The sequence below is a fragment of the Planomonospora sp. ID67723 genome, from assembly GCF_015711605.1.
In the GTDB taxonomy this organism is placed as follows: domain Bacteria; phylum Actinomycetota; class Actinomycetes; order Streptosporangiales; family Streptosporangiaceae; genus Planomonospora_A.
Map to the genome: position 1 here is coordinate 623015 of NZ_JABTEZ010000005.1, position 115343 is coordinate 738357.

Annotated in this window: 72 protein-coding genes and 1 pseudogene (2 of these 73 running past the window's edge); 48 read left to right on the forward strand and 25 right to left on the reverse strand. The window is 73.7% G+C overall.

Annotation, left to right across the window (positions count from 1 at the left end; translation table 11 throughout):
- The 12 genes in view from HS041_RS33655 to HS041_RS33710 are tightly spaced (each overlapping or abutting the next) and all read left to right on the forward strand, a layout consistent with a single transcriptional unit that may run on beyond the window.
- Positions 1-4520, forward strand: partial view of a non-ribosomal peptide synthetase gene (locus HS041_RS33655; RefSeq protein ID WP_196444880.1) — the 3' portion only. Its footprint begins 496 nt before the window's first position; only the last 4520 of its 5016 coding nucleotides appear in the window; the start codon falls outside the window, past its left edge; it ends in the stop codon at positions 4518-4520.
- On the forward strand, positions 4517-7759 hold the full coding sequence (locus HS041_RS33660) for a non-ribosomal peptide synthetase (RefSeq protein ID WP_196444881.1): 3243 nt from the start codon (positions 4517-4519) through the stop codon (positions 7757-7759). The genes HS041_RS33655 and HS041_RS33660 overlap by 4 nt, the downstream gene beginning before the upstream one ends.
- On the forward strand, positions 7752-10871 hold the full coding sequence (locus HS041_RS33665; protein ID WP_196444882.1) for a non-ribosomal peptide synthetase: 3120 nt from the start codon (positions 7752-7754) through the stop codon (positions 10869-10871). Before HS041_RS33660 ends, HS041_RS33665 begins: the two co-directional genes overlap by 8 nt.
- Positions 10864-11664, forward strand: coding sequence for a thioesterase II family protein (locus HS041_RS33670; RefSeq protein ID WP_196444883.1), 801 nt, complete (start codon positions 10864-10866; stop codon positions 11662-11664). The genes HS041_RS33665 and HS041_RS33670 overlap by 8 nt, the downstream gene beginning before the upstream one ends.
- Positions 11661-18068, forward strand: coding sequence for a non-ribosomal peptide synthetase (locus HS041_RS33675; RefSeq protein ID WP_196444884.1), 6408 nt, complete (start codon positions 11661-11663; stop codon positions 18066-18068). The genes HS041_RS33670 and HS041_RS33675 overlap by 4 nt, the downstream gene beginning before the upstream one ends.
- On the forward strand, positions 18058-27975 hold the full coding sequence (locus HS041_RS33680) for a non-ribosomal peptide synthetase (RefSeq protein WP_196444885.1): 9918 nt from the start codon (positions 18058-18060) through the stop codon (positions 27973-27975). The genes HS041_RS33675 and HS041_RS33680 overlap by 11 nt, the downstream gene beginning before the upstream one ends.
- On the forward strand, positions 27972-31235 hold the full coding sequence (locus HS041_RS33685) for a non-ribosomal peptide synthetase (protein ID WP_196444886.1): 3264 nt from the start codon (positions 27972-27974) through the stop codon (positions 31233-31235). Before HS041_RS33680 ends, HS041_RS33685 begins: the two co-directional genes overlap by 4 nt.
- On the forward strand, positions 31232-38548 hold the full coding sequence (locus HS041_RS33690; protein WP_196444887.1) for a non-ribosomal peptide synthetase: 7317 nt from the start codon (positions 31232-31234) through the stop codon (positions 38546-38548). The genes HS041_RS33685 and HS041_RS33690 overlap by 4 nt, the downstream gene beginning before the upstream one ends.
- Entirely contained in the window at positions 38535-39527 is a 993-nt protein-coding gene (locus HS041_RS33695; protein ID WP_196444888.1) for an ornithine carbamoyltransferase, read from the forward strand. Before HS041_RS33690 ends, HS041_RS33695 begins: the two co-directional genes overlap by 14 nt.
- Positions 39524-40750 (forward strand): Zn-dependent hydrolase, encoded by a 1227-nt coding sequence (locus HS041_RS33700; RefSeq protein WP_196444889.1) that lies wholly within the window; start codon positions 39524-39526, stop codon positions 40748-40750. Before HS041_RS33695 ends, HS041_RS33700 begins: the two co-directional genes overlap by 4 nt.
- The gene (locus tag HS041_RS33705) at positions 40747-41586 is read left to right on the forward strand and encodes an ABC transporter ATP-binding protein (RefSeq protein ID WP_196444890.1); all 840 of its coding nucleotides are present in this window, start codon (positions 40747-40749) and stop codon (positions 41584-41586) included. The genes HS041_RS33700 and HS041_RS33705 overlap by 4 nt, the downstream gene beginning before the upstream one ends.
- The gene (locus HS041_RS33710; RefSeq protein WP_196444891.1) at positions 41579-42457 is read left to right on the forward strand and encodes an ABC transporter permease; all 879 of its coding nucleotides are present in this window, start codon (positions 41579-41581) and stop codon (positions 42455-42457) included. The genes HS041_RS33705 and HS041_RS33710 overlap by 8 nt, the downstream gene beginning before the upstream one ends.
- A 95-nt stretch (positions 42458-42552) precedes the next feature.
- On the opposite strand, the gene HS041_RS33715 is transcribed toward HS041_RS33710, so the two are convergent.
- The 4 genes from HS041_RS33715 to HS041_RS33730 form a co-directional block, all read right to left on the reverse strand.
- Positions 42553-42915 carry a nuclear transport factor 2 family protein gene (locus HS041_RS33715; RefSeq protein WP_196444892.1) on the reverse strand — a complete coding sequence of 121 codons (363 nt, stop codon included), beginning with the start codon at positions 42913-42915 and terminating at the stop codon, positions 42553-42555.
- A gap of 159 nt (positions 42916-43074) precedes the next feature.
- The gene (locus tag HS041_RS33720; RefSeq protein ID WP_196444893.1) at positions 43075-44172 is read right to left on the reverse strand and encodes a LacI family DNA-binding transcriptional regulator; all 1098 of its coding nucleotides are present in this window, start codon (positions 44170-44172) and stop codon (positions 43075-43077) included.
- Between the two features lie 16 nt (positions 44173-44188).
- The gene (locus tag HS041_RS33725; RefSeq protein ID WP_196444894.1) at positions 44189-45100 is read right to left on the reverse strand and encodes a PfkB family carbohydrate kinase; all 912 of its coding nucleotides are present in this window, start codon (positions 45098-45100) and stop codon (positions 44189-44191) included.
- A gap of 181 nt (positions 45101-45281) precedes the next feature.
- Positions 45282-46283, reverse strand: a complete 1002-nt coding sequence (locus tag HS041_RS33730; protein WP_196444895.1) for an SIS domain-containing protein — start codon at positions 46281-46283, stop codon at positions 45282-45284.
- A gap of 327 nt (positions 46284-46610) precedes the next feature.
- Here HS041_RS33730 and HS041_RS33735 point away from each other — a divergent pair, with 327 nt between their 5' ends.
- The 4 genes from HS041_RS33735 (at position 46611) to HS041_RS33750 (ending at position 50600) form a co-directional block, all read left to right on the forward strand.
- Positions 46611-47933: an ABC transporter substrate-binding protein gene (locus HS041_RS33735; protein WP_196444896.1), complete on the forward strand. Its 1323-nt coding sequence runs from the start codon at positions 46611-46613 to the stop codon at positions 47931-47933.
- Between the two features lie 21 nt (positions 47934-47954).
- Positions 47955-48848, forward strand: a complete 894-nt coding sequence (locus tag HS041_RS33740; protein ID WP_196444897.1) for a carbohydrate ABC transporter permease — start codon at positions 47955-47957, stop codon at positions 48846-48848.
- Positions 48842-49678, forward strand: coding sequence for a carbohydrate ABC transporter permease (locus HS041_RS33745; protein ID WP_196444898.1), 837 nt, complete (start codon positions 48842-48844; stop codon positions 49676-49678). Before HS041_RS33740 ends, HS041_RS33745 begins: the two co-directional genes overlap by 7 nt.
- An 85-nt stretch (positions 49679-49763) precedes the next feature.
- On the forward strand, positions 49764-50600 hold the full coding sequence (locus HS041_RS33750; RefSeq protein ID WP_196444899.1) for a sugar phosphate isomerase/epimerase family protein: 837 nt from the start codon (positions 49764-49766) through the stop codon (positions 50598-50600).
- A gap of 99 nt (positions 50601-50699) precedes the next feature.
- Here the strand turns inward: HS041_RS33750 and HS041_RS33755 are convergent, their stop codons facing one another.
- From HS041_RS33755 to HS041_RS33765, 3 genes and pseudogenes are all read right to left on the reverse strand, one after another.
- A complete protein-coding gene (locus HS041_RS33755; RefSeq protein WP_196444900.1) occupies positions 50700-52172 on the reverse strand; it encodes an alpha/beta hydrolase family protein in 1473 nt (490 codons plus the stop codon).
- A 214-nt stretch (positions 52173-52386) separates the two neighbouring features.
- A pseudogene (locus HS041_RS33760) lies at positions 52387-53382 on the reverse strand (RNA polymerase sigma factor); the annotation flags it as partial.
- 161 nt (positions 53383-53543) lie between these two features.
- Positions 53544-54596 (reverse strand): sigma-70 family RNA polymerase sigma factor, encoded by a 1053-nt coding sequence (locus HS041_RS33765; protein ID WP_307845574.1) that lies wholly within the window; start codon positions 54594-54596, stop codon positions 53544-53546.
- A 74-nt stretch (positions 54597-54670) separates the two neighbouring features.
- Here HS041_RS33765 and HS041_RS33770 point away from each other — a divergent pair, with 74 nt between their 5' ends.
- Entirely contained in the window at positions 54671-55528 is an 858-nt protein-coding gene (locus tag HS041_RS33770) for an alpha/beta fold hydrolase (RefSeq protein WP_307845575.1), read from the forward strand.
- A 163-nt stretch (positions 55529-55691) separates the two neighbouring features.
- Here HS041_RS33770 and HS041_RS33775 read toward each other — a convergent pair whose 3' ends face one another.
- On the reverse strand, positions 55692-58487 hold the full coding sequence (locus HS041_RS33775) for an AfsR/SARP family transcriptional regulator (protein WP_196444902.1): 2796 nt from the start codon (positions 58485-58487) through the stop codon (positions 55692-55694).
- Between the two features lie 211 nt (positions 58488-58698).
- Here HS041_RS33775 and HS041_RS33780 point away from each other — a divergent pair, with 211 nt between their 5' ends.
- From HS041_RS33780 to HS041_RS33800, 5 genes are all read left to right on the forward strand, one after another.
- A complete protein-coding gene (locus tag HS041_RS33780) occupies positions 58699-58863 on the forward strand; it encodes a hypothetical protein (RefSeq protein ID WP_196444903.1) in 165 nt (54 codons plus the stop codon).
- Between the two features lie 73 nt (positions 58864-58936).
- Positions 58937-59443 carry a MauE/DoxX family redox-associated membrane protein gene (locus HS041_RS33785; RefSeq protein WP_196444904.1) on the forward strand — a complete coding sequence of 169 codons (507 nt, stop codon included), beginning with the start codon at positions 58937-58939 and terminating at the stop codon, positions 59441-59443.
- Positions 59443-59976 (forward strand): peroxiredoxin family protein, encoded by a 534-nt coding sequence (locus tag HS041_RS33790; RefSeq protein ID WP_196444905.1) that lies wholly within the window; start codon positions 59443-59445, stop codon positions 59974-59976. The genes HS041_RS33785 and HS041_RS33790 overlap by 1 nt, the downstream gene beginning before the upstream one ends.
- Positions 59973-61808 (forward strand): ABC transporter ATP-binding protein, encoded by a 1836-nt coding sequence (locus HS041_RS33795; protein ID WP_307845576.1) that lies wholly within the window; start codon positions 59973-59975, stop codon positions 61806-61808. The genes HS041_RS33790 and HS041_RS33795 overlap by 4 nt, the downstream gene beginning before the upstream one ends.
- On the forward strand, positions 61805-62278 hold the full coding sequence (locus HS041_RS33800) for a S26 family signal peptidase (RefSeq protein WP_196444906.1): 474 nt from the start codon (positions 61805-61807) through the stop codon (positions 62276-62278). The genes HS041_RS33795 and HS041_RS33800 overlap by 4 nt, the downstream gene beginning before the upstream one ends.
- A 43-nt stretch (positions 62279-62321) precedes the next feature.
- Here the strand turns inward: HS041_RS33800 and HS041_RS33805 are convergent, their stop codons facing one another.
- Positions 62322-63233 carry a PaaX family transcriptional regulator C-terminal domain-containing protein gene (locus HS041_RS33805; RefSeq protein ID WP_196444907.1) on the reverse strand — a complete coding sequence of 304 codons (912 nt, stop codon included), beginning with the start codon at positions 63231-63233 and terminating at the stop codon, positions 62322-62324.
- A gap of 81 nt (positions 63234-63314) precedes the next feature.
- On the opposite strand from HS041_RS33805, the gene HS041_RS33810 reads away from it, so the two are divergent.
- On the forward strand, positions 63315-64388 hold the full coding sequence (locus tag HS041_RS33810) for an alpha/beta hydrolase family protein (RefSeq protein ID WP_307845577.1): 1074 nt from the start codon (positions 63315-63317) through the stop codon (positions 64386-64388).
- Here the strand turns inward: HS041_RS33810 and HS041_RS33815 are convergent.
- From HS041_RS33815 to HS041_RS33845, 7 genes are all read right to left on the reverse strand, one after another.
- A complete protein-coding gene (locus HS041_RS33815) occupies positions 64285-65328 on the reverse strand; it encodes an alpha/beta hydrolase (protein ID WP_307845578.1) in 1044 nt (347 codons plus the stop codon). The two genes, HS041_RS33810 and HS041_RS33815, sit on opposite strands and share 104 nt — an antisense overlap.
- Positions 65329-65377: 49 nt before the next feature.
- A complete protein-coding gene (locus HS041_RS33820) occupies positions 65378-66391 on the reverse strand; it encodes an alpha/beta hydrolase (RefSeq protein ID WP_196444908.1) in 1014 nt (337 codons plus the stop codon).
- A 231-nt stretch (positions 66392-66622) separates the two neighbouring features.
- Complete coding sequence (locus HS041_RS33825; protein WP_196444909.1) at positions 66623-67957, reverse strand: SWIM zinc finger family protein; 1335 nt, start codon at positions 67955-67957, stop codon at positions 66623-66625.
- A gap of 51 nt (positions 67958-68008) precedes the next feature.
- On the reverse strand, positions 68009-68464 hold the full coding sequence (locus tag HS041_RS33830) for a MaoC family dehydratase (protein ID WP_196444910.1): 456 nt from the start codon (positions 68462-68464) through the stop codon (positions 68009-68011).
- Positions 68465-68493: 29 nt separating this feature from the next.
- Complete coding sequence (locus HS041_RS33835) at positions 68494-69987, reverse strand: acyl-CoA synthetase (protein WP_196444911.1); 1494 nt, start codon at positions 69985-69987, stop codon at positions 68494-68496.
- A 10-nt stretch (positions 69988-69997) separates the two neighbouring features.
- The gene (locus HS041_RS33840) at positions 69998-70882 is read right to left on the reverse strand and encodes an amidohydrolase family protein (RefSeq protein ID WP_230880075.1); all 885 of its coding nucleotides are present in this window, start codon (positions 70880-70882) and stop codon (positions 69998-70000) included.
- A 20-nt stretch (positions 70883-70902) separates the two neighbouring features.
- The gene (locus tag HS041_RS33845) at positions 70903-71814 is read right to left on the reverse strand and encodes an SDR family NAD(P)-dependent oxidoreductase (protein ID WP_196444912.1); all 912 of its coding nucleotides are present in this window, start codon (positions 71812-71814) and stop codon (positions 70903-70905) included.
- Positions 71815-71918: 104 nt separating this feature from the next.
- On the opposite strand from HS041_RS33845, the gene HS041_RS33850 reads away from it, so the two are divergent.
- Positions 71919-72800, forward strand: coding sequence for a PaaX family transcriptional regulator (locus HS041_RS33850; protein WP_307845579.1), 882 nt, complete (start codon positions 71919-71921; stop codon positions 72798-72800).
- A 28-nt stretch (positions 72801-72828) separates the two neighbouring features.
- On the opposite strand, the gene HS041_RS33855 is transcribed toward HS041_RS33850, so the two are convergent.
- Together HS041_RS33855 and HS041_RS33860 are read right to left on the reverse strand one after the other, a co-directional pair.
- Entirely contained in the window at positions 72829-74475 is a 1647-nt protein-coding gene (locus HS041_RS33855; protein ID WP_196444913.1) for an amidohydrolase, read from the reverse strand.
- 119 nt (positions 74476-74594) lie between these two features.
- On the reverse strand, positions 74595-76013 hold the full coding sequence (locus tag HS041_RS33860; protein WP_196444914.1) for an amidase: 1419 nt from the start codon (positions 76011-76013) through the stop codon (positions 74595-74597).
- Positions 76014-76169: 156 nt separating this feature from the next.
- Between HS041_RS33860 and HS041_RS33865 the strand changes: the two genes are divergently transcribed.
- A complete protein-coding gene (locus tag HS041_RS33865) occupies positions 76170-76745 on the forward strand; it encodes a TetR/AcrR family transcriptional regulator (protein ID WP_196444915.1) in 576 nt (191 codons plus the stop codon).
- 37 nt (positions 76746-76782) lie between these two features.
- On the forward strand, positions 76783-78204 hold the full coding sequence (locus tag HS041_RS33870) for an amidase (protein ID WP_196444916.1): 1422 nt from the start codon (positions 76783-76785) through the stop codon (positions 78202-78204).
- A gap of 17 nt (positions 78205-78221) precedes the next feature.
- Here HS041_RS33870 and HS041_RS33875 read toward each other — a convergent pair whose 3' ends face one another.
- Positions 78222-78821, reverse strand: coding sequence for a TetR/AcrR family transcriptional regulator (locus HS041_RS33875; RefSeq protein ID WP_196444917.1), 600 nt, complete (start codon positions 78819-78821; stop codon positions 78222-78224).
- A gap of 453 nt (positions 78822-79274) precedes the next feature.
- Between HS041_RS33875 and HS041_RS33880 the strand changes: the two genes are divergently transcribed.
- The 16 genes from HS041_RS33880 to HS041_RS33955 all read left to right on the forward strand — a co-directional run bounded on the left by HS041_RS33880 (position 79275) and on the right by HS041_RS33955 (position 91433).
- A complete protein-coding gene (locus HS041_RS33880; protein WP_196444918.1) occupies positions 79275-80897 on the forward strand; it encodes an ABC transporter substrate-binding protein in 1623 nt (540 codons plus the stop codon).
- 11 nt (positions 80898-80908) lie between these two features.
- The gene (locus tag HS041_RS33885) at positions 80909-81859 is read left to right on the forward strand and encodes an ABC transporter permease (protein ID WP_196444919.1); all 951 of its coding nucleotides are present in this window, start codon (positions 80909-80911) and stop codon (positions 81857-81859) included.
- The gene (locus HS041_RS33890) at positions 81856-82725 is read left to right on the forward strand and encodes an ABC transporter permease (RefSeq protein WP_196444920.1); all 870 of its coding nucleotides are present in this window, start codon (positions 81856-81858) and stop codon (positions 82723-82725) included. Before HS041_RS33885 ends, HS041_RS33890 begins: the two co-directional genes overlap by 4 nt.
- Positions 82726-82727: 2 nt before the next feature.
- The gene (locus tag HS041_RS33895) at positions 82728-83750 is read left to right on the forward strand and encodes an ABC transporter ATP-binding protein (RefSeq protein WP_307845580.1); all 1023 of its coding nucleotides are present in this window, start codon (positions 82728-82730) and stop codon (positions 83748-83750) included.
- Positions 83747-84553, forward strand: a complete 807-nt coding sequence (locus HS041_RS33900; protein ID WP_307845581.1) for an ABC transporter ATP-binding protein — start codon at positions 83747-83749, stop codon at positions 84551-84553. Before HS041_RS33895 ends, HS041_RS33900 begins: the two co-directional genes overlap by 4 nt.
- 36 nt (positions 84554-84589) lie before the next feature.
- Positions 84590-86260, forward strand: a complete 1671-nt coding sequence (locus HS041_RS33905; RefSeq protein ID WP_196444921.1) for a CocE/NonD family hydrolase — start codon at positions 84590-84592, stop codon at positions 86258-86260.
- 161 nt (positions 86261-86421) lie between these two features.
- Positions 86422-86898, forward strand: coding sequence for a DUF3237 domain-containing protein (locus HS041_RS33910; RefSeq protein ID WP_196444922.1), 477 nt, complete (start codon positions 86422-86424; stop codon positions 86896-86898).
- Between the two features lie 194 nt (positions 86899-87092).
- Positions 87093-87710, forward strand: a complete 618-nt coding sequence (locus HS041_RS33915; protein WP_196444923.1) for a DUF2238 domain-containing protein — start codon at positions 87093-87095, stop codon at positions 87708-87710.
- Between the two features lie 217 nt (positions 87711-87927).
- Entirely contained in the window at positions 87928-89070 is a 1143-nt protein-coding gene (locus HS041_RS33920; RefSeq protein ID WP_196444924.1) for a CobW family GTP-binding protein, read from the forward strand.
- Positions 89067-89294: a 30S ribosomal protein S18 gene (gene rpsR / locus HS041_RS33925; protein ID WP_196444925.1), complete on the forward strand. Its 228-nt coding sequence runs from the start codon at positions 89067-89069 to the stop codon at positions 89292-89294. Before HS041_RS33920 ends, rpsR begins: the two co-directional genes overlap by 4 nt.
- A gap of 125 nt (positions 89295-89419) precedes the next feature.
- Positions 89420-89584: a 50S ribosomal protein L33 gene (rpmG, locus tag HS041_RS33930; protein WP_196444926.1), complete on the forward strand. Its 165-nt coding sequence runs from the start codon at positions 89420-89422 to the stop codon at positions 89582-89584.
- A gap of 4 nt (positions 89585-89588) precedes the next feature.
- The gene (locus HS041_RS33935) at positions 89589-89834 is read left to right on the forward strand and encodes a type B 50S ribosomal protein L31 (RefSeq protein ID WP_196444927.1); all 246 of its coding nucleotides are present in this window, start codon (positions 89589-89591) and stop codon (positions 89832-89834) included.
- Positions 89834-90070 carry a 50S ribosomal protein L28 gene (gene rpmB, locus HS041_RS33940; protein WP_196444928.1) on the forward strand — a complete coding sequence of 79 codons (237 nt, stop codon included), beginning with the start codon at positions 89834-89836 and terminating at the stop codon, positions 90068-90070. Before HS041_RS33935 ends, rpmB begins: the two co-directional genes overlap by 1 nt.
- On the forward strand, positions 90070-90369 hold the full coding sequence (gene rpsN / locus HS041_RS33945; protein ID WP_196444929.1) for a 30S ribosomal protein S14: 300 nt from the start codon (positions 90070-90072) through the stop codon (positions 90367-90369). Before rpmB ends, rpsN begins: the two co-directional genes overlap by 1 nt.
- 3 nt (positions 90370-90372) lie before the next feature.
- Positions 90373-90540 carry a 50S ribosomal protein L32 gene (gene rpmF / locus HS041_RS33950; RefSeq protein ID WP_196444930.1) on the forward strand — a complete coding sequence of 56 codons (168 nt, stop codon included), beginning with the start codon at positions 90373-90375 and terminating at the stop codon, positions 90538-90540.
- 95 nt (positions 90541-90635) lie between these two features.
- Positions 90636-91433 (forward strand): class I SAM-dependent methyltransferase, encoded by a 798-nt coding sequence (locus HS041_RS33955; protein ID WP_196444931.1) that lies wholly within the window; start codon positions 90636-90638, stop codon positions 91431-91433.
- A gap of 114 nt (positions 91434-91547) precedes the next feature.
- Here HS041_RS33955 and HS041_RS33960 read toward each other — a convergent pair whose 3' ends face one another.
- Positions 91548-92576, reverse strand: coding sequence for a LacI family DNA-binding transcriptional regulator (locus HS041_RS33960; protein WP_196444932.1), 1029 nt, complete (start codon positions 92574-92576; stop codon positions 91548-91550).
- Between the two features lie 75 nt (positions 92577-92651).
- On the reverse strand, positions 92652-94991 hold the full coding sequence (locus HS041_RS33965; protein ID WP_196444933.1) for an excinuclease ABC subunit UvrA: 2340 nt from the start codon (positions 94989-94991) through the stop codon (positions 92652-92654).
- Between the two features lie 88 nt (positions 94992-95079).
- Between HS041_RS33965 and HS041_RS33970 the strand changes: the two genes are divergently transcribed.
- Positions 95080-96057 carry a helix-turn-helix transcriptional regulator gene (locus tag HS041_RS33970; protein ID WP_196444934.1) on the forward strand — a complete coding sequence of 326 codons (978 nt, stop codon included), beginning with the start codon at positions 95080-95082 and terminating at the stop codon, positions 96055-96057.
- 132 nt (positions 96058-96189) lie between these two features.
- Here the strand turns inward: HS041_RS33970 and HS041_RS33975 are convergent, their stop codons facing one another.
- Positions 96190-97062, reverse strand: coding sequence for a hypothetical protein (locus HS041_RS33975; protein WP_196444935.1), 873 nt, complete (start codon positions 97060-97062; stop codon positions 96190-96192).
- A 120-nt stretch (positions 97063-97182) separates the two neighbouring features.
- On the opposite strand from HS041_RS33975, the gene HS041_RS33980 reads away from it, so the two are divergent.
- On the forward strand, positions 97183-97797 hold the full coding sequence (locus HS041_RS33980) for a MarR family winged helix-turn-helix transcriptional regulator (RefSeq protein WP_196444936.1): 615 nt from the start codon (positions 97183-97185) through the stop codon (positions 97795-97797).
- A 151-nt stretch (positions 97798-97948) separates the two neighbouring features.
- On the forward strand, positions 97949-99259 hold the full coding sequence (locus tag HS041_RS33985; protein WP_196444937.1) for an FAD-dependent oxidoreductase: 1311 nt from the start codon (positions 97949-97951) through the stop codon (positions 99257-99259).
- Between the two features lie 33 nt (positions 99260-99292).
- Here the strand turns inward: HS041_RS33985 and HS041_RS33990 are convergent, their stop codons facing one another.
- Genes HS041_RS33990 through HS041_RS34000 form a run of 3 tightly spaced genes read right to left on the reverse strand, consistent with a single transcriptional unit; the run spans position 99293 to position 103469 of the window.
- Positions 99293-100369 carry a saccharopine dehydrogenase NADP-binding domain-containing protein gene (locus HS041_RS33990; RefSeq protein ID WP_196444938.1) on the reverse strand — a complete coding sequence of 359 codons (1077 nt, stop codon included), beginning with the start codon at positions 100367-100369 and terminating at the stop codon, positions 99293-99295.
- Positions 100366-102330 (reverse strand): condensation domain-containing protein, encoded by a 1965-nt coding sequence (locus HS041_RS33995; protein WP_196444939.1) that lies wholly within the window; start codon positions 102328-102330, stop codon positions 100366-100368. The genes HS041_RS33990 and HS041_RS33995 overlap by 4 nt, the downstream gene beginning before the upstream one ends.
- Positions 102327-103469, reverse strand: a complete 1143-nt coding sequence (locus HS041_RS34000; RefSeq protein WP_196444940.1) for a class I SAM-dependent methyltransferase — start codon at positions 103467-103469, stop codon at positions 102327-102329. The genes HS041_RS33995 and HS041_RS34000 overlap by 4 nt, the downstream gene beginning before the upstream one ends.
- Positions 103470-103596: 127 nt before the next feature.
- On the opposite strand from HS041_RS34000, the gene HS041_RS34005 reads away from it, so the two are divergent.
- The 3 genes in view from HS041_RS34005 to HS041_RS34015 are tightly spaced (at most 11 nt apart) and all read left to right on the forward strand, a layout consistent with a single transcriptional unit that may run on beyond the window.
- A complete protein-coding gene (locus HS041_RS34005; RefSeq protein ID WP_196444941.1) occupies positions 103597-107694 on the forward strand; it encodes a non-ribosomal peptide synthetase in 4098 nt (1365 codons plus the stop codon).
- Positions 107691-114155, forward strand: coding sequence for a type I polyketide synthase (locus tag HS041_RS34010; protein WP_196444942.1), 6465 nt, complete (start codon positions 107691-107693; stop codon positions 114153-114155). Before HS041_RS34005 ends, HS041_RS34010 begins: the two co-directional genes overlap by 4 nt.
- A gap of 11 nt (positions 114156-114166) precedes the next feature.
- On the forward strand, positions 114167-115343 hold the 5' portion of the coding sequence (locus tag HS041_RS34015) for an ABC transporter substrate-binding protein (protein WP_196444943.1). 365 nt of this gene lie beyond the right edge of the window; 1177 of the gene's 1542 nt are visible here — the first part of the coding sequence; the start codon lies at positions 114167-114169; its stop codon lies beyond the right edge, outside the window.

Below are 115343 nucleotides of genomic sequence, written 5' to 3' on the forward strand. Positions count from 1 at the left end.
CCGCCGCCGGGCACATCCGGGCGATGACCGCCAAGGTGGGGCTGCGGCGCGGGGATGTCGTCCTGCAGGTCTCCGGCGAGTCGGTGGACGTCTTCGTCGAGCAGCTCTTCTGCGGACTGTCGGCGGGGGCGACCGTGCTCATGCGGGGCACCGGGCCGTGGGGCGCGGCGGAGCTGCGTGAGGCGTTCGACGCCGGCGGGGTGACGGTCGCCGACCTGCCCGCGGCGCTGTTCGCCGAACTCGCCGCCGGACCGCCGGTCGCGGGGGCGCCGCGGGTGCTGACCGTCGGCGGGGAACGGCTGCCGGTCGACGCCGCCCGGCGCTGGCTCGCGTCGGGCGGGCCCGGCCTGGTCAACGCCTACGGGCCGACCGAGACCGTGATCACCGCCAGTGTGCACCGGGTGGTCTCCGCGGGGACGGCGCCGGTGCCGATCGGGCGGGCCGTCGGGCGGCGGCGGCTCGCCGTGCTCGACCGGGAGCTGCGGCCGGTACGCGGGGCCGCGACCGGAGAGCTGTACATCGGGGGAGCGGCGCTGGCCAGGGGCTACCTGGGACGGCCGGGGCCGACGGCGGAGCGTTTCGTGCCGGACCCCGCGGGGCCGCCGGGATCCCGCATGTACCGGACCGGTGATCTGGTCAGGCGCTCCGCGCACGGGCTGGAGTTCGTCGGCAGGGCGGACGACCAGGTCAAGGTCAGCGGATACCGCGTGGAACCCGGCGAGGTGGAGGCGGTGCTGGGCGGGCACCCCGCCGTGGCGCTGTGCTGCGTCACCCGCGACGTCACCCGCGACGCGGCCCGTGACGTCTACGGCACCGGTGACGGCGGCCGGCTGGCCGCGCACCTGGTGTTCGCCGATCCCGCGGCCGCGCCCACGGCCGGTGAACTGCGCGAATGGGCGGCCGAGCGGTTGCCCCCGTGGATGGTGCCCGCCGTGTGGCACGCCCACGACCGCCTACCCGTCACGGCGGCCGGGAAGGTCGACAGGCCCGCGCTGCCGTACGCGCCGATGGCGGCGCCGGACCCGCACGCGGAGGGGGCCCCGGCCACGGAGACCGAACGCCGGCTCGCCGGCATCTGGCGGCGCGTCCTCGGCACGGGGCCGGTCGGCGTCCACGACGACTTCTTCCGGCTGGGCGGCACATCCCTCGGCGCGATCCGCGTCATCGCCGCCGCCCGGGCGGAACTCGGCCACGAGCCCGCCCTGCGCGACTTCTACGGCAGCCCCACCGTCGCGGGCCTGGCGGCGCTGCTCGACGGCGGGCGGGCCGAGCGGTTCCCGCCGATCCCGGCCGTCGACGACGTGTGCGCGCCGCTGTCGCTGATGCAGGAGCAGATCTGGTTCCTGGAACAGCTCGAACCGGGGAACATCGCCTACAACGCGCCGACCACGTTCCGGCTCGACGGGCCGCTCGACCACGGGCGGCTGGAAGCCGCCGTGACGCAGCTGGTCGAGCGGCACGAGATCCTGCGCACGACGATCGAGACCTCCGCCGACGGGACACCCGTGCAGCGGGTGCACCCGCCCTACGCCGTGCGCATCCCGGTCGTCGAGGCGGCCGAGGCCGAGGTGGACGCGCTCGTGCTGGCCGAGGCGCGCAGGCCGTTCGACGTGTCGGAGCTGCCGCTCGTCCGGTGGACGCTGCTGCGGACCGCCCCGGACGCGCACGAGCTCGTGCTCGTCGAGCACCACCTCGTCCACGACGGCTGGTCGTTCGCGCTGCTGGCCGAGGACCTGGCGGCGCTCTACCGGGGCGAGCAGCCCGCCCCCGCCGCCCCCGTGCGCTACCGCGATTTCGCCAGATGGCAGCGGCGCAACGCGCCGGAGGGACAGCAGGCGTACTGGGCCGAGAGACTGCGCGGGGCCGACGAGGGCGTCGACCTGCCGCAGGACCGGCCCCGCCCGGCCGCGCCCGCTTTCACCGGCGGCGTCCACCGGGTGGAACTGCCCGCCCGGCTGTGCGAACGGGCCCGCGAGGGCAGCAGGGCCGCCGGGGTCACGCTGTTCTGCACGCTGCTGGCGGCGTACGTCGCGCTGCTGCACCGGGTGGGCGGGCAGCGGGACCTGTGCGTCGGGTCGGCGTTCGCCAACCGGCGGGTACCGGGCACCGAGTCGGTGGCGGGCATGTTCGTCAACCCCGTCACGCTCCGGTTCGACCTGTCCGGGACGGTGACGTTCGGGGCGCTCCTCGGCCAGGCGGCGGCGGTCACCCGGGACGCGCAGGACAACCAGGAACTGGCCTTCACCCGCGTCGTCGAGGCCCTGTCGCCGGTCCGTGTCCCGGGCCGGAACCCGCTGTTCGCCGCCATGTTCAACATGGACGACGCGCCGCTCGGCCCGATCGACCTCGGCGACGTCCGGGCGACCTACCTGGAACGGCACAACGGCACGGCCAAACTCGACCTGTCCGTTCTCGCCGTGCCCCGCGCCGAGCGGCAGAGCGGGCTCCCCGAGCGCGACCGCGACCGCCGGATCACGATGATCTGGGAGTACCGCGCCGACCTCTTCGACGCCGCCACGATCACCCGGCTCGCCGCCCAGTACGAGGCCCTGCTGGCGGCCGCCCTCGACGCTCCCGACGCGCCGGTCACCGACCTCCCCCTCCCGGGGGAGACGTCTCCCCCCGCGGGGGAGGCGCCCGGCGAGCCCGAGGACGTGGTGGCGCTCATCGAGCGGCGGGCCGCCGCGGCGCCGCGGCGGGAGGCCGTCCGGGTCGTCGGCGGCGGCGGGCTCTCGTACGGCGAGCTGGACCGCCGGGCCACGGCGGTCGCCCGGCTGCTGCGGGAGCGCGGGCTGGGGCCGGAGGACGTCGTCGCGCTGTGCGCCGACCGCGACCTCGACATGCCCGTCCTCGTCCTCGGAGCGCTGAAGTCGGGCGCCGCCTACCTGCCGCTCGATCCCTCCTGGCCGGCCGGACGGCTGGCCGACGTGATCCGGGAGTCCGGCGCGCGGGCCGTCCTGACCGGCGACCGGCGGCGTCCGCACGCGGAGGCGGCGGCCGGAGGGGTGCCCGTGATCGTTCCCGGCGGCCGGGCGCCGTCCGGCGTCCTCCCGCCCTGCGCGGCCGTACCGGGCAACGCGGCATACCTGATCACGACGTCGGGATCGACGGGGAAGCCCAAGCGGGTGGTGATCACGAGGGCCGGGCTGGCGGCCGAGTACCGGGCCTGGGAGCTCGCGTACCGGCTGGAACCGGCCGGGCACGCGCAGGTCGCGTCGTTCGCGTTCGACGTGTGCACCGGGGAGATCGTCCGCGCCCTGGCCAGCGGCGGCACGCTCGTCGTCTGCCCCGCCGACGTCGTCCTCGACCCGGCCGCCCTGCACCGCGCCCTGCACGACCACGATGTCCGGTACGCCGAACTGCTCCCGTCCGTCGCCCGGTTGCTCGTCGACCACTGCGCGGCCACCGGCGCCTCGCTGTCGTTCCTGCGGCTCATCGCGGTCGGCGGTGAACCGTGGACCCCGGCCGAGCACGCCGCCCTGCGCCGCGCCGCCGGCCCGGACACCCGGGTGCTCAACGTCTACGGCGTCACCGAGGCCACCGTCGGCAGCACCCTGTGGGAGGGCGAGGCGGCCGGTTCGGCCTGGCTGCCGATCGGAGCCGGTCTGCCCGGCGTGACCGCCCGCGTGCTCGACGGCTCCCTGCGCCCGGCCCCGGTCGGTACGGCGGGTGAGATCCACCTGTCCGGTCCGACGATCGCCCGCGGCTACCACGGCCGCCCCGCCCGGACCGCGGAACGCTTCCGTCCCGACCCGGCGGGGGCGCCCGGCGACCGCCTGTACGCCACCGGGGACCGCGGCCGGCTCCGCCCCGACGGGGCGATCGAGTTCCTCGGCCGCGACGACCGCCAGGTCAAGGTACGCGGTTTCCGCGTGGAACCGGGTGAGGTCGAGGCGGTCCTGCGAGGCGGCCCCGGGGTGCGCGACGCGGTCGTGGTCGCTGCCCGCGAGGACACCGGTCGGGTCGCCGGGCTGGCGGCGTTCGTGCTGGCCAGGCCGGGCGAGCAGGCCGACGCCGAAGCGCTCGCCGACTGGCTGCGGCGGCGGCTGCCCGGTCACCTGGTGCCGGGCTCGGTCACCGTGCTGCCCCGCTTCCCCCGGACGGCGACCGGAAAGATCGACCGTTCCGGCCTCGGAGTGCTCGCCGCGACCGCGCCCGCGCGGCCGCCCGGCCCCTCCACCGCGCCGCGCGACGACCTCGAACGCGCGATCGCGGCCGTCCTCGGCGACGTGCTCGGCGGCGTGCGCGTCGGGGCGTTCGACGACTTCTTCGCGCTCGGCGGGCACAGCCTGCTCGCCGCCCGCGCCGCCGTCCGGCTGCGCGGCGCGCTGGGCCGCGAGGTGTCCGTGCGGGACCTGCTCGCCGCGCCCAGCGTCGCCGCCCTGGCCCGGCGGCTGAACGGCGCCGCCGGCGCGGGCGCCCAGCCGGCCGTCACCCGGGCCGACCGACGGGCTTACCTGGTCGCGCCGGACGCCTTCGACTCCCCGGAGAACGCCGGGACCGGGGAGGCGGCGAGATGACGTCCGTCGTGGCGGTTCCGGCGTCCTACGCCCAGGAACGCTTCTGGCTGTCCGAGCACCTCGCGGGCGGCGGCGCGGCCCTGCACAACATGCACCTGGCCGTGGAGCTCACCGGCCGCCTGGACACGGCGGCCTTCGCGGCGGCCGTCCAGGGCACGGTCGACCGCCACGAGGCCCTGCGGACGACACTGCGTCCGATCGGCGGCCGGCCTCACCAGGTGATCGCCGCGGCCCTCGCGGTGCCGACCCCGGTCACCGATCCGGACGCCGATCCGGGCGCCGTCCCGGCGGACGCTCTCGTCGCCGCGCGCGCAGCCGCCCACGCGCGGACGCCGTTCGACCTCACCGCCGGTCCCCTGCTGCGCAGCGAGCTGCTGCGGCTCGGACCGGAACGGCATGTGTGGCTGCTGACGGTGCACCACGCCGTGTGCGACGGCTGGTCACTCGGGGTGCTGCTGGACGAGATCGGGGCCGCCTACCGGGGGGAGCCGGTGGCCGAGCCCGCCCTGCAGTACGCGGACTACGCCGTCTGGCAGCGGACGTTCGTCGAGGGCGGCGGGGCCGACGAGGACCTCGGCCACTGGAGGCGGACACTGGCGGGAGCACCTGCGGCGCTCGACCTGCCCGCCGACAGGGCACGGCCCGCCGTGAGCACCCGCCGGGGCGCGCTGCTGACGCTGGACCCACTGCCCGCCGGACTGGCCGGGCTCGCCGGAACCGAGCGCGTCACCCCCTTCGCGGCCGCCCTCGCCGCCACCGGGTTGCTCCTGCACCGGCTCACCGGCGCCGAGGACGTCGTCATCGGCACCACGCACGCCGGCCGCGGCCGGCCCGAGACCGACCGGCTCGTCGGCTGCCTGGCCAACACGCTCCCCCTCCGGCTGCCGGTACGCCCCCACGCCGGCTTCCGCGCGTTGCTCGCCCGGGCCGGGGAGGCCGTCCTGGACGCGCAGGATCACGCCGAGACGCCGTTCGACCGGATCGTCCAGGCGGTCAACCCCGATCGCGCGTCCGGGCGCCATCCGATCTTCCAGGTCATGCTGGACGCCGAGCCGGGCGCGGCCGACCGGTTACGGCTGCCCGGCGTCGAGGTCACGCCGGTGCCGGTGCCCGAACGCGGGATCTCGCTGTTCGACCTCAGTCTCACGGTCGGTCCGGGCGGGGGACTCGTCTGCGAATACAGCACCGAGCTGTTCGACGAGGCGACCGCACGGTCCTACACCCGCTGCCTCGCGACGCTGACCGAGGCCGCCGTGGCCTCGCCCGATCTCCCGCTGCGCGGCCTGCCCGCCCTGCGTCCCGCCGAGCGCGAACGCGTCCTGGCGGCAGGAAGCGCCGTCGCGGCCGAGCGGGACGGTTCGGTCCCCGCGTGGATCGAGGCCGCCGCCCGGCGTCGCCCGGACGCCGCGGCCGTCGGGGACCTGACCTGGCGGGAGCTGATCGGCCGGGCCGCGCGGCTGGGCGGGGAACTGGGCGGCCGGGGCGTCGGCCGCGGATCGGTCGTGGCGCTGTTCGCCGGCAGGTCGCCGGAGGCGATCGCCGCGATCTGCGGAATCCACCGGGCGGGCGCCGCCTACCTGCCGCTCGACCCCGAGCTCCCCGACGCCCGCGTCACCGAGCTGCTGGCCCGCGCCCGCCCGGCGGCCGTCGTGACCGCCCCCGAGCACGCGCTCCGCCTGCGCGCTCTCGGCGCCGACGCGATCGTCCTGCCCGGTGAGGCCCGCACCGCGGCCGGGGCGGGGGACGGGCACCGGGACCGCGCCGTGCCGGTCGAGGCCGGGGACCTCGCGTACGTGATGTTCACCTCGGGGTCCACCGGGCGGCCCAAGGCGGTCGAGGTGCCGCACGGAGGGCTCGCGGCGTACGTCGCGGCGCACCGGGCCATGTACGCGCTGACGCCGGACGATCGGGTGCTGCAGTCCGGGTCGCTGAGTTTCGATCTCAGCGCCGAGGAGATCTTCCCGTGCCTGGCGGCGGGGGCGACGCTCGTGCCGCGCACAGAGGAGATGCTGGACGGGCCCGCCGCGTTCCTCGACGGTGTCGCCCGGCTCGGCGTGACGGTCGCGCACCTGCCGACGTCGCTGCTGAACCTGCTGGCGGGAGCCGTGGCGGACGGCGGAGTGCCCGTTCCGCCGCCGTTGCGGCTGGTCGTGGCCGGCAGCGAACCCGCCGATCCGGCCCGCCTCGCCGCCTGGCGCGCCGCAGCGCCCGGGGTACGGCTCGCGCACGTCTACGGCGTCACCGAGGCGAGCATGGTGTCGGCCGCGGCCTTCCTCGACACCGTTCCCGACCGGGCGCGGGTCACGATCGGGCGGCCGATCGCCGGAACCGAGATCCACGTCCTGGATGACGGGTTCGAGCCGGTCCCCGACGGGGTCCCCGGTGAGATCTTCATCGGCGGGGAGGGACTCGCCCGCGGCTACCTGGCCGAGCCGGGCCGTACGGCGGCGCGGTTCGTCCCCCACCCCTTCGCGGCGGGACGGCGGCTCTACCGCACCGGAGACCTCGCCCGGCGGCTCCCCGACGGCTCCATGGAATATGCCGGACGCCTGGACCGCCAGCTCAGCCTGCGCGGCTTCCGCATCGACCCCGCGGAATCCGAAGCGGTCCTGCGAACCCACCGCGCGGTCGCCGATGCGGCTGTGACCGTGCGGGACGAGCAGCTCGTCGGCTACGTCGTACCCCGGCCCGAGGCCGGGCGCGTGCCGGTGGAGGAACTGCGCGCGCACGCGGCCCGCGCGCTGCCGGGGCATCTCGTGCCCGGGGCGATCGTCTGGCTGACCGCGCTGCCGCGCACCGGCAGCGGAAAGATCGACGTGGCCGCGCTGCCCGCTTCCCGGCCGCGGGAGGACGCGGAGGGGGCCGCCGCACCGGCCAGGTCCACACAGGCCGCGGTCGCCGAGATCTGGTGCGAGGTGCTCGGCGTCGCCCGGGTCGGTCCCGGTGACGACTTCTTCCAGCTCGGCGGGCACTCGCTGCTCGCCGGGCAGGTCGCGGCCCGGCTCCGCCGCCGTTTCGGGGTGAGCGCCGCGATGCGCCTGATCTTCCGGCATCCCCGCCTCGCCGACCTGGCCGCCGCCGTCGATCGGATGTCCGGCCCGGCCCCCACGGGCGCGCTCCCGGCCGCCCTCGGCGGGCCCGTCTCGGCGGCGCGGGCCGGCAGGGTCCTCGGCGACGCGGTCGGGGACAGCGACGAGCTGGCCGGACTTCTGCGCGAACTGGGGGTGAGCCATGACTGAGACGGCCAGGGTCGTCCCGGTTTCGCTGGGGCAGCGGCGGTTGTGGTTCGTGGATCGGCTGGCGGGTGGCGCTCGTGAGTACGGGGTGGTGCTGGCGTTGCGGCTGGTGGGCCGGTTGGACGCCGATCGGCTGGTGGGGGCGGTGGAGGGGGTGGTGGCGCGGCAGGACGCGTTGCGGTGCCGGTTCATGGCGGTGGACGGCGAGCCGGTGATGGTGGTGGATGCGCCGGGTCCGGTTCTGGTGGAGCGTGTCGCGGTGCCGGATGCGGGTGCGGTGGCCGGGGGTGCGGTGGGTGAGGCCGGGCGGGCCGTTGTCGATCGGGTGGTGGCTGAGGCGGCGGGTGGGGTTGATCTGGCGGTGGGGCCGGTGGCGCGGTTCTGGCTGGTGGAGGTCGGGCCGGGGGAGCACGTGCTGGTGGTGGGGGTGCATCACATCGTGTTCGACGGGTGGTCGGGGGCGGTGTTGGTGCGGGATCTGGGGGCGTTGTATCGGGGGGAGGAGTTGCCGCCGTTGGTGGCGGGGTTTGCGGATTTCGCGGTGTGGGAGCGGGAGGCGGGGCTTTCGGCCGAGGGGTTGGCGTTCTGGCGGGAGGTGTTGCGGGGTGCTCCGGCGGTGTTGGAGTTGCCGCTGGACCGTCCCCGGCCGGCACGACGGTCCGGGGCGGCCGACCGGATACCGCTGCGCATCCCCCCGGAGGCGGTGGCCGCGTTCCGGCGCGCGGGCGCGACGCCGTTCATGGGAGTGCTGGCCGGCATCAACGTCGTGCTGTCCCGCTACTGCGGCACGACCGACGTCGTGGTCGGGACGTTCACGACCGATCGGGCGACACCCGAGCTCGAGGACCTGGTCGGGTTCTTCGTCAACACGGTCGTGCTGCGCACCGACCTGTCCGGCGACCCCGGGTTCGCGGAGGTGCTGGCCAGATCGCGGGCGGTGACGCTGTCGGCGCTGGCGCACCAGGGCGTGCCGTTCGACCGGGTGGTGGAGGAGGCCGCGCCGGTCCGGTCCGCGGGGGTGACGCCGTTCGTCCAGGTCGCCGTCGTCGTGCAGAACACGCCGGAGGCGCCGGGACGGCTCGACGAGCACGTGCGGATCGAACCGGTGACGGTGCCGCCGACGACGGCCGCCTTCGACCTTTCCTTCCAGCTCTGGCCGGAGGCCGACGGCGCGATGACGGGCTTCGCCGAGTACTCGACCGAGCTGTTCGACCGGCCGACCGTCGAGGGCGTCGTCACCGCCCTCGACCGCGTCCTCCTGGCGGGCCTCGCGGACCCGGGCCGCCCCGTGTCCGCACTCCCCCTGGTCGCGGACCCCCTGATCCTGACCGGCCCGGCCGGCGATCTCCGCGGAACGGCGGACGTGCCGATCGCCGGGCTGATCGCCCGGCAGGCCGCCCGGACCCCCGGGCGGCCCGCGTTCCGCCTGGCCGGCGCGGGCGGCCGGACGATCACTTACGCGGAGCTGGACCACCGGGCGCGCTGCCTCGCCGGGCGGCTGCGCGAGCGGGGGGTCGGCCCGGAGGACGTCGTCGGAGTCTGCCTGAGGCCCGGCATCACGCTGCCCGTCGCGGTCGTCGCCGTCCTGTACGCCGGTGCCGCCTACCTGCCCCTCGACCCGGCGCACCCGGCCGAGCGCCGCGCCCGCCTGGCGGCCGACGCGGGCGCACGCGTCATCATCGCCACCGATGCCGACTGGCTGCCGGAAGGCGTGCACCTCCTGCGCCCGACGGCCGGACCGCCCGCGGGCGAGGTCACGGCGGCGGATCCGGACGGAGCCGCGTGCGTGATCTACACCTCGGGGTCGACCGGGCGGCCCAAGGGGGTCGTGATCACGGGGCGGTCGCTGGTCAACCGGCTGGTCTGGATGCGGGAGGCGGTGCCGTTCCGGGCCGGGGAGGTGTCCTGCCAGAAGACGCCGATCAGCTTCGTCGACAGCCTCTGGGAGCTGCTCGGGCCGCTGCTCGGAGGGATGATGACCGTCGTGCTCAGCCCGGAGGCGGGGCGCGACCCGCACGTGCTCGTCGACGAGCTCGCCGAGCACGGTGTCTCCCGTGTGCTCATGGTGCCGTCGCTGCTGCGGGTGCTGCTGCGGACGGTGCCCGACCTGGGGGAGCGGCTTGCGGACCTGACGACCTGGGTGAGCAGCGGGGAGCCGCTCACCCGCGACGTCGCCCGGCTGTTCGCCGAGCGGCTGCCGGGCCGGACGCTGCTCAACCTGTACGGCTCCTCGGAGGCATGGGACTCGCTCTGCCCGGACGGCGGCCCGGACCCCCAGGAACCGCCCTCGGGCATGTCCGCGGGCGTTCCCGTCGGGCGGCCGATCGCGGGGGTACGCGCGACCGTCCTCGACGACCGGCTCCGGCCGGTCCCCCGGGGGATGCCCGGTGAGCTCCACGTCGGCGGGCGCTGTCTGGCGCGGGGCTATCTCGGCCGTCCGGGCCTGACCGCCGATCGTTTCCTGCCCGACCCGGAGGCGCCGGGCGAACGGCTCTACCGCACCGGCGACCTGGCCCGGATACGCGCGGACGGGCAGGTGGAACTGCTCGGCCGGGCCGACCGCCAGGTCAAGGTCCGCGGCGCCCGGGTGGAGCCCGGCGAGATCGAGGCCGTCCTGGAGGAACTGCCCGGGGTCTGCGAGGCCGCCGTCGTCGCCGTCCCGTCCGATGACGGCGCCCGGCTCGCCGCGCACGTCGTGGCCCCCGGCGTACGGGACGACCTGAGGCGGGCGCTCGCCCGGAGGCTGCCCGCGCACCTGGTCCCGGAGCGGGTCCTCCTGCACGACGCGCTGCCCCGCGCCGCCACCGGCAAGATCGACCGCCGGGCGCTGCTCCTGGACGGCCGGGGCCGTGACCAGCGGCCGGACCCCGCCGGTGAGCCGATGACCGCCCTGGAGCGCCGCATCGCCGCGGTCTGGGCCGAGGAGCTCGGCCGCGAGGTCGGCGCGCACGACGACTTCTTCGACGTCGGCGGTCACAGCCTGCTCGCGCCCGTCCTGGTCGGCAAGATCGCCTCCGAGCTCTCGGTCGAGCTGCCGCTGAGCTGGCTGTTCGAGCACCCGACAGTCCACGCCATGAGCACGTCCCCGCAGGTCACGGGAGGTATCCATGAGTGATCGGAGGAACCCGTGGCTGGCCAGGCTGCGGCCGTCCGGTGACGGGGCGGTCCGGTTGATCTGCCTGCCGCACGCCGGCGGGGGCGCGGCGACCTTCCGCGAGTGGGCCGATGACCTGCCACCCGGCGTCGACCTGTGCGCCGTCCGCCTCCCGGCGAGGGAGAGCCGTCTGCGCGAACCGCCGTACACGAGGATGACCGACCTCGTGCCCGTCCTCGCCGACGGGCTCGACGGCGCGTTCGACCGGCCGTACGCGCTGCTCGGCTACTGCTCCGGTGCGCTCATCGCGTACGAGCTGGCCGCGCATCTGATCGCCGCCGGCCGGCGGCCGCCCGAGCTGCTGGCGGTGTGCGCGTTCCCGGCCCCGGCGCTGGTCGAGCCGACCGAGGTGCACCGGCTGCCCTCCGACCTGCTCGCCCGGCACCTGCGCGGCCTCGGCATCATCCCGGACGCCATCCTCGCCGACCGCGACCTGTTCGCGATGTTCGAACCGGGGGTGCGCGCCGACTACGAGGTGATGGAGACCTGGCGGCACGGACCGCGCGGGCCGCTGCCGGTCCCGATCACCGTGTTCGGCGCCGACGCCGACCCCAGCGTGACCGTCGAGGAGCTCCGGGCGTGGCGGGCCGACACGGCCGGTCGCTTCACCCTCCGCGTCTACCCCGGCGACCACGGCTTCTTCACCGCCGACCGCCGCGACATCGCCCGCGGAGTCGCCGCCGACCTCGCCGTCCTCCCCGAGCCCGCCGGTCCGGCCGGCGGCGCGGGATACGCAGGGGCGGTGCACCGGTGAACGAGACGGCCGCCGTGCCACCCCTGTCCGACGTCAAGCGGCGGCTGCTGGCCCGGCTCGCCGCCGGGGCCGCCGGGCCGCCCCCGCCCAGGGTGCCGCGCCGTACGGGCTCCGGGCCGGTACCGCTGTCGTACGCGCAGGCGCGGGTCTGGCTGATGGACCGGCTGGCCGGGGACCTGCCGCTGTTCAACCTGGTCATCGCCGGCCGCCTGCCGATGGACGTCGACCTCGACGAGCTGCGCCGCCGTCTCACGGCCGTCGTCGGGCGGCACGACGCCATGCGCATGTCGGTCGTCGAGGTCGGGGGCGAGCCGTTCCTGAGCGTCGCCGACTCCGTCCCGGTCGACGTCCCGCTCGTCGACCTGACCGGCGTCGACCGGGAGCAGGCCGAGCAGACGGCCTTCCGGCACGCGTACGAGACCGGGACGCGTCCCTACCGGCTCGACCGGGCCCCGCTGTGGCGGGTCGAGCTGGTCAGGCTCGGCCCGGCCGACCACGTCCTGGTGATCGCCGCTCACCACATCGCGGTCGACGGCACCTCGCTCACCCTCATCCTGCGTGAGCTGGCCGGGCTCGACGCCCCCGACCTTCCCGTGGGATACGCCGACTTCGCCGCCTGGCAGCGCGGCCGGGCCGGAGAGGGCCGGGACGCCGGGCTCGACTACTGGAAGGACCGGCTGGCCGGACTCGACCCGCTCGAACTGCCCGCCGACCGGCCGCGGCCCGCGCGGCCGAGCTACCGGGGCGACTCGCTCCAGGCCGTGCTCGATCCCGGTCTCGTCCGCGACCTCGGCGAGATCGGGCGCGCGGCGGGGGCGACGCCGTACATGACCGTGCTGGCGGCGTTCTGCGTGCTGCTGCACCGCTACACCGGGGCCACGGACGTGTCGCTCGGCGCGTTCGTGTCCGGCCGCACGGAGCCGGAACTGCACAACCTGGTCGGCATGTTCAGCAACATGATCGTCGTCCGGGCCGACCTGTCGGGCGATCCCGGATTCGGCACGGTCGTCGACCGGGTCAAGCACGCGCTGCTGGGCGCGATGAGCCACCAGGACGTGCCGTTCGAGCGCCTGGTCGCGGAGCTGGGACAGGACCGGCCGGACCGGTCGGCGCCGCCGCTGGTCCGCGTGGCGTACAACATGCCGGCCGAGGCGGGGGCGCTGCCGCCGATCGGGCGGTCGCTGCCGCTCGACTTCACCCATCGGGGATCCCCGCTCGACCTGACCCTGCACATGACCGAGGAGCCCGGCACGGTCCGGCTCACCTTCGAGTACGCGACCGACCTGTTCGACGCAGCCACCGTCGGCCGGATGAGCGGTCACTTCCGCACGCTCCTCGCCGGCCTGGCCGCCGAACCGGGAAGGCCGATCGGCCAGGTGCCGATGAGCGGTCCCGCCGAGGACCGCCGCCTCGCCTCCTACGAAAGGGGTGCCCTCCCCGCGCACGGTGCCCCCCGCGGGTACGGCGCTGCCGCCCGGTCGTTGCACGAGATGGTCGCCGACCAGGTCAGGCGGACGCCGGAGGCGGTCGCGGTCGCCCACGGCGGGCGGTCCCGGACGTATGCGGAACTCGACGCCGACGCGGACGCCGTCGCCCGTCGCCTGCGCGACCGGGGCGTCGGCCCCGAGACGCCCGTCGGCGTCCTCCTGCGCCGCTCGCCGGCGATGCCCGCCGCGCTGCTCGGGGTGTGGAAGGCCGGCGGCGCGTACGTGCCGCTCGACCCGGGGCACCCGCGCGACCGGCTGGAGACGGTGCTCGGCGACTGCGGCATCGAGGTCGTCGTGACCACCCCCGATCTCGCCGCCGCCCTGCCCCGGGAGGGCCTGCGGCTGGTGTACGCCGACGAGGCCGCCCTGCCCGGCGTGTTCGAACCGGTGCCCGCCGACCCCGACCGGGCGGCGTACGTCATGTACACCTCCGGGTCCACCGGGCGGCCCAAGGGAGTCGTGATCACTCACCGCGGCATCGCGAACCGCGTCCTGTGGACGGTGTCCGAGCACGGTTTCCACCCCGGAGACCGGGTGCTGCAGAAGACACCGCTGACCTTCGACGCGGCGGGCTGGGAGTTCTTCGCGCCGCTCGTCAGCGGCGGCACCGTCGTCCTCGCCCCCGAGGGCGCCGAACGCGACCCCGGCGCGCTCGTCGCGGCCGTCGGGGACCACGACGTCACCGTGCTCCAGGTGGTGCCCGCGCTGCTGCGGCTGCTCGTCGAGGAGACGGGCTGGGAGCGCTGCCGCGCGCTGCGGCTGCTGTTCTGCGCGGGAGAGCCTCTCCACGGCGACCTGTGCGCCCGCGTCCGCGCGCTGAGCGCCACCCGGATCGTCAACACCTACGGCCCGACCGAATGCTCGATCGACGTGACCTTCCACGAGGTCGGCCGGGAGACGGGCCCGATCCCGATCGGACGGCCGATCGGCGGCCTGCGCGTCCGGGTGCTCTCCGGCGGGCGGCGCGTCCCCGAGGGGGTGGCCGGTGAGATCCTCGCGGGCGGAGCCGGTGTCGCCCGCGGCTACCTGGGCCGCCCCGGCCTGACGGCCGAGCGCTTCGTCCCGGACCCGTACGGGCCGCCGGGGTCGCGCCTCTACCGCACGGGCGACGCGGGCCGCTGGGCCGAGCCGGGCGTCCTGCAGTTCCTGGGGCGCACCGACGACCAGATCAAAGTCAACGGGGTCCGGGTGGAACCGGCGGAGATCGAGGCCGTCCTCGCCTCGCATCCCGCCGTCCGCGCCGCCGCCGTCACCCCGCGCCGCACGCCGGCGGGCGGGGTCCAGTTGGTCGCGCACGTGACGACGCACCCCGGTCACGGGCACGCCCTCGGAGAGCGGGTGCGGGAGACGGCCCGGGAACGGCTGCCCGAGGCGATGCTCCCGGCGGTCATCGTCGAGGTGCCCGAGCTCCCGCGGACGACCAGCGGGAAGGTCGATCGGCGGGCGCTGGCGGCGCTGCCCCTGCACGCGGGGAACGGCTCGCGGACGCCGCCGCGCACGGCGACCGAACGGGCGGTCGCCCGCATCTGGGCGGGGCTGCTCGGGCTCGACCCGGATCACGTCGTCATCGAGGACGACTTCTTCCGGCTCGGCGGCCATTCGCTGCTCGTCGCCCGGCTGGCCGCGCGGCTCACGGAGGCGACCGGCCGCACCGTCCCGCTGCCCGAGCTGTTCACCGGGACGACCGTCAAGGACCAGGCGGCCTACCTGGACGGGCCCGCCCGCAACGGGCCTCCGCCGCTCGTGCGGGTCCCCCGCGCGGGCCGGGTGCCGCTGTCGTTCGGGCAGCGCCGGCTGTGGTTCCTCGACCGGCTCCGCCCCGGTTCCGCCGAGTACGCGGTTCCGCTGGTCCTGCCCGTACGCGGGGGGCGCGACGAGATCCACGACCGGCTGCGGGAGCTCGCACGCGTCCACGACGTGCTGCGGACCCGCTACGCGCCGGGCGCGGGCGAGCCCTACGGAGTCGTCGACGACGAGCCCGGAGTGCCGCTGGACGAGACCGCCGCCGCGTCCCCCGCCGAGGTCGCCGACCTGCTCGCCGCCGAACTCGGCCGCGGCTTCGACCTGGAGCGCGGCCCGGTGTGGCGGGCACTCCTCATCCGCGTCCCCGGCGGCGACGACCTGCTGGCCGTCACCATCCACCACATCGCGTGCGACGCCCGCTCACTCGACGTCCTCGCCCGGTCCTTCGCGGACGGCGCCGGGCCCGCGCCGAAGCTGGGATACCCGGACTTCGCCGCCTGGCAGCGGCGCACGCTCACCGGGGAGCACCGGAACCGGCTGCTGGACTTCTGGACGCGGCGGCTCGACGGGGTGACGCCGCTCGACCTGCCCGCCGACCGGCCGCGGCCCGGGGTGCGGGACCCGCGCGGGGCGATGCTCGCCTTCGAGGCGCCCGTCATCGGGCTGCTCGACCGGGGCCGCCGGGCGGGCGCGACGGCGTTCATGACGCTGTTCGCGGCGTACTGCGTGTTCCTCGCCCGGCACACCGGGCGGACCGACCTGCCCGTGGGCGTGCCCGTGGACGGGCGCGACCGGCCCGAGCTCGACGACATCGTGGGATTCTTCGTCAACACACTCGTCCTGCGCGCCGACCTGACCGGCGACCCGACGTTCGACGACCTGCTCGACCGCGTGCGGGCGACGGCGCTGTCCGCCTTCGCCCACCGCGACCTGCCGTTCGAGCTGCTCGTCGACGAGGTCCGCCCGGCGCGCGACATGTCCCGGACCCCGATCGTCGACGTGCTGTTCGACCTGCAGACGGGCGATGCCGAGGACCGTGCCGACACCGGCGGTGAAGGACTCTCCGCGTGGCGCACGGCCAAGGCCGACCTCACTCTGATGGCCCGCCTGAGCCGCGACGGCACCCTGTCGTGCCGCTTCGAGTACGCGAGCGCCCTCTTCGACTCCCGGACCGTCGAACGCTTCGCCACCCGCTTCACCCGCCTTCTCCTCTCCCTGGCCACCCACGAGGGCCCGATCTCCGAAGTCCCCCTCCTCGGGGAGGAGGAGCGCACGGCGCTCACCGCCTACGAGACCGGCGCCGGGAGGGGCGCCGCCGGCGGCGGGGAGGCGGCGGGTTTCGCGGCGGGTTTCGCGGCGGAGTCGCTGCACGGGCTGGTGGCCGCCCAGGCCGCCGCCACGCCGGAGGCGGTCGCCGTGGTCGGGCGCGGCCCCGCCGAGGGCGACGTGAGCCTGACGTACCGGGAGCTCGCCGAGCGGGCCGGAAGGCTCGCAGAGCGGCTGCGGGCGGCCGGGGTGGGTCGCGGAGACGTCGTCGGGATCTGCCTGGAACGCGGGCCGGAACTCGTCACCGCACTGCTGGCGACCCTCCGGGCGGGGGCCGCCTACCTGCCGCTCGACCCGGACGACCCCAGGGAGCGGCTCGCCTGGCTGGTCGCCGACACCGACGCCGCCGCCGTGGTCACCGACCTCTCCGACCGGTTCCCGTCGGTCGTCCCGGTCGTGCCGCCCTCCGGTCGGCCCGCAGCCCCGCCCGGCGCCCCCTCCGGCCGACCGGCCGGAGGGGAGGAGACGACCGGTGCGGGGCCCGGGGATCTCGCCTATGTGATCTACACGTCCGGGTCCACCGGCACCCCCAAGGGCGTGATGATCGAGCACGCCGGGATCGTCAACCGCGTGCGGTGGATGCAGCGGCAGTACGGGCTGCGCCCGGGGGACCGGGTGCTGCAGAAGACGCCGTACACGTTCGACGTGTCCGTCTGGGAGTTCTTCTGGCCGCTGACGACCGGCGCCACGCTCGTCGTGGCGCCGCCCGGGGAGCACCGCGACGCCCGCGCGCTCGCCGAGCTGGCCGACCGCGAGCAGGTGAGCCACCTGCACTTCGTGCCGTCGATGCTGGAGGCGTTCCTCGCAGTCGTGCCGTGCTTCCCCGGTTCGGTGCGGGAGGTGTTCTGCAGCGGTGAGACGCTCACCGCCGCCACCGTCCGCGCGTTCCGCGCCGCAGCCGGCCGCTCCCGCCTGCACAATCTGTACGGCCCGACCGAGCTGTCCGTCGACGTCACCTTCCACGAGGTCGGACCGGCCCAGGCCGATCCCGTGCCGATCGGCGGGCCCATCGACAACATGCGCGTGCTCGTGCTCGACGACGCCGGACAGCGCGCGCCCATCGGCGTGCCCGGCCGGCTCCTCGCGGGCGGGATCGGGACCGCGCGCGGCTACGTGAACCGGCCGGGGCTGACCGCCGACCGGTTCGTGCCCGACCCCGACCGGCCGGGGGAACGCCTCTACCGGACCGGCGACCTCGCACGCTGGACCGGCGCGGGCACTCTCGACTTCCTCGGCCGCGCCGACGACCAGGTGAAACTCCGGGGTGTGCGGATCGAGCCGGGCGAGATCGCCGCCGTCGCGGCCACGTTCCCGGCGGTCAGGGAGGCCGTGGTGACGGTCGTCGGCGAGCGGCTGGTCGGCTACTACGTCGCCGCCGGGGAGCCGCCGCGCGACGGCGACCTCACCGCCCACTGCGCGCGCCGCCTGCCCGCGGCCATGGTCCCCGGTACCTGGGTCCGCCTCGAACGCCTGCCGACCGGCCGGAACGGAAAACTCGACCGGACGGCCCTGCCCGTCCCCGGCCCCGCTCCCGTCGAGGACGACCGCCCGCCCGAAGGGGCCGCCGAACGGCGCATCGCCACGGTCTGGGCCGAGCTCCTGGGCGTCGACCCCGGCGCCCACCAGGACTTCTTCGCCCTGGGCGGCCACTCCCTGCTGGCCGTGCGGGCCCAGCACCGCCTGGCCGAGGAGTTCGACGTCGACCTGCCCCTGCGCATCTTCTTCGAGGCGACCACGGTGGCGGCCCTGGCCGTCGCGGTGGAGACCGAGCTGGCCGCGCAGATAGCCGGTCTGACGGATGCCGAAGTCGAGAACCTGCTCGCAGGGGGAGGCCGCCGTGACGCATGACACGACGCATGACAGGTCGGCGGCGATGCGGCGGGAGCTGCTGGAGCGGCGGCTCGCAGGGGCGCGCGGACAGGGCGCCCGGTTGCCGGCCGCCGACCGGTCCCGGCCGCTGCCCCTCTCTCCCGGCCAGCGGCGGCTGTGGTTCCTGGACCGGCTGGACCCGGGCGGCACGGCGTACGTCGTGCCGCTCGTGCTGAGGTTCGGCGGCACGGTCGATCCGGCACGCCTGCGCGACTGCCTGTCCGAGCTGGCGGCCAGGCACGAGTCGCTGCGCACCCGCTTCGTCCCCGGCGACGGCGAGCCCCACCAGGTAGTCGACCCTCCCGCCGCCGCCCGGCTCCCCGTCGTGACCCTCCCCCGGCCGGAGGAGACGGGCGGAGACGAGGCGGCGGGCACGGCCGAGGCCCTCCGGCGCGTCGTCGCCGAGGAGGTGTGGCGGCCGTTCGACCTGGCGGCCGGGCCGGTCTGGCGGGCGTTGCTGGTCCGGGTGGCGTCCGGCGACCACGTGCTGGTTCTCGCCGTTCACCACATCGTGTGCGACGGGCTCTCGCTGGAGATCCTCCGGCGCGAGCTGACCGCCCTCTACGGCGGCGCCGAACTGCCTGCGCCGCCGCGCGTCCAGTACGCCGACTTCGCCGCCTGGCAGGCGGGGCGGCCGGTCGCGGGACCGGAGTTCGACCACTGGCGGACCCGGCTCGCCGGCCTGACGCCCGTCGAGCTCCCCACCGACCGGCCGCGTCCCGCCACCCGGGGAACCGGCGGTGCGATGACCGTCTTCGGCGTCCCCGCCGAGACCGCCGACGCGCTCGTCGCCTACGGCCGGCGCCGGGGCGCGACGCCGTACATGACCTTGCTGGCGGCGTTCTGCCTGCTGCTCGCCCGGTACGGGGGCCGGCTCGACGTCGCGGTCGGCAGCCCCGTGGCCGGGCGGCCCGGGCCCGAGCTGGACGGTGTCGTCGGTTTCTTCGTGAACATGCTGGTCATGCGCCTGAACCTGGCCGGAGACCCGGCTTTCGGCGACCTCGTCGACCGGGCGCGCCAGACAGCGTTGGACGCGTTCGCCCACCAGGAGGTCCCCTTCGAGCGCCTGGCCGCCGACCTCCATCCCGGTCGCGACCTCACCCGCAACCCCCTCTTCCAGCACGTCTTCGCCTACGAGGAGGATCCGGGGGCCGCCCCGGAGCCTGCGACCGGGGCTCCGGACGCGGCGACGCCCGGGGCCTCCGGCGCGGCGGCCGAGGTCGTGCCGGTGGTTTCGGTCACCGCCAAGTTCGATCTCCAGCTCACCGTGCGGCGGCGGGGTGACGGGTCGCTCGTCGGTGCCGTCGAGTACGCCACCGACCTGTTCGACGCCGCCACCGTCGAGACGATGGCGGCGCGCTTCGTGCGCCTGCTGACTGCGATCGCCGCCGACCCCGAGGCCGCGGTCGCCGACCTGCCCGTGCTCGACTCCGCCGAGCGCGCCACCCTGCTGGCCTGGAGCACCGGCAGCACGCCGATGGATCCTGAGGACACCGGCGCCGCCGAGGACGCCCGCCCGTCCCGCGCCGACGCCGATGCCGCCGATGTCGATGTCGTCGCGCGATTCGAGAGGCGGGTGCGGGCCGAGCCCGGGCGGGTCGCCGTCGTCGCGGGGGACGGGCGGCTGACCTACGGCGAACTGGACGCCCGGGCCGACCGCCTCGCACGGCGGCTGCGGGCCTCGGGGGCCGGACCGGAGTCGCGGGTGGGCGTGTGCCTGGACCGCGGGACGGGACTCGTGGTCGCACTGCTCGGTGTGGCGAAGTCGGGCGCGGCGTACGTGCCGCTCGACCCCTCCCATCCCGCCGACCGGCTCGCCTACGTCGTCGCCGACGCGGGGATCGAACTGACCGTCACCGGACCGCGGCACGTCGGCGCCGTGCCCGGTCCGGTGATCCTGATCGCGGACGCCGACGCCGACGCGCCCGCCCCGGACGGCACCTCCCCGGGCGGCTCCGTCCGGCCCGGTCCCGTTCAGAACGACGCCGGGGCCCGGGCCGGGGCTCCCACCGGGAGGCTCGCGTATGTGATCTACACGTCGGGTTCCACGGGACGGCCCAAGGGGGTGGCGGTCAGCCACCGGAACCTCGGGCGGTTGATCACGGTGGATCGGGAGCGGTTCGGGTTCGGGCCGGGCGACGTGTGGGCGATGTGCCACTCGCCCGCGTTCGACTTCTCCGTCTGGGAGATGTGGGGGGCGCTGGGACACGGCGGGCGGCTGGTGGTCATGCCCCACGAGACCGCACGGGATCCGGAGGCGCTCGCCGCGCTCGTGGCGGCCGAAGGGGTCACGGTCCTCAACCAGACGCCGTCGGCCTTCGCCGGATTCGCAGCCGCCGTTCCGGTGCCGCCCGCCGCGCTGCGCATGGTCGTCTTCGGGGGCGAGCGTCTCGACGCGGCCGGGCTGCCGGACTGGCCCGGCGTCGAGCTGGTCAACATGTACGGGATCACCGAGACGACCGTCCACGTCACGCAGGGGGACGTGTCCGGAAACCGGCGGCGGGACGAGCGGTGGGGAACGGCCGGAACGCACCCGGGAGCAGGCCGGCCGGGGACGTCCGGAGCGTCCGGCGGGAGTCCGATCGGGCGGCCGCTGGGAGACATGCGGACCTACGTCGTGGACGTGTTCGGGGATCTCGCGCCCGCCGGGGTCGTCGGTGAGCTGTACGTCGGCGGCGCCGGGGTGGCCCGGGGGTACCTCGGCAGACCCGCGCTCACCGCCGAGCGGTTCGTGCCCGATCCGTACGGGACGGGAGGGGAGCGCCTCTACCGCTCGGGGGATCTCGGCCGGTGGACGGCCTCCGGGGAACTGGAGTTCCTCGGGCGGGCCGACCAGCAGGTGAAGATCCGGGGGTACCGGATCGAGCCGGGTGAGGTGCGTGCGGCGCTCGTCGGTCACGCGGCCGTGGCGGACGCGGCCGTCATCGCCCGTGAGGACGCCCCCGGGCACCGCAGGCTCGTCGCCTACGCGGTCCCCGCGCCGGACGCGCAGGTCGTGCCCGGCTGGGAGGACGGACTGCGCGACTTCCTGCGCGGGCTGCTTCCGCCCCACATGGTCCCGTCGGCGGTCGTCGCGGTGGCCGGCCTCCCGCTCACGCCCACCGGAAAACTGGACGCCGCGGCCCTGCCGCGGCCGGACGGCGCCCCCGGCCGCGGGTACGCGCCCCCCTCGACGGCCGCCGAGCGGCGGATGACCGACGTCTGGGAACGCATGCTCGGGCAGGCCCCGATCGGCGTCCGCGACGACTTCTTCGACCTGGGCGGCGACTCGATCCGCGCGGTCGCCCTGGTCGGCGCGTTGCGGGCCGAGGGGTTCGACGTCGCCGTGCGGGACGTGTTCGAGGACCGGACGATCGCGGCGCTCGCCGCGCGCGCGGCCGCCCGGCTGAGGGCCGCGCCGTACACCGCCGTCGCGCCGTTCGCGCTGCTCGACGCCGCCGAGCGCGCAGCGCTGCCGGACGGCCTGGTCGACGCCTATCCGCTCTCCCGGGTCCAGGCCGGGATGGTGTACGAGATGCTCGCCGACACCGGGCGCGGCAGCTACCACAACGTCACCAGCTTCAGCATCACCGACGACGCGCCCCTGGACGCGGACGCCCTCCGCGCGGCCGCGGCGGTCGTCGTCGACCGGCACGAGATCCTGCGCACCTCCATCGACCTCACCACCCACGACCGGCCTCTCCAGCTCGTCCACGCCGCGGCCGTCATGTCCGTGGGCGTCGGCGACCTGCGCGAACGCGGATCCGGCGGCGCGGCGGGCGCGTCCCCGGGTGCAGGAGGGCTGGAGGCGTTCCTCGCGGGGGAGCGGGAGTCGCTGTTCGACCTGACCGTCCCGCCGTTGCTGAGGCTGTTCGCGCACCGGACAGGGGAGCGCACCTGGCGGCTCTCGCTCACCGAGTGCCACGCGATCCTCGAAGGCTGGAGCTACCACTCGCTGCTCATGGAACTGCTGGCCTGCTACCGGGCGATCCGCGACGGCGAACCCCCGCCCGCCTCCGACCCGCCGCCGGTCCGGTACGCGGACTTCGTCGCCGCCGAGCTGGAGACCCTCGCGGACGAGGACTCGTCGGCGTACTGGAGGAACGTGGTCACCGGTCACGCGAAGCTCACGCTGCCCGCGGCCTGGAAGGACCCGCGGGGCGGGCGGGAGCCGTACCGGATCCAGATCCCGCTGTTCGACCAGGACGCGGGGCTGCGGCGGCTGGCTGCGGCGGCCGGGACGCCGCTGAAGAGCGTGCTGCTCGCCGCCCATCTGAAGGTCATGTCGGGGCTGACCCGCGAGCGCGCCTTCCACACCGGGCTCGTCTGCGACACCCGGCCCGAGGTGCTCGGCGCCGACCGCGTGCTGGGCATGTTCATCAACACCGTGCCGTTCCCGCATGAGCAGCGCGCGAGCACCTGGCGCGACCTCGTCCGGGACGTCTTCGCCGCCGAGACCCGGATGTGGCCGCACCGGCGCTTCCCGCTGCCCGCCGTGCAGCGGGAGCTGGCGGGCGGACGGCAGCTCGTCGAGGTCTACTTCAACTACCTCGACTTCACCGTGGTCGACACCGAGCTGGTCGACCTGCCCGACAGCGTGGACGTCAGCCCGAACGAGTTCCCGCTGTCGGTCACCGTGCTCGGCGGGCTGCTGACGCTCACCTCGCGGCCGGAGGTCCTGGCCGGGGAGCAGGCCGAACGCCTGGCCGGGCGGTACCGCGCGGTCCTCGACGCCATGGCCGCCGACCCGTACGGCGACGCGCTGGCCGCCCGTCTCGCCCCCGGCGAGCGCGAGCGGCTGCTGCAGAGCCCGCCCGAGCTGCCTCGGCCGCCGGTGACCGCGCTGGACGTGTTCGAGGAGACCGCCAGGCTGCTGCCGGACGCGGTCGCGGTCACGACCTGGGACGGCGGCGCGCTCACCTACGCCGAGCTCGACGCCCGCGCCAACCAGGTCGCCTGGGAGCTGCGCGGGAGGGGGGCCGGACCGGAGACCGTCGTCGGGGTCTGCATGGACCGAGGGCCCGACCTGATCCCGGTGCTGCTGGGCGTGTGGAAGGCGCGGGCGGCCTACACGCCGCTGGAGCCGGCGTACCCGGCCGAGCGCTGGGGAGGCGTCCTCGCCGACGCGGGCGCACCGGTCGTCGTCGCCGATCCCGCGTACGCGGGCCGGGTCCGCGAGGTCCACGCCGGCCCGGTCGTCACCCCCGGCATGTGGGCCGACCAGCCGGTGAGCCGGCCGCCCGGGGCCGCCGACCTCGACGGACTGGCCTACATCATGTACACCTCCGGGTCGACCGGCCGGCCGAAGGGCGTGCTGGTCGGACATCGGGGCCTGGCCAACTACCTGTGGTGGGCCGTCGAACGCTACGCGGCGCACGGATGCGGCGGGGCGCCGCTGTTCTCGTCGATCGCGTTCGACATGGTGGTGCCCAACATCTTCACGCCGCTGATGATCGGTCAGCGCGTGCACCTGCTGCCGCCGCGGCCCGAGCCGGGCGAACTGGGCGGCCTGCTCGCGGACGGCGGCCCCTACAGCTTCATCAAGCTCACCCCCGGGCACGTCGAGCTGCTCGTCCACCAGCTCGACCCCGGCCGTGCCGCGGGGCTCGCCGAACTGCTCGCGATCGGCGCGGACGCGTTCCCGGCCGGGATCCTCGACCGGTGGCTCGCGGTGGGCGGCGGCACCCGGGCGCTCAACGAGTACGGCCCGACCGAGATCTCCGTCGCCAACAGCACCTACGCCGTCGACGGCCCGGTCGACGGCGACATCGTGCCCATCGGCGTGCCGATCCCGAACACCACGATGTACGTCCTGGACCGGCAGCTCGAACCCGTCCCGGCCGGGGTCGTCGGAGAGATCTACATCGGCGGCGCCGGAGTGGCCAGGGGCTACAACGGGATGCCCGCCCGCACCGCCGAGCGTTTCGTCCCGGATCCGTACGGCGGGCCCGGCGCCCGCCTCTACCGCACGGGCGACCTCGGATCCGTGCGCGAGAGCGGTGACGTCGACTTCCTCGGCCGGGCCGACGACCAGATCAAAATCCGTGGCTACCGGATCGAACCGGGCGAGGTCCAGGCCGTCCTCGCCGGTCACCCCGCCGTCCACGAGACCCTCGTCCTGGCCCGCGACGAGCAGCTCGTCGCGTACTGGGTGCCGGTGGCCGGCGGCGACGCGGACGCCGACCTGCTGGGCTGGTGCCGGGAGCGGCTGCCCGACCACCTCGTGCCCGCGCACGCCGTACCGGTTCCGGCGATCCCGCTGAACGCCAACGGCAAGGTCGACCGCGGCGCGCTGCCCGATCCGGGCTCCGCCGCGGGACGGGTGCGGGTGCCGCCGAGGACGGAGACCGAGCGGCGGGTCGCCGAGGTGTGGGCGGCCATGCTCGGCACCGCGCCCGGCGTCACCGACGACTTCTTCACGCTCGGCGGCCACTCGATCACGGTCGTCCGGATGGTCGCGCGGCTGCGCGAGGTCTTCGGAGTCGTGCTGCCGATGCGCGAGGTCTTCGACCGGCCGACCGTCGAGGGCGTCGCCCGCCTGGTGGACGGGATGACCGCCGGCGGCGCCGTGCCCGACCTCGTCCCGGCCGTCCGCCGCGACGGCCCGCTTCCGCTGTCGGCCGCCCAGCGACGTCTGTGGCTCCTCGACCGGCTCAACCCGGCGAGTCCCGAATACCTCGTCCCCATCGCGGTACGGCTCCGCGGTCCGCTCCGGCCGGAGGGCGTGCGCGACGTGTGGCAGCGGATCACCGCCCGCCACGAGATCCTCCGCACCCGCTACGCGGTCGTCGGCGGCGAACCCCGCCAGATCATCGACCCGCCCGGCCCGATCGCGTTCGACCTCGCCGGGGGGCCGTCCGGGGAGGAGGGGTGGCTGCCCGCCGCGACGGAGGCCGCGCGGCGGCCGTTCGACCTGGCCCGGGAATGGCCGATCCGGGTGCGACTGGTCCGAATCGCCGAGGACGACCATCTGATGGTCGCCGTCCTCCACCACATCGCCTGCGACGGCTGGTCCGCCCGGCTTCTGGAGACCGAGTTCACCGCCCTCTCCGCGAGCGGTCCCGGAGGCGGCCTGCCCGAGCCGCTCCAGTACGCCGACTACGCCGCCTGGCAGGACGGCCGGGTCCGGGAGGAGTCGCTCGCCTACTGGCGCAGGCGGCTCGCGGGGATGGAACCGCTGCCGCTCGCCGGGGATCGGCCTCGGCCGAGGACGCGCGACTGGGCGGGCGACGCCGTGCCGTTCGCGGTGCCCGGCCGCACGGCCGCCGCCCTGCGCGGGATCGCCCGCGAGCACGGGACGACGATGTTCGTCACGCTGCTGGCCGCCTTCCAGGTGCTGCTCGCCCGCCACACCGGCGCCCGCGACATCCCGCTCGGCACCCCCGTCGCCGGGCGCGACCACCCCGGCCTGGCGAACCTCGTCGGCTGCACCGTCAACACCCTCGTCCTGCGCGGCGACTTGAGCGGCGACCCCGCCTTCACCGACGTCCTGGAGTCCGCCCGCCGGACGGTCACCGAGGCGCTGGCCCACCAGGACGTGCCCTTCGAGACCCTCGTCGAGGACCTGTCCCCCGACCGCGACCTGTCCCGCACTCCCCTCTTCGACGTCATGTACGCCCTCGACCACGCCTCCACCCGAGCGATGTGGACTCCGGCCGCGGACAGCGGTCCGGCGGAGCCGGGGGCGGCGTCCGCCGGTCCGGGCGACCTCCGGCAGGGCGGCTCCGGGCCCGGGCCTTCGCCCTCCGCCACACCCGTCGTGCTGGACGGCGGGGTCGCCAAGTTCGACCTCAACCTGCACCTCGACGAGTACGGCGACGCGCTGACCGGAATCTTCGAGTACGGCACCGCGATCTTCGACCGGGGGACGGTCGAGCGGCTGACCGGCAGGTTCCTGGGGCTGCTGGACGAGATCGCCGTCGACCCGGCCGCCCCGCTCTCCCGGCTCGCGGTCCCGGCGGAGACGCCCGCCGTCCTCGCCGCCGACCCGGCGGCCTTCACGGACGCGCTGCCGGATCCCCGGACCTCCGTCCCGGAGGCGATCGCCGCGCACGCCCGCCGGACGCCCGACGCCGTGGCCGTGTCGGGCCCGGTGGCCGGACCGGTGGCCGGACCGGGCACCGGGAACCTCACGTACGGCGAGCTCGACCGGGCCGCCCGGCGGGTCGCCGCGCGGCTGCGGGAGTCGGGGGCCGGTCCGGAGGACGTCGTCGGCGTGTGCGTCGAACGCGGTCCCGGGCTGCTCGCCGCGCTCCTCGGCGTCTGGTACGCGGGCGCGGCCTACCTCCCGCTCGAACCCGGCTGGCCCGCGCTGCGCCGGGCCGGGCTCCTGGCCGACGCCGGAAGCCGCGTCCTGCTCACCGATTCCGGCGTGGACGGCCCGCCCGGCGTCACCGTCCTCACCCTGGCCGGCTGCGCGCACGCGGCGGAAGCCGAACCGGCCGCCGTCGATCCCGACTCCGTCGCATATGTGATCTACACGTCGGGCTCGACCGGGGCGCCGAAGGGGGTGGAGGTGCCGCATCGGGCGCTGGGGGCGTACCTGCTGGACGCGGCGCGGCGATACGATGCGGCCCGCGGGTCGGCGGTGTTCTCGTCGGCGGCCTACGACATGGCGGTCACCGCGTTGTTCGCGCCGCTCGTGGCCGGGGGGCGGGTGTGCGTGCTCCCGCCCGACCTCGACCTGGCCGGGCTCGGGCGGCTGCTGGCGCAGTCGGGGCCGTACGGGTTCGTGAAGATGACGCCGGGACATCTGGAGGCGATGCTCTCCTCCCGCCCGGGCGCGGTTCCGGAGACGGCGCACGTGGTGGTCGGCGGCGAGGTCCTGCCGGCGTCATTGGCCGGACGCTGGCCGGACGCGGGTGGGCGGACCCGGATCGTCAACGAGTACGGCCCGACGGAGACGACCGTCGCCTGCACCGCCCACACCGCCGGAGCCGGGAATCCCCGCTCCCGGGACGCGGCCGGCCGGACGGCGCCCTCCCCGGCGGAGGGCTCCCGGGCACCGGCCGCGGAGCCGCGCGTCCCGGTCGGGCGGACGATCGCGGGAGCGGCCGTGTACGTCCTCGACCCCTGGCTCGACCCCTGCCCGGCGGGCACGCCGGGCGAGGTCATGATCGGCGGCGCGGGTGTCGCCCGCGGCTACCGGGGCAGGCCGGGGCCGACCGCCGAGCGCTTCGTCCCGGATCCCTTCGGCCCGCCCGGGTCGCGCATGTACCGCAGCGGCGACCTCGGCCGCGTCCTGGACTCCGGTGACCTGGACCTGCTCGGCCGGGTGGACGACCAGGTGAAGATCCGCGGCCATCGTGTGGAGCCCGGCGAGGTCGCCGCCGTCCTGGCCGCCCACCCGGCCGTCGCCGAAGCCGTCGTCGTCCCCGCCGACGGCCGCCTCGTGGGCTACGCCGTACCCGTGGCGGAGGCGGACGCCGGCGGCGCGGGCGGGCGGGCGGTGGACGAGGACGAGCTGATCGGGTGGCTGCGGGAGAGGGTGCCGGGGCAGCTCGTGCCCTGGCGGGTGGTGACGATCGGTGCCGTCCCGCTGACCGCCAACGGGAAGGTCGACAAGGGGGCGTTGCCGGCGCCGGCCGTCACCGCGGTCCGCACGCCCCCGGCCACCGCCGCGGAGCACCTGCTCGCCGAGGTCTGGGCCGAACTGCTCGGCACCGACGAGTTCGGGGTGCACGACGACTTCTTCCGGCTCGGCGGCCACTCCATTCTCGCGGTCCGGCTGCTGGCCAGGCTGCAGGAGGTCTTCGAGGTGGACCTGGCGTTCCGGACCGTGTTCGAACATCCCACCGTCGCCGGGCTCGCCCACGCGGTGGAGGAGGCGATCCGCGCGGAGGTCGCCGGGCTCACCGACGCCGAGGTCGCGGACGAGGCGCAGCGGCAGAGAGGCAGGTCCTCGTGACAGACATCCTCCGTGAGGAACTGGTCCAGGCCAGACTGGCCGGCATCCGCTCGGGACGCCGGGCGGCGATCCCGCGCGTGCCGCGCGGCGGCCCGCTGCCGCTGTCGTTCGGGCAGCGCAGGCTGTGGGTGCTGGAGCGGCTCGATCCCGACAGCGGCGAGTACCTGGTGCCCACCGTGATGCGGATGCCGCCGTCACTCGACCCCGAGCTGGTGCGCGGCGCGTGGCAGGCCCTCGTCGACCGGCACGAGGCCCTCCGGACCCGGTACGTCGTGGTCGGCGACGAGCCGATGCAGGTCGTCGACGACACCGGCGCGGTCGACTTCGAGTTCCGCGAGCTGACCGAGGACGCCGCCCTGCGGTGGGCGGAGGAGGCGTCCGGGGCGCCGTTCGCGCTCGACCGCGAGTGGCCGGTGCGCGTCCGGCTGGCCCGCCTCCCCGGAGGCGACCACCTGCTCGTCGTCGTGCTGCACCACATCGCCTGCGACGCCTGGTCCAACGGTGTCCTGGGCGAGGAGTTCGGCACCGTCTACACCGCCCTCGCCGCCGGGGTCCCCGCCGACCTGCCCGAGCTGCCCGTCCAGTACGCCGACTACGCCGTCTGGCAGCGCGAGCGGCTCACCGGCGAGCTGCGCGAGCAGATCCTCGGCTACTGGCGGGACCGGCTCGACGGCCTGCCCCGGCTGCGGCTGCCGCTGGACCGGCCGCGGCCGCCGATGCGCGGCGGCACCGGCGGCACGGTTCCGTTCCACGTCCGGGCCGACGTCGCCGAGCGCCTCCGGGCGATCGCCAAGGAGCACGACGCCACCCTGTACATGGTGCTGCTGGCCGCCTTCCAGGCGCTGATCGGCCGTTACTGCGGCACCCGCGACGTGGTCGTCGGCACGGTCGTCTGCGGTCGCACGCGACCCGAGGTCGATCGGATGGTCGGTTTCCTCGTCAACACCCTCGTCGTCCGTACGAAATGGCGGCCGGACGCCGACTTCCACACGCTCGTCGGCCTGACCAGGACGGCGGTGCTGGGCGCGCTCGACAACCAGGACCTGCCGTTCGAGCAGCTCGTCGAGGAACTGCAGCCCGAACGCGACCCGTCCAGGATGCCCCTGTTCGACGTCATGTTCGGCTCCCAGACCGACGACTCGCTCCGGGTCGGCCTGGACGAGCTGGCCGCCACCCAGGTCGTGCCGGACTCGCCGGTCGCCAAGTTCGATCTCAGCGGCTACGTGGAGGACGCGGCCGACGGGACGCTGCTCGGCCGCCTGGAGTTCGCCACCCAGATCTTCGACCGCTCGACCGTCGCCGGGATGGCCGCCCGCTACGTCCGCCTGCTCGAACTCGTCGCCGCCGACCCCGCGACGAAGGTCGCCCTGGCGGACGTCTTCGACGAGGCCAGCGTGGTCGAGGGACGGCCCGAGCCGGACGCGCCACTCGTGCTCGACGCCTTCGAGGCCCAGGTCCGTGCGACACCGGCCGCCACCGCCGTCGCCTTCAGCGGCGGCACGACCACGTACGCCGAGCTGGACGCCCGCGCCGAGCGGGTCGCCCGCGTGCTGCGCGGGCGCGGGGCCGGACCGGAGACCGTCGTCGGCGTCAACCTGCTGCGTCACGAGCACCTGCTGCCCGCCATGCTCGGCTGCTGGAAGGCGGGCGCCGCGTACGTGCCGCTCGATCCGGCCTTCCCGGTCGAGCGCCGGAGACTGATGCTCGCCGACGCGGGCGCGGCCGTCGTCCTGGCCGAGCCGATCACCGACGACCTCACGGGCACGCCCGGCCTGGACGTCGTCTCGATGCCCGGCATCGTGGCGGGCCCAGAAACAGGCACAGAAACAGGCGCCGGACAGGACCCGGGGACGGAGGCCGGCGCCGGGGGACCGATCACCGGTGGCCGGAGGCCGCTCGACCCGGACTCGCTCGCATACGTGATCTACACGTCCGGTTCGACAGGGCGGCCCAAGGGGGTCATGGTCAGCCACGGGTCGCTCGCCGGGTACACCGAGCACGCGGCGGCCTACCTGCGGGGTGACGGCGGCGTGCCGCTGTTCCTGTCGGTCGCGTTCGACATCTCGGTGCCGGCGCTGTACCCGCCGCTCGTCACCGGCAGGCGGGTCACGATGCTGCCCGACGATCTCGACCTGGCCGCCCTCGGCCGGGCGCTCGCCGACACCGCGCCGCACGCGTTCATCGACCTCACCCCGTCCCACCTGGAGCTGCTCTGCCACCAGCTCGGCCCCGCCGACGCCGCGCGGCTGGCCGGGCTGCTCGTCGCGGGCGGACAGGCGCTGCCGTACGCCCACGTGCGGTCGTGGCGGGAGCTCGACGCGAGCACGCCGATCGTGAACGAGTACGGTCCGACCGAGGCGACCGTCGGCTGCCTGCGCCACCCGGTGGGCCACCCGGCGGATCCGGCCGACGGAGTCGTCCCGGTGGGGACGCCGATCCCCGGGGTCGTCGCCCACGTCGTGGACGAGGAACTGCAGCCGGTCCCTCCGGGGATCGAGGGCGAACTGTGCATCGCCGGGCCGCACCTCGCCCGCGGCTACCTGGGCCGCCCGGGGCTGACCGCGGAACGCTTCGTGCCCGCGCCCGGCGGCGGACGCCTCTACCGGACGGGCGACCTCGCCGTGCTCTCCGGCGGCGTGCTGGAGTTCCGCGGCCGGATCGACGACCAGGTCAAGATCCGCGGCTACCGCATCGAACCGGGCGAGATCGCCGCCGTGCTCCGCGACCACCCGCGGGTCCGGGACGCCGCCGTCGTGCCGCGCGAGCAGCCCGGCGGGGTCCGGCTGGTCGCGTACGTGGCGGGGGAGACGACCTTCGGAGAACTGCTCGCGCACTGCAGGGGGAAACTGCCCGAGTACATGGTGCCCGCCGCGTTCGTCACGCTGGAAGCCCTTCCGCTGACCCCGCACGGCAAGCTCGACACGGCCGCGCTGCCCGACCCCGACCCCGTCCGGGCCGCCGAGTACCGGGCCCCGGACACGGAGACCGAGGAGATCGTCGCCGAGCTGTGGACCGAGGTCCTGGGCGGAGACCCGCCCGGCGTGCACGACGACTTCTTCGCCGCGGGAGGCGACTCGGTCAGCGCCATCCGGATGATCGGCAGCATCCGCGACAGCTTCGACGTCGACGTCCCCTTCCGCACGTTCTTCGCCGGACCGACGGTCGCCGCCCTCTCCGCCGCGGTCGAGGCCGCCGTGCGCGCCGAGATCCAGCAGATGACCCGCGCCGAGCTGCTCGCTTACGGCGAGGAGCAGGCATGAGCATCCCCGATCCCGTGCACGCCGCCGCGGAGGGGCCCGCGCGGGACACCGCCGCGTTGCGGGAGGACCTGATCAGGCGGCGGCTCGCCGGCGCCAGGCGGCGACGGCGGGGCATCCCCGCCGCGGACCGTTCGGGCCCGCTGCCGCTGTCCTTCGGGCAGCTGCGGCTGTGGCTGCTGCACCAGCTCGACCCGGACAGCCCCGAGTACCTCGTGCCGATGGCCATGCGGCTGCGCGGCGCCCTGGACACCGCCGCCGTCCGGCGCGCCTGGGACGCCACGGTGGCCCGGCACGAGATCCTGCGGACCCGCTACGTCGTCGTGGACGGCACGCCCGCGCAGGTCGTCGACGAGGCGGCGCCCCTCACCGTACGGGAGGCCGACCTGACCGGGCTGCCCGAGGAAGGGCGGCTCGCGGCGGCCCTGGAGGTGTTCGAGCGTGAGGCGGGCACGCCGTTCGCACTCGACCGGGAGTGGCCGGTACGCGTCTGGCTCGGCACCCTCGGCCCCGGCGACCACGTTATGATCACCGTCTACCATCACATCGCCTTCGACGGCTGGTCGCTCGGTGTCATCGACGCGGAGTGGCCCACCCTCTACCTGGGGTACGCCCTCGGTGAGGCCGACCCGGCCGGTGCCCTGCCGCCGCTTCCCGTCCAGTACGGCGACTACGCCGTCTGGCAGCGCGAACGCCTCGCGGGAGGGCCGCTGCTCGACCGCGAGCTGGCCTACTGGCACGCCCGGCTGGCCGGGCTGCCCGCCCTCGACCTGCCCACCGACCGGCCGCGGCCCGCCGTACGGGACTGGGCGGGTGCGAAGGTGGAGTTCACCGTGCCGCCCGGCCTCACCGAACGGCTGCGCCAGGTCGGCCGCGACCACCAGGCGACCCTGTTCATGGTGCTGCTCACCGCGTTCCAGATCCTGCTGTCGCGACACACCGGCCAGCGGGACATCGCGGTCGGCACCCCGGTCGCCGGCCGTACGCTGCCCGAGCTGGAAAGGATGATCGGGTTCACGGTGAACACGCTGGTCATCCGGGGGACCTGGCGCGGCGACCCGTCGTTCGCCGTGCTGCTCGGCCAGACCAGGACGGCCGTGCTCGACGCGCTCGACCATCAGGAACTGCCGTTCGAACGGCTCGTCGACGACCTCGAGCCCGACCGCGACATGTCGCGCAACCCGCTCTTCCAGGTGATGTTCGGCCTGCACAACGAGGAGTCCGGCGAGGGCGACTACGGCGTGCTGACCGCCGAGACGCTGCTGACGCGCGGCGCGGTCGCCAAGTTCGACCTCAACCTGCACTTCGAGGAGACCGCGGCCGGCGGCCTGTCCGGCGTGCTCGACTACGCGACCGCGCTGTTCGACCGCGAGACGGCCGAACGCCTCGTCGTCCACCTGCGCCGCGTCCTGGACGCGGTGGCCGCCGGCCCCGCCCGCCCGATCTCGGCGCTCGCCCTCACCGGCCCGGGCGATCCGGTGATCGCCCCTCCGGAGGCGTGGGCGGGCGTGGAAGCGGTCGTCGACCGGATAGAGCGCCGGGCCCGGTCGCGTCCCGGAAGCGTCGCCCTGACCGCGTGGGCCGACGCGGTCCCCGCGGGGCCGGCGGCCGGGCGCGAGGCGGGGTCCGGCCCCCGGGCCTCCTCCGCGTCCGGTGCGGGCGACGGCCGGGTCGCGCTGACATACGCCGATCTCGACCGGGAGGCCGACCGGCTCGCGTGGCGGCTGAAGGAGGCCGGGGTGGGACCGGAGCAGCGGGTGGCCGTCTGCCTGCCGCGCGGCCCCGGCCTCGTGCCCGCGCACCTGGCCGTCTGGAAGGCGGGCGGCGCCTACGTCCCTCTCGACCCGGCCCACCCGGACGCCCGCCTCCGCGACATCCTCGCGGACTCCGGCGCGACCGTCCTCATCACGGACGCCGGCCTGGCCGGACGTTTCGGGGGGGCGACCGCGGGCCCGGCCGGGGATCCCGGCGGTGTGCGGCTGCTGCTGTCCGGCGGGCGGGAGGAAGGGACGGGAGGGCAGGCGGCGGCCCGGCCCGGACCGCCGCCCCGGGACACCGACCTGGACGGGCTCGCTTACGTGATCTACACGTCGGGGTCGACCGGGCGGCCGAAGGGGGTCGCGGTCACGCACCGGAACCTGGCCCGGCTGCTCGCGGCGACCCGGCCGGGGTTCCGGTTCGGCGCGGACGACGTGTGGACGTGCTTCCACTCGGCGGCATTCGACTTCTCGGTGTGGGAGATCTGGGGTGCGCTGGCGGCCGGCGGCCGGGTCGTCCTCGTCCCCCACGATGTCTCGCGGTCGCCGGACGAGTTTCTCGACCTGCTGTGCGCCGAACGCGTCACCGTGCTCAACCAGACGCCGTCCGCCTTCTCCGGGCTGGTGTCCGCCGCGGGGCGGGACGACCCCAGGCTGGCCGGGCTCGCGCTCCGCCTCGTCGTCTTCGGCGGTGAACGCCTCGTCACCGCCTCGCTCGCGCCGTGGTTCGACAGGTTCGGCCCGGGCGGTCCCGAGCTCGTCAACATGTACGGCATCACCGAGACCACCGTCCACGCCACGGCCCATCGCGTCGAAGCGGTCGAGGACGGGGAGGGCAGCCGCATCGGCCGCCCTCTGGACGACCTCAGCGCGGTCGTCTTCGACTGCTACGGCGACCCGGCCCCGCCCGGCGTCGCGGGAGAGATCCGCATAGGCGGCGGGGGCGTCGCCCGCGGTTATCTCGGCCGTCCCGCCCTGACCGCCGAGCGGTTCGTCCCCGATCCGTACGGCCCGCCCGGTTCGCGCGTGTACTGCTCCGGCGACCGGGCCAGGACCCGCGCCGACGGCACCCTGGAGTTCCTCGGCCGGCTCGACGACCAGATCACCCTGCGCGGCCACCGCATCGAGCCCGGAGAGGTCGAATCCGTCCTGATCCGCCACCCCGCCGTCCGCGAAGCGGCGGTCGCCGTCCGCGACGGCCGCCTGGTGGCGTACGTGACCGCGGACGGCTCCGGCGCCGTGCTCGACGCCGCCGGGCTGCGGGCGCACTGCGCCGGGTCGCTGCCCGCGTACATGGTTCCCGGCATCTGCGTCCGGGTGGACGGGCTGCCCCTCACACCGAACGGCAAGATCGACCGGCGGGCCCTGCCCGACGCCGGCCCCGTGGAGGCGTCGGCCGCGCCCCCGGGCGCCCCCCGGACGCGGACCGAGGCGCTGATGATCGAGGGCTGGTCCCGGGCCCTGGGGCGTGCCGGATCCGGCACGGGCGTCGGCGTCGACGAGGACTTCTTCGAGATGGGGGGAGACTCGCTGCGCGCGGTCGCGCTCGTGGGGGACCTCCGGGCGGCCGGGTTCGACGTGAGCGTGCGGGACCTGTTCGAACGCCGGACGCCGGCCCGGCTGGCGGCGCTCGCCGACGAGCGCCCGGCCGCCGAGCAGGCCCCGCCGGTCGCGCCGTTCGCGCTGCTGCCCGCCGCCGACGTGGACAGGCTCCCGGCCGGTACCGCCGACGCCTACCCGTTGTCGCAGATCCAGGCCGGAATGGTCTACCAGACGCTCCTGCATCCGGAGCGGGGGTACTACCACGACGTCTTCGGGTTCGTCGTCCGGGACGACCGGCCTTTCGACGAGGACGCCCTGCGTGCGGCCGCCGCCACGGCCGTCCGGCGGCACGAGAACCTGCGCACCTGCGTCGACCTGGCCGCCTACTCGGTCCCGATCCAGATCGTCCGGCACGACGCCGAGCTCCCGATCCAGGTCGAGGACCTCCGGGGGCGCACCCCGGAGGAGATCGCGGCGGCGGTCGACCGGCGGGTGGCCGCCGAGCGCGACCACTTCTTCGATCTGGCCACGGCTCCGCTGATGCGGCTGCACGTTCAGATCGAGGCGGACGACCGCTGGCGGCTGTGGACGACGCTCCACCACGTCATCGTCGAAGGCTGGAGCCACCACCGGCTCCTGATGGAGCTGGTCGACGACTACCGCGCCGCCGCCCGAGGACTCCCGCCCGCCGTTCCCGGTCCGGCCGCCGTACGGCACGCCGACTTCGTGGCCGCCGAGCTGGCCGCGCTCGACTCGCCGGAGGACCAGGCGTATTGGGCGGACGTGCTCGGCCGGCACGAGCGCTGGGCCGTACCGGACGACTGGGGCGACCCCGCCGCGGCCGGCGAGATCGACAGGGTCCACATCGACCTTCTCGGCGCGTACGAGGGGCTGCTGCGGCTGGCCTCGGCCGCCGGGGTGCCGCTCAAGAGCGTGCTGCTCGCGGCGCATCTGAAGGTGCTCAGCACGTTCACCGGGGACGCGGCCTTCCACACCGGGCTGCTGTGCGACGCCCGCCCGGAGGCCGCCGGGGCCGACCGGGTGACCGGGATGTTCCTGAACATGGTGCCGTTCCCGTTCGAGCTGCGCGCGAGCACCTGGCGCGACCTCGTCCGGGAGGTCTTCGCCACCGAGGTCGCGTTGTGGCCGCACCGGCGCTTCCCGCTGCCCGAGATGCGCCGGCGCTGGGGCGGCGGGGGAGACCTGCTGCCCGCATTCTTCAACTACCTCGACTTCCACGTCGTGGACGCCGAGGTCGTCGACCTCACGGAGAGCGTCGGCGAGGGGGACAACGAGTTCCCCCTGGTGGTCGTCACCCTCGGCGGCACCCTGACCCTGACCACCCACCGCCGCGCCATCAGCCGGCGCTCCGCCGCCCGCCTGGCCGAGATGTACCGCCTGGTCATCGACGCCATGGCCGCCGACCCCACCGGCGACGCCCTCGCCCTGCCCACCGGCGACGCCCTCGCCCTGCCCACCTCCGCGAAGCTCCCCGGGGCCGCCGCCCACCCGGCCGGCGCCTCGCCGGGACGGCTCTCGGTGCCGGAGACGATCGCGGCCCGGGCCGGAGAGGCGCCGGGCGCCGTGGCCGTGACCGGCGCCGATCTGCCCCTCCCCTTCGGGGAGCTCGACCGGCTGGCGCGGCAGGCGGCCGGGCGGCTGGCCGAGGCCGGAGCGGGGCCGGAACACGTCGTCGGGGTACGGCTGGCCCGGGGGCCGGAGCTGATCGCCGCGCTGCTCGGCGTCTGGTACAGCGGTGCCGCCTACCTCCCGCTGGACCCTTCCTGGCCGGCTCGCCGGATCACCGACCTGCTGGCCGACGCCCGCGCCGCGATCCTCGTCACCGACATCCCCGGCGCGGTGCCGCCGGACGTCACCGTGATCACCCCGGCCGACTGGGCGGACGCGCCCGCCGTCCGGCCCGCCGCGGTCGATCCCGACACCCTCGCCTACATCGTCTACACCTCGGGATCGACCGGCCGCCCCAAGGGGGTGGAGGTCACCCACCGCAACCTGTCCGGATACCTCCGGCACGCCGCGGGGCGCGGCAGCTCGCCGCTGTTCGCCTCGGCCGCCTACGACCTCGCGGTCACCGCGCTGTTCGCGCCGCTGATGACCGGCGGCCACGTCCATCTGCCGTCCGAGCACGCCGACCCGGCCGACCTCGGCCGGTTGATCGGGGACGGCGGCCCGTACGGCTTCGTCAAACTGACCCCGTCCCACCTGGACGTGCTCTCCCGCACCTGGCCGCGGGACACCGCGCCACCCGCCCGGGACGTGGCGGGGACCTGGATCGTCGGCGGCGAGACCCTGACGACCGCGCTGGCCCGCCGCTGGCTGGCCGTCGCCCCGGGCACGACGGTCGTCAACGAGTACGGTCCCACGGAGGCCACCGTCGCCTGCACGGTCCACCCGGTGGACCCGCAAGCCGACCTGGCGGGGGAGCGGGTACCGGTCGGCCGGGCGATGCCCGGAGCCGAGGTCCGCGTCCTGGACCGGTGGTTCGAGCCGAGACCGGCCGGCGTGCGCGGCGAGGTCATGATCGCCGGAACCGGCGTGGCCCGCGGCTACCGAGGCCGCCCCGCGCTCACCGCCGAGCGGTTCGTTCCCGACCCGTACGGCCCGCCCGGCTCGCGCATGTACCGCTCCGGCGACGCGGGCCGCGTCCTGGACTCCGGCGACCTCGACCTCCTCGGCCGGCTCGACGACCAGGTCAAGATCCGCGGCCACCGCGTGGAGCCCGGCGAGACCGCCTCCGTCCTGGCCGCCCACCCGGCCGTCCGCGAGGCCGTGGTGATCCCGTCGGACGGCCGGCTGGTGGCGTACGCCGTACCGGGGGAACAGCCGTTCGCCGAGGACGGCCTGCTCGCGTGGTTGCGTGAACGGGTGCCCGCGCCGCTGGTGCCGTGGAGGATCGTGGAGATCGCCGCCGTGCCGGTGACCGCGGGAGGCAAACTCGACCGGGCCGCGCTGCCTGCGGCCGGGCCGCCCGCCCGCACCCGCGAACCCCGCCCGCCCGCCACCCCGACCGAGATCGGCATCGCCGAGATCTGGCGCGCGGCGTTCGGCCGGGAGGAGATCGACGCCGAAGACGACTTCTTCGACCTGGGCGGCCACTCGCTGCTCATGCTCCGCGTGGTGGGCCTGGCCGCCGAACGCGGCCTCCCGCTGCGCGCCGCCGACATCCTCGAACTCCGCACCGTACGCGCGATCGGCCACCGCATCGACACCGCGGGCGGCGATCAGGCGTCGCTGTTCTGGCTGCGCGGCGGCACCCGCGAGCCGCTGATCGCCGTCCACCCCGCCGGGGGCAGCTCGCACTGGTACCTCCCGCTGGCCGAGCGGGTGGAGACGCCGGTGGCGGCGTTCGCCGTACCGGGCCTGGAACCGGCAGCCGACATCGGGACGCTGGCCGGGCACTACGTCGCGCAGCTGCCCGCCGCGCAGCGCCACCACCTGCTCGCCTGGTCGTCGGGCAGCGTGATCGCGTGGGAGATGGCCGCCCGGCTGACCGCGCTGGGCCGCCCGCCCGCCCGGCTCACACTGATCGACCCGATGTCCGACATCCCCGGCAGCGACGTCGGCGAGGAGACCTTCGACCTGCTCGAAGCGCTGCTGCGCGACCCGGGAGGGAACCGGCTGTCGCGCGGGGTGACCGGCTACCGCGCCAGGCGGCTGCTGTCCGACCTCGGCGTCACAGCCTCCCGGGACGACTTCGCGGCGCTGGGCGCCGAGCTCAGCCTGTGGCGGACACTCGACCGGGCGACCGCCGCCTACCGGTTCGCCCCCCTGCCCGTGCCCGTCGTCCTGGTGGCCAGCGACGACTGCGCCGGGGGCCGGCACAGCGTCACCGGCCACCAGCCGTACCCGGTCTACCTCGACCGCTGGCGGGAGCTGGCGGGCGGCGGGCTCACCGTCAGACGCCTCGGCTGCACCCACCGCGGCGTGTTCAACCCCCCCTACGTCGACACGCTCGCCCGCATCGCCAACGAGGTGATCACCCATGACGTCCGCTGACGGTGTCCCGGCACGTCCCGCGCGGCACCATCCCGGGACCGCCCGGCACCTGCTGACCCTCGCCGATCTCACCGCCGCCGACCTCGACCGCCTCGTGGAGCGCGGCTGCGCCATCGCCGCCCAGGTGAGGGCCGGCGACCCGGCGCTCGCCGCCACCCTGCGCGGCCGGGTCGCGGGCGTCTACTTCACCCGCACCTCGACCCGGACCCGGACGGCGTTCTCCAGCGCCGCCCTCCGGCTCGGCGCAGGCCTCATCGCCTACGGGCCCGGGGACCTGCAGCTGAACACCGGCGAGACGATCGAGGACACCGGCCGCGTGCTCAGCGGCATGCTGGACGTCCTCGTCGTCCGGACGGCCGGACCCGTCGCCGAGATGGCGGCGCTGGCCGCGCAGCGGCGGATGGCGGTCGTCAACGCGATGAGCGCCGAGGAGCATCCCACCCAGGCGCTCGCCGACCTCACCACCCTGCGCGCCAGGTTCGGCGCGCTCCCGGGCCTGCGCGTCCTGTACGTCGGCGAGGGCAACAACACCGCGACCGCGCTGTCCCTCGCGCTCACCCGCTACCCGGGCACCGAGCTGCACCTGCGCACGCCCCCCGGCTACGGCCTGCCGCCCGCCATCGCGCTCAAGGCAAAGGAGTACGGCGCCGTCGGCGGAGCCCTGCTCGTCGAACGGCACGACATGGCCCAGCTCCCGCAGCGGATCGACGCCGTCTACACCACCCGCTGGCAGACCACCGGGACCACCAAGCCCGACCCCGACTGGCGTGCGGTCTTCGCGCCCTTCCAGGTGGACGAGACGCTGATGGACCGCTACCCGGACGCCCTCTTCCTGCACGACCTGCCGGCCCACCGGGGAGAGGAGGTGTCCGCCGGGGTGCTGGACGGCCCCCGCAGCGTCGCCTTCGAGCAGGCAGAGAACAAGCTGTACAGCGCCATGGCCGTGCTGGAGCGGGCGGCGGGCGGTGCCGGGTGGTGACCGCGGGCGGTGACGACCGCCCCGGCGGCCGCGCCGGGGCCGGCGTGGCCGTGCGCGGCGAGCGGCTGCTCGCCGACATCGCGCGGCTGGCGGCGATCGGCGGCCGGCCGGACGGCGGCGTCGACCGGGTGGCCGGGTCGCCCGCCGACCTGGCCGCCCGCGACTGGCTGGGCGCGCGCATCGCCGGGGCGGGCTGCCTCACCTGGCGAGACACCACCGGCAACGTCTTCGGCCGGGTCCCCGGCGGCACCGGCCCGTGGCTGCTCGCCGGGTCGCACACCGACACCGTCCCCGGCGGGGGCCGCCTCGACGGCGCGTACGGCGTGCTGGCCGCGCTGGAAGTGCTGCGCACTCTGCGCGAGAACGACCACCCGGCCGCCCGCGCACTGGAGATCGTCAGCTTCTGGGACGAGGAGGGCGCCTCCCCCACCTCCGACGGAGGTCTCGTCGGCTCCACCGCGTTCTGCGCCGGTGACCACATCGCCGACATCGCCGCCTTCCTCGAACCGCACATCGAGCAGGGCCCCCGGATGGAGCAGGCCGGGATCGACCTGGCCGTGGTCGACGGCATCGTCGGCATCGACCGGCACACCGTCGTCCTCACCGGTGAGACCAACCACGCGGGAACGACTCCGATGGCCCGGCGCGCCGACGCCGCCCGGGCCGCCGCCCGCGTCCTGGTCGCCGTCCGGGACATCGCCGCCGCGACCGATCCCGGCATGGCGGCCAACGTGGGCTGCGTCGACGTGCTGCCCGGCGCCCCGAACGTCGTGCCCGGCGAGGCGCGGCTGGTCGTCGAATTCCGCGCGGCCACCCGCGCCGCCCTCGACCTGGCCGCCGCACGACTGGCCGGGCACGCCGAGGCCGTCGCGCGGGACGAGCTGTGCGCGGCCACCGTGACGCCGCTGTCGCGCAAACCGGAGTCCCGGTTCGACCCCGGGCTGCGCGGCCTGCTCGGCAAGGCGTGCCGCGGCCTCGGCGTACCGGTGACGAGCATGGTGAGCTTCGCCGGTCACGACGCCGGGGTGCTCAGCGGGCACGTCCCCACCGCCATGCTCTTCGTGCCGAGCACGGGCGGGATCAGCCACGCCCCGGCCGAGCACACCCCCGACCGCCAGCTCGTCCTGGGCTGCCAGGCGCTGCTCGACACGGTGGTCGCCTGGTGGCACGGCGGAGACGCGCGGCTCGTGACATCCGACCTATCGAGAGGAGAGCAATCATGACGGCTGTGCGGGTGAGAGGGCTGCACAAGCGCTACGGCGGCGTCGTCGCCGTCGACGGCATCGACCTCGACATCCAGCAGGGCGAGGTGTTCGGCCTGCTGGGACCGAACGGCGCCGGCAAGACGACGACCGTGGAGATCCTGGAGGGCTACCGCGACCGCGACTCGGGCGAGGTCGACGTGCTCGGCGTGGACCCCGGGAAGGCTCCCAACTCGTGGCGGGACCGGATCGGCGTCGTGTGGCAGAGCACCGCCGACACCCCCGAGCTGACCGTCGCCGAGCTCATCGGGAACTTCGCGCACTACTACCAGCATCCGCGCGATCCCGGCCGGGTCATCGAGCAGGTCGGGCTGGTCGAGCAGGCGCGCAAGCGGGTGCACGCCCTGTCCGGCGGCCAGCGCCGCAGGCTCGACGTCGCACTCGGCATCATCGGAGACCCCGATCTGCTGTTCCTCGACGAACCGACCACCGGCCTCGACCCCGAGGCCCGGCGCAGGTTCGCCGACCTCATCCGCGGCCTCGCCGCCGAGGGCACCACGATCCTGCTCACCAGCCACTACCTGGACGAGGTCGAGACGCTCGCCGGACGGATCGCCGTCATCGCCCGAGGAAAGATCGTCGCTGAGGGCTCGCCCAAGACGCTCGGCGGCCGGGCCACCGCGGTCAGCACCGTCCAGTGGGTGGGCGAGGACGGCCTGCACACGATCGAGACCGACACCCCGGCCAAGGCCGTCGCCGACCTGTACGCGGAGTCGGGGGAGGTCACCGGGCTCACCGTCACCCGGCCCACCCTCGAAGACGTCTACCTGAAGCTGATCGGAGCCGACGATGAGTGAGCACGTCACCCTGCCTCCCGTGACGGATGAGCGGCCGACGCGGCCTGCGCCCGCCCGGTTCGCCCGCTTCGAGCCGGGCCGGGCCCTGCGGCTCGGGCTGGTGCGCACCGGCCTGGAGACACGGATGTTCTTCCGGGAGAAGGACCAGATCGCCTTCGTCTTCTCCATCGCCGTCGTGATGCTGATCATTCTGGCCTCGATCTTCACCACCCGGTACCGGGGGCTCGACGTGACGGTCTCGCAGGTCTACGCGGCCGGGCTGATCGGCACCGGCATCATGGCCGTCAGCTTCCAGAACCTCGGCATCTCGATCGCCGTCGAGCGCGACCTGGGCGGTCTGCGGCGGCTGGCCGCCACCCCGATGCCGCCGAGCGCCTACTTCATCGGCAAGGTGGGCAGCGTGCTCATCGTGGCCGTCATCCAGATCGCCATCCTGCTCGGCATCGGCGTCGCCTTCTTCGAGCTGGAGCTGCCCTCCGCGATCGGTCCGTGGCTGACCTTCACCTGGGTCTTCGTCCTGGGCCTGGCCGCCATGACGATGCTCGGCATCGCCGCCAGCAGCGTGCCCCGCTCGGCGCGCAGCGCGACCGCCGTCATCACGCTGCCGTTCGTGGTGCTGCAGTTCATCTCCGGGGCGTTCATCCCGCACACCGACCTGCCCGACTGGCTGCTCAACCTCTCGGCCGTCTTCCCCCTCAAGTGGCTCTGCCAGGGCATGCGCTCGGTCTTCCTCGGGGAGGAGGCCGCCGTCCTGGAACTCACCGGCGGCTACGAGCTCGGCAGGACCGCCCTCGTCCTCGCCGCCTGGACCGTCGGCGGCCTGGTCCTGTGCCTGCTCACCTTCCGCTGGAGGGACAACCGCACGAAGTGATCCACTCTCCGGCGGCCGGCGGGTCCGGCGCCGACCGGAGGCGGCCGGGCGTCCCCGCGGCGCCCGCTCCCCGGGCCGCGCCGGACCCACCGGGCTCAGCGGGGGGTCTGCTGGTGGAACGTCAGTTTCCAGCCGTCCTGCCGGCGCACGTACAGACTGCTCATCAGCGCCGAGTACGGGGCGTCGCCGTCCCGCCGGGCGAGGACGCCGTAGGTGACCAGGCCGGTGTCGTGCGTGGGGCACGACACCCTCAGGTCCTGGAGCTCGTAGGAGGACCACGGCCGCCCCGACATGGACGCCACGATCGCGGCCCGGTCGTCGAGCACCATTCCGCCGGGCAGGAGCATGACGACCGAGCGGTCGAGGACGCGCTCGTAGAACCCGGTGGCCGCCTCGGGCGTGGAGGAGAGGGCCTGCCAGCCCTGCTTCTCCAGGTCGATCAACTCGTCGTGCGCCATTCCTCTCCCGCCTTTCCCGCCGTTGCGATCGCGGCGCGTTCCTGCTTCCCCGGCCGCGTCCGGGTAAGCGGCACCCCCCGGATCCGGCGGGATCGGGAATCCCGCCGATCACAGGCGGCGAAGCGCGCGGTGCCCGGGATGCGCCGGTCCCCGGGGCGGTCAGGAAGCGGGCGGCGGGGCGACCGAGGAGCGCATGACGAGACGCGAGCGGAGCGTGTGCATCTCCCCGCGGGGCTCGGCCCCGCCGATGGTGTCGAGGAGCACCTCGGCCGCTTTCGCACCGAGCTGGTGCACGGGTTGTTCGATCATCGTCAGGGGCGGATCCATGACCGCCGCCCACGCGCTGTCGTCGAAGCCGATCAGCGCGACGTCGCGCGGGTAGGCGAGCCCCGCCGCCCGCAGCGCCCGCAGGGCCCCCGTCACCGCCTCGGTCTCGGTGCAGAACAGCGCGGTTATCCGGTCGGGGAGGGCGAGCATGCGGGCGACCTCCTGGGTCACCCGCTCCTCGGTCTTCCGGCCGACCATCACCAGTTCGGGGTCGAAGGGGATGCGGGCGTCGTCGAGCGCGTCGAGGTATCCGCGCAGGCGCTCCCCGTCGGTCCACAGGTTGCGGGACGCCTCCGCCAGCAGTTCCCGCCGGGTCGCGGGCACCTGCGTCGAGGGCGGTCCCCACACGAACCCGATGCGGCGGTGCCCGGCCGCGATGAGCGTCTCGACGGCCTCCCGCGCCGCGTCACGGTTGTCGATGACGACCGCGTCGAGATCGAGCGAGGCGACCGCCCGGTCGACGAGGACGACGGGGACGCCCCGGTCCACGGCCGCCCGGATGTGCGCGACCTCTCCCCGGCCCACCGCGGTCGATGCGACGATGACGCCGTCGACGCGCTTGTCGATGAGCACGTTCACCGCCGCGACCTCCTCCTCGAGGTTCTCGTAGGTGCTCAGCACGATCGTGTCGAACCCCCGGGCCCGGGAGGTGTCGGAGATGCCGCGCATCACTCCGGCGAAGAAGGGGTTGCCGATGTCGGCGAGGATCACCCCGAGGGTGTGGCTCACGCCCGTCGACATGCTGCGGGCGAGCGCGTTCGCGCGGTAGCCGAGCCTCTCGGCCGCCGCGAGCACCCGTTCCCGGAGCTCAGGGCTGACGTATCCGTACCCGCCGAGCGTGCGGGCCGCGGTCGCGCGGCCGACGCCGGCCTCGGCGGCCACCTCGGAGATCGTCGGCCGCCCCGGTGCCTCGCCCCGGTCAGATGGCATGGATCGCGTCCCTCTCTCATTCCTCGTGTTCGGAGGCTCGCCACATGCTAGCCACGGCGGGCTGCCCGCTGGGCCGGCCGTGGCCGAACGCGCCTTCGACGAAGCACTGCTCGTAGGCCGTCTCCGCCCCCGAGCGCAGCGCGCTCTCGATCATGCGGCGCCGCGACGGGACACCCGGCGCCCAGCCGTCACGCAGCAGTGAGACCGCGAAACCCGCGAGGAAGGCGTCACCGCAGCCCATCGTGTCGACGATCTCCCGCCGGCCCTCCGCGCGGCGTGCCGGGGTGGTGACGGTGACGCGGCCGTCGTAGGCGATCGCCCCGTCCACACCGCGGGTGGCGAGCGCGATCCGTGCGCCCCGCCGTACGGCCTCGGTCAGCAGGTCGCGCGTGCCGGCCTCGTCGAGGTGCGAGCACGACAGCAGCACCAGATCGGCGTGCGGGCAGATCCGGTCGAGATAGGAGGGGGTGCGGAACTCCTCCTCGCTGGAGAGGTCGAAGCTCACCAGCGGGCCGAGCCCTGCCAGCTTCGGCAGTTCGCTCTCGCTGCGGGAGTACACGCTCGAGTGCACCAGGTCGAAGGAGGACGCGTAGGCGAGCAGCCCGCCGTCGAGCGCGAGAGGTTCCCGCACCGTGACCCCGCCGCCGTTCCAGCCGAGGAAGACGCGGTCGCCGTCGTCGACGCGCAGGGTGGACAGACCGCTCTCACCGGCCCGCACGACGCAGCGGTCCACGGCGACCCCTTCGGCGGCGATCGCCCCGCCCAGGAAGCGGCCGAGCTCGTCGTCGCCGAAGACCCCCAGGTAGGCGGCTTCGAGGCCCAGGCGGCGGGCGTAGACGGCGACGTTCACGCTGTTGCCGCCCGGGTAGTCGATGCCGCGGTCGACGAACCGGTCGACGATGTTGTCGCCGAAGCCGAGGACTCTCATGGGTTCTCCTGTGAGCGGGCTCCGCGTGCGTGGCGCGGAGGCCGGGAGGGCGCGCGGGCCGGCGGGGCGCCCGCCGGCGTGGACGGTCGGTTGGACACGGGAGGGGACGGCCGCCCGCGGGCCGTGAGGGCGCGCCCCCGCCGGGTGGTCCCTCCGGGCGGGGGCGCGGGCGCTGCGGCGCTCAGTAGTCCATGACGCGGTAGTAGCGGCGCAGGTCGAGCGAGTGGTCCCGGACCCGCTCCAGGTGCTTGCTGACCCGGCCGAGGACGGTGTCGAGCACCAGCGGGGCGACCAGGCCGCGGAACTCGGGGCTGATCCCCTCCAGCGGGTAGTCGCGCGTGTCGAAGACGGTGACGTCCTTGCAGATGCGCCTGGCGAAGGCCTCGACGCGGTCGGTGAGGGCGCGCGTCTCGTCCTCGCCCTGGAAGATGATCAGGCTCGTGTCCTCCTCGATCAGCTCCAGTGAGCCGTGGAAGAACTCGGCGCTGTGCACCCGGGTGGTGCGCAGCCACTGCATCTCCTCGAGGATGCACATGGAGTACAGGTAGGTGAACCCCCACAGGTTCCCCCCGCCGACCAGGAAGTGGTAGTCGGTCTCCTTGTGGGCCTCGGCGAAGGCGGCGGCCACCGGCTCGGCCTGCCTGGCCACCTCGACGAGGATCTGCGGGAGGGCGGCGAGCTCGTCGGCGAGCTTGCCGTAGCCGTCGAACTCGCCGCGCCGCGAGAGCAACCGGCCCATGAACAGCAGCATCTGCGCGTCGAAGGGCCAGGCCTTCGGCTCGGAGATGAGCGCGACGTCGACCTTCTGGGCGACGGGCGAGTCGGGGTAGCCGGTGAAGCCGATCGTGTAGGCGCCCTTGGCTCGGCAGTGCTCGATGGCGCGGATGCTGTCGTCGGTCGTGCCCGAGACCGAGGTGAAGATCACCACGGAGCGCTCGCCGAGGGACGCGTCGCCGGAGGCGACCAGCTCCGCGGCCATCGCGGCGCGCACACTGAGGGTGGAGGAGCGCCGGGCCAGGTGCTCGTACGGCCACATCTGGGCGTAGGTGCCGCCGGCGCCGACGAGGAAGAGGTTGTCGAACCCCTCGTCCACGAGCCGATCGACCAGTTCCTCGATCTGCGGGCGCAGCGCCACGGTGCTGGCCATCTGCTGGAGGAATTCCGGCTCGTTGAATCGGAGCATCTTGCGTCCTTTCGGGAATGCTTGCGGCCGGTGCCGCCGTGCGGCCTGATACCGGTATCACGCGAAGGTCACGCTGGCACAGATGAGCTCGCGGCGTCAACACCGCAATCTTCGTGATCTACCTGTCTGTACTGGCATGCTCCGATGCTGTCGTGCCGGTTCCGTAATCCGATCCAATAAAAAGATCTTGAGCTTAGACCTGGTACCGGTATCAGAAGGTCTGTACAGTCGGCCCACACCAAGCGCTTCGTGTCGTAGACCCCCACGGCGGATCTGAGGTGCCACCGCACCGGCGGTCCCCTCTCCCCTGAGAGAAAGGAAGAGCCCATGCGCCCTCGCGCGCTGACGACGTTCGCGGCGATCGTCGGGACCTCGGTGCTCGCCCTCGCCGGCTGCGCCGGCGAGCCGGCGGCGAAGGCCCCCGCGGCCGACATCGCCGCCGCCCCGGAGTTCTCCGGGACCCTGAGCGTCCTGACCAAGTTCGCCGGCGACCCCCTGAGCTCCTACTTCGAGGACATCGCCGCCGAATACCAGCGGATGCACCCCGGCGTGAAGGTCGAGCTCATCCAGGAGACCGACCAGAGCATCAAGGACAAGACCAAGACCCTCACCGCTTCGGACGCCCTGCCCGACATCTACTTCACCTGGACCGGCAACTGGGCGGAGAACTTCGTCCGCGGCGGCCGCGCGGCCGACCTGACCCAGGTGATCGGCCCCGACACCCCGTGGGGGCGGACCTTCGGGAAGGCGGCGCTGTCGGCCTTCGCCTACGACGGCAAGTACTACGGCGTCCCGCTGTACAACAACGGCAAGTTCATGGGCTACAACAAGGCCGCCTTCGACAAGGCCGGGATCAAGGTGCCCGCCACCTTCGAGGAGCTCCTGGCCGCCTGCGCCCCGCTGCGCGAGGCCGGATACGAGCCCGTCACCTTCGGCAACAAGGACGGCTGGCCCGCCCTGCACTACCTGCAGCAGCTGTTCGCCTACACCGTGCCGAGCGCCACCCTGAAGGCGGACTTCAGCCCCAAGACGGCCACGCTCGACCACCCCGGCTACGTCGCCGCGCTCAAGCAGTTCAAGACTCTCGTCGACACGTGCACCGACACCCGCGACGGCACCAACGGCGTGCTCTACAGCTCCGCGCAGGAGAAGTTCCTCAACGGCAAGGCGGCGATGTACTACCAGGAGGTCCTGGAGTTCGCCAACGTGACCGACAAGAGGGAGCTCACCCCGGAGAACTTCGGCATCTTCCCGCTGCCGGTTCCCCAGGGCGCCGGCGGCGACCCCAAGGCGATCGAGGGGGCGCCCGAGGGATATCTGATCAACGCCAGGTCGCCGCGCGTGGCGCTCGCCGTCGACTTCATGAAGTTCGTCACCAGCCAGGAGAACGCCGAGAAGCTCTCCGCCGCGCCGTACGGCCAGCCCAGCACGGTCGTCGGCGCCGTCACCGCCGAGACCTCCGGCAAGGCCGTGTTCGAGGGCATCGGGATGGTCAACCAGGCCTCGCAGCTGGCCGTCTGGCTGGACACCGTGACGGTGCCCGAGGTCGCCGACGCGTGGCTGGCCGGCGGGGAAGCCCTCATCAGCGGGAGCGCGACCCCGGAGAAGGTGCTCGAAAGCGTGCGCCAGGCCTCGGCGTCGGCCAAGTAGCCGCGCGGCCGAAGGGAGAGCATGCCGGTGCGCGCCATCGTGCGAAGGACACTCGGGCTCGCGTGGGTCGTGCCGGCCCTCGTGCTGGTGGGAGTGTTCGTCTACCTGCCGCTCGTGCAGAACCTCCAGTTCAGCACGCTCGAATGGGACATCTACAGCGGGAGCCAGGAGTACATCGGGCTCGACAACTACCGCAAGCTCCTGGACGACCCGGTCTTCTGGACGTCGTTCGGCAACAACCTGCTGTACGCGGTGATCTCGATCGCCTTCCAGGTCTTCGGCGCGCTCGTGCTCGCCGCGCTGATCGAGAGCATCCGGAGCGAGCGGTGGCGGCGCGGCCTGCGGGCGGTCTACTTCCTCCCCTCGGCGATCTCGCTGACCGTCGCGGGACTGCTCTTCTACTTCCTCTACGAGCCCAACCTGGGCCCGCTCAACCACCTGCTCCGCTCGGCGGGGCTGGGGGAGCTGGCCCAGGCGTGGCTGGGGCAGGAGAGCACCGCGATGACCGCGATCATCGCGATGAGCCAGTGGCAGGGATTCGGCTACTCGACCCTGCTGTTCGCCGTCGCGATCCAGCGCATCCCCGCCGACGTCTACGGCGCGGCGGCCATCGACGGCGTGGGGCCGGTCGGCCGCTTCGTCCACGTGACGCTTCCGCTGGTGCGGGAGATGACCGGCCTGATGGCGATCGTGACCGTCTCCGGGGCGTTCCAGGTGTTCAACGAGGTCATGGTGATGACCGGCGGAGGGCCCAACAACTCGACCCAGGTGCTGGGGACCTGGCTGTACCGCAGCGGCTTCGTCCGCAACAACTTCGGCTACGCCGCCGCCATCGCGACGGTGCTCTTCGTGATCACACTGGGCATCGCCCTGCTGCAGCTGTGGTTCACCCGTAGGAGAAGGGTGGAATGGTGAGTCGCCTGAGCTTTCTCGGGGTGATCGCCCGCGTGTTCATGTGGGCCTTCCTCCTCGGTCTGGCGGTGGTCGTGGTCTACCCGCTGCTGTGGATGGTGATCAACGGGTTCAAGACCAACGCCGAGCTCTTCGGCAACCCCTTCGCCCTCCCCGTCGACTGGAGCTTCGACAACTACCGCAAGGCGTGGAACCGGGGGGTGAGCGACTATCTGACCACCAGCGTGCTCGTCACCGTGACGTCCACGATCGCCACCGTGTTCGTCAGCGCGTGGGCCGCCTACGGTCTCACCCGGGTGGACATCCCGCTGAACAGGACGGTCACCGCGCTGATCCTCGGCGGCCTCATGCTCGCCCCCACCGTGGCGCTCGTCCCCCTGGTGAAGATGTTCCAGGCGATGGGCCTGTACAACAGCTTCTGGGCGCTGCTGATCCTGTACACGGCCTTCCGCATCCCGTTCACCACCTTCCTCATCCGCGCCTACATGATCGACCTGCCGCGCGAGGTCGACGAGGCCGCCGAGATGGACGGCGCCGGCCGGTGGACCGCCTTCTGGCGGATCACCTTGCCCATGTGCAAGCCGATCATCACCTCGACGGTCCTGCTGCACATCCTGTTCGCCTGGAACGAGTACCTCTTCGCCATGGTCTTCACCAGCGGCAGCGGGGTGCAGACCCTCCCCGTGGGCCTGACGAGCCTGATGAGCAAGCACGGCACCGAGTTCCCCGTCGTCTTCGCCGGCATGGTGATCGCGGCCGTCCCGGTCGTCCTGCTGTTCTTCCTCGGCCAGCGCTACATCGTCAGGGGCCTGGCCGACGGGATCGGAAAGTGACAGCCCTCCGCCGGAACCGGAAATCGGCGGCCCTCCGGCCGGGTTGGGAATCGGCAGGAGCCGGCCGCGCACCCCAGGAGTCCCGATGACCCTCAGCATGCAGCAGATCACCGCGTCGAACTTCGCCTACCAGCACCTGCCGTTCGACCGCTTCCTCGACGACGCCGCCGCGCTGGGGCGCGAGCAGGTGGAGCTGTGGGGCATCGCCCCGCAGTTCCACGTCCCGCACCTGAGCGACGTCGAGGCGCGCGCCGTCCGCCGCCGTGTCGAGGCGCGCGGTCTCACGGTGCGGTGCCTCACCCCGGAGCAGGTGATGTACCCGGTCAACATCGCCTCGCCCGTCGCCTGGCTGCGCGAGGAGAGCATCGGCGTGTTCCGCCGGGCGGCCCAGCTGTGCGCGGAGCTCGGAGCGGAGCTGCTCCTTGTGACCCCGGGGCGCGGCTTCGAGGACGAGCCGGTGGAGGCGGCGTGGCGCCGCTCCGCCGACGCCATCGGCGAGATCGCCGCCTACGCCGGGACGCTCGGGGTGACGTGCGTGGTCGAGGCGCTGCAGCGCGGGGAGTCGAACCTCGTCAACGACTCCCGCACGCTCGCCAGGATGATCGACGAGGTGGGCGCGGCCGGCCTGGGCGCCGTGCTCGACACCGTGGCCATGGCCGTGGCGGGGGAGAGCGTCGACGACTACTTCGACGCGCTCGGCGACCGGGTCCGCCACGTGCACCTGATCGACGGCCGGCCCGCGGGTCACCTGGCCTGGGGCGACGGGGAGCTGCCTCTGGCCGATTACCTCGCGGCCCTGGAACGCCGGGGATACCGCGGCTGCATGACCTTCGAGCTGTTCGGTGACGGCGGCTACGCGTTCGACCCGCGCCCGGTGGTGGAACGCTGCCTCGCCGCGGTGCGCGCCGCTCTCCCCGCCTGAAGCACGGCTCGCCGCGGACATCGGGTCATGTCCGCGGCGATCCTGTTCGCGTCGGCCTCGCGAAGAACTGCGTGAGCGAGGCCGGCGGACTCCCTCCCCCTACGGGTTCCCGCGTTCCCCGGCCTCGCCGTCGGCGTGATGGACGGTGAGATCGCCGTAGGCCGACAGAAGCACGGCCGGGTCCCCGGGCTTGCCGCGCAGTACGGCGTCCAGGAACACGACACTGGCCGCGGCGGTGAGGCCCGGCCCCTGCGTGCGGCCCAGGGAGCCGGTGAGGGCGGGGACGGGCGGCAGGTACAGCGGCGCGTCGGTGAAGGTCAGATGCGCCGCCCCGGGAACGGTGAGCCGGTAGGCCGTTGCGGTGCTGAGCTCGAGGACGTGGGTGAGGCGGGGGATGTAGCGCGGGTTCTCGCCCGGTTCGACGGGGGCGGTGAGTGCCAGTGCCGGTTGGTGGAAGGGGCGTGGCGCGGCGTCATGGGGGAAGCCGTCAAGGTTGATGACGGCAGCGAACCGGGAGTCCTGGTGGGCGGCCTGCAGGGCGGCGCCTCCGCCCATGGAGTGCCCGGTCGCCGCGGCCCGGCCGGTGTCCAGCCGCCCGGTCAGCGGCCCGGTGATCTCACCCCGGTCCAGCCTGCCGAGCTGCGTGAGGACGAAGCTGAGATCGGCGGCCCGGACCGCCGCCCAGCCTCTCGACCGCCTGCTGTCCTCGGCCTGGTCACCGGTGGCCGCGAGCCGGGTGCGAACCGTCCGGCCGTCGTCGAGGACGACGGCCGCCGAGTCATAGGGATGGTCGAGGGCCGCCACGACGTAGCCGTGGCTGGCCAGTTCCTCGGCCCAGGCGGTGTTCTGGGTGCGTACGCCGCCGAGCCCGGGAGAGAACAGCACGAGAGGGAACCGCCCGCCTGCGTCGGACACCGCCGCACCGGGCATCGCGTTCGTGCGGGCGTGCGGGACCTGGTCGAGCAGGACGCCGGGCACGCCGAGATAGTCGGCCACGCCCTGGGAGACGACGCGCGCCTCTTGCTCGGTGCGTCCGAGATACTGCGCCCGTTCGACGCCCGCGGAGCCCTTGCGTGCGGGATACCACAGTTGCACCACGAGCGTGCGCCGGTCGCCGGGCTCGGAGGTGGCGATCTCCGGACGTGCCGGGTCGGTCCACTGCATCACGGTGGTGCCGACCGCGTAGCGCCCCGACGGCTCGGGGAACACCGGCACGGGAAGCGCCCACGCCGCCACCGCGCCCCCGGCGATCAGGGCCAGGCACGCCAGCGATCCCGGCAGGGCCAGCCACCACGGGGCCCGCCATGCGGGCCGGCCGGCATGCCGCCGCAGGACGGCGGGCGCGGCGAACAGCAGCGCGATCGCCGCGCCCGCGAGCACGGGCACCAGGTGCCAGCGCACCCCGAGCACGATCAGCGCCACCCCGGACGGCACGGCGACCGCCGCCGCGGTGAGCGTGATCGGACGGCGGGCGCCGACGGGGAACCAGCGTGCCGTCACCAGCGCGACGGCACCCACCAGGATGAGAACCTCCAGGGCGGACATGCCGAGTCCCGTGATCGTTTCTGTCATCTGCCCATCCTCGACGGGATGTCCGCACCAGCCCATCCGCCGCAGGTCGGGAATCGTGTGCCACCGGGGTCGGACACCGGCGCTGATCTGCTACCTGGGTCGCACCGCGCCGGTCACCGGCGGGGTCCCGGCAGGGCCGGGGGCGCTTCCGCGCGAGCCGGGCGGCGACCGGTGATCGGGCCGGCGATTCGGGGAGCGTCCCGGGGAGGCCGTCTCACTCCAGGTAGTCGCGCAGGACCGCGGCGCGGACCGGGTGGCGGAGCTTGGACATGATCTTGGACTCGATCTGCCGGATGCGCTCCCGCGTCACCCCGTAGACCTTGCCGATCTCGTCCAGGGTCTTCGGCTGGCCGTCGACGAGGCCGAACCGCAGGGAGACCACGCCCGCCTCGCGCTCGGACAACGTGCTCAGAACCGCGTGCAACTGGTCCTGCAGCAGGTTGAAGGCCACGGCTTCCTCGGGGGCGATCGCCTCGGAGTCCTCGATGAGGTCACCGAACTCGCTGTCACCCTCGACTCCGAGCGGGGTGTGCAGGGAGATCGGCTCGCGGCCGTACTGCTGGACCTCTGCGACCCTCCCCGGGGTCATCTCCAGCTCGACCGCCAGCTCCTCGATGGTGGGCTCGCGGCCGAGGTCCTGCAGCAGCTGCCGCTGGATGCGGGCCAGCTTGTTGATCACTTCGACCATGTGGACCGGGATGCGGATGGTCCGCGCCTGGTCGGCCATGGCCCGGGTGATCGCCTGCCGGATCCACCAGGTGGCGTAGGTGGAGAACTTGTAGCCCTTGGTGTAGTCGAACTTCTCGACCGCACGGATCAGGCCCAGGTTGCCCTCCTGGATCAGGTCCAGGAAGGCCATGCCGCGGCCGGTGTAGCGCTTGGCCAGCGAGACCACCAGACGGAGGTTGGCCTCCAGCAGGTGGTTCTTGGCCCGCAGACCGTCCTCGGTGATCCACTCCAGCTCGGCGCGGATGTCCACCGGGAGCTTGTCGCCGTCGGCGCCGAGCTGCTCGGAGGCGAACAGGCCGGTCTCGATGCGCTTGGCGAGCTCGACCTCCTGCTCGGCGTTGAGCAGGGAGATCTTGCCGATCTGCTTGAGGTAGTCCTTGACCGGATCGGCGGTCGCACCGGTGGTCGAGTGCAGCAGGTCGGGGATCTCTTCGTCATCGAGGTCGGTGGCCTCGATCGGTTCGTCGACGGTGGTGGTCGTCACAGCGCTCACACCTTCCGGGGGCCAGGGGCAGGGCACACCTGTGCTGATCACGCTACGTCCTGCAGCGGTGTGCTGCGTCCATCTGCCGGAATCCCGGTGCCGTGACGGGCGGCCCGGCGACCGGACGGACGGTCGGACCGGCCCGCCCGCCTCGCTTCTCAGGGCAGCCGGGCGGGCAGCCCGAAGGGCGGGAAGTACTGGGCGCCGACGAACGAGGTGATCTCGCAGATCTGCTCGCCGCGCAGGGTCAGCACGTTGACCGCCCAGGCGGGGTACGCGCCGGCGTCGTCGTCCCAGAGGTAGCAGCCCACGGCGGGCTGGCCGTTCGCGCTGGTCGCGATGTGCCGCCAGGCGCCGCATCCGGTCAGCGGGACCCGTACGGCGAAGTCGGTCACGGCGTCGAGACCGCGGTACCAGTGCGCCATCGGCGGCATCGACCAGGTGACGTCCTCGGTCAGCAGCGCGACCAGGGCGTCGGCGTCGCCGCGTTCCAGAGCGGAGGAGTATCCGGTGACGATCTCCCGCAGGCGCGCGTCGCCGATCTTGCGCAGCGTCTGCTGCTGGCTGTGGGAGGGGACCTTCTCCGCGACGACCTTGCGGGCTCGTGCCATGGCGGAGTTCACCGACGCGGTCGAGGTGTCCATCATGGTGGCGATCTCGGCGGCGGAGAAGCCGAGGACCTCGAAGAGCAGCAGCGCCGCGCGCTGGTTGCCCGGCAGGTGCTGCAGGGCGGCGACGAAGGCGAGTTCGACGGCCTCGCGCTGCTCGTAGCGCGTGTCCGGCCCGGCCGGGCCGTCGCCGAGGCCCGCGTCGGGGTAGGGGCTCAGCCAGGCGACGTCGGTCAGCGGGGTGTCGCTGACCACGGCGCGGTCGCTGGACGGGCCGAGGTCGACCGGCAGCGCCCGTCTGCCGCGGTTTTCGATGAGGTCCAGGCAGGTACGGGTGGCCACGGTGTAGAGCCACGAGCGCAGGGAGCTGCGGCCCTCGAAGCGCGCGATCCCCCGCCACGCCCGCAGCAGGGCGTCCTGCAGGGCGTCGTCGGCGTCATGGGCCGAGCCGAGCATGCGGTAGCAGTGGGCGTGGAGTTCGCGGCGCAGCGGCTCCACGAGGCGGGCGAACGCGGCGTCGTCCCCGTCGCGGGCCCGGGCCAGGGCGGGGTCCTCGGCACCTTCTGCGGCCGTGCCGGCGGCCCGTGAAGAAATCTCGCTCACAAGCGACGATTCTGCCCCCCGGGAGGAGTCCTTACTTCGACCGAGCATGAACAGCTCACTTCAGGAGGAGCTCCGTGAGCCACATATCGACAGTCTCCGCCACCGTCGCGACCCTCGAGGTCCCCGGCGCGCGCCTGCACTACGAGGTGCGCGGCGAGGGCCCCCTGGTGGTGCTCGTCGGCGCCCCGATGCACGCCGTGTCCTTCGCCCCCGCCGCGGACCTGCTCGCCGCCGACCACACCGTGCTCACCACCGATCCCCGGGGCATCAACCGCAGCCCGGTCGACGACCCCGACCAGGACTCGACCCCGCAGCTGCGCGCCGACGACCTCTCCCGGCTCCTGGCACACCTCGACGCCGGTCCGGCGGCCGTCTTCGGCTCCAGCGGCGGCGCCGTCAGCGCGCTGGCCCTCGCCATCGCCCACCCCGAGCAGGTCCACACCGTGATCGCACACGAGCATCCGTGCTTCGCCCTGCTCGAGGACCGTGAGCAGCTCGACGCCGGAGTCGAGGACATGATCGCGACCTACCTGGCCGGTGACGTCGTGGGGGCCTGGGCGAAGTTCATGGCCCAGGCCGGCATCGTCCTGCCCGAGGGCGCGCTCGAGGCGATGTTCGGAGGGGAGCGCGATCCGCAGGAGGTCGCGGACGAGCGCCGTTGGTTCGCCCATGAGATGCGCGCGACCATCCGCTGGCAGCCGGACATCGCCGCCCTGCGCGACGGGCCGGTCCGCGTCGTGGTCGGCATCGGCGAGGAGTCGGCCGGCCAGTTCTGCGACCGCACGTCGAGGGCGCTCGCCGCGGCGCTCGGTATCGAGCCGACGATGTTCCCCGGCGACCACACCGGCTTCGCCGACGACCCCGAGCGGTTCGCCATCCGGTTGCGTGAGGTCCTGCGCGAGAACCGAGCGGCGGCACCGGGGGCGCGCTGAACGGTGAGTCCGCCGGTGGCGGACCTCCCGGCCCGGTGGCGACACGCCATCGGTACGACGGCTCCAGGAGCGGCGCTGTGCAGGCTCGTCGGCACGGACCACGCCGGCGTCGAGGTGGCCTTCGGGTGGAGCAGCGGCTCGGCCGATCCGCCCGAGGCCCGCCTCAGGGCATGTCACCGCTCAGGTGCCGGATCCGCTCCCGGATCGCCGCCGCGTCCGGGCCGCCGAGCCGGTCGAGGATCGCCAGCGCGGACCGCCAGTGGTCACGGGCCTTGCCGTCGTCGCCGGCCGCGGCGTGCGTCTCGCCGAGGTGGGCCAGGACGGTGGCTTCGAACGAGCGTTCGCCCAGCTCCCGGAACAGGGTGAGCGCCTGCTGGTAGCAGTCGACGGCCAGGTCGAGATGGCCGAGGTGATGGTGGGCGTAGCCGATGCTGTCCAGGGTGCAGGCCTGACCGTAGCGGGATCCGGTCTGCTGCTGCAGGACGAGGCCCTGCTCGCCCGATGTGAGGGCATCGGCGTAGGCGCCGAGCCGGATGTGGCACCAGCCGACCATGTTGAGGGCGTTGGCCTGCCCGGTGATATGGCCCGCCGCCCGGAAAAGGCCCAGGGCCTGGGAGGCGTGCTCCAGCGCCGTGCGGTAGTCGCCCTGTCCCTCCAGTACCAGGGCGAGGCTGATGTGCACGTTGGCGCGGCTGTTGTCGTCACCGTGCCCGGCGGCCAGCGCCAGCGCCTCCGAGAGGTGGGCTCGCGCCTCGTCGAAGCGGCCCAGCTGGGCGCAGGTGGTGCCCAGACCGTGCAGGACCCTGATGCGGCTCGGCCGGTCACCGAGACGCCCCGTCGCCTCCAGAGCCGTGCGCTGTACGGTCACTCGGTCGGTCCAGTGCCCCTGGCGGTTCAGGAAATCGGTCATGGTCCAGGCCAGCTGCCAGGTGTGGACGTCGAATCCTGAGCGGTTCGCCTGTCGCACGGCCGCCAGCAGGTTCTGGTGCTCGGCGGTGAACCAGCACATCGCCCGATCGAGGTCGGGCACATGGCCGGGCGTCATGTCCGGCAGGGGCTCCGCCATCGCCACCGGATCGCGGTGCGGGTTGAGCAGCGCGGCCGCGGTCTGGGCGGTGTGCAAGTAGTGGTCGAGCAGCCGGTGCGTCGCCGCGCGCCGTCCGGCCTCGTCGTCTCGTTGAACCAGCTCGGCGCTGTAGGAACGGAGCAGGTCGTGGGCGGTGAACCGGCCCGGCCGGTGCTCGGTGACCAGGCTCGCCGCGGCCAGTTCGGCGAGCAGCGCCCGCGCGGTCTGCGCGGTGACGCCGGCCAGGCTCGCCGCGGCCGCCGTGGCGAGGTCGGTGCCGGCGGCCAGCCCGAGCAGCCGGAACATGCGCGCCGCGGGAGCGCTCAGGGTGCGGTACGACCAGGAGAGGACCGCGCGCACCTCGCCGGCCTCGTCGCCCGCGCTGAGGACGTCGAGCCGGGCATGCTCGTCGCGCAGTTCGTCGGCGAACGCGGCCAGCGGGAAGGCGGGGCACCCGACGGCCCGGGCGGCGACCACGGCCAGCGCCAGGGGCAGCCGCGCGCACCGGCTGATGATCTCGTCGACCGCGCCGGGCTCGGCGGCGGCACGCTCGGCGCCCAGGCGGCGGGCCAGCAGCCGGCGCGCCTCGTCGAGCGCCGGCGGGTCCAGGGCCAGGGGACGGGCGCCTTCGACGGCGATGAGGCTGGTGAGCTGGTTGCGGCTGGTCACCAGCACCAGGCAGCCGGGTGCTCCGGGCAGCAGCGGCCGTACCTGCTCGGCGTCGCGAGCGTTGTCGAGCACCAGCAGCATCCGCCGCCGGGCCAGCAGGCTGCGGTACAGGGCCGTCTGCGCGTCGAGGTCGGGCGGCAGCCGCGCGGCCGGAACGGCCAGGGCGTGCAGGAACCCGCGAAGCGCCTCACCCGGTTCCATGGCCGGACCGTTCGGAGCGAACCCGCGCAAGTTGACGTAGAGCTGCCCGTCGGGGAAGCGGCCGGCGACCCGGTGGGCCCAGTGCACCGCCAGCGCCGTCTTGCCCACCCCGGCCGTACCCGACAGCACTGAGACGGGCACGGCGGTGGGCTGGTCGGCGCGCTGGGCGAGGAGCGCGTCGAGGCGGGCGATCTCGGCGCACCGACCGGTGAACCCGCACACGTCCAGAGGAAGCTGCGCCGGTGGCGCGGGGTCGGCCGGTGCCGGCGGGGCGGGTGGCGGTCCCGCGGCGTCGGGGTCTCCACGCAGGATCGTCTGATGCAGTTCGCGCAGCTCGTCTCCGGGGTCCAGGCCGAGCTGATCGGCCAGCCGCCGCCGGAACTCGGCGTAGCGGCCCAGCGCCTCCGGGATGCGCCCACCGGCGTACAGGGCACGCATCAGCACCGTGACCAGCGGTTCCGCCAGCGGGTTCTCCAGCAGCAGGTCGGAGATGGGGTCGATGACCGCGGCGGCGTCGCCCAGGCACAGCTCCGCATGCGCCCAGCGCGCCGCCGCGTCGAGATGCTGCCGGTGCCACGCCTGCCGGACGCGGGCCGCCCAGTCGCCTTCGACGCCGCCCAGCGGTACGCCCCGCCACAGTCCCAGCGCCTGCCGCAGCAGCTCCGCCTCCGTCCGCGCGCACTGCTGGTTCCGCGCCTGTCCGACCAGCCGGCGGAAGCGATGCGCGTCGACGCTGTCGGGCTCGATGTCCAGTGCGTATCCGCCGCTGCGGCGCGTGAGGCGGGCCGGCTGCGGCCCGCCGGCGTCGACCCGTTCCAGCACCCGCCGAATCCGGGCCAGGTACACCTGGAGGGCGTGCCGCGCCCGCTCCGGCGGAGCCTCGCCCCACACCCGATCGATCATGGTGTCGGCGGGCACCGGCCGTGGCGCGTCCACCGCCACGGCCGCCCACACGGCCCGCTGCCGCGGCGGCCCGAGGTCCACCGGCCCGCCCGCCGTCCACAGCTCCAGCGGACCCAGCATGCGCAACTCCATGATGATCCCCCATAGCGATATGCGCCTATTTGCCCCGTTGACCAGGCATTTGAGAAATCTGCAGGGTTTTGGCCACCGCCTTAGCCGATGCTGAACCCGTGATCAATCCCTGTCAACGGGCTCTCGGGGGGAGGGGCGAACAGAGCAGTCAGGAACGCGTGATCGGTGACTCCAGTTCGAAACCGAGAAGGAGAATGTCGTGAGCCGTCTCATCGATCGGATGATCGACCGGATCGTCCCCAAGGCCAGGGTGTCGGCCTGCAGCAGCGGTTACTTCTGCAACGCCGCCGGCCACCCGGGCTACTGGTGGCGCTACTGCTGCCCGCAGTTCGGGTGCCAGTGGTCCTACGTGGGCACCTGCTGATCCGGCCGTAGGGGCGAGGCCGGGCGGTGGTGTCACGCCGCCGCCCGGGCGCTCCCCGAGGAAAGACATGGACATGGAGTTCGTGAGGGCGCTCTGCGCCGCCCTGATCATCCTGGTCTTTGCGGCCTCGGCGGTGTCGAAGCTGCGGGACCTCCGCGGGTTCGCGGGATCGGTGCCGGCGCTGGTCCCGGTCAGGCCCGGCCTCGCCCGCCCGCTGGCGGTGGGCGTCGTCGCCGCGGAGACGGCGGTACCGGTCCTGCTGGCGATACCGCCGACGGCCCGGTACGGCTTCGCGCTCGCCTGCGTCCTTCTCGCCGCGTTCACCGCCGCCGTCGCCGCCGCCCTGCGGGGCGGGCGCCGGGCGCCGTGCCGGTGCTTCGGAGCCTCCGGCGTGCCCGTCGGCCGCCGCCACCTCATCCGCAACGGCGCGTTGCTGGTCACCGCCGTACTCGGCGCTCTGGCGCCCCAGGGCTTCCCGCCACCGGCCGGCCTGGCGGTGGCGGGCGCGGCGGGCCTCGCCGGAGCGGTCCTGGTCATTTCCCTCGACGACATCGTCGACCTGTTCGCGAGGAGTCACTGATGCCCTACCTTGTCGCCGCCGTGGTGCTGCTCGGCGCGCTGTGCCTGCTGAACCTGCTGCTCACGATCGGAATCCTGCGCCGGATGAGGGCACAGGCCGACCGGTTCGCCGGGCCGCCGCCCGCGTTGGGACCGGGTTCCTCCGTCGGGGAGTTCACCGCCGTGACGACCGGCGGCGAGCTGGTGTCCCACGACACCCTGACCGGGGTGGTCGGGTTCTTCTCCGCCGACTGCGAAGCCTGCCACGAGCTGCTGCCGCGCTTCGTCGAGCAGGCACGGGAGCTGAGCCGCGAGGACGTGCTGGTGGTGTTCGGCGGCGAGGACGAGGCGGCGGTGCGGGCCCTCGCCGCGGTGGCCCGCGTCGTCGTCGCCGGCCGTGACGGCGGACTGGTGGCGCGCGCGTTCCAGAACACCTGGACCCCCATGCTGTACCTGATCGGTGACGACCGGAAAGTCGCCGCCGTGGGCGCCCGGATGGAGGAACTGCCGCTCCGGGACCGGCGTGAGCGCACTGCAGGCAAGGGGCCGCGGTGAGCGGTGACCGGCAGGGGGGGCCGCGCGTCGGCGCGCGGGAACTGCGCGCCGCCGCCTCGGAGGCCGTCTCGCTCATCTGCCGGTCGGCTACGGCGGACGTGACGCGGTTGCTGCTGATGACCCTGGTCTCGGCCGCGGCGCCGGTCGCGACCGCATGGCTGACCAAGCTCGTGCTCGACCGGCTGGCGTCCCCGCACGGGGCGGTCGGCGGCCTGGCACTCGGGCTGATCGTCACCGGCCTGGGCGCCGCCGCCCTGCCGGTGACGATCCGCTACCTGCGGGCCCAGATCGGCCGGTCCGCCGGTCTGGTCGCGACCGAACGGCTGTTCACTGCGGGCGAGCGCCAGGTCGGCCTGCGCAACTACGAGGACCCGGCCTTCCAGGACCGGCTCCGGCTGGCGCAGGAAGGCACCGGCCGCGTCGCCGAGCTGGTGGACGGCGCCGGCAACGCCCTCGGCGGCGTGCTGTCCCTCGTCGGTTTCGTGGCCTCCATGCTGGTGCTCAGTCCCGTGATGACCGTCGTGGTGCTCCTGGCCGCCCTTCCCGCGCTCGTCGCCGAGCTCCACCTCGCTCGGCGCCGGTCGAGCATGGAGTGGAGCATCGAACGGTTCTACCGGCGGGAGTTCTTCTACAGTCAGTTGCTCACGGGAGTCGCCGCGGCCACGGAGATCCGCCTTTTCGCCGTCGGGGCGTTCCTGCGCGCCCGGATGATGGACGAGCGGCGGTCGGCGAACGCCGCCATGCGGCGGATGGACCTCCGGGAGCTCCGCGCCCAGGGAGGCCTGACGGTGCTGAGCGCGGCGGTGGCCGGAGCAGGCCTGTGGTGGGCGCTCGCGGCGGCGCGGCGTGGCGAGTTGAGCATCGGAGACGTCTCCATGTTCCTCGCGGCCGTCATCGGTGTGCAGTCCGCTCTGGCGTCCCTGACGTCGGCCGTCTCCGGCGGGCAGGCACGGCTGCTGGCCTTCGCCCACTACGTCGCCGTCGTCACGGCCGAACCGGACCTCCCGCGAGCCGAGCGGGGGCATGCGCCACGGCTGCGGCACGGCATCGAGCTGCGGGATGTGTGGTTCCGCTACAGCGACGATCATCCCTGGGTTCTGCGCGGGGTCGACCTGACGATCCCCCGCGGATGCGCCGTCGCGCTCGTCGGGCTGAACGGCGCCGGGAAGAGCACGCTCGTCAAGCTGCTGTGCCGGATGTACGACCCGACCCGGGGGCAGATCCTCTGGGACGGGGCGGATCTGCGCGACATCCCCCCGGCCATGCTGCGGGAGCGTATCAGCGCCGTGTTCCAGGACCACATGAACTACGACATGACGGCCGTCGACAACATCGGCCTGGGCGACCTGACCGCGCTGGGGGAGCGCGGGCGGATCGAGGAGGCGGCCGCGCTCGCGGGGCTGCACGACAAGCTCGCCGGGCTTCCCCGGGGATACGACACGCCGCTCACCCGTATGTTCGTGATCGGGAAGGACAAGGAGGACGACCCGGTGACCGGCGTCGTCCTCTCCGGCGGGCAGTGGCAGCGTCTCGCGCTGGCCCGGGCCTTCGTGCGCGAGGGCAGCGATCTGATGATCCTCGACGAGCCCAGCGCCGGTCTGGACCCCGAAGCCGAGCACGAGATCCACACCCGTATGCGGGAGCACCGCACGGGCCGTACCAGTCTGCTGATCTCCCATCGGCTCAGCGCCGTCCGCGACGCGGACCGCATCGCCGTCCTGGACGACGGGCGCATCGTCGAGCACGGGCCGCACGAGGCCCTGCTCGCCGCAGGCGGCGGCTACGCCCGGCTGTTCCGCCTCCAGGCGGCCGGATACCAGGAGGCTCTGTGAACCCCCTTTTCCCCGCCGCCGGGACGCTGCTGAGCGCGGGCCTGCTGGTGCTCTGGGCCCGCCGCGCTCTCCTGGCCGCCACGGTCGACGGCACGAGCATGGAACCGGCGCTGCGGCCCGGGGACCGCCTGCTGGTCCGCAGGACGAAGCGGGTCCGCGCCGGACAGGTCGTCGTCTTCGTGTGCCCCGACCCGCCGCACATCGAAGAGCCCGTACCCGAGGAGGACCGTCCGCTCCTCGTCAAGCGGGCCGTGGCCGTACCGGGCGACCTCGTGCCCGCCGGATGGGCGGACCCGGACACCCATGAGATAGCCGGGACGGTGGTGCCGGAAGGCTCCCTCGTCGTGCTGGGCGACAACCGGGTGGAGAGCTGGGACTCCCGGCACTACGGTTTCGTGCGCCGTGACCGCTTCGTCGGCGTCGTGATCCGTCGCCTGCACCGGGTGGCGGTGAACGGCGGCACCCCGTAGCCGGCGAACGGGTCCGGTTCACCCGGCCGGAGCCGGAGGACGGTCAGTCCTCCGGTGCTGCGCCGGCCCGCACTATCTCGCGGACGGCGTCGCCGTAGAGGCGGAACAGCCGGGGGGCCGAGGCGAGGTCGGCCCGCCGGAGCAGTTCCTCCCAGCACCGGGCGACCAGGGCCCGCGCCCGCACGCCCGGCCAGGGCCGGGGGAGCAGTTCAGGCGGGAGCAGCGGATCGGGTTCGGCGGCGCGGGTGAACTCGGCGGCGAGCTCGATCGAGATGGTGAGAACCTCCTCCCGCGCCAGGGGTGTCGCGCCGCGCAGCCGGGCCAGGCGGGACTCGGCGATGTCGCCGAGCCGCTCGTGCGCCCGGGCGACGCGCTCCAGCGGCCAGAGCCGGCGGGCCAGTGAGCGCGGGTCGTCCTCTCCTCCGACGCGCAGGTCACGGCTGGTGAGGAGGGTGACGAACCCGGTGACGCCGAGCCTGCCGGCCTCGGCCTCGACGAGGTCCTCCCACGCGTTCGCCGAGACGTACAGGCCGCCGTGCACGGGTGCGCCGCCGAGCCCGACGATGGCCTCGCGCAGCGCGTCACGGGAGGATCTGGCCGCCTCCGGCACCGCGAAGGCCACCAGGTGCCAGACCCCGTCCCAGGGGGCCTGCCCGTGATCCTGGCGGTACATGTACCGCATGAACTCGGCGTTGGGGGCCATCGACCGGCGGATGTCGTCGGCCGCCCGCAGCACCGCCCTGCGGCCCCGCCCCTCCTGGGTGAGCTGTCCCTCCGCGATGAGGCGCTTGAGACAGAGCCGCACCTGCTGGTCGGTCATGCCGAGCGCGGCGGCGACGGCGTAGAGCTCGCCGGCGTCGACCGTCCCGTCCTCGCGGATCATCCCCTCCACCAGGGTTCTGGTGGGGACCTCCACGGCGTCGCCGCCCGGCCCCGCCGCATTCCTGCCGGCCATCTCTCCGCCTCTCGCATCTATCATTCATGCTACGGTCGTTCAACGAACGATAGTTTAGCCTGTGTGAACATGGAGGCCGCAGTGAACCCCGCACCATCCTCATCCACCTCCGCCCGCCCGAGGCGCAAGCGTTCCGGATGGCGCCGGCTGCTGCTGTGCGCGGCGGCCCTCGTGACCCTGCTGCTGGCGGGCGGAGGGTGGGTGGCCTACCAGCACACTTACGACCTCCGGGAGGAGCCGGTGACCATCACCGGCGGCGCGCAGCCGCTGAAGGGCGTGCTCGCCCTGCCGCCGGAGGGCCGCGGGCCTTTCGGTCTGGTGGTGTTCGTCCACGGTGACGGTCCGATCGACGCCACGCACGAGACCTTCTACCGCCCGGCGTGGGAGTCGCTCGCCCGCGCGGGCTACGCCTCCCTGTCGTGGAACAAGCCGGGCCTGAACGGCGCCCCGGGCAACTGGCTGCACCAGAGCATGGAGGACCGGGCCGAGGAGACGGCGGATGCCATCGCCTGGGCGAAGACCCGCAAGGACATCGACCCGGACCGCATCGGGCTGTGGGGCGCCAGCCAGGCCGGCTGGGTGCTGCCCAAGGTCGCCGCGCGCATGCCCGAACTGAGATTCGTCATCGCCGTCTCCCCGGCGATCAACTGGCTGCGGCAGGGCCGCTACAACCTGCTGGCCGAGCTGCGGGCGGAGAACGCCTCACAGCAGGAGATCGACGCCGCGGTGGCCCGCAGCGACAGGACACGGGAACTGCTGCGGAAGGGCGCGACCTTCGAGCAGTACCGGGCCGCGGTCGGCGACGTGAACGGCATGACTCCCGACCGGTGGCGGTTCATCCTGGCCAACCACACCTCCGACGCCTCCGAGGACCTGGCGAAGATGCGGGCTCCGGTCCTGCTGATGCTGGGCGGCCACGACCTCAACGTCGACGTCGCCGACACCGAGAAGACCTACCGCAAGCTGCTGCGCCGCCCCGGCCAGCTGCGGGTGCGGCACTATCCGGACGCCACCCACTCCCTGGTGCCCAAGGACGTCGAGGACTCGGAACTCAAGGCGTTCGCCCTGGCCGTGGCGGCTCCCCGCTCGCTGTCCGCCGAGGGGTACCTGGAGGACCTGCGGCGCTACGTGACGGAGATCGATTCCCGGAGGTGATCCCGGTGCCGTGCCCGCCCGACGGCGCCGCACCGGGTGGCCGGCCGGGGTGAGGGCCCGCATCCCGTACGGCACCGGCGACCGCCGAGCTTCCCCGGGCACCGAGCGTGATCGTGTAGTGGTTGACGCCGTCCACGGTCGACTCGGCGGCCCCGGGCAGCCACTCCGCGGCCCTTCCGGGGGAGTACAGCGGCGCGTGCGGTTCGTCCAGCATGCCCCGGGCCGCGCGGAGGAAGACGGCGGGCACGGGGAGGGAGCGGGGACGGACGCCGGGCAGTGCGTACACCTCGGGTGCGTCGGCGAGCGCGGCCTCGAGACGGCACGCCGCCGCGAACCCGCCCGCCGCCTCCACCAGGTCGTAGTCCGCGTAGGCGGCGCACGCCTCGGTCCAGTCGGCGAACGCCGGATGCGCGCGCCACAGGTCGTGATACTCCGCCCGGGTCCCGAAGGTCCGCCTCAGCCGGGCCAGCACCGGTCCCACCGTGCGTTCGATCGCCTGCGGCACGTCGTGCGCGCCGACCGGCAGGGGCAGCGGCGCGCCGCCGTCCGCCAGGACCACCCGGTCGACCAGGCGCGGGTGGCGCCGGGCGGTCTCGGCCACGACGAACCCGCCCATCGAGTGCCCGGCCAGGACGGCGGGCCCGCCTCCGTAGCGGCGGATCACCGCCGCGAGGTCGTCGGCGTGCACCGCCATGCCGTACGGCGCGGGCAGGTCCCGGCTGCCTCCCCGGCCGCGCAGGTCCACCGCGACGAACCGGTGGTCGCGCCCCAGCTCCGGGCCGACCAGCGTCCACGCCATGTGCGAGGAGGTGATGCCGTGGGCGGCCACGACCAGAGGTCCCCGGTCCCCCCACACGCCGACCCGGAGGTCACCGCCCCGGACGGGGACGTCCTCGCGCCGGTAGCCCGGCGCCCGGCGGCGGTCCGGCACCGCGGTCACCGCTCCGCGGAAGCGCGCGCCGGGCCGCCCGAGCCGTCCGCCGGGCGGTTCACCGCGCCGCTCCGCTCGTCACGCCCTCCACCACGCCGCGCAGCAGCCCGGCGAAGTCGGCGGCGCGCTCGATGTGCGGGCTGTGGCCCACCCCGGCGTAGACGACCTCCTCGTAGGCGCCGCCCGCCGCGGCGTACCGTTCGAGCACGGCCCTGGTCTGGGCGATCATCGCCTGCGGCGGGCACAGCTCCTCGCCCGGCCAGCCGGGCACCAGGCCGAGCCTGCCGAGATTGGCGAGGTCGAACAGCGACGTGTCGGAGACGATCTGGTCGGCGTCACCGCGCACCCAGGTCACCTTCGGCTTGCCGGGGACCGCCACCAGGTCGTCGGCGATGCCGAACCAGCGCGGGGACATGGCGTTGAGCACGCCGTACCGCCCGGCGGCGACACCGGGCCACTCCTCGGCGGCGGCCGGGTCACCCGGGTAGTTGCCCTCGGCGACCGCGGTGGACAGCACGGTGTCGAGCAGCAGCTCCTCGTCCGCGCCGAGGCTGGCGGGGTCGGCGACGTAGTACGTCCGCAGGATCATCCGGGGACTGGCGGGAGAGTCGGCGGTGCGGTCGCCGGCGGCCAGGCGCTCCACGAAGTCGGGATTGGCCGCGCCCGCCCCGCCCAGCCCGAAGCCGTACGGCGACAGCGGCGCCTCCAGCACCAGCCCGGCGACCCGCTCCGGGGCGTCGACCAGCAGCTGCATCGCCACGCCGCCGCCCATCGAGTGCCCCACCACCACCGGGCGCGCGCCCGCCGGGAAGACCTCCTCCGCCTCCAGCAGGGCGGCCAGGTCGTCGGCGAAGTCCCGCAGCCCGCGGGTGGCGTCGACGGGGACCGTGTCGGTCCCGCCGTAACCCCGGAGGTCCGGGGCGACGACGCGCCAGTGCGCGGGCAGATGCCGTACCAGCGGCTCCCAGAACGCCCCCGAGGAGCAGTTGCCGTGGACGAGCAGCACGGGCGGGCCGTCGATCGGTCCCCGAAGCAGCAGGTTGTGCCGGAGACCGCGCGCGGTGAGTTCCATGTACGGCATCCTGGCAGGCGTGTTCCGGCGGGCAATGTGGCCGGACGCCATACTCTTCCCCGTTCCGGTGTCGTCTCCGCCCGGGGCGTCTCCCACCGGCATCCACACGCGCATGCCGGCCGGACCGCGGTTTGCCCCACCGGCGGTACGGCGGCAGCCGCGACACCGGGGCTCAGGCGCCGGCGTGGGCCCGGTCCGGCGGCAGCTCGAAGTCGTCGCTCTGCCAGGCGGTCACGGGGTCGTCTCGGCGGCACGGGCGGTGATCCTGGCGGCCAGCACGTGCTTGCACGGTCCGCGCGAGCCGCGGTGGTCCCACCACCACGGGCAGGTGCACGACCCCTCGGCCAGGTCGACCTCGCGCACCCCGCCGTCGGTGCGCACGCGCGCGGAGCCGCCGGCGAGCTGGACGGCGCCGGCCTCGACCAGCGCCCTCGCCGCGGACAGGCGGGGATTGAGGGTCTGCACGTGATCCCTGTCGTAGGGCAGTTCGCGGTGGAAGTGCGCGGCTTCGGCCAGGTCGTAGCCGACGCGGCCGGCCGTGCCGAGCTGGGTGAGGGCGGCGCGGACCCGGGGGACGGACAGGCCGGCGCGGTCGGCCAGGAGGCCGATCTCCACCTCGGGCTCGAAGTTGAGCAGCATGCCCACCAGGTCGGCGTCGGCCTCGGCCTCGTCGGTCGAGAGATCGGCCAGCACCGCGCCCTCCCCGGAGAAGCCGCGCCAGCGCCGCGGCGACAGGGCCAGCGTGTAGCGCATCCCCGGCAGTTCGAGCTCCCAGGCGCTCGACGCCGCGTCGCCGGGCTCGGCCGGGCCGTACACCTTGAGGCTCTTGGCGAAGCGGAGCAGGGGCAGGAGCGTCGCCAGGCGTCCCACTCCGGACAGGCACACCGCTCCCGGTCCGGGCCGGTCGCCGACCCGCAGGTCGCGGCCCGCGGGAGTGACCCAGAGGTCGGCCGCCGCCCGCCTGGGCAGGGACCGCAGGAACCGCACGGCGCTCATGCCCGGCAGCTCGGCCCTCAGGTCCATGCCCGCCGCGATCACCTGCACCTCGGCGAAGCCCCGCAGCCACCGCTCCGGCAGCGGCACCTTCTTCTCCACGACCGCGCCGCCGAGGGTCGTCACCGTCAGCTCGTCGGCGCCGACACCGAGGTGGAGCGGGTCGCGCGCCCCCACCCTGGCGAGCGCCTCCCGCAGCGGCCCGTTGACGTCGACGTTGGTCGTCCCCCTGTCGAACACCTCGCCGTCCAGCGCGTCGCCGAGCAGATCGAGCCGGGCGTAGACACCGCCGCAGGCGGAGAACGACTCGAACCGCAGCCGGTCGCCGCCGCACGTCACGACCGGGTCGCGCGTCCATCCCGGACGCGGCTGGTGGTAGCGGGTGAGGGCCACGTCCGCCACGCCCAGCAGGGCCGCGGCCGCGGGCGCCGCCTGCGTCACCAGCCCGCTGAAGAACCGGGGCGCGAGAGCGGGCCCGCCGAGGGCCCTGCCGCCGGATGTCGACAACCCCAGATGCCCGTTCACGAGGGAGGAAGGCGAGGCGTAGCTGTAGGTCTGCGTCGCACTTGTCATGCGCGGAGATTAGGGAGCATCACCGACAAAAGCGGTTTTCATGTCAGGGTCTCAGGAGTAGTGGCGGTAGACGGCCTGGGCGACGCAGGCCGGCTTGTCGCCGCCGTCGATCTCCACGGTGAAGGTCAGACGCATCTGCACGCCTCCCTTGACCTCCTCGACGGCGTCCACGACACCGGCCAGCCGGATCTTCGCGCCGACCCGGACGGGGCTGGGGAAGCGGACCTTGTCCAGGCCGTAGTTGACGCTCATGGAGATGCCGCTGATCTGCAGGAGCCGGTTGAACAGGGGGATGACCAGGGACAGGGTGAGGTAGCCGTGGGCGATCGGCGCGCCGAACGGGCCGTTCTCGGCCCTTTCGGGGTCGGTGTGGATCCACTGGTGGTCGTCGGTGGCGTCGGCGAAGGTGTTCACCCGGTCCTGGGTGATCTCCAGCCATTCGGTGCGGCCGAGGTCGGCTCCGGCCAGGGCCTTCAGCTCGTCGAGTCCGTGTGCGGTGGCGGGCATGGATGTGATCCTTTCGGGGGAATCGGGGTTCAGGCGCTGGGGGCCTGGTCGATGAAGGAGGCACGCACCGCGGGCTTGATGATCTTTCCCGAGGAGGTGCGGGGGAGCGTCCGGGCCCAGACGACGGACTTGGGGATCTTGTACCTGGCGAGCCGCCCCTGCAGGAAGTCCAGGATGCCGTCGGCGTCGGCGTCGGAACCCGGTTTGAGCACGACGACGGCCCGGCCGACCTCGCCCCAGGTGGCGTCGGCGACGCCGACGACGGCGCACTCGGCGACGGCGGGGTGGTTCAGGATCGCCGCCTCGACTTCCGCCGGGTAGACGTTCTCCCCGCCGGAGACGAACATGTCCTTGACCCGGTCGACGATGTAGGCGTAGCCGTCCTCGTCGGTCCGGGCGACGTCTCCGGTGCGCAGCCATTCGCCGCGGGCGAGGGGCTGCGCGCCCCAGTAACCGGTCATGACGTTGGGGCCCTGGACGACGATCTCGCCTTCCTCGCCCGGCGCGGCGTCGCGGCCGTCGGAGCGCACCACGCGCACGTCGGTGAAGAAGTGCGGCACTCCGGCCGAACCCGCCTTGGCCACGGCCTGCTCCGGCGGCAGGTACAGGACGCCGGGGGAGGCCTCGGTCATGCCGTACCCCTGGCTGAAGTCCAGACCGCGGGCCAGGTAGGCCTCGATGGTGCGCATCGGGACCGGCGCGCCGCCGCAGTTGAGCGTGCGCAGGCTCGACAGGTCGGTTCCCGCCCAGCGGGGGTGGGCGGCCATGGCGTCGAACATGGTGGGCACGCCGAACATGTGCGTGACCCGTTCGGCCTCGATCAGCTCCAGCACGCGGCCGGGGTCGAACGCGCCGAGCAGCACCGTCCGGCCGCCCTTGAGCAGCGTGGGCAGGCAGGTCATGTTCAGGCCCGCGGTGTGGAACAGCGGGGCGACCACCAGCGTCACCTCGTCGGCGGCCAGGTCGGCGTCGATGAGGACGTTGACGCTGTTCCAGGTGATGTTGGCGTGCGACAGCACGGCCCCCTTGGGGCGCCCCGTCGTCCCCGAGGTGTACATGATCATGCAGGGGTCGTCGGGGGACACCGGCTCGTCGAGCGGGCCGTGATCGGCAGGGTGACCGGCTCTGTCGATCAGCCGCTCGTAGTCGTCCAGCGAGATGCGGTGGGGGACCTCCAGCGCCTCGGCCGTCTCGGACGGGGCGTGGACGAGAACCGCGCTGCCGGAGTCGGACAGGTTGAAGGCCAGTTCCGGTACGGCCAGCCGGGTGTTGAGCGGGACGAACACCGCCCCGAGCGCTCCGGCCGCGAACAGGGTCTCCACGAACGCGGGGTGGTTGGCTCCCAGGTAGGCGACCCGGTCACCGCGGCCCACCCCCAGGCCGCGCAGGGCGTGCGCCAGGCGCAGCACCCGCTGGTGCAGTTCCCCGTAGGTCTGCCGGCGTCCCTCGTGGACGATCGCGATCCGCTCCGGGGTCTTGCGGGCCCGGCGCGCGGGCCAGGAGCCGATGCCTTGGTTGCGCACGGTGGACCCCTCAGCCTTTGTCCAGGCCCAGCAGGCGGGCCGCGTTGTCCTTCAGGATCAGAGGCCGGACCTCGGGCTTGATGTCGAGATCGGCGAAGTCGGCCAGCCAGCGGTCGGGGGAGATGACCGGGTAGTCCGAGCCGAACAGCACCTTGTCCTTCAGCAGCGTGTTGGCGTAGCGCACGAGCTGCGGCGGGAAGTACTTCGGCGACCAGCCGGACAGGTCGATGTAGACGTAGGGCTTGTGCGTGGCGACCGCGAGCGCCTCGTCCTGCCAGGGGAAGGACGGGTGCGCCAGGATGATGCGCAGTTCGGGGAAGTCCACCGCCACGTCGTCGACCAGCATGGGGTTGGAGTACTTCAGCCGGATGCCGCCGCCACCGGGGACCCCCGCGCCGATGCCGGTCTGCCCGGTGTGGAACAGCGCGGGAACGCCGAGCTCCTCGATGGCCTCGTACAGCGGGTAGGCGATCGGGTCGTTGGGGGCGAACCCCTGGATGCTGGGGTGGAACTTGAAGCCGCGCACCCCGTGCTCCTCCACCAGCCGCCGGGCCTGCCGGGCGCCGGCCCGGCCGCGCCAGGGGTCGATGCTGGCGAAGGGGATCAGCGCGTCGGCGTGCTCGGCGCAGGCGGCCGCGACCTCCTCGTTGGCGATCGGCGGGTGCCCGGTCGCGGACTCGGCGTCCACGGTGAAGACCACCGCGGCCATGTGGCGTTCGCGGTAGTAGGCCGCCATCTCGTCGATGGTGGGCTCGCGGCTGCCGTGCACCTTGAAGTAGTGGGCGGAGGCGGCCGAGAGCTCCGGGCTCAGCGACGGGTGCCCGTCGGCGGAGATCTCCGCGTGGGTGTGCACGTCGATGGCGACGAGGTCGTCCAGGTTGAGCGACGTCATCATCGGCTCCTTTCGCGATTCGGTCAGGCGCCGGGGGCCTGCGGGGCGGGGATGCCGTAGCTCTGCGGCTCACGCCCGACCGACACCGGCCAGGCCGCGGCGATCGCGTCCGCGTTCCAGCCGCCGTCGGCGTAGGCGGTGGCGATCTCCTGCGGGTGCGACCACAGGGCGAGCTTGTCCCCGCCGACGCCGACGCACTGGCCGTTGACGGCCGCGGCGGCGTCGGAGGCGAGGAAGACGACCAGCCCGGCGACGTCCTCGGGGGTGCCGAAGCCCTCGGCCTTGCGCAGCCAGTCCGGCAGCGGCTCGCCGTTGTTCTCCAGCGCCTCGACGTGGGGGGCGAAGGCGGGGATGGTGCGGGTCATCTCGGTCGCCGCGATGGGGACCACCGAGTTGACCGTGATGTTCGCCCGGGCCAGCTCCAGCGCCCAGGTGCGGGTCATCGCCGCGATGCCGGCCTTGGCGGCGGCGTAGTTGGTCTGACCGAAGTTGCCCCGCTGACCGGCCGGGGAGCAGGCGGTGATGATGCGGCCGCCCTCGCCCTGCTCGCGCATCCGCACCGCGGCGGCCCGGACGCAGGTGAACGTGCCGCGCAGGTGCACGCGGATCACGTCGTCGAAGTCCTCGTCCGACATCTTCCACAGCACCCGGTCGCGCAGGATGCCCGCGTTGGTGACCATGACGTCGAGCCGGCCGAAGGCGTCCACCGCGCGGTCCACCAGCGCCTGCGCGGTCTCGCCGGTCCCGACCGGCGCCACCTCGGCGACGGCCCGCCCGCCGGCGGCGGTGATCTCCTCGACGGCGCGCTCGGCGGCTCCGGCGTCCACGTCGTTGACCACGACCGCCGCACCGGCCTTCGCCAGGGCGGATGCGTAGGCGAACCCCAGGCCGCGTCCGCTCCCGGTGATGATCGCGACTTTTCCTGTCAGATCCATTTGCGACTCCTCAGCTAACCTGTTCGCGCACCCAGACGTTAGACATATTTTCGTCGGCAGTCAATAAAGTGCCGAGCTTCCTTCGGTGGTCCTACACTTGCCGTGTGACGACGACGGACACCGCGATCAGGGGCGCCGCGCCCGTGGGCGACGAGACCGCAGGAGACGAGCAGGCGGGATCGCTGCGGCCGCAGTCCCTGCTGCTGAGTTTTCTGGGCCTGCACGTCCTGGACCGGGACGTCGCGGTCTACTCGGGCAGCGTCATCGACGTGCTGGCCCGGGTGGGCGTCTCGGAGGAGGCCGTCCGCGCCACCCTGGCCCGCATGGTGCGACGGGATCTGCTGACCCGCCACCGTCGGGGCCGCAAGATGTACTTCGGGCTCACCGGCCGGTCCGAGGCCGTCCTGCGCGACGGCCACGACCGCGTCTGGAGCGCCGGGGCGGTCAACCGGGAGTGGGACGGCACCTGGACGCTGGTCGGCTTCTCCCTGCCGGAGGCCTGGCGCCGCCAGCGGCACGACCTGCGCACCCGTCTGGTGTGGGCGGGCTTCGGGCCCCTGCAGAACGGCCTGTGGATCGCCCCCGGCCAGGTCGACGTCCCGCAGGTGGTCGCCGGGCTCGAGCTGGACGACTGTCTCAACGTGCTGCGCGCCCACGCCTCGGAGCCGACCGAGGCCGCCCAGCTCGTCCAGCGCGCGTTCGACACCGCCGGAATCGCCGCCCGGTACCGCGCCTTCCTGGAGCGCTGGGACCGGCCCGATCCCGCACCCGCCGCCCCCGACGACTTCACCCGCCAGCTTCTGCTGCACAACGACTGGCTCCAGCTGGTGCGCTCCGACCCCCGCCTGCCCGCCGAGCACCTGCCCGCCGACTGGCCCGCCATCCGTGCCGAGCACGTCTTCCGCGCCCTGTCCCATCGCTACGACGCCACATCGCGCGAGCAGGTGGAGGCCGTCCTGGACACCATCCCGACATCGGACGGATGACACCCGGGCCGGGCGCGGCGACGGCCGGTCAGGCGTCGGGAGCCGTGTGGACGCGGGTCCCGGCGACATAGGTCAGCGCGACGCGAGTTTCGGCGATCGCCTCGGCGGGGCCGTCGAAGGGGTCGCGGTCCAGGACGGCGAGGTCGGCCCGGTCGCCGGGACGCAGACTGCCGGTGTCGTCGAGATGGTTCACATAGGCGGAGCCCGCCGTGTAGGCGGCCAGCGCGGTGGTGAGGTCGAGGGCCTGCCCGGGCAGGAAGGGCCGGTCGGCGCGGCCGGGCGCGACGCGGTTGACGGCGACGTGGACGCCGTGGAGGGGGTCGGGGCTGCTGACGGGCCAGTCGCTGCCGGCGGCCAGAACGGCCCCGGCCCGCAGGAGGTCGCCGAACGGGTACTGCCAGGCGGCGCGCTCGGGCCCCAGGAAGGGGATGGTGAGCTCGTCCATCTGAGGCTCGTGGGCCGCCCACAGCGGCTGGATGGTGGCGGTCGCGCCGAGGGCCCGGAACCGGGGAAGGTCGTCGGGGTGGACGACCTGGAGGTGCGCCAGGTGGTGGCGGGTGTCGCGCGGGCCGTTGGCCGCGCGGGCGGCCTGCACGGCATCCAGCGCCTCGCGGACGGCCCGGTCGCCCAGGGCGTGGAAGTGCACCTGGAAGTCGAGCGCGTCGAGTGCGGTGACGTACTCGTCGAGTGCTCCGGGGTCGATGAAGCTGATGCCGCTGTTGCCGGTGGCGCAGCCGCAGGCGTCCAGGTAGGGGCTGGTCATCGCGGCGGTGAAGTTCTCCGCGACGCCGTCCTGCATGATCTTCACGGTGCTGCAGCGCAGCCGGCCGTGGGTGAGCCGGTCGCGCCGCTCCAGCAGCGCCGGGATCTGCTCGGCCCCCTGCCCCCGGGCCCACCACAGCGCGCCGACGACGGTCGCGGTGAGCGAGCCGTCGCGGGCGGCGGTCAGGTAGGCGTCGGAGGGGTCGGGGTAGCCGTCGGAACCGGCCAGCAGGGCGTCCTGCCAGGCGGTGATGCCGAGGCTGTGCAGCAGTTCCTGGGCGCGCAGCAGCCCGGCCAGGCGGTCGGCGGCGGTCAGGGCGGGCACCAGGGCGCCGACCAGCGCCATCGCCCCTTCCTGGAGCGTGCCGAGGGGGACGCCGTCAGGACCCCGTTCGATCCGGCCGTCGGCCGGATCCGGAGTGCGCGCGGTGATCCCGGCCAGTTCCAGGGCCCGGCTGTTGACCCATGCCCCGTGGTGGTCGCAGTTGGTGAGGTAGACGGGCCGATCGGGTACGGCCGCGTCGAGCAGGCCGCACGTGGGCACGCCGCCCCGGAAGCTCTCCATGGACCAGCCGCTTCCGGTGATCCACTGCTTGCCGGGGTGGGCGTCGGCGTAGGCGCGGACGCGGCGCACGTACTCGTCCGGGTCGGTGGTGCCGGTCAGATCGCACTGTCCCAGTTCGACCCCGCCCATCACGGCGTGGACGTGGGCGTCCTGGAAACCGGGCAGCAGCAGCCGCCCCCGCAGGTCGACGACCTCGGTGCGCGGGCCGGCCAGGTCCTTGACCTCGTCGTGCCCGGCCGCGACGACGCGGCCGTCGCGGACGGCCAGGCTGGTGGCCCACGCACGGGCGGAATCCATGGTCATGATGGGACCGCCGGTGAACAGCAGGTCGGCGGGCGCGTGGGTCATGCGAGCGGTTCCAATCGTCGAAGGGGACGGCCGGCGGCGTAACCGCACGCCCGCCGTGGAGGATCCTCCGGCGGCGCCTGGCGGCTCGGATACGGGGCGGCCTCAGCCGCGGGACGCTCTCAGAGGAAGGTGACCGGGGTGAGCCGGGGCGCCCGATCCTCGATCGCCTGGGCGGCGTCGAGAATGACGTCCTCCGCGAACCGCCCGCCGATGAGCTGGACGCCGATCGGGAGCCCGTCCGCCAGCCCGGTCGGCACGGAGACCCCGGGGAACCCCAGAACCGGCAGGGAGGTCATCGGCCACTGCGCCGGGATCAGGGCGCGCCCGCGCACCGGATCGTTGATGTCGGCGTCCTGCTCGAAGGGCGGTTCGGCCGAGACCGGCGTCAGCAGGATCCTGTCCCTGCCCAGCAACTCCTGGAGCCGGGTGATGAGCGTCGCCCGTCGGGCCCAGCCCTGGATGTAGGCGGTGATGTCCGGCTTCTCGCCCCACAGCTCCGCGGCGTACGCGTAGGCGTAGTCCAGATGGATGCGCAGCGCCTCATCGGCCATCTGCCGCATGCCGGGCAGCCCGGGCCGCATGTCCTCGAACAGCAGCAGGGACCACAGCCGCGAGGCCTCGGCCAGCAGCGGCAGCTCCAGCTCCTCCACCTCGTAGCCCGCCTCGGTCAGCCACCGCGCCGCGGTGTCGAGCGCGTCGCTGACCGACGGGTGCGGCGTGACGACGCCCACGTCGCGGACGAGCCCGACGCGGACCGGGCCCGCCTGCGGCGGGGCCTCGGGCAGCGCGGGGACGCCGAACGGGTCGCGCAGGTCGGCGCCCGCCATCGCCCGCAGGGCCAGGCGCGCATCGGCCACGGTCCTGCCCATCGGGCCCTGCACCGCCCAGGCCTGGAAGGTGAGGGGGCCCTCGATCTGGCTGTCCTCGGGCGCCGTCCAGTTGGAGATCAGGCCGACCGTCGGGCGGATGCCGACCACGCCGCAGCACGCCGCGGGGAAGCGGATCGACCCGCCGATGTCGTTGCCCTGCGCCAGCGGCGTCATGCCGGCGGCGAGGGAGCTGGCCGCGCCGCCGCTGGAGCCGCCCGGTGTGTGGCCGGCACTCCACGGGTTGAGGGTCCTGCCGTGCGCGTCGTTGGTGGAGAACCAGCGCACCGAGAACGCGGGGGTGTTGCTCCGGCCCAGGAAGATCGCGCCCGCGTCGCGCAGGGCGCTGACGCTCGCGTCGTCCTCGGCGGCCGTCGCGCCGGCCAGGGCCGCCAGCCCGTGGCTCATCAGGCTGCCCCTCTGCGGCGTGTTGATCTTCGTTGAGACCGGTACGCCGTGCAGCGGGCCGAGCGTCTCACCTGCGGCCACCGCCGCGTCGGCCCGCCGCGCGTCGGCCAGGGCCTCCTCGGGGCGGACGTCGACAAGGGCGTTCAGCGTGGGATTGACGTCCTCGATCCTGCCCAGGCAGGACTCCACCACGTCGACCGCGGAGATCTCCCCGGTACGGATTCCTGCCGCGAGCTGAGTCGCGGACAGCTGCCAGAGTTCCATGCCTGCTCCTAGGCGCTCATGAGGGGGAAGGCTCCTGGACCGGGACGTCAACGGCCGGAGGCGTGCTCACATCGGCGATGCCCAGGAGAGTACGTCATACAACGCCGATGTACAACACTGTTGTATATCCGGCCCTTCTCTCGTTACCCTGCCGTCATGCCTGTGGAGATCGATGTCACCCAGCGCCTCGCGACCATCGCCGACGCCACCCTGGAGATCGTGGCGGCCGACGGCATCGACGGGGTGACCATAAGAGCCGTGGCCAGGCGGGTGGGCGGTTCCACGACGCTCGTCACCAACTACCTGCCCACGCGCGAAGCCCTGCTGCGCAACGCCATCGAGCACGCGATCGCGTCCTGGGGCGCGGAGATAGGGCAGGTCGTCGAGGGAGCCGCCGACCGCGAGCGGCTGTCCACCGTGGCCCGCTGGGCGTGCTCGACCGGCGGCAACGACCAGGTGCTGCGCCGGCTCTTCATGGAGATCCTCGGCCGCGGCGGGCCGGAGTCGGAGGCGCTCCAGGTCCTCAGAGACGACTCACGGCAGAGCCGCGACCTGCTGGCCGACGCCGCCCGCGACGCGGGGGCGGCCGACGCCGCGTTCACCGCCGACATCCTGCATCTCGTGCTTCGCGGGTTCTACCTGTCCAGCCTGGAGGATCCCGAGCGCTGGACCAGCGAGCGTGCGACCCCGATCGTCGAGCGGCTCGTCCGCCTGCTGACCGCGGCCCCGTAAGCCCTTCCGACCATCACCCCGCAGAGAGGCACCGTGGATGGACCTGAACGAGTACGCATCGTGTGACGGCGTGGCCCTGGCCGGCCTCGTCAAGGAGGGCGCGGTCGATCCGGCCGCTCTCGTCCGCCTGGCCGGGCAGGCCGCCGAACGGGTCAACCCGCGGCTGAACGCCCTGTCGCAACCCCTGTTCGACGAGCCGCTGGACTACGACGGGCGGGGGCCGTTCGCCGGAGTGCCGTTCCTGCTCAAGGACAGCCACCCCGTCGCGGCGGGCGTGCGGTTCTCGGTCGGCTCACGTTACTTCGCCGACGCCGTCGCCGAGCACGACGCCGAGATCACCGAGCGGTTCAGGGCGGCGGGCTTCGCCTCGATCGGCGTGACCACCGTGCCGGAGATGGCGATCAGCTTCGCCACCGAGTCGGTGCGCTACGGCCCGACCCGCAATCCCTGGGACCTGTCCCGCGGCGTCGGCGGCTCCAGCGGAGGGGCGGCCGCGCTCGTGGCCGCGGGCGTGGTGCCGATCGCGCACGGCAACGACGGGGCCGGGTCGATCCGCATCCCGGCGGCCTGCTGCGGGGTCGTCGGGCTCAAGCCGACCCGCGGCCGGACCCCCGTCGGGCCCGGTGCCTCGGAGGCCCTGTTCGGGCTCGCGATCGACTTCGTGCTGGCCAGGACCCTGCGGGACGTCGCGCACACGCTGGACGCGGTGCAGGGCGCGGGCCGCCACGACAAGCAGCGCGTCCCGCCCGGGCCGGTGCCGTACCGGGACCTGCTGCCGCTCGCCGCTCCCCGCCTCCGCGTCGCCGTCACCACCAAGCCGTGGACGGACGCGCCCGTGGACGCGGAGGTGGCGGCCGTCACCGGCGAGGTCGCGCGGGTCCTGGGCGAACTGGGCCACGACGTCGGCGCGCCGCCGCCCGCGGTGGACGCCGAGGCGGTTCTGGAGGCCTACACCGTGCTCACCACCCTGGGTATCGCGGGCGTGTTCGACGAGCACGAGAAAGTCGGCGACGACCGTCTCGAACAGGTGACCCTGGCGATCCTGGACGAGGCGCGCCGCCTGAACGCCTACCGGGTCGCCCGCGGCTTCCAGGCGGCCGACGCGGTCACGGCGGGGCTGCGCACCTACTTCGACGGCGTCGACCTGCTGGTCACACCCACGCTGGCCCGGCTGCCCGCGCCCCACGGCACGCTGGACTACGACCGTCCCGGACACACCGCCCGGTCCTGGTTGCGCTCGATCTTCGAGTACGGCCCCTTCACGGAGATGTTCAACCTCGGCGGGCAGCCCGCCATCAGCCTGCCCCTCGGGCAGAGCGCGACGGGTCTGCCGATCGGCGTGCAGCTCGTGGCGGCCGAGGGGCGGGAGGACCTCCTGCTCCAGGTGGCCTCGGCGCTCGAGGAACGCCTCCCGTGGTCCTCGCGCCGGCCCCCGGTGCACGCGGCGGGCGCACCGTGATGAGCGCTCCCTCCGCCTCAGCCGTCCGCGGCCCGCCCGGCTTCGAGCGCCGAGAGCATCTGCAGGGCCATGGCCTTCATTCCCGCGTGGCGCGATGCGGGAAACGGCAGCGGCGCCAGCGTGGAGTGGCCGAACGCCATGCAGATGAGGGCATAGGCGAGCTGCAGGCTCTCGGCCGACTCGCAGCCGGGGACCGCCTCGCGGATCGTCTTGGCGATCTCGCGTTCCAGCCGGCTGTAGCTGTCGTAGATCCGGCCGCGGAGCCGGACGTCGTGCATCGCCCCGCTGATGAGCGCCTCGATGACGAGGTCGTCCTCGTTGCGCGCCATCTGCGGCCCGAAGAGGAAGTCCACGAGCGCGCGCAGCTGCGCGTCCGGCGCGCGGTCCGTCAGGGCGGCGTGCATCGCGTCGAAGTACGGCGTGATGACGTGGTCCCACAGGGCGTCGATGAGCTCGTCGCGGTTGCCCACGTAGTGCCGGATGTGCGAACGGCTCATGCCGGCCGCGGCCGCGATCCGCTCCTGCGTGCTCCCGGCCAGGCCGTACCTGGCCACTGACTGAGCCGCCGCCCTCAGGATCTGCTTCCGCCGTTGTCCGGCGAGGCTGGGTCTCCCCACCCGGCCTCCTTTACCTCAATAGTTTTACACTCATAACAATCAACTTACTTTCCAGCATAGCACCGTGATCTATTCGGGAGGCGGCGGATCCGGCAGGTCCCGCCGGCGCCGCCACCTGCCCGAACGGGCTGCTCACGAGTGGTTTCCGGGACAGCGGCCTGGTGCTCCGACATGGGTGTTCGCAGGCCCGGCGGGGCCGGCGCCCCGCCCGCCGAGGCCCGGCGTTCATCGCGCGCTTCCCGGTCGCTTATTTTTGTTTTGCAGTATTGACAATTAATTGGCGAGCAACCACGCTAAGTGGCACGACCTGGGTATCGGGTCCGCTCACCTCCACCGCGCAGACGCGGCAGGTTGATCGCCTCGCGCCTCGCCGCGCCGCAACCGGGGATCAGCCCCCCTCATTCGGCGATGCAGATCGTCTCGGCCCGCACCAGCATCACGAAGGGTCCTCCCATGACACGTCCCCGTTTTGCCGCACTCGCCGCGGTCCTCGTCGGCGCATGCACACTCGCCGCGTGCGCGAACAGCGGCGGTCCCGCCACCGGGCAGGCGGCTGCCCCGACCGTCACCACGTCCGTCCCGGCTCCGACCGAAGACGTCGACACCGTCACCTGGAACGTCCCCGCCGGCGAGCCCCCCACGCTGGACCCCGCCCTGTCCGCCATCGAATCGGTCAGCACCGTCGTGGCCAACATGTGCGAGGGCCTGTACACCCTCGGCCCGGACTACAAGCCCCAGCCGGCGCTGGCCACCGCCATCGACCACCCGGACCCGCTCACCTACGTGATCCGCCTGCGCGAGGGCGCCACGTTCTGGGACGGCAAGCCCGTCACCCCCGAGGACGTCGTCTACAGCGTCCGGCGCATCCTCGACCCCAAGCTGGGCTCGTCGTGGATCGGCTGGGCGGCGAATCTGGACGGCATCGAGGTCACCGGCCGCGACGAGATCACCCTCAAGCTGAAGAAGCCGGACGTCGTCGTGCCGAACTTCTTCGCCATGCCCGCCTTCTTCGTGGTGCAGAAGGCCTTCGCCGAGGCCGCCGGCAAGGACTTCGGGACCGCCGCGGGCGGCGTGATGTGCACCGGCCCCTACAAGCTCGGCGACTGGACCCAGGGGCAGGACATCACCCTGGCGCGCAACGACGCCTGGTGGAACACCGCGGCCAAGCCCAAGGTCAAGGATCTGCGCTTCACGTTCATCAGCGACCCGTCCGCGCAGACCGCGGCGCTGAACAGCGGTGACGTGGACGGCCAGTTCGGCGTCCCGCGCGCCGCGCACGACCAACTGGCGGGCAAGGGCCACATGTTGTTCGGCGAGAGCCTGTCCACCACGTTCATATCGGTGATCAACCAGCAGGGCGCGCTGTCCGACCCCGCGGCCCGGCAGGCCCTGCAGTACCTGATCGACTACAAGGGCATCATCGCCTCGGTCTACCGGGGTACGGCGCAGCCGCTGCGGGCGCTGGTCCCGCCGTCGGCGTGGGGCTACGGCACGGACGTCTTCCAGGCCGAGTACGACAAGCTGCCCGAGCCGGTCCAGGACCTCGGGAAGGCCAAGACGCTCGTCAGCGGGTCCGCGAAGGCCAAGGAGAAGATCGTCCTGGCCTACACGACGGCCATCGAGGAGGACACCAAGATCGCCACCGCGCTCGCCGACGCCGCCACGCAGGCGGGCATGAACATCGAGCTGAAGCCGCTGACAGCCGAGCAGTTCGGCGCGGTGTTCTCCGCCCCCCAGGCCCGTGCGGGCCTGGATCTCCTCCTGGCGTCCGGCTATCTCGACTTCCCCGAACCGCTGGCGTACTACCAGTTCTTCACCACCGGGAACTTCTACAACTTCGGCGGTTACAAGAACGCCGACTACGACGCCGCCATCGCCACCGCGATGGTCGCCGACGACCCCGCCGCCCGCGCCCGCGAGGTGGCCAAGGCCCAGGCCATCATGGCCAAGGACGTGGTCAACATCCCGATCGCGACGCAGTACGTCAACGTCTACTACGGACCGGGCCTGACCGGTCTCGTCCCGCGGCAGAGCTACCTCAACACTCCGTGGGCGGCCGCCCTCGGCGGTAAGTGACGATGGCACGCATGCTCGCGGCCTGGATAGGCAAACGCGCCCTCGGCGCGCTCCTCACCGTGCTGGCCGCGTCGATCCTCATCTACGGCTCGCTCCGGCTGGTCCCCGGCGACCCGGTGCTGGCGGTGGCCGGTGGCCGGCGCCTCACCCCGGAGCAGGTCGAGGCCCTGCGCCACAGCTACGGCCTCGACCGGGGTTTCGCACAGGGATACCTGGCGTGGATCGGCGACGCGCTCCGCCTGGACCTCGGGACGTCGCTGAACTACCAGACCGGCGTCACCTCGCTCATCACGGGCCGGCTCGGCGTGTCCGGCCTGCTGATCCTGTATTCGGCGACCCTGGCGATCGTGTTCGGGTCCGCGGTGGCGCTGGTGTCGGCGGTCAAGGGCGGCCTGGTCAACCGGATCGCGACCATTGCGGTGGCCGTCACCACCGCGACGCCCTCGTTCGTGTCGGCCATCGGGCTCCTGGCGCTCTTCTCGGTCGGCCTCGGCTGGTTCCCCGCCACCGGCGCGGGCACCGGCCCGGCCGACCGGCTGTGGCACCTGACCCTGCCCGCGACCGCCATGGCGATCGTCGCCTTCGGCGTCCTGGCCCGGGTCGGCAACGCGGCGTTCGCCGAGGAACTGGGCCGCGAGCACGTGGAGGCGGCGCGCAGCCGCGGGGCGAGCGGCGCCGCCGTGATCCGCAGGCACGTGGTGCGCAACGCCCTCGCGCCCATGCTCACGATCGTCGGCCTGCTGTTCGCGAGCCTGTTCGTCGGCACCGCCGTCGTCGAGACCGCGTTCGGCCTGGACGGCGTCGGCTCCCTGCTGGTCAGCTCCGTGTCCCGGCGGGACTTCCCCGTCGTGCAGGGCATCGCCCTCATCGCGGTCCTGCTGTTCGTGGTCGTCAACACGCTGGTGGACCTGGCGATGCCGTTCATCGACCCGCGCGTGACGGTCGGAGGACTGAGCCGATGACACTGACGATCCCCGCGCTGCGGGCACGGAGCGCCAGGAGGCGCCGGCGGCGGCCGCTCATCGTCTCGCTCGCGGTCGCGTTCCTGGTCCTCATCGCCGTCACGGGGCTGCTGGCCCCCGTGCTCGCGCCGCACTCCCCGGACGCCACGAGCCTGCTGAACTCCTTGCTGCCCCCGGGCACGGAGGGGTACTGGCTGGGCACCGACTCCACCGGCCGGGACGTGCTGTCCAGGATCATGTACGGTGCCCGGCTCTCGCTGCTCGCGCCCCTCGGCGTGGTGCTGCTGTCGGGGGTGCTCGGGATCACGATCGGCCTGCTCGCCGCCCGTGCGGGAGGCTGGGCCGACGCCGTGATCTCGCGTGGCATGGACATCGTCTTCGCCTTCCCCAGCCTGCTGCTGGCGATGCTCGTCGTGGCGGTGTTCGGGCCGGGGCTCACCGCTCCCATCTGCGCCCTGGCCGTCAGCTACACGCCCTTCGTGGGCCGCGTCGTGCGCAGCGTGGCCCTGCAGGAGGGGGCGCGGCCGTACATGGAGAGCTACCGCGTCATGGGCTTCGGCGAGCTGTGGGTGACGCTGCGCCACCTGCTGCCCAACGTGATGCCGGTCCTCATCGCGCAGAGCGCGCTGGCCTTCGGCTACGCGCTGGTGGACCTGGCGTCCCTGTCCTACCTGGGGCTCGGCGTACGGCCGCCGGACGCGGACTGGGGCTCGATGATCAGCCAGGCGCGCAGCGCCATCCTCCAGGGGGAGCCGTGGAGCGGACTGCTGCCCGGCCTCGTGGTCCTCCTGACCGTCGTGAGCGTCAACGTGCTGGGCGAGCACCTCGGCGGGTCCATCGGCAGGAAGCAGAGCGAGGGAGTGTGAAGGTGCTCGCGAAGAAGACGCTCGCGCGCAAGGAGGCCCCGGACGGGGGAGCCGAGGACCGGCGGGACGCCCTCGGCGTCTCGCGGCTGAGCCTCGCCGTCGGCGCGGGCGAGAGGGCGATCCCCCTGCTCGCCGACGTCACCGTCCGGGTGGGACGGGGGGAGACCGTCGGCCTGGTCGGCGAGTCCGGCTCGGGCAAGTCGCTGACGGCCCGGACCGCCCTGGGCATGCTGCCCCGCGGTGCGCGCGCCACCGGAAGCGTCACGGTCTCGGACGTCGACGTGCTCTCCGCCGGCCGCAAGACGCTCCGCGACCTGCGGCGCACCCGGGCGTCGATGATCTTCCAGGATCCACGGGCGTCGATCAACCCGGTGCGCCGCATCGGCGACTACCTCACCGAGGGGCTGCGGGCCCGCGGCGTGCCCGCACGCGCCGCCGCCGAACGGGCGCTGGACCTGCTCGACCAGGTCGGCATCCGCGACCCCGGGAGCGCGGTCCGGCGCTTCCCGCACGAGTTCTCCGGAGGCATGCTGCAGCGCGTCGTGATCGCCGGCGCGCTGTCCACGGAACCGGAGCTGCTCCTGGCCGACGAGCCCACCACCGCCCTCGACGTGACCACCCAGGCCGAGGTGATCGCCCTGCTGAAGAACATGCAGCAGGTCCACGGCACCGGCATGCTCTTCGTGACGCACGACCTCGACCTGGCCGCCGCCATCTGCGACCGCATCTACGTCATGTACGCCGGTCGCATCGTGGAGGAGTCCGTCAGCGCTGCGCTCTTCACCGCACCCGCGCACCCGTACACCCGGGCGCTGCTGGAGGCGAGCCCGTCGGTGCACGGCGACAAGGTCGCGATCAAGGCGATCAAGGGACGCCCGAGGGCATTGGCCGAATCGCCGTCGGGCTGCTCGTTCCGCGACCGCTGCCCGCTGGCCGGCGACGACTGCGCCGCGAGCGTGCCCGCCCACCGCCCGCACGGGACGTCGCTCGTCGCGTGCCTCCACCCGGAGCAGGTGACCCCGTGAACGCGCCCGTGCTGAGTGTGACGTCGCTGGTGAAGAAGTTCGGGCACTTCACCGCGGTCGACGACGTGAGCTTCGAGCTGATGCCCGGCGCCTCGCTCGGGATCGTCGGCGAGTCGGGGTCGGGCAAGACGACCACGGCCCGCATCCTCGCCGGGCTCGAGCAGCCGACCTCCGGAACCGTCACCCTCGACGGCCGTGCCGTCGAGGGGCATTCGCGCCGCACCCGGCTCTGGCAGGCACGCCGGCTTCAGATGATCTTCCAGGATCCGTACGGCTCCTTCGACCCCCGTCAGACCATCGCCCAGTCCATCGCCGAACCCATGAGGCTCCACGTGCCGGGCTCCGCGAAGGAACACCGGGCCCGCGTCGGCGAACTCCTGGACCAGGTCGGGCTCAGCAGCCGCGCGGGGGAGTCGCTGCCGCGCGACCTGTCCGGCGGCCAGCGGCAGCGGGCCGCGATCGCCCGCGCGCTCGGCATCGCGCCTCGCGTCCTGGTGCTGGACGAGGCGGTCGCCGCGCTCGACGTCTCGATCCAGGCCCAGATCCTCACCCTGCTCGACGAGCTGCGCGGGGACACCGGCATCTCCTACGTCTTCGTCAGCCACGACCTGGCGGTCGTCCGCTACATCACCGACACGGCCATCGTGATGCGGCACGGCCGCATCGTCGAGCGCGGCGAGACCGAGCAGATCCTGCGCAGTCCCCAGCACCCCTACACCCGCCTGCTGCTCGACTCGATCCCCTCGCCGGACTGGGACCTCGACCGGGTGGCTCAGGACCGTCGCGCGCTCGACCTGCCCTGAGCCGCTCCCACCGCTTTCGAACCACGGAGACATCACGTGCTGACCATCAAGAAGATAGGCCCGGCCGCCGTGCCCCACGACGCCGAGCAGGTCATGATCCCCATGCGGGACGGAGTCCGGCTGGCGGCCGACGTCTACCTCGCAGACGCGGCGGACCCGGACGGGGCGCGACCGAACGCCGTCGTGCTGGTCCGCCTGCCGTACGACAAGAACGGCGTCTACTGCTTCATGCCCGTCGTCAGCCGCTACTTCCTGGCCCGGGGGTACCACGTCGTCGTCCAGGACGTCCGGGGCAAGTACCGGTCGGAGGGAGCGGCCGAGTTCGGCCTCCACGAGACCGACGACGGCCACGACACGATCCAGTGGATCACCGAGCAGCCCTGGTGCGACGGCGACGTCGTCATGTGGGGGGACTCCTACTACGGCTACACGACCATCGCCGCGGCGATCAGCGGCCATCCCGCGCTGAAGGCGATCTCCCCGCGCGTCACGGGGTCCCAGCTCTCGATGGTGCTGGAACACGGCGACGGCACGCGGGACGTCGAGCAGACGGCCCGCAAGTTCTACTTCGCCTCCCACTACGTGGACGCCGACCGGTACGAATGGGAACCCGACTGGAGCCGCCGCCCGCTGCGGGCGACGTTCGAGCAGTTCTTCACCCAGCTCGGCAAGCGCTCACCCAACTTCGACGGCGAGTTCACCGGTGAGTCCCGGTTCGTCCCGCCCCCGCTGAAGGCGTTGCTCGAAAGCCCTCCCGTCCCGGCCCTGTACACGATCGGGTGGTTCGACAACTGCGCGGTCTGGTCCTGGCACGACGTCCGCGCCCTGTCGCAGAACCCGGCGTGGGCCGACCGCCTCTATCTCCGCCTCGAAGCCATCGACCACGAGAACTACTGGCTGGGCGAGGCCCCCGTCGCGCCGCACGACGACCACAGCGGCGACCCCGCCGCCCTGGAGCGCATGCTGCCCAGATACCTCGACCCCGCGGTCGAGTTCTTCGACGCCGTCCTCGGCCGCTCCGGGGAGCTGGCGGCGCTGCCGCGCGTACGCTACGAGGTCTGCCACGGCGAGTGGCAGGAGAGCGACACCTGGCCGCCCCGCCAGGCGTCCGACCTCGAATACCACCTGTCCCCGGACCTCCGCCTCACGGGGGAGCCGCCGGAGGGGGGCCTGCTGCAGTGGACCCACAACCCCTCCGACCTGGTCCCCCCGGTCGGGGCGAACCCCTTCGCCACCCTGTACGACCGGTCGGACCTGTCCTCCGCCGGGCAGCGCGAGGACGTGCTCCGCTTCACCGGCCCCGCCACAGGTGAGGACGTCGACCTGGCCGGCACCGCGACCCTGCTGCTGCGGCTCACGGCCCCCGCCGGCGCGCACGTCCACGCGCGCCTGCTGGACATGGCACCCGACGGCGGCGCCTTCCTCGTCGCCAAGGGCCAGCTCCGTCTCGACGTGCCGCTGACCGGGGAGGAGGCCGTCGTGGACCTGCAGAGCATCGCGTACCGGCTGCGCGCCGGACATCGCCTCGCGCTCGACGTCATGAGCAGCGACTTCCCCGACTACGTCGCCGAATGCCCCGACGGAGCCGACCCGTGGAGCAGCCTGCCCGGCGAGCCGGTCACCCGATGGATCACGCTGGGCGGATCCCGCCCCTCCTGCCTCCGCATCGGCAGGTGGCAGCCCGAACAGCTCCGGCGGACGCGCTAGCGGCGATCCGTGACCGCAGCCGCAGTCGTCTCCGACGCGGTGCGGACCGGTGAAGCCGGGCCGCGGCCCGGCTTCACCGGACGAGGACGCCGTCGGCTCCGGCCGCCCCGGAGATCCCCGACCCTGAAATCCCCGACCCAGACATTTCCGAGGAGCAAAGCATGTCCGACGTTCCCGCCCCCTTCGCCCCCGCCCTGACCTTCGCGTTCGAGATCCGCGCCCGCCTCGCCCCCACCCTGCACGTCGGGCACGGAGACGGCGAGAAGACCGAGTTCACCCCGATCGTCGGCGGTACGGTCGACGGCCCGATGCTGCGCGGGATCGTCCTGCCCGGCGGCGGCGACTGGTCGAACACGCGCGGCCGTGTCTGCGAACTGGACGCCCGGTACCTCCTCCGGGCGGACGACGGCGCGGTCATCGACGTCGTCAACCGGGGGTACTACCACGAAGGCGCGGACGGCTCCGACCAGTACGACGGCGACCTCCAGGTGACCACGGCCGGCGTGTACTACCGCACCTCGCCCGCGTTCCGCACCGACGCGCCGGCGCACCGCTGGCTCGCCGAAACCGTCTTCGTCGGCCTCGCCCGGGAGGCGGCGGAGGACGTCGTCGCCATCCGGATGTACGCCCTGGCCTGAGAGCCGCAGCGGACCCGGCTCCCGCGCGATCCGCGGAGGCCCCGCACGCCATGACACCGGCTGACGGATCCGGTCGGCCGGCGGCATGATGGCAGCCGGCGTGGGCACATCTGCTCCTGTCGTATCTCGCGAGCGCCGCCGACGCCGGCACCGTGCGGCTCGCTGTTGTCTTCGAACGTCTCCGAGGCTGATCGATGCCCTGCACGCCTGCCAGACGGCTGCCCCTGGTACTGGCCTCCGTGGTGCTCGTCGCCCTGGCCGTCTCCGGCCTGCGGCCCCATGACCGGTTCACCTGGTTTCTGGAGACCTTCTGGGTGATCGGCGGGCTGCCGCTGCTGGCGGTGCTCTGGCGGCGCTTCCCGCTCACCCCGCTGCTGTGCTGCCTGCTCGCCGTCCACGCGCTGGTCCTGATCGTCGGCGGCCACTACACCTACGCCCGGGTCCCGTTCGGGCACTGGCTGCAGGACGCCCTGGAGCTGTCGCGTAATCCCTATGACCGCATCGGTCACCTGATGCAGGGCTTCGTGCCCGCCATCGTGGTCCGCGAACTGCTGGTGCGGACCTCACCGTTGCGCGGCAGCGCGTGGCTGGCGCCGCTGACCGTCTGCGCCTGCCTGGCCTTCAGCGCCTTCTTCGAGATGCTGGAATGGTGGGCGGCGCTGGCCGCCGGAGAGGCCGCCGACGCCTTCCTGGCCGTCCAGGGCGATCAGTGGGACACCCAGTGGGACATGGCCTGCGCGCTCATCGGCGCGATCGCCTCGCTGCTGCTGCTCAGCCGCCCGCATGACCGGCAACTCGCCCGCCTCGCCTGACCTCTCGGACGGAGCGGCCGTCCCAGGACGGTCGAGGTGTGGACCAGGCCGTCTCGCTCCCCCCGGTATCGCACCCTGTGCCCCCGAGCGGGGACCAGCCGGCATCCGGCGATCGTGAAGGCCGTACCGGCCGCGTCCGCACCCCACGGCATCCGCTCCGGGCACAAGTCTGTGCCATAATAATGAAAACGGTTTTCATTACGTAACCGGAGGTCCCGTGTCCACTCCCGTTGCCCTCGTGGCGGGCCTGCACTGTTCGGCCCGTACGGCCGTGGTCGACCGGTTGCTGGCGCAGCATCCCGAAGCGGTCGCGATCCACCACGACCTGCGCGCCGTCGCCGACGGACGCGTCGAGCGGGTGATCCGCGACCGGTCGGGCGTGCTGGAGAGGTCGCAGGTGCACCTCGCGCACGGCTGTGTGACCTGCACCGTCCGCGAGGATCTGCTCCCCGGGCTCGTCCGGCTCGCGGGCACCGCCTCGCTGCTCGTGGCGGACCTGTGGGACTCGGTGGAGCCGCGTTCGGTGGCCGAGGCGATCGACTGCGACGAGGCTCGCGGCACCCTGCGGCTCACCGCCGTGCTCACCGCCCTCGACGCCGGGCGGCTGCCCGACGACCTGACCCGCGGCGAGCGCCTGGCGGAGGTCGGCAAGCCCGCCGCCGCAGGCGATCAGCGCTACCTGGCCGAGGTCCTGGCACGGCAGATCGAATACCCCACCGGCCTGGTGCTGCACGGCGGCGACGAGCAGGACGCGGAACTCTCCCGCGACGTGCTCACCCACCTCGCCCCCTTCACCCCCGTCCACCGGATCACCGGATTGCCCGGCGTCCTGGGCGCCGCGGTGTGCACCGCCGAGCTGGCCGAACGGGTGGACCCGGCCACCGCCCAGCTGCCCTGCGACGCCCGGACGGGGGAGATCACCACACTGGTCTGGCGCAGACGGCGCCCGCTGCACCCGGCGCGCCTGTTCGACGCCGTGGACGAACTGGTCACCGAGTCGGTCCGATCACGCGGCCGGTTCTGGCTGGCCACGCGACACGAGCACCTGCTGGCCTGGGACGCCGTGGCCGGCATCGTCTCGGTGGAGGACGCCGGACCCTGGCTGGCCGCCCTTCCCGAAGCCGCCTGGGAGATGGTCTCCCCGGCCCGCCGCATGGCGGCCACCCTGGACTGGGAGGCCGAAGTCGGCGACCGCGTCCAGCACCTGGTCTTCACCGGCCCCGACCTCGACGGCGAACGCATCACCGCGCTGCTCGACTCCTGCCTGCTCACCCGGGAGGAGCAGCAGGCGGGGCCCGGCGCCTGGGCCGGCTACGACGACCCGTTCGGCCCCATCCTCACTCTCCAGGAGATCGCATGAAGCCCCGCCGCACCCCCCGCAAGAAGACCAACCCGCTGCACGGGGCGGTTTCCGTCGACTACAAGGACACCGACCTGCTGCGGAAGTTCATCTCCGACCGGGGCAAGATCCGTAGCCGCCGGGTCACCGGGGTCACCGTCCAGCAGCAACGGCAGCTCGCCCGGGCGATCAAGAACGCCCGGGAGATGGCGCTGCTTCCTCACGCCTCCCGGCCCCGCGCGTGAGCGGACCGCCGGTCGCCGCCCCGTCCGGAGGTCCGGAGCGGGCGAGGCGGCGCTGCCCCACCGCATCTTGAATTGAAAACCGTTTCCATTATCATGGCGAAGTCCGCCAGCAGAGAGGACCGGCGATGGCCAGGAACGAGCTCCGCCCTGTGATCAAACTCAGATCCGGCGCGGGCACCGGCTACACCTACGTGACCCGCAAGAACCGGCGCAACGACCCCGACCGGCTCACCCTGCGCAAGTACGACCCGATCATCCGCCAGCACGTGCTGTTCCGAGAGGAGCGATGACCCCGTGAAGAAGGGCATCCACCCCGACTACCGTCCCGTCGTGTTCCGCGACCCGAGTGCGGGCTTCGCGTTCCTGACCCGCTCCACCATCGCCAGCACGAAGACGATCGAGTGGGAGGACGGCAACACCTACCCCCTGGTCGACGTCGACGTCTCCTCGGCCAGCCATCCCTTCTACAGCGGCCGCAGCCGCGTGCTCGACACCGCCGGCCGGGTCGAGCGCTTCAACCAGCGCTACGGGAGGGCCTGATGTCGGCCCGCTGCCAGCTCACCGGCGTTGCGCCGGTCTTCGGCAACAACGTCTCCCACTCCCACCGGCGCACCCGGCGCCGGTGGAACCCCAACATCCAGCACCGCCGCTACTGGTTGCCGGCAGAGAACCGCTTCGTACGGCTCACGCTCAGCGCCCGGGCGGTCAAGACCGTCGACAAGATCGGCATCGAGGCGGCCGTGGCCCGCATCCGCGCGCGGGGAGAGAGGATCTGATGGCCAAGAAGAGCAAGGTCGCCGCCAACGAACGCCGCAAGGCGGTCGTCGCCCGGCACGCCGAGCGCCGGGCCGAGCTGAAAGAGATCATCCGCACCGGCACGCCCGAACAGCGGGCGGCGGCCGTACGCGCGTTGGCCCGTCAGCCGCGCGACGCCAGCGCCACCCGGGTGCGCAACCGTGACTCCGTCGACGGCCGCCCCCGCGGTCACCTGGCCAGGTTCGGGCTGTCGCGCATCCGCTTCCGGGAGATGGCGCACCGCGGCGAACTGCCCGGCGTCACGAAGGCGAGCTGGTGAGACGTGGCCGTCCCCAAGCGCAAGACGTCGCGCAGCAACACCCGTCACCGCCGCTCGCAGTGGAAGGCCACCGCCCCGGACCTGGTGCCGATCACCGCAGGCGGCCGGGAACTGCTGGTACCCCGCCGCCTCGTCCGCGCCTACCGGCGCGGCCTGATCACTCCCCGCTGACACCGGCGCGGACCGGCACGTGGCGGAGCGGCCGGGCGTGCGGACACGGCACGAATGGGAGCGTGCGGACACGGCACGAACACTGGAGGCATCACATGGCATCGGACACGGCGTCGCTGGACCCGGATCTGGCCAAGGTGTGGCTGGATCGGTGGGACGCCCAGCAGGAGCGGTACGTCGCCGACCGGGAGAGGCGGTTCGCCGTGATCGGTGAGGTGCTCGCCCACGCCCTGTCGGGGTGCGCCCGGCCGCTCGTGCTGGACGTGGGCTGCGGGCCGGGCTCCCTGGCCGGGCGGACGGCCCGGCGGCTGCCGTCGGCGCAGATCGTCGGGGTGGACAACGATCCCCTCCTCCTGGCGCTGGCCCGCAGCGCGTATCCGACACTCGCACGGTTCGTCGAGGCCGACCTTCGCCTGCCGGGCTGGTCGGACCGGCTCGGCCTCGACCGCGACCTGGACGCGGCCGTGTCGTCGACCGCGCTGCACTACCTGCCGGTCGAGACCCTCGCGGAGACGTACCGCGAGCTGGCCCGCCGGATGCGGCCCGGCGGGATCCTCGTCAACGCCGACAACCTCTACGACGAGCAACCGGCGATCGCCGGTGTCGCCGCGGCGCTGCGCCGTACCCGGCTCGGGGACGGTGAGGACTGGACTTCCTGGTGGCGTGCCGTCGCGGCCGAACCCGCACTGGCCGAGCTGGTGGCCCGGCGGCGGGAGCGGGCCACCGGCGGAGGCGACCACCGGGTGTCGGTCTCCGTCCATGACGCGCTGCTGCGCCGTGCCGGGTTCGGTCAGGTCGGCCCGGTCTGGCAGAACGGGGACGACGTGGTCCTCGTGGCCGTGCGCTCAGAGGAGTGCGCTGAAGGCCGCGAGCCGAAACCGATCCAGACCTGACGCTCCGGGGTGCCCCGCGTTCCGAGGAGCCGGCGGTGCGCCCCGGGCCGACTCATGGCCGTGGCGGCGCAGAGCATGGTCGGCGGTCGGCGTGGCAGTGCCAGGCGATCTCGCTCAGCTGCCGGCCGCGGCGGACAGGGACACCGGAGCCGTACTGCTGCGCACGACGAGTTCGGGGCGGTGGAGCAGCTCGGTGCGAGGACCCCGGATGCCGCTGATCTCGTCCAGGAGGGTGCCCACCGCGGCGAGGCTCATCTCGCGCACGGGCTGCCGGATCGTGGTGAGGGGCGGGTCGAGATACGGAGTGAACAACGAGTCGTCGAAACCCACCACGGAGATGTCCTGGGGGACGCGGAGCCCGTGCTGGCGAACGGCCCGGATCACGCCGATCGCCATGATGTCGCTGCCGCAGCAGATCGCGGTGCATCCCTGCTCCAGCAGCGGCTGGGCCGCCGCCTGACCGCCCTCGACCGTGAACAGCGTGTTGGCGACCAGCCCGTCGGGCGGGTCGCCGCCGAAGTGGCGGGAGACGCCGCGGCGGAATCCTTCGGTCTTCCGGATCGAGGGCACGAAACGATCCTGGCCGACGGCGAGGCCGATGCGCCGGTGTCCCATCGCCGCCAGGTGGTCGACGGCCATCTCCATCGCCGCCACGTCGTCGTTGGAGATGTGCGGTGCGTCGATGTCCGCGCGGTAACCGTTGATCATGACGATCGGCAGTCCGGTCTCGAGGAGCCGTACGTAACGCGTGTGATCGGCCGTGGAGTCGGCGTGCAGACCGCTCACGAAGATGATGCCGCACACCCCCCGCTCCATCAGCAGCTCGATGTAGTCGTCCTCACGCATGCCTCCGGGGACCTGGGTGCACAGCACGGCGGCGTAACCGCGCATCGCCAGCACACCCTCGATGATCCCGGTGAACGCCGGGAAGATGGGGTTGGACAGCTCGGGCACGATCAGACCGACGAGCCCGGCCCGCTGCTGGCGAAGCCGGGCGGGGCGCTCGTAGCCGAGGACGTCGAGGGCGCTGAGGACGGCCTGACGGGTGGCCGGTGAGACGCCGGGTTTGCCGTTCAGCACACGGCTCACGGTTGCCTCGCTGACCCCGGAGTGGGCCGCGATATCAGCGATACGCGTCGTCATGGCCGTCAACTTACCGTTCTGTCCTCCCGGAGCGGGGCAAGCCCTCCGCCGAGCGACGCCGGCCTGTGGGCCATATCAGCCGACGTGCGGGCCGGTTGATCGTCCGACGCCGCGGACCGCCTCGTGGAGGTATCGGCCGGTTGTCGAGGCGGGACAGCCGATGAGCGCGCGAGGGGGGCCTTGGAACACGACGGCGCCGCCGTGCAGACCGGCGCCCGGGCCGATGTCGATGACGTGGTCCGCCTGGGCGATGACGCGCTGGTCGTGCTCGATGGCGATGATCGTGGCGCCGTCGTCGACGAGGTCGTCGAAGAGGGCGAGGAGACGATCGACGTCGGTTCCGTGCAGGCCCGCGGTGGGCTCGTCGAGGACGATCCTCCGGTCGTGGGCGTCGTCGATGTCTCCGAGATGCCGTGCGAGCTGGAGGCGTTGCCGTTCTCCCCCGGAGAGGGTGTCGAGGCTCTGGCCGATCGCCAGGTATCCGAGTCCGACGCGATCCAGCCAGTCCAGGCGACGGGCGGCGTCGGCCCGGTCCGCGAAGAGCGCCGCGGCCTCGGCGGGGTTCATGGCGAGGGCGTCGGCGATGGTGTGACCGTGCAGGGTCGCGGCCAGCGCCGTGGCGTTGAACCGGGTGCCGCCGCAGGCGTCGCAGCTCGTCTCCACGTCGTCGAGGAAGGCGAGGTCGGTGGTGATGGCGCCTTTGCCCCTGCAGACCGGGCACGCGCCGCGGGCGTTGGAGCTGAACCACGACGGGTGCAGGCCGGCGGCCCGGCTGAAGGCGTCGCGGATCGTGTCGGCGACGCCGAGCACGGTGGCCGGCGTGGACCTGACGCCCCCGTGCAGGGGGGCTTGCCCGACGACGGTGAAGTCCGGGTGCTGCCGTGGCAGCACGTGCGCGAACAGGGTGCTCTTGCCCGACCCCGCGACGCCGGTCACGGCGGTGAACACGCCGAGGGGAACCTCGACGGTGACGTCGCGGAGGTTGTGCGCCTTCGCGTGAGCGATCGTCACCGACCCGCGCGGGGTCCGGGAGTGCCGGCGGAGCCGGATCGGGTCGCGGAGCATCCGGCCCGTCTCGGTGTCGGTGTCCCGCAGGCCGGCGGGGACGCCTTCGAACTGGACGACGCCGCCGCCGGCCCCGGCCGCGGGCCCGAGGTCGATGACGTGGTCGGCGGCGGCGATGACGGCCGGGTGATGCTCGACGACGAGGATGGTGTTGGTCGCGTCGCGGAGCCGGGTGAGCAGCTCGAGCAGGCGATGCACGTCGTGCGGGTGAAGACCCGTACTGGGTTCGTCGAAGACGTAGCAGACGTCGCTGAGCGCGCTGCCGAGGTGCCGGACGATCTTCACGCGCTGGGCCTCGCCACCGGAGAGGGTGCCGGAGCCGCGGTCGAGGCTGAGATATCCGAGGCCGACCGCGTCAAGGGCGTCGAGGCGGTCGCAGATGGCCGCGGTGATCGGGGCGACGGCGGGGTCGGTCACCGCTCCGGCGACGTGCCGCAGTTCGCTGACCGGCAGGGCGTACCAGTCGGCGATCGACCTGTCGTCGATCAGGCTCGCGCGGGCCCGGTCGTTGAGCCGGGTCCCGGCGCAGCCGGGGCAGGCGCGTCGCGTCACGACCCTGGCGAGGGCCTCCCGCTCGTCTTCGGTGAGCCGTGAGGGGGTGCGGCGGAGATAGGTCTGCCGCAGGCGGGGGATGACGCCGTCGAAGACGCCGGACGCCGGGTACTCGGGATCGGGGTTCGCCAGCCGCAGCCCTTCGGCGTGGAGCACGGTGTCCAGCGCGGACGGGGGGAGTTCCGACAGGGGGAGGTCCGGGTCGGCGACCCGGGCGTGGACGAGCCGCTTCCACCGGTAGGTTCCCGGCGCGAAGGCGGGGAACCGGATCGCGCCCTCGCGCAGGCTGCGCGACCGGTCGAGGAGAAGGCCGACGTCGATGTCGTCCACCACGCCGAGCCCCTCGCACCGCGGGCACATGCCTGCCGGGTCGTTGAACGAGTACGCCGGTGTGAACCCCGCTGACGGCCTGCCTGCACGGGAGAACACCAGCCGCAGCAGCGGGGCGATGTCGCTGGCCGTCCCGACGGTCGACCGCGCGTTCCCCGTGAACCGTCGCTGGTCCACGACCGTGGTGAACATCAGCCCGTCGAGCCGGTCAACGTCCGCCTGCGGATGCTGCGGGAGCCGGTTGCGGACGAACGTCGGGTAGGTGTCGCCGACCAGCCGCTGCGCCTCGGCGGCGATCGTGTCGAACGCCAGCGACGACTTGCCCGAGCCCGACACTCCGGTGAACACGGTGAGCCGGCGCTTCGGCACCCGAACCGAGACGCCACGGAGATTGTGGGTCCGGGCGCCCTCGACCGTGATCCACGCTTCCCGCTCCCGGGTCGTGGCAGACAGTTCAGTGATCGTCATGATTCGACGTTACGATGAGATGTGGACAGATAACGTCCACAATTCCAGTGCTCGCAATCGGGGTGAACGACCGGAGAAGAGGTGCGCCATGCCGGCGCCGAGGGAGCGGATGCTGCGGCTGCTGTCTTTGCTGCAGACCGGCCGCCGGTGGTCCGCGGACGAGCTCGCCTCCGCTGCGGACGCGACCCCGCGCACGCTGCGCCGGGACATCGAGCATCTGCGCGCCCTGGGCTACCCGGTGGAGAGCGCACGTGGACCCGGTGGCCACTACCGTCTCGTCGCCGGTGCCGCACTGCCGCCGCTCATGCTCGAAGACGACGAGGCGGTCGCCGCCGTCCTCGGCCTCAAGCTCGCTGCCGCCGGCGGCGCCGGCCTGGACTTCGCGACCGAGGCCGCCGAGCGCGCCGCCACCAAGCTGCGCCGCATCCTGCCCGCACCGCTGCGCCGCCGGACCGACGAGATCCTCACCGCCGTCGAGATCGGCGCCACCGGGCACCCCCAGCCGAGCCCCGCGACCCTCAGCGAGCTCGCTGCCGCCATCGCCGTGCACCACCGCGTCGTGTTCGACCACACGGGCCGGCGGGAGCCGTCACAGCGGACGGTCGAACCACACCGGCTCGTGCGCCTGCGGCAACGCTGGTACTTGTTCGCCTGGGACCTCGACCGGCACGACTGGCGCGCCTTCCGGCTCGATCGGATCGACGGCCTGCGCACGACCGGCGAGGTCTTCCGGCCGCGCACCCTGCCGGCGGACGACCTGGTGGCCCACCTCCGGGAACGCTTCCGCGGCCCGATCACACACCAGGTCGTGCTCACCCTGCGCACCGGCGCACGCGACGCCGCGGCACGCCTGCATCGCGTCGACGGAACACTCCACCCCCTGGACGACCACACGTGCCGGTACGTCGCCGACGTCGACTCCTACGAATGGCTCGCCACCGTTCTCGTCCTCGCCGACATCGAGTTCACCGTCGACCGGCCCGATGCCTTCGGCGCGTATCTCGCCCGCACCGCACGCCGCCTCCTGCGCGCGACCGGCCACGACCCCGCAGCCGGCACACCGTAGAGAAGGACAGGCGCGTTCTCCCGGTCCTCGATCCGGCAGAAGTGCTCCACCGCGTCGACGGTGCGGGACCTCAGGGCGAGACGGGTGTCCGCCGAGAACGCACGGTGATCTCGTCGGTGACGCCGGGCCGCTTCAGCGCCGATCGCCACCGGCCCGGTCGTGACGGCCGCCTTCGCCGTCCGGGTCCGCATAGCGGAAGCGCCCGGGCAGGCTGAGGTCGCCGGAGGCGACGTCGAAGACGTTCTCCACCCGTAGCAGCGGATCGTGCAGGTCGGCGTTGACGCGCAGTGCCGCCGTCACCCCGTCGAAGCGGAACGTCGCAGGGAAACCGAGGTCGGCCAGGGGCACCCGCACGCGGACGGTTCGCCCGCCCGTGGTGGTGCGGTATCCCGGGCTGTCCAGGAACAACGGCACCTTCGGCCACGTGCCGGGCAGCCGGGGGTGCTCCCCGTCGGCGATGTCGCGGATCTTCAGCGCCCCGTCGGGCCGCGTGGTGTCGGGTACGAGCACCACCCAGTGAGCGTGCCAGAGGCCGCCGTCGTCATCGGTCCGGCCGTCACCGTCCTCGTCGTGCAGCGGCGTGTCGTCGAAGTCCGGGTGGCTCGTGGCGGCCAGGGCCAGCACGCCGCTGCCGTGTTCGAAACCCACCGCCGAGGGATCGAGGGACACGGGCCAGACGTAGGACAGCACCTCGCTGCCGGCGAAAGCGCCATGGGGGTCGGGCGTCCTCGACCCCGCACGTCCCCTCACCCGCTCGCTGAACACCAGGTGGCGGCCGTGCCGCCGTACCTGCGTGGTGACGAGGTCGAAAGCGGCCGGCCGTTCGAGGTCACGGGATGAGCGGATCGTCCCGCCCTCCGGGTGGCTCGCGGATGAGACGGCCGTCCCGGCCGCGGGCGCCGCCTGGCGGGCGACGGCGCCCGCCGGGACGGTTCCGAATCCGGGGAGCGTGAGCGCGGTGGCGGCGACGGCGATCATTGCGGTGCGGTGCCTGAACGTGAGCACGTCGGATCCTTCGTGTGGTTGTTCGCAGAATTAGTTGGCACTGCCAAAATTATTTGGCAGTGCCTAGAATGCACCATGCGGGCAGGATGCGCCACCCCGGCGTCCGGCGGAGGAGATCAGATGAGTGCGGTACCCGGACTGTCTCCCAGCGAGCAGCTGTTGACCGGCCTGACCCGTCTCGGGCAGGCGGTACGGCTCACCGCGTGGCACAACGCGGGCCCCGCCAACCTCACCCCGTTGCAGGCCGACATCGTGCTGTTCCTGGCCGGAGACCGCCGGCCGCGCCGACAGACGGAGATCGTCACCGCGCTGGCGTCGACGCCGCCGACGGTCAGCGACGCGGTGCGCGCACTCGTGGGCAAAGGCCTGGCCGAGCGGTCCCGCGACCCCGCCGACAGCCGGGCGGTGGCGCTGACCCTGACGGACGCAGGCCAGGCCGAGGCCGATCGCCTCGCCGTCGTCCCGGCGCCGTTGCGGGCCGCACTGGACGCTCTCGACGGAGAGGGCGTGGCGGCCATGCTGCGGGGCGTCGCGACGATGATCGAAGTGCTGCAGCGGCACCAGGCGATCCCGGTCTCGCGCACCTGCGTGACCTGCCGCTTCTACCGTCCGAACGCCCATCCCGACGACCTGGACAGGCCGCACCACTGCATGTTCGTCGACGCCGCCTTCGGCGACGGCGAGCTGCGGATCGACTGTCCCGACCATCAGGCGGCCACGCCGGCCGCCGGGTGAGCCTGCCCGGTGCCGGAACGGGTGCGGGACGGCCGCCCTGAGAAGCCGGAGCGGTTCGGTTCAGGCGCGAGCCAGCACGATTGAAGATGGGAAACCGCCGGGACCGAGTCATCCTGGAACAGGAATTCCGCCCACTTCCCTCGGAGATGCCATGAGGCACGCCGTCGTCATCGGGGCCAGTATGTCCGGGCTGCTGGCCGCCGCCGCGCTCAGCAGGATCGCCGAGCGGGTCACCGTACTGGACCGGGACGAGCTGCCTGAGGAGGACGTCCACCGCCGCGGCACGGCGCAGAGCAAGCATGCCCACGGCCTCCTGGCCCGGGGCCTGGAGGTCATGGAGCTGCTGCTGCCCGGCCTCACCGCCGAACTGACGGCCCGCGGGGCGTTCGGCGGGGACCTGCAGGCCGACTGCCGGTGGATCAACGAGGGGCGCCGCCTGGCCCCGGCGCCGGGCGACATGCCCGGGCTCCTGGTCAGCCGCCTCCTCCTGGAAGGCCAGATCCGGCGACGGGTGGCCGGGCTCCCCGGAGTGACCGTGATCGGCGGGAGCCAGGTCTCCGGGCTGGTTCACAGCGGTGACCGGGTCACCGGAGTCCGGCTCGTCTCCGACGAAACGATCACCGCTGACCTGGTCGTCGACGCGTCGGGCCGGGGGTCGCGCACTCCTGCCTGGCTGGGCGAGCTCGGCTTCCCCGCGCCCGCGGAGGAACGGGTCGACATCGACCTGACCTACACCACCCGGGTGTTTCGCAGGCGTGCCGACGATCTGGCCGGGGATCCGGTGGTCATCATGGCCGCGACCCGGGAGATCCCCCGTGCCGGGGTGGCGCTGGCGATGGAGGGCGACCGGTGGATCGTCACCGTCGGAGGGTACGGTGACGACCCGCCGTCCGACTACGAGGGCTTCGTCGCCTATACGAAGTCTCTGCCCGCACCCGACATCCACGAACTGGTCGCCTCTGCCGAGCCGATCGAAGAGGGGCGCCATCACCGCACGCCGGCCAGCGTGCGGCGGCGCTATGAGCGGCTGTCCCGTTTCCCCCGCGGCCTGGCGGTCGTGGGCGACGCGGTGTGCGCCTTCAACCCGATCTACGGCCAAGGTATGAGCGTGGCCGCGGTGGAGGCGTTGAGGCTGGGCGAGTGGGCCCGTCGGGGGAGACCGGCGAGAGAGTTGTTCCGGTCGATCGCGAGGGTCGTCGACGGGCCCTGGGACATCGTGGTCAGCGGCGACCTGAGGCTGCCGGGAGTGCGCGGGCGGAGAACACTCAAGATCAGAGTGATCAACGCCTACCTGGAGCGCTTCCACCGGGCCGCGGAGCACGACGCCGAACTCGGCCGCCGCTTCCTGCGCGTGGCCAACCTCCTCGATCCTCCCTCCGCCCTCCTGCGACCGGCCTGCCTGCTCCGCGTGTTCCGCGGCTCCGGAGGCGGCGCCGCCGGGGCTCCCGCCGTGAACGTGTAGCGCGGGAGGGCCGGCTCGCGGGTACGGCGACGGTCAGTCCACGGAGAGCTGCGTGACCAGCGGATCGTCCCTGAGCGCGGTCACGGTCGCATCCGGGTCGAGCACCTCCGCGGCGAGGTGGGCTCCGGGAGGAACACGACCGGCGAGCACGGTCCGTGCGGTCAACGCCATCACCACGCCGCTCAGAGCATAGGAGTCCACAGCGGTCAGCAGTACTCGGGTGGGGCCCGCAGGCGCGCCGCGGTGGGGACGGGCGGTGAACAGCATCACGTAGAACGCCCCGAAGCCGGCGTTGTCCAGAACGGAGGCGCGCACCACCTCCGCGGCGTACGGCCGGAGCGTCTCGATCGGGGCGGCGTGGACGTCGGGTACGGCCGCCCACGCCGCGGAGAGCGCGTGGGGGATCCGGTCGGAGACGAACACGTTGTAGGAACGCACCTCGTCCGCGCCGCACTCCGCGGCCAGGGTCTGCGCCTCGGTGGTGAGGTACGGCCAGGCGTGCACGGGCTCGGGGAAGCCCGGCAACCGCACCCCGTGGAGCGGCGCCAGCGGCGTGACGGCTCCCTCCCGCCAGGCGGCCATCGGCACGCCGAACCTCGGCCCGCGGGTGAGAAGCGCATCCACCGCGGAGAGCGGGGTGAACACCGCCGCGCCCCCGACGTACACATCCAGCCTGCGCGGTGGGCGTCCCTTGGCGAGCAACCGGGGCAGCAGGCCGGACAGTCCCGGCATGACCCCGGCGGAGAACACCGCGGTCCGCTCCCGAGGTACGGCTCCGCCCGAGAGCGCGTCCTTGGCGGCGAGCTCACCGCCGATGTCGACGTAGTCGGCACCGGCCGCGAACGCGGCCCGGGCCACGGTGTCCAGCACCCGGTAGGTGGGGCCCGCGCAGTTCACCACGATCCTGCAGCCCGCACAGAACCGGGCGAGCTCATCCGGGTCGGTCAGGTCCACCCGTACGACCTCGGCGGGTGCGGGCAACGTCTCCGCGACTTCCGCGGCTCGCGCCGCGTCGCGTCCGCCGAGCCGCAGCCCGCCCGCTCCGAGGGCGGCGAGCCGCCCGGCGGCCGTGCGGCCCACGGCCCCGGTCGCCCCCAGCACTCCGATCATCGCGAGCCGTCCGTTCTGGAGCGGACGGCGTGGGCCACTCCGGCCACCGTCGGGTCGGACAGGAACTCGCGCACGGGAACGGCCGCGCCGATCTCCTTGGCCAGCCGGACCACTGCCCGCACCGCGAGCAGGGAGTCGCCGCCGAGCGCGAAGAAGTCCGCGCCGCGGTCCAGCACGGGTATCTCCAGCAGCTCTTCGAACACCTCCGCGACGGTCTGCTCCACATCGTCCGCCAGCGGGCCGCTGTACTGCCCGGACGGGGCCTCGGGCAGCCGGTCCAGCCGCAACCCGCCCTCCCCCGCGGGGAGATCGGCGGCGTGCGGCAGCTGCGGCGCCAGGTCCCAGCCCGAGCCGTCGGCGAGGCTGTCCACCAGGGCGACGAACTCGGTGAACGCCGCGGTCACGGCCGCCTCCTCGAACAGCTCGTCGACGAGCGAGAACACGGCGACCGCCTCGTCGCCGATCTCGAAGCAGCGCACTTCCAGCGCCACCTGCGGCGTGCGCAGCTGGTGGAAGTAGTCGGATGCGATGATCCGGCCGAGCGGCCCCGCCTCCTCCGGCGGACGGCCGCCCATGGCCGCGTCCACCCCCAGCACACTCTGGAAGACCACCGGGCCCACCGGCCGCCACGTGCCGCGGCGCCGGGCCAGTTCGCGGCCCACCTCGACGCCGGTGATCAGGTTGTGCGCGGCGTGTTCGCCCGAGGTCCGCTGAGCGGTGGCGGCCAGCTCGGCGAAGGTGGCGCCGGGGGCGAGTTCGACCGGGAGCAGCATCGTCGAGGCGAAGGCGCCGACCACCCGGTGGAGGTCGGGGTGCAGGGGGAGCCGGTTGAGCTGGAGGGAGTTGAGCAGCATCCGGCGGTGCCCCGACCAGCGGGCGAGCACGATCGCGAAGGCGGTGAGCATGGCCGTCGAGGGAGTCACCTCCCGGCGTGCGCACTCCTGGCGCAGCGCGGCCCAGCGTTCGGCGGTCCAGCGGTGCTCGCGATTGCCCATGGTGACCGGACGCACGTCCTTCGGATCGGCCACGAGCGGCAGGGCGGGCGGGAGCGGAAGGTCATCCAGCCGGGAGAACCACCAGTCGCGGTCGGCCTGCCACGCCTCGGTCTTCGGCAGCTCCTCCAGGGCCGTGACGTAGTCGCCGAAGTGCACCTCGAGAGGCGGCAGCACGGCGTTCCAGTCCGCCGCGTAGGTGAGCAGGTCCCTGCTCAGCACGCCCGACGACCAGCCGTCGAAGGTCAGCAGGCTGAACCCGAGGTGGAGCCGTCCCTCACCCCCGGGCAGCAGGGTCAGCCGGACGTCGAGGCCGGGCCCGCCGGTGGGGTCGGGACCGCGGGTGCTCATCTCCTGCCGGACCTCGGCCAGCGCGTCCGCCGCCTCTTCGGCAGTCGATCCGCGCAGGTCGTAGACCTTCAGCCGGGGAGCCCCGCCGGCCAGCACCCGTTGCCGGCCCTCGGGGGTGACCCTGGCCCGCAGGGTCGGCTGGTGGACGGCGAGCCGCTCGATCGCGTCCGAGAGCGCGTCGGCGGCCTCGTCGCCGTCCACGCCGCTGAGCGCGTAGTCCAGGTAGTAGTGGGCCGAATCGTAGGACAGCTCCCAGCCGTCCTGCTGGCCGACGAAGTAGCCCTGCTGCAGGGGGAGCAGGGGGAACTCGGCGTGCGGGTCGGGGCGCCTGGCCACCTGCAGGGGCAGCGTGCGGGCCATGGGCTCGCCGGAGGCGCGTCGCCCTACCAGGTCGGCCAGCTGGTTCAGGGTGATCTCCACCCGCACGTCCGACAACGCGAGCACCACATTGAGCCTTCGGCGCACCAGCGCCGACATCCGCACCGTCAGCACGGAGTCGCCGCCCAGCCGCAGGAAGCTGACGTCGGCGGGTACGTCGCCGGGGGCGAGGTCGAGCAGTTCCGCCCAGATGGAGGCGAGCTCCTCCACCAGGTTCGCGTTCTGCGGGGCATCGGTCATGAGGACTCCATCGGTGCGGTGGCGACGAACAGACGCTGCGAGAGGGCGGTGAGCGGGTGGCCGTCGGGAGGCAGGTCCACCTCGACGCGCAGGCCGGCGTGCGCGAGCCGGCTCCGCCATTCCTCGCGGGTCAGGTAGGTGCGGGTGGTGCCGGCCCGCTCGTCCTGCCGCGGCGGCGGGCCGGTGCCGTCGCGTGGGGACAGGGCGGGCGGCATCGTGGTGAGGGACTGCGCGTGCTCCTTGACGGTTTCGATGAGCAGCACCCGTCCGCCCGGCGCGAGCAGCCCGGCCACCTGGTCGAGCAGGCGGCCGACGTGGGGTGCGTTGTGCGCCATGGTCGCGGCCACCACCAGGTCCAGCCCGCCCGGCGGCCCCGGCAGCTCTTCGGTGACGTCCAGCAGCTCGTAGCGGAGGAAGGGGGCGTCGAACCGGCGCCGGGCGACGTCGATGAAGAACGGTGACAGGTCGGTGAAGACGTAGGACTCGACCGGCCGTCCGGCGAGCGCGGGCAGCAGGTCCGCCGTGGTCGCGCCGATCCCGGCGCCCAGTTCCAGTATCCGCAGCGGTCGCGGTGGATGTCCGGCCAGATCGCGGACCACCTCGGCGGCGGCGAGGTTGAGGTAGCGGCTGATCACGTTGTCCCGGTAGACGGCCTCGGCCGTGGCCGGTTCCCCGTCGGGGTAGAGCAGGGCCTGCACCCCCACCTCGTCGCGCAGGAGCTGGGGTATCAGGCGCAGCGAGCGGAGCATCAGGTCGGCCAGTTCGCGGGGATAGCCGAGAGCGGTCCCGGCGCCCTCCATGCGGGCACGGGCGGCGGCCAGTTCGGCTCTGGAAGGGCGGTGCAGGCTGTGGTAGCGGCCTTCCCCGTCCCGGCGGGCCAGTCCCGCTCCGTGCAGTGCGGCGAGCCAGTGGGCGACGATCCAGCGGTGTCGCGCCGCGGCCCCCAGGTCATCGGCGACCAGGTCGGGGGAGTGCGTGCCGGGCGCGCCCAGCCGGGTGGTGCGGTGGAGCTCGGCCGCGATCCCGAGCAGGACGAGCCGATCGAGGTCCTCCACCGCCGCGGCGGCGGAGGAGACGTCGAATCCGGCGATCGCGGCCATGCCTGCTCCGTGGGCGCGGGCGGACAGGTCTGCTGGCATGAGGACCCTTCTGGGGACGGCGGTCGGGCACACGCTAGACAAAACGGTAATCATTTTCAACATCTGGACATGTCCGTAAACTGATGTAAGTATGAAAACCGTTTTCGTTATCGGGAAGGACTCCGCGTTGGGTGAAAGCCAGCTCGCATCTGTCGACGACGTGCTCGCCTGCCTGGCTGACGTGCTGGAACGCAGGGCAGAGGAGATCGATCCGGACACCGGCCTCACAGAGCTCGGCCTGGAGTCCTTCACCGCCGTACGGCTGCGCCGCCGCCTGCGCGAGGACGTCGGCCTGGACCTCCCGCTGACCGCGTTCCTCGGCTCGGCCACCGCGCGCACCGTCGCAGCCGGAACGGTGCCGGACGCCGACGCGTTCCCCCTCACCCCCATCCAGGCCGCCTACCTGGTGGGCCGCGACCCCGCCTTCCCGCTCGGCGGCGTCGCCACCTTCTACTACCAGGAGTTCGACCGCACCCCTGAGGGCGACCCCGAGGCCGACCTGGCCGGGCTCGCCGCCGCCTGGAACCGGTTGGTGCGCCGGCACCCGATGCTCCGCATGGTCGTCGGGCCCGACGCCCGGCAGTCCGTGCTCGAGGAGGTGCCCGACTACGCCATCGCCACCACCGACCTGCGGCTCGCCGCCCCGGACGCGGTGGACGAGGCACTGCGCGCACTGCGGGCCGAATGTTCGCACCAGTTGCGGCCCACCGACCGGTGGCCGCTGTTCGACCTGCGGGCCGCGCTGCTGCCCGACGGGCGCACCCGGCTGTTCATCGGTGTCGACGTGCTCGCGTTGGACCTGATGAGCTGGATGCGGCTGATGCGCGAGTGGGGCGCCTTCGTGGCCGATCCCGGCCTGGAACCGCCCGCCCCGCCGCTGACCTTCGCCGATCTCGTCCGGCGCCGCCTCGACGACCCGGCCGAGCGGCGGCGTCGTGAGGCGGCCGCCGCGTACTGGGAGCGCCGCGCCCCCGCGCTGCCCGACGGGCCCACGCTGCCCTGGACCCGCGGACCGGCCGAGCTGGGCGTGCCGCACTTCACCAGGCACGGAGCCGAACTCGACGCCGAGCAGTGGGCCCAGCTGCGCAAGCAGGCCGCCTCGCACGGCCTGAGCCCCACCGGCCTGCTGCTGGCCGCGTTCAGCCTGGTGCTCCAGCGATGGGGCGGACACGACTCCTTCTGCCTGAACACCACGCTCTTCGACCGCGACGACTTCGCGATCGGCGACGAGACCCCGGGTCTCGACACGGTCATCGGTGACTTCACCAGCACCGTGCTGGTGGAGATCCCGGCCGCCGACCCCGGCGGCTGGTACGGCTTCGCGGGCTATGCCGCCGCGGTCAACCGCCGGTTCTGGGAGGACATGGATCACCGCGCCGTCTCCGGAATGGAGGCGCTGCGCGCGGCCACGGAGTCGGGGCAGCGCGCACGGACCACCGACCCCGCCACCGGCCTGCCCGTCCCCGTCCACCCCGTCGTCTTCACCAGCGGGATCGGGCTCGCGGGCGAAGGCGAGGCTCCCGCGGCCTGGCTCGGCACGGAGGTGTTCGGCGTCTCCCAGACCCCGCAGGTCCTGCTCGACCACATCGTCCACGACGAGGACGGCAGGCTGCGGATCGCCTGGGACGCCGTGGACGGGGCGCTCCCGCACGGCTTCGTGGACGGGATGCTCGCCGCCCATGTCCGCCTGCTGCGACTGCTCGCCGCCGACCCCGCCGCGTGGAGCGATCCCACCCTGGGCTGGGACCCGTCCTTCCACCGGGACGAGAGCCTGCCGGGCGGCGCGTTCGGCGGGGCGGGCCCGCTGCTGGACGACCCGCTGCGGGAGGCCGCCGTACGGGAACCGTCCGCTCCCGCGCTGCTCGACGCGACGGCCCGGGTGGACGCGGGCTCGCTCGCCGAGCGCGCCGCACGCACGGGACGCGCGCTCGCCGGAGCCGGTCTCGGCCCCGGCGACCTGGTGGCCGTGCTGGCGGACAAGGGGATCGCGCAGGTCACCGCACTTCTCGGCGTGCTCGCCGGCGGCGCCGGATACGTGCCCGTGGAGCCGTCCTGGCCGCGGGCGCGCGTCACCGCCCTGTGCGAGCAGGCGGGAGTACGGCACGCGCTCGCCGCTCCCGGCACCGACGTCTCCGTCTGGCCGGAGGAGGTGACCGTGCACCGGCTGGACGCCGACGGAACCCTTGCGCTCCCCGAGGAGGCGGAGCCGCGCCGCCCCGCGCCGGACGACCTCGCCTATGTGATCTTCACATCGGGATCCACCGGGAGGCCCAAAGGCGTCGCGATCGAGCATCGGGCCGCCCGCACCACCCTCGACGACCTCGCCCGGCGCTTCCCGCTGCACTCCGGCGACCGGGTGCTGGCGCTGTCGGCCTTCAGTTTCGACCTGTCGGTGTACGACATCTTCTCGCTGCTCGGCGAGGGCGGTGCCGTCGTCCTGCCCGACGTCCGCCGCCAGCGCGACCCCGGGCACTGGCTGGAGCTGATGGCCCGGCACGGGGTCACGGTGTGGAACACCGCGCCGGCGCTGCTGGAGATGCTGGTCGAATACGCCGAACTGGAGCCGGAGACGGTCCGGCGCGCGCTGTCGAGCCTGCGCCTGGTCTTCCTGTCCGCCGACTGGATCCCGGTCACCCTGCCCGACCGTCTGCGCGTCCTGGCTCCCCAGGCCCAGGTGGTGAGCCTCGGCGGCGCGACAGAGGCGTCCATCTGGTCGATCTGCCACCCCGTCGGCGAGGTGGACCCGTCCTGGCCGAGCATCCCGTACGGCCGGGCGCTGCGCGGCCAGTCCTTCCAGATCCTCGACCCGCAGGGACGGCCGTGCCCGGTCGGCGTCCCCGGCGAGCTGCACATCGGCGGTGACGGCCTGGCCCGCGGGTATGTGGGAGACCCCGCGCAGACCGCGGAGCGGTTCATCACGCACCCCGTGCTCGGGCGCAGGCTCTACCGGACCGGAGACCTCGGCCGGTGGCGGTACGACGGGACGATCGAGTTCCTCGGCCGGCTGGACCGCCAGGTCAAGATCCGCGGCCACCGCATCGAGCTCGGCGAGATCGAATCCACGCTGGACCGGCTGCCGTCCGTACGCCAGGCCGTGGCCCGCGCGGTGCCCGGTCCCGACGATCGGCCCCGGCTGGTGTGCTACTACGTGCCCGCCGATCCGGGGGCGCCGCCGGCGGACGACGCGTTGATCGAGGCGCTGAGGGCGGACCTGCCGTCGTTCATGGTGCCGAACCGGTTCCTGGTGATGGACGCGTTCCCGATCACCGCCAACGGCAAGATCGACTATGCGGCGCTGCCCAACCCCTACCAGCGTGGGGCGCAGACCGCTCCGGAGCCCGCGCAGGTGCCGGGAACCGTGCAGGCCCCGGCTCCCGCGCCGGTGCTTCCGCACGGCGCTTCGGTGCTCCCGCACGGCGCTTCGGCGCATCCGCACACCGCCCCGGCGTCCCCCGCCGCGGACGCCGGACTCACCGGACTGCTCCTGGCCGGCGGGCTGGACGTCCGGCTGGCCGTGTCCGGCGGGACGCTGTCCCCCAGCGACTCGCTGGCGGCGGCGGGAGACTGGGCGCGCCGGGTCAAGGAAACGCTGGCCGCGCACGGCCTCACCGCGATCGAGCGCCTGCCCGCCGACGGCCTGATCGAGTTCACCGTCGCGGCCGGAAGGGGCGAGGGCCTCGCCGGGGACACCGCCCCCACCGGGAGCACCGTGCCCGCCCCCGGCGCCATGCCCGCCTCCGGCACCGCCGTACCCGGTGGCGCCCTCGCGGCGGGAGCGACCACCGCCCCCACCGCCCCCACCGCCGTCTTTCCCGCCGCTGCCGTGCCCGTACCCGCGCCAGGGCCGGACCCGCAGGTGGAACGGGCAGTGGCCCGGGTGTTCAGCGAACTGCTCAACGCACCGGTGGACGTGACGACCCCCTTCTTCCGGCTCGGCGCCTCATCCCTCACCGTCGTGCTCGCCCACCGCAGGCTCCGCGCCGAACTGGACGACGGCCTGACCGTGGTCGACCTCTTCGCCCGCCCCACCGTCCGCGAGCTCGCCGCGTTCATCACGGCTCGCCGGGAGGGCGGGGTCCAAGAGCCACCCGCCGCTCTGGACGCGGCTCCTGCATCCGGCCCGGTCCCGGCGCCCGATACGGCCCCCGCACCGGCGGAGGAATCCCCCGGCCGGGCCGAATCCCGCAGGGCGGCCCGCGCCCGAGCCGCGGAGCTCGCCCGATGAGCCCGCGCAATCCGATGATCCCGCCGGAGCCGACGGGCCCGGGCCGGGGCAGCGCGGCTGCGGAACCGATCGCCGTCGTCGGCCTGGCCTGCCGCTTCCCCGGCGCGGCCGACGCCGGCGCCTACTGGGAACTGCTGCGTGACGGCCGCGAAGGTCTGACCAGGTTCACCGGCGAGGAGCTGATCGGCCGCGGCGTGCCCTCCCGGCTGCGCGGCCACCCCCACTTCGTCCCCGTCGGCGGCCTGATCGACCACCAGGCCGACTTCGATCCGGCGCCCTTCGGATTCACCGACGCCGAGGCCGCCTTGCTCGACCCGCAACACCGGCTGTTCCTGGAATGCGCCTGGCACGCCCTGGAGCACGCCGGGCACGGAGGCGGCCGCGGCGCCGGCGCGGTCGGCGTGTTCGCCGGAGCGGCCCAGAGCGCCTACCTCGCCGGCAATCTCACCGGCCGCTGGGACCCGACCGGCGGCGGCGCCGACCCGCTCGGCAGCTTCGCGACCGCGATGGCGACCCAGGCCGACTACCTGCCGCTCCAGACCGCCTACCGGCTCGACCTCACCGGGCCCGCGGTCGCGGTGGGCTCGACCTGCTCGACCTCGCTCGTGGCCGTGCACCTGGCCGCCCAGTCGCTGCTCACCGGAGAGTGCGACACGGCCCTGGCCGGCGGCGTCTCGCTGATCGTGCCGCAAGGCCGCGGCTACCTGCACGTGCCCGACGGCATGTTCTCCGCCGACGGCGCGGTCCGCCCGTTCAGCGAGCAGGGCACCGGAATCGTCTACACGCAGGGCGTCGGCGTGGTCGTGCTGCGCCGCCTGTCGGACGCCCTGGCCGACCGCGACCCCGTCCTGGCCCTCCTCCACGGCTCGGCGGTGAACAACGACGGCGCCGACAAGGCCGGGTTCACCGCCCCCTCGGTCGGCGGCCAGGTCAGAGCCATCGCCGAGGCGCTGACCGTCGCCGGTGTCACCGCACGAGAGATCGGCCTGGTCGAGGCGCACGGCACGGCGACCAGACTCGGAGACCCCATCGAGGTGACCGCGTTGCGCCGGGTGTTCGGCCAGGCCGGTCCGGCCTGGTGCGGCCTGGGCTCGGTGAAGGGCAACATCGGGCACGCCAACACCGCCGCGGGCATCGCCTCCTTCATCAAGGCGGTCCTGGCCGTGCACCACCGGACGCTGCCCGCCTCCCTGCACGCCCGTCCGGTCAATCCCTACCTCGGGCTGGCGGACTCGCCGTTCGAGGTGGTCGAGGAGACCAGGGAGTGGGACACGCCGCCCTACGCCGGCGTCAGCTCCTTCGGCATCGGCGGCACCAACTGCCACGCCGTGGTCGGCCCCGCGCCGGACCGTCCCGCGCCCCACGCCGACGACGCGCGCCCCCACCTGCTGGTCGTCTCGGCCGCCACCCGGGAGGCCGCGGCCGCCGGGGCCACGGCCGTCGCCGGCGCCGGAAGCTCGGGTGAGGCCGCCGATCTCGCGTACACCCTGGCCGTCGGGCGGGCCGAGCTGCCCTACCGCGTGGCCGCCGTGGGGGCGCGGCGGCTGGCCTCCGCCGCGCCGGTGCGGGCGCTCACGCCCGCACCGCGGGTCGTGCTGGCCTTCCCCGGGGCGGGCAGCCCCTACCCGGGGATGGGCAGCGGCCTCCACCGCGACGAGCCGGTGTTCGCCGCGGCCTTCGACGAATGCGCCGACCTGCTGCGACCCCTGCTCGGCGCCGATGTGCGCGACGTCCTCGACCCGGCGCTGGCACCGGAGCGGGTACGTGATGTGGCCTTCGGGCTGCCCGCGCTGTTCGCCGTCTCCTTCGCCCTGTCCCGGCTGCTCGCCTCCTGGGGCGTGCGGCCGGACGCACTGCTCGGGCACAGCCTCGGCGAGTGCACCGCCGCCGCGGTGAGCGGGGCGCTGCCCCTTCCGGAGGCCGCACGCCTGGTCGCGATGCGCTGCGGAGCCGCCGCCCGCGCCGCCGGCGGCGGGGCCATGCTCGCCGTTCCCCTCGGCGAGGAGGCGGTGCTGGACCTGCTGCGCCGCCACCCCGACGTCGATCTCGCGGCGGTGAACGCCCCCGGAGCCTGCGTGGTGTCGGGACCCGCCGCGGCCGTCCGGTCGTTCGCGGACGATCTGCCCGGCGGCGGCGTGCCGCTGCAGGTGGCGGCGGCGATGCACTCCCGGCTGATGGAGCCCGAGCTCCCCGGTCTGCGCGCCGCCTTGCGGGGCATGACCGGCGCGGCGCCGCAGGTTCCCGTCTTCAGCACGGTCACCGGCGGACCCGCCGGCGCCGAGCTGGCCGACCCCGAGCACTGGGTGCGGCAGTTGCGCAGCCCGGTGCGGTACTCCGACGCGCTGCGCGCCGCGCTCGGTGAGGAACCCGCGCTGCTCGTCGAGGTGGGGCCGGGAACGACGCTGTCCACGCTGGCCCGCAGGCACGCTCTGCCGGAGCTGCGGGCCACGCCGGCCACGCTCGCCGCCGACCAGGCCGAATCGGTCACGGTACGGCAGGCGCTCGGCGTGTTGTGGGCGCACGGCGTGCCGGTGGATCTGGAGGCGCTCTCCGGCTCCGGGCGGCGACGCGTGGCGGCACCCGGCTACGCCTTCCAGCGGAGACGGTTGTGGATCGAGCCGCCGGAACCGGCCGAGCCGGGCGCGGGCGCCGGAGCCGACGCCGACCAGCCGCTGCAACTGCCCGTCTGGCGGCAGGTGCCCCCCGCCGAGCCCGCTCGGACGCCCGCAGGCCACTGGCTCGTGGCGGGAAGAGGCGAGCTGTCGGACGCGATCCGCGCGATGCTGGTCACCGGCGACCGGCAGGAGGCACCGCTCGCCGGACTGGTGATCGTCGCGGCCGAGCCGGACGCCGCGGACCCTCCCCACGACGCCCATCCCGTCGACGCGGTCGTCGGCGGGCTGCTGGAGTTCGGCGCCCACACCGCCGCGCTGACCGGGAGCCCGTCCGGCGGCGAGGCGCCCGCCGTGCTGCTGGTGACCCGCCAGGGCGAACGCGTGGGCGGCGACCCCGCCCCCGACCCGCGGCAGGCCGCGGTACGGGTCCTGCCGCGGGTGCTCGGCCAGGAACGCCCCGGCCTGCGCTGGGCCACCGTCGACCTCGGGACGCCCACCACCCCGGCAGCCGAGGCGTCCGCGGTGCTGCGCGAACTCGCCGCGCTGGTCGCCGGGGACGGCGCGGGCGCGGAATCCGTCCTGCGCGGCGGGACGCGGTGGCAGCGCCGGCTGGTCTCCTGGCGGCCCCCGCAGGCCGGTGACGGAGCCCGGACCGGCACCGCACTGGTCATCGGCGGGCTCGGCGCGGTCGGGCGGGTGCTCGCCCGGCACCTCGCCGAGCGCGGGTACCGGGTCGTCGTCACCTCCCGCACCGGCGACCGAGCCGACGCCACACTCACGGATGCGGGCGTGGAGGTCCGCCGCTGCGACGCCACGGACCCCCGCGCCACCGCCGGGCTGATGAAGACGCTGTCCGAGGACGGGCCGGTGGAGCTCGTCGTGCATGCGGCCGGCGTGGTGGCGGGCGCCGAACTGGACCCCGTGCGAGCGCTCGATCCCGAGCGGACCGCCGATCAGGTGCGGGCCAAGCTGGGCGGCGCGCTGGCACTCCGTACGGCGATCGAGTCGCTGCCCGGGGAACGCCGGCCGCGCACGGTGGTGCTGATGTCGTCGGTGACCACCCTGGTGGGCGGCGTCGGAATGGGCGCGTACGCCGCCGCCAACGCCGCCATGGACGCCTTCGGCGCCTCGGCGGACCCGGGCACCTGGTGCAGCGCGGTCTGGGACGGCTGGCGCGTCGGCGAGGAGACCGTGGTGCTCGCCGAAGCCCTGGACGCCGTCACCGGTACCCGCGCGCTGGACCGGCTGCTGGAGGCGGGCGCCCACGGCGTCCTGCCGTCCGCCGTGGCCATCGCGACGACCGACCTGGACCCGAGGATCACCGGAAGCGGGCGGCCGAGGAAACCTGTCACCGGGGGAGGCGCCGGACCTGCGGGGGCGGTGGAGCAGGCCGTCGCCGGCCTCTGGTCGGACCTGTTCGGCACCGAGGTGAGCAACCCCGACGCCGACTTCTTCGCCCTCGGCGGGCACTCGCTGCTGGCGGTGCGCATGCTCAACGCGCTGCGCGACGGCCACGGCGTGGAACTGGGACTGCGGGATCTGCTGCAAGCCCCGACCGTCGCGGGCCTGGCCAAGCTCGTGGAGGCGAGGAGCGGGCTCGCCGCGGCGGCGGGGAGCGGACTCGCGGCAGGCGCCGGCCCGGGAGCCCGCGAGCCGTACCTGCCGGTCGCCGAGCCCGACGGCACCTTCGCCATGACCCGCGTGCAGCACGCCTACTGGGTCGGCCGGGGCGGCGGCTACCGGTGGGGAGAGCTGCCCTGCCACTTCTACCTGGAGTACGACTGCGCCGGGCTCGACCTGGCCCGCTACGAGGACGCCTGGAACACGGTGATCGCCCGGCATCCGATGCTCCGCGCGGTCACCACGCCCGAAGGCCGCTTCCGGGTCCTCGACGAGCTTCCCCGCTACCGGATCAGGGTGCACGACCTGGTGAAGGCCCCCGAAGAGCACCGGGCCGCCAAGCTGGCCGCACTGCGCGAGCGCATCTCCACCCGGCCCGGGCCGCCGGATCGCTGGCCGCTGGTGCAGATCCAGGCCGCCCGGCTACCGGACGGCCGGGTACGGCTGTTCATCGGCGTGGACGTGCTCGTCTGCGACGCGGCGAGCTGGTGGATCGTCGAGGCCGAACTGCGCACCCTCTACCGGGACCCCGGCGCGGAGCTGCCCCCGATCGACGCGCACCCGGCCGAATGCGTCCGCGCGATGGAGAGCCGGGAGGCCGGACCCGCGGCGGACTACTGGCGCGCCCGGCTGGACACCCTCCCCGGGCCGCCCGCCCTGCCGATCGGCGAGCAGCCCGAAGGACGACCGCGGTTCGTCCGCCGCTCGGCGCGGCTGAGCCGACGGGAATGGGCGGGCCTGCGGGACCTGGCGGCCCGGCACCGGGTCACACCGACAGCGGTGCTGCTGACCGTCTACGCCGATGCGCTGACCCGATGGTCGGGCTCGGCCGGGTTCAGCCTGACCCTCACCCTCTTCGACCGGCCGCCCGTTCACCCCCACGTCAACCGGGTGGTCGGGGACTTCACCTCGCTGGTGCTCCACGAGGTCCCGCCGACTCCCGCCGTGAGTTTCGCCGAACGGGCCTCGGCCACACAGGCGCGGTTGTTCGAGGAACTGGACCACAGGGAGTTCTCCGCACTGGACGTGCTCGCCGAGCAGGCCGTCCGCACCGGTGAGGTGCGATCGGTGCCGGTGGTGTTCACCAGCGCGCTGGGCATGGAGGACCTGCTGGAGGAGCCCGGTGCGCTGGAATGGGCCGGAGAGCAGGTGCACGCGCTTTCCCAGACCCCGCAGACCTGGCTCGACCACCAGGTGCTGGAGCACGACGGCGAGCTGCGGCTGCAGTGGGACGCGCTGGACGGCGTGCTCCCCGGCGACGAGCTCGAAACGGTGATCGCAGAGCACGTGGCCCGGGTGCGGGAGCTGGCCGAAGACCCCCGGGCCTGGACCGGTGAGCACGCGGCGGCGGTTCAGGACATCCTCCTCCCGCTGCGAACCGACCCGGGACCCGCCGCCCGGCCCACCCTCTTCCTGGCCCACCCCTCGGGGGGTGACGTGTTGTGCTACGCGGAGCTGTCCCGGCTCATCGACCCCCGGGTGGACGTCGTGGCGCTGGCCGACCCCGAGCTGTCCGGCGACGGGCCGGCGGGCCCGGAGTCGATCGCCGGCATCGCCGGGCGCTACGTCCGGGCCATCAGGACCGCGGGCCGCGGGCCCTGGCTGCTGGGCGGCTGGTCCATGGGCGGCTCGGTGGCCCAGGAGATGGCCAGGCAGCTGCACCGGGACGGTGAGCGGGTCGCCCTCCTGGCGATGCTCGACTCCAACGACCCCGCCCTCATCAGGGACGTGCCCGGACGGGACGCGCGCGAGGTCGAACTGGCCGTGGCGCTGCGGCACGTGCACGCGCTGGAGGCCTTCCTCGGCATCGACCTGGACGCCGGTGAGGCGCTCACCGCGCTGCCGGAGGACCGGCGGCTGGCCGCCATCGAGGACCGGCTGCGCGCGCACCGGTTGCTGGGGCGGGGCGAGAGGCTGAACGCACGCCTTCGCGTGTTCGCCAGGCACCTGCGCGCGCTGGCCGCGCACACCCCGGGCCGGGCGGCCGACCCGGCGATGCGCACCCTGCTCGTCCGCGCGGACAGGCCCTCCCCGCGCAATTCGGGGATCGGGATGGGCGTCGACGACACCCCGCCCGGCCAGGCGGACCTCGGCTGGGGCCGGTACCTCGCCGGGCCCGTCCAGGTCTTCGGCGTCGACGCGCACCACTACGGCCTGCTGCATCCGCCCGTGCTGCGGCAGGTCGCCCAAATGATCAACGACGAGCTCGATCGAGCGCTCTCCTGAGAAAGGCCATCATGTTCTCCCCACTATCGCGCCGGATCGCCGTGGCGGTCACGGCGGCGGCGACGCTCGTCGGCTGCTCCTCCGGCGGCGGCACCGACCCCGGCGCGGCATCGCCGGCCGCGTCCTCCGGCTCGGCGGACACGGTCCGCTACGCCGCCCCCGGCTCCCCGTCCAACGCCGCAAGCGACCCGCACGGCCTGCTGCCGGGAGAGAGCGACCTGGTGCGGATGGCCCTCACCTACGACGTGCTGACCCTTCCCGGGCCCGGCGGCGAGACGCTGCCCAGACTCGCGACCTCCTGGGAGCCCGACGAGACCCTCACCCGCTGGAAGATCACGATCCGCGGTGGCGTGAAGTTCTCCGACGGCAGGGCCGTCAAGGCGGCGGACGCGCTGTTCTCCCTTCGCAGGATGGGCGAGAAGGCCGCGGAGAACTTCGGCCGGATGGAGATGTTCGACCTGGCCGCGTCCAAGGTGCTCGACGACACCGCCTTCGAGCTGGTCACCAGGAAGCCCTACGCCGAGGTCGGCAAGGCGCTGGAGGGCGCGACCTTCGTCGTGCCCGAGGGCAGCACCGATTTCACCGGGCCCGTCCCCGGCTCCGGCCCGTTCCGTCCTGCCGGCGGCGACGCCCAGGCTGCGAAGTTCGAACGCAACGACGGCTGGTGGGGGCCGAAGCCGCCGAGCCGGTACATCGAGGTCCGTGCGATCCCCGACCCCCAGACGCGAGGCGAGGCGCTGCTCTCCGGCCAGGTGGACCTGGCCGCGGCGGTGCCCGCCGCGCTGGTGAAGCAGCACGCGGACGACCCCGCGGTGAAGGTGGTGCGCAGGACGGGCGCGACCCTCTACCCGCTGGTCATGCGGACCGACACCAAGCCCTTCGACGACCGCCGGGTCCGCGAGGCGGTACGGCTGACGCTCGATCGCGAGCAACTGCTGCAGGTCGCCTTCCTCGGGTTCGGCGAAGTGGGCAACGACCTTCTCACGCCCAAGGACCCCGCCAGCCCCACCGGGCTGCCGCAACGCACCCGCGACGTCGAGCGGGCCAGGAAGCTGATGGCCGAGGCGGGATACGCCGGCGGCGTCGACCTCACGCTCCACAGCACCACCGCGTACCCGGGCATGGACTCCGCGGCGACGCTGATCGCCCAGCAACTGGGCGAGATCGGTATCCGGGCGAAGGTCGAGC

Excerpts from the sequence above, each read along its gene's own strand:
- HS041_RS33660 (WP_196444881.1), top strand. The coding sequence starts at position 4,517 with ATGACGTCCGTCGTGGCGGTTCCGGCGTCCTACGCCCAGGAACGCTTC.
- HS041_RS33665 (WP_196444882.1), top strand. The coding sequence starts at position 7,752 with ATGACTGAGACGGCCAGGGTCGTCCCGGTTTCGCTGGGGCAGCGGCGG.
- HS041_RS33670 (WP_196444883.1), top strand. The coding sequence starts at position 10,864 with ATGAGTGATCGGAGGAACCCGTGGCTGGCCAGGCTGCGGCCGTCCGGT.
- HS041_RS33690 (WP_196444887.1), top strand. The coding sequence starts at position 31,232 with ATGAGCATCCCCGATCCCGTGCACGCCGCCGCGGAGGGGCCCGCGCGG.
- HS041_RS33695 (WP_196444888.1), top strand. The coding sequence starts at position 38,535 with ATGACGTCCGCTGACGGTGTCCCGGCACGTCCCGCGCGGCACCATCCC.
- HS041_RS33705 (WP_196444890.1), top strand. The coding sequence starts at position 40,747 with ATGACGGCTGTGCGGGTGAGAGGGCTGCACAAGCGCTACGGCGGCGTC.
- HS041_RS33710 (WP_196444891.1), top strand. The coding sequence starts at position 41,579 with ATGAGTGAGCACGTCACCCTGCCTCCCGTGACGGATGAGCGGCCGACG.
- HS041_RS33715 (WP_196444892.1), bottom strand. The coding sequence starts at position 42,915 with ATGGCGCACGACGAGTTGATCGACCTGGAGAAGCAGGGCTGGCAGGCC.
- HS041_RS33720 (WP_196444893.1), bottom strand. The coding sequence starts at position 44,172 with ATGCCATCTGACCGGGGCGAGGCACCGGGGCGGCCGACGATCTCCGAG.
- HS041_RS33725 (WP_196444894.1), bottom strand. The coding sequence starts at position 45,100 with ATGAGAGTCCTCGGCTTCGGCGACAACATCGTCGACCGGTTCGTCGAC.
- HS041_RS33730 (WP_196444895.1), bottom strand. The coding sequence starts at position 46,283 with ATGCTCCGATTCAACGAGCCGGAATTCCTCCAGCAGATGGCCAGCACC.
- HS041_RS33735 (WP_196444896.1), top strand. The coding sequence starts at position 46,611 with ATGCGCCCTCGCGCGCTGACGACGTTCGCGGCGATCGTCGGGACCTCG.
- HS041_RS33740 (WP_196444897.1), top strand. The coding sequence starts at position 47,955 with ATGCCGGTGCGCGCCATCGTGCGAAGGACACTCGGGCTCGCGTGGGTC.
- HS041_RS33745 (WP_196444898.1), top strand. The coding sequence starts at position 48,842 with ATGGTGAGTCGCCTGAGCTTTCTCGGGGTGATCGCCCGCGTGTTCATG.
- HS041_RS33750 (WP_196444899.1), top strand. The coding sequence starts at position 49,764 with ATGACCCTCAGCATGCAGCAGATCACCGCGTCGAACTTCGCCTACCAG.
- HS041_RS33755 (WP_196444900.1), bottom strand. The coding sequence starts at position 52,172 with ATGACAGAAACGATCACGGGACTCGGCATGTCCGCCCTGGAGGTTCTC.
- HS041_RS33775 (WP_196444902.1), bottom strand. The coding sequence starts at position 58,487 with ATGCTGGGTCCGCTGGAGCTGTGGACGGCGGGCGGGCCGGTGGACCTC.
- HS041_RS33785 (WP_196444904.1), top strand. The coding sequence starts at position 58,937 with ATGGAGTTCGTGAGGGCGCTCTGCGCCGCCCTGATCATCCTGGTCTTT.
- HS041_RS33790 (WP_196444905.1), top strand. The coding sequence starts at position 59,443 with ATGCCCTACCTTGTCGCCGCCGTGGTGCTGCTCGGCGCGCTGTGCCTG.
- HS041_RS33805 (WP_196444907.1), bottom strand. The coding sequence starts at position 63,233 with ATGGCCGGCAGGAATGCGGCGGGGCCGGGCGGCGACGCCGTGGAGGTC.
- HS041_RS33820 (WP_196444908.1), bottom strand. The coding sequence starts at position 66,391 with ATGGAACTCACCGCGCGCGGTCTCCGGCACAACCTGCTGCTTCGGGGA.
- HS041_RS33825 (WP_196444909.1), bottom strand. The coding sequence starts at position 67,957 with ATGACAAGTGCGACGCAGACCTACAGCTACGCCTCGCCTTCCTCCCTC.
- HS041_RS33830 (WP_196444910.1), bottom strand. The coding sequence starts at position 68,464 with ATGCCCGCCACCGCACACGGACTCGACGAGCTGAAGGCCCTGGCCGGA.
- HS041_RS33840 (WP_230880075.1), bottom strand. The coding sequence starts at position 70,882 with ATGATGACGTCGCTCAACCTGGACGACCTCGTCGCCATCGACGTGCAC.
- HS041_RS33845 (WP_196444912.1), bottom strand. The coding sequence starts at position 71,814 with ATGGATCTGACAGGAAAAGTCGCGATCATCACCGGGAGCGGACGCGGC.
- HS041_RS33855 (WP_196444913.1), bottom strand. The coding sequence starts at position 74,475 with ATGACCCACGCGCCCGCCGACCTGCTGTTCACCGGCGGTCCCATCATG.
- HS041_RS33860 (WP_196444914.1), bottom strand. The coding sequence starts at position 76,013 with ATGGAACTCTGGCAGCTGTCCGCGACTCAGCTCGCGGCAGGAATCCGT.
- HS041_RS33865 (WP_196444915.1), top strand. The coding sequence starts at position 76,170 with ATGCCTGTGGAGATCGATGTCACCCAGCGCCTCGCGACCATCGCCGAC.
- HS041_RS33870 (WP_196444916.1), top strand. The coding sequence starts at position 76,783 with ATGGACCTGAACGAGTACGCATCGTGTGACGGCGTGGCCCTGGCCGGC.
- HS041_RS33880 (WP_196444918.1), top strand. The coding sequence starts at position 79,275 with ATGACACGTCCCCGTTTTGCCGCACTCGCCGCGGTCCTCGTCGGCGCA.
- HS041_RS33885 (WP_196444919.1), top strand. The coding sequence starts at position 80,909 with ATGCTCGCGGCCTGGATAGGCAAACGCGCCCTCGGCGCGCTCCTCACC.
- HS041_RS33890 (WP_196444920.1), top strand. The coding sequence starts at position 81,856 with ATGACACTGACGATCCCCGCGCTGCGGGCACGGAGCGCCAGGAGGCGC.
- HS041_RS33910 (WP_196444922.1), top strand. The coding sequence starts at position 86,422 with ATGTCCGACGTTCCCGCCCCCTTCGCCCCCGCCCTGACCTTCGCGTTC.
- HS041_RS33915 (WP_196444923.1), top strand. The coding sequence starts at position 87,093 with ATGCCCTGCACGCCTGCCAGACGGCTGCCCCTGGTACTGGCCTCCGTG.
- rpsR (WP_196444925.1), top strand. The coding sequence starts at position 89,067 with ATGAAGCCCCGCCGCACCCCCCGCAAGAAGACCAACCCGCTGCACGGG.
- rpmG (WP_196444926.1), top strand. The coding sequence starts at position 89,420 with ATGGCCAGGAACGAGCTCCGCCCTGTGATCAAACTCAGATCCGGCGCG.
- rpmB (WP_196444928.1), top strand. The coding sequence starts at position 89,834 with ATGTCGGCCCGCTGCCAGCTCACCGGCGTTGCGCCGGTCTTCGGCAAC.
- rpsN (WP_196444929.1), top strand. The coding sequence starts at position 90,070 with ATGGCCAAGAAGAGCAAGGTCGCCGCCAACGAACGCCGCAAGGCGGTC.
- HS041_RS33955 (WP_196444931.1), top strand. The coding sequence starts at position 90,636 with ATGGCATCGGACACGGCGTCGCTGGACCCGGATCTGGCCAAGGTGTGG.
- HS041_RS33960 (WP_196444932.1), bottom strand. The coding sequence starts at position 92,576 with ATGACGACGCGTATCGCTGATATCGCGGCCCACTCCGGGGTCAGCGAG.
- HS041_RS33965 (WP_196444933.1), bottom strand. The coding sequence starts at position 94,991 with ATGACGATCACTGAACTGTCTGCCACGACCCGGGAGCGGGAAGCGTGG.
- HS041_RS33970 (WP_196444934.1), top strand. The coding sequence starts at position 95,080 with ATGCCGGCGCCGAGGGAGCGGATGCTGCGGCTGCTGTCTTTGCTGCAG.
- HS041_RS33980 (WP_196444936.1), top strand. The coding sequence starts at position 97,183 with ATGAGTGCGGTACCCGGACTGTCTCCCAGCGAGCAGCTGTTGACCGGC.
- HS041_RS33985 (WP_196444937.1), top strand. The coding sequence starts at position 97,949 with ATGAGGCACGCCGTCGTCATCGGGGCCAGTATGTCCGGGCTGCTGGCC.
- HS041_RS33990 (WP_196444938.1), bottom strand. The coding sequence starts at position 100,369 with ATGATCGGAGTGCTGGGGGCGACCGGGGCCGTGGGCCGCACGGCCGCC.
- HS041_RS33995 (WP_196444939.1), bottom strand. The coding sequence starts at position 102,330 with ATGACCGATGCCCCGCAGAACGCGAACCTGGTGGAGGAGCTCGCCTCC.
- HS041_RS34000 (WP_196444940.1), bottom strand. The coding sequence starts at position 103,469 with ATGCCAGCAGACCTGTCCGCCCGCGCCCACGGAGCAGGCATGGCCGCG.
- HS041_RS34010 (WP_196444942.1), top strand. The coding sequence starts at position 107,691 with ATGAGCCCGCGCAATCCGATGATCCCGCCGGAGCCGACGGGCCCGGGC.